At 68.7% G+C, this 115343-nt stretch carries 102 protein-coding genes, 3 tRNA genes and 4 pseudogenes (1 of these 109 cut by a window edge); 65 read left to right on the top strand and 44 right to left on the bottom strand.

The features are described from left to right. The 4 genes from H7K45_RS27185 to H7K45_RS27170 form a co-directional block, all read left to right on the top strand. A protein-coding gene (locus tag H7K45_RS27185) for a TIGR03617 family F420-dependent LLM class oxidoreductase (RefSeq protein WP_263999195.1) crosses the window boundary here: on the top strand, positions 1-773 show its 3' portion. The gene continues 205 nt to the left of window position 1, outside the view; 773 of the gene's 978 nt are visible here — the last part of the coding sequence; its start codon lies beyond the left edge, outside the window; its stop codon occupies positions 771-773. Between the two features lie 76 nt (positions 774-849). Continuing rightward, entirely contained in the window at positions 850-1551 is a 702-nt protein-coding gene (locus H7K45_RS27180) for an SDR family oxidoreductase (protein ID WP_263999194.1), read from the top strand. Between the two features lie 9 nt (positions 1552-1560). Continuing rightward, positions 1561-2517 (top strand): haloalkane dehalogenase, encoded by a 957-nt coding sequence (locus tag H7K45_RS27175; RefSeq protein ID WP_263999193.1) that lies wholly within the window; start codon positions 1561-1563, stop codon positions 2515-2517. A 99-nt stretch (positions 2518-2616) separates the two neighbouring features. Beyond that, the gene (locus H7K45_RS27170; protein WP_263999192.1) at positions 2617-3714 is read left to right on the top strand and encodes a hypothetical protein; all 1098 of its coding nucleotides are present in this window, start codon (positions 2617-2619) and stop codon (positions 3712-3714) included. A 3-nt stretch (positions 3715-3717) separates the two neighbouring features. Here the strand turns inward: H7K45_RS27170 and H7K45_RS27165 are convergent, their stop codons facing one another. The 4 genes and pseudogenes from H7K45_RS27165 to H7K45_RS27150 form a co-directional block, all read right to left on the bottom strand. After that, a complete protein-coding gene (locus H7K45_RS27165; RefSeq protein WP_263999191.1) occupies positions 3718-6219 on the bottom strand; it encodes an FtsX-like permease family protein in 2502 nt (833 codons plus the stop codon). 165 nt (positions 6220-6384) lie between these two features. Next, positions 6385-7077, bottom strand: a pseudogene (locus H7K45_RS27160) (ABC transporter ATP-binding protein); the annotation flags it as partial. A 12-nt stretch (positions 7078-7089) separates the two neighbouring features. Beyond that, a complete protein-coding gene (locus tag H7K45_RS27155) occupies positions 7090-7866 on the bottom strand; it encodes a hypothetical protein (RefSeq protein ID WP_263999190.1) in 777 nt (258 codons plus the stop codon). A 158-nt stretch (positions 7867-8024) separates the two neighbouring features. Next, positions 8025-9116: a glycosyltransferase family protein gene (locus H7K45_RS27150; RefSeq protein ID WP_263999189.1), complete on the bottom strand. Its 1092-nt coding sequence runs from the start codon at positions 9114-9116 to the stop codon at positions 8025-8027. A gap of 61 nt (positions 9117-9177) precedes the next feature. On the opposite strand from H7K45_RS27150, the gene H7K45_RS27145 reads away from it, so the two are divergent. From H7K45_RS27145 to H7K45_RS27135, 3 genes are read left to right on the top strand one after another with little or no spacing between them, the layout of a single operon-like run. Continuing rightward, entirely contained in the window at positions 9178-10131 is a 954-nt protein-coding gene (locus H7K45_RS27145; protein WP_263999188.1) for a WcbI family polysaccharide biosynthesis putative acetyltransferase, read from the top strand. After that, positions 10128-11144 carry a glycosyltransferase family protein gene (locus tag H7K45_RS27140; protein ID WP_263999187.1) on the top strand — a complete coding sequence of 339 codons (1017 nt, stop codon included), beginning with the start codon at positions 10128-10130 and terminating at the stop codon, positions 11142-11144. The genes H7K45_RS27145 and H7K45_RS27140 overlap by 4 nt, the downstream gene beginning before the upstream one ends. Further along, on the top strand, positions 11137-12495 hold the full coding sequence (locus tag H7K45_RS27135) for a glycosyltransferase family 2 protein (RefSeq protein ID WP_263999186.1): 1359 nt from the start codon (positions 11137-11139) through the stop codon (positions 12493-12495). Before H7K45_RS27140 ends, H7K45_RS27135 begins: the two co-directional genes overlap by 8 nt. Positions 12496-12501: 6 nt before the next feature. On the opposite strand, the gene H7K45_RS27130 is transcribed toward H7K45_RS27135, so the two are convergent. After that, positions 12502-13065, bottom strand: a complete 564-nt coding sequence (locus H7K45_RS27130; protein ID WP_263999185.1) for a hypothetical protein — start codon at positions 13063-13065, stop codon at positions 12502-12504. A gap of 140 nt (positions 13066-13205) precedes the next feature. Between H7K45_RS27130 and H7K45_RS27125 the strand changes: the two genes are divergently transcribed. Continuing rightward, on the top strand, positions 13206-13337 hold the full coding sequence (locus H7K45_RS27125) for a hypothetical protein (protein ID WP_263999184.1): 132 nt from the start codon (positions 13206-13208) through the stop codon (positions 13335-13337). A 445-nt stretch (positions 13338-13782) separates the two neighbouring features. Here H7K45_RS27125 and H7K45_RS27120 read toward each other — a convergent pair. Beyond that, a tRNA-Arg gene (locus H7K45_RS27120) sits at positions 13783-13856 on the bottom strand. 133 nt (positions 13857-13989) lie between these two features. On the opposite strand from H7K45_RS27120, the gene H7K45_RS27115 reads away from it, so the two are divergent. From H7K45_RS27115 to H7K45_RS27070, 10 genes and pseudogenes are all read left to right on the top strand, one after another. After that, entirely contained in the window at positions 13990-15495 is a 1506-nt protein-coding gene (locus tag H7K45_RS27115) for a wax ester/triacylglycerol synthase family O-acyltransferase (RefSeq protein WP_263999183.1), read from the top strand. Then, positions 15492-16784, top strand: a pseudogene (locus H7K45_RS27110) (HAD-IB family hydrolase); the annotation flags it as partial. The gene H7K45_RS27115 and the pseudogene H7K45_RS27110, both read left to right, overlap by 4 nt. A gap of 186 nt (positions 16785-16970) precedes the next feature. Continuing rightward, a pseudogene (locus H7K45_RS27105) lies at positions 16971-17105 on the top strand (hypothetical protein); the annotation flags it as partial. Between the two features lie 71 nt (positions 17106-17176). After that, positions 17177-19543 (top strand): glycerol-3-phosphate 1-O-acyltransferase, encoded by a 2367-nt coding sequence (locus H7K45_RS27100; RefSeq protein ID WP_263999182.1) that lies wholly within the window; start codon positions 17177-17179, stop codon positions 19541-19543. A 46-nt stretch (positions 19544-19589) separates the two neighbouring features. Beyond that, positions 19590-21596 (top strand): bifunctional copper resistance protein CopD/cytochrome c oxidase assembly protein, encoded by a 2007-nt coding sequence (locus H7K45_RS27095; RefSeq protein WP_263999181.1) that lies wholly within the window; start codon positions 19590-19592, stop codon positions 21594-21596. Between the two features lie 146 nt (positions 21597-21742). Continuing rightward, a complete protein-coding gene (gene ssb / locus H7K45_RS27090) occupies positions 21743-22216 on the top strand; it encodes a single-stranded DNA-binding protein (protein WP_263999180.1) in 474 nt (157 codons plus the stop codon). A gap of 69 nt (positions 22217-22285) precedes the next feature. Beyond that, the gene (gene ettA / locus H7K45_RS27085; protein ID WP_263999179.1) at positions 22286-23959 is read left to right on the top strand and encodes an energy-dependent translational throttle protein EttA; all 1674 of its coding nucleotides are present in this window, start codon (positions 22286-22288) and stop codon (positions 23957-23959) included. A 151-nt stretch (positions 23960-24110) separates the two neighbouring features. Next, entirely contained in the window at positions 24111-28982 is a 4872-nt protein-coding gene (locus tag H7K45_RS27080) for an NAD-glutamate dehydrogenase (RefSeq protein ID WP_263999178.1), read from the top strand. Then, on the top strand, positions 28979-29410 hold the full coding sequence (locus H7K45_RS27075) for an acyl-CoA thioesterase (RefSeq protein WP_263999177.1): 432 nt from the start codon (positions 28979-28981) through the stop codon (positions 29408-29410). The genes H7K45_RS27080 and H7K45_RS27075 overlap by 4 nt, the downstream gene beginning before the upstream one ends. Positions 29411-29502: 92 nt before the next feature. Beyond that, the gene (locus H7K45_RS27070; protein WP_263999176.1) at positions 29503-30183 is read left to right on the top strand and encodes a DUF8010 domain-containing protein; all 681 of its coding nucleotides are present in this window, start codon (positions 29503-29505) and stop codon (positions 30181-30183) included. Positions 30184-30188: 5 nt separating this feature from the next. Here H7K45_RS27070 and H7K45_RS27065 read toward each other — a convergent pair whose 3' ends face one another. Further along, a complete protein-coding gene (locus H7K45_RS27065) occupies positions 30189-30593 on the bottom strand; it encodes a globin (RefSeq protein ID WP_263999174.1) in 405 nt (134 codons plus the stop codon). Positions 30594-30770: 177 nt separating this feature from the next. On the opposite strand from H7K45_RS27065, the gene H7K45_RS27060 reads away from it, so the two are divergent. Genes H7K45_RS27060 through H7K45_RS27050 form a run of 3 tightly spaced genes read left to right on the top strand, consistent with a single transcriptional unit; the run spans position 30771 to position 32139 of the window. Continuing rightward, positions 30771-31409, top strand: coding sequence for an HNH endonuclease (locus tag H7K45_RS27060; protein WP_263999173.1), 639 nt, complete (start codon positions 30771-30773; stop codon positions 31407-31409). Between the two features lie 39 nt (positions 31410-31448). Further along, complete coding sequence (gene ctaJ, locus H7K45_RS27055) at positions 31449-31670, top strand: aa3-type cytochrome oxidase subunit CtaJ (protein ID WP_263999172.1); 222 nt, start codon at positions 31449-31451, stop codon at positions 31668-31670. After that, positions 31657-32139 carry a DUF5130 domain-containing protein gene (locus H7K45_RS27050; RefSeq protein WP_263999170.1) on the top strand — a complete coding sequence of 161 codons (483 nt, stop codon included), beginning with the start codon at positions 31657-31659 and terminating at the stop codon, positions 32137-32139. The genes ctaJ and H7K45_RS27050 overlap by 14 nt, the downstream gene beginning before the upstream one ends. 61 nt (positions 32140-32200) lie before the next feature. Here the strand turns inward: H7K45_RS27050 and H7K45_RS27045 are convergent, their stop codons facing one another. The 3 genes from H7K45_RS27045 to pepN all read right to left on the bottom strand — a co-directional run bounded on the left by H7K45_RS27045 (position 32201) and on the right by pepN (position 35541). After that, the gene (locus H7K45_RS27045) at positions 32201-32341 is read right to left on the bottom strand and encodes a hypothetical protein (protein ID WP_263999168.1); all 141 of its coding nucleotides are present in this window, start codon (positions 32339-32341) and stop codon (positions 32201-32203) included. 184 nt (positions 32342-32525) lie between these two features. Next, complete coding sequence (locus H7K45_RS27040; RefSeq protein ID WP_263999167.1) at positions 32526-32906, bottom strand: HNH endonuclease; 381 nt, start codon at positions 32904-32906, stop codon at positions 32526-32528. A 49-nt stretch (positions 32907-32955) separates the two neighbouring features. Next, positions 32956-35541 carry an aminopeptidase N gene (gene pepN / locus H7K45_RS27035; protein ID WP_263999166.1) on the bottom strand — a complete coding sequence of 862 codons (2586 nt, stop codon included), beginning with the start codon at positions 35539-35541 and terminating at the stop codon, positions 32956-32958. 105 nt (positions 35542-35646) lie between these two features. On the opposite strand from pepN, the gene H7K45_RS27030 reads away from it, so the two are divergent. Further along, positions 35647-36267 carry a mycothiol-dependent nitroreductase Rv2466c family protein gene (locus H7K45_RS27030; RefSeq protein ID WP_263999165.1) on the top strand — a complete coding sequence of 207 codons (621 nt, stop codon included), beginning with the start codon at positions 35647-35649 and terminating at the stop codon, positions 36265-36267. An 11-nt stretch (positions 36268-36278) separates the two neighbouring features. Here H7K45_RS27030 and H7K45_RS27025 read toward each other — a convergent pair whose 3' ends face one another. After that, a complete protein-coding gene (locus H7K45_RS27025) occupies positions 36279-37844 on the bottom strand; it encodes a molybdopterin-dependent oxidoreductase (RefSeq protein ID WP_263999164.1) in 1566 nt (521 codons plus the stop codon). A 95-nt stretch (positions 37845-37939) separates the two neighbouring features. Here H7K45_RS27025 and H7K45_RS27020 point away from each other — a divergent pair, with 95 nt between their 5' ends. From H7K45_RS27020 to H7K45_RS27010, 3 genes are read left to right on the top strand one after another with little or no spacing between them, the layout of a single operon-like run. Then, positions 37940-39340 (top strand): purine-cytosine permease family protein, encoded by a 1401-nt coding sequence (locus H7K45_RS27020; protein ID WP_263999163.1) that lies wholly within the window; start codon positions 37940-37942, stop codon positions 39338-39340. Next, entirely contained in the window at positions 39337-39777 is a 441-nt protein-coding gene (locus tag H7K45_RS27015; protein ID WP_263999162.1) for a nucleoside deaminase, read from the top strand. Before H7K45_RS27020 ends, H7K45_RS27015 begins: the two co-directional genes overlap by 4 nt. 19 nt (positions 39778-39796) lie before the next feature. After that, positions 39797-40756: an isopenicillin N synthase family dioxygenase gene (locus H7K45_RS27010; protein WP_263999161.1), complete on the top strand. Its 960-nt coding sequence runs from the start codon at positions 39797-39799 to the stop codon at positions 40754-40756. On the opposite strand, the gene H7K45_RS27005 is transcribed toward H7K45_RS27010, so the two are convergent. Next, positions 40757-41497: an SDR family oxidoreductase gene (locus H7K45_RS27005; protein ID WP_263999160.1), complete on the bottom strand. Its 741-nt coding sequence runs from the start codon at positions 41495-41497 to the stop codon at positions 40757-40759. It abuts the gene before it with no gap. Positions 41498-41575: 78 nt separating this feature from the next. Here H7K45_RS27005 and H7K45_RS27000 point away from each other — a divergent pair, with 78 nt between their 5' ends. From H7K45_RS27000 to H7K45_RS26985, 4 genes are read left to right on the top strand one after another with little or no spacing between them, the layout of a single operon-like run. After that, positions 41576-42115: a TetR/AcrR family transcriptional regulator gene (locus H7K45_RS27000; protein ID WP_263999159.1), complete on the top strand. Its 540-nt coding sequence runs from the start codon at positions 41576-41578 to the stop codon at positions 42113-42115. Positions 42116-42157: 42 nt separating this feature from the next. Beyond that, positions 42158-42631, top strand: a complete 474-nt coding sequence (locus H7K45_RS26995) for a ribose-5-phosphate isomerase (RefSeq protein ID WP_263999158.1) — start codon at positions 42158-42160, stop codon at positions 42629-42631. Positions 42632-42634: 3 nt separating this feature from the next. Next, positions 42635-43426: an Fpg/Nei family DNA glycosylase gene (locus H7K45_RS26990; RefSeq protein WP_263999156.1), complete on the top strand. Its 792-nt coding sequence runs from the start codon at positions 42635-42637 to the stop codon at positions 43424-43426. A 37-nt stretch (positions 43427-43463) separates the two neighbouring features. Beyond that, positions 43464-45149, top strand: a complete 1686-nt coding sequence (locus tag H7K45_RS26985; RefSeq protein ID WP_263999155.1) for a cation:proton antiporter — start codon at positions 43464-43466, stop codon at positions 45147-45149. Here H7K45_RS26985 and H7K45_RS26980 read toward each other — a convergent pair. From H7K45_RS26980 to H7K45_RS26965, 4 genes are all read right to left on the bottom strand, one after another. Further along, positions 45146-46384: an HNH endonuclease signature motif containing protein gene (locus tag H7K45_RS26980; protein ID WP_263999154.1), complete on the bottom strand. Its 1239-nt coding sequence runs from the start codon at positions 46382-46384 to the stop codon at positions 45146-45148. The genes H7K45_RS26985 and H7K45_RS26980 overlap by 4 nt on opposite strands. A 43-nt stretch (positions 46385-46427) precedes the next feature. Then, complete coding sequence (locus tag H7K45_RS26975) at positions 46428-47288, bottom strand: DUF1542 domain-containing protein (RefSeq protein WP_263999153.1); 861 nt, start codon at positions 47286-47288, stop codon at positions 46428-46430. A 91-nt stretch (positions 47289-47379) separates the two neighbouring features. Next, positions 47380-48879 (bottom strand): PE-PPE domain-containing protein, encoded by a 1500-nt coding sequence (locus H7K45_RS26970; protein WP_263999152.1) that lies wholly within the window; start codon positions 48877-48879, stop codon positions 47380-47382. A 187-nt stretch (positions 48880-49066) separates the two neighbouring features. After that, positions 49067-49140 (bottom strand) — tRNA-Gly (locus tag H7K45_RS26965). A 99-nt stretch (positions 49141-49239) separates the two neighbouring features. Here H7K45_RS26965 and H7K45_RS26960 point away from each other — a divergent pair. From H7K45_RS26960 to clpX, 5 genes are all read left to right on the top strand, one after another. Beyond that, positions 49240-49313: transfer RNA gene (locus tag H7K45_RS26960), tRNA-Pro, on the top strand. 52 nt (positions 49314-49365) lie between these two features. Then, positions 49366-50769 (top strand): trigger factor, encoded by a 1404-nt coding sequence (gene tig, locus H7K45_RS26955; RefSeq protein WP_263999151.1) that lies wholly within the window; start codon positions 49366-49368, stop codon positions 50767-50769. A gap of 103 nt (positions 50770-50872) precedes the next feature. After that, positions 50873-51475, top strand: coding sequence for an ATP-dependent Clp protease proteolytic subunit (locus tag H7K45_RS26950; RefSeq protein WP_263999340.1), 603 nt, complete (start codon positions 50873-50875; stop codon positions 51473-51475). Next, positions 51472-52122 (top strand): ATP-dependent CLP protease proteolytic subunit ClpP2, encoded by a 651-nt coding sequence (clpP2, locus tag H7K45_RS26945; protein WP_263999150.1) that lies wholly within the window; start codon positions 51472-51474, stop codon positions 52120-52122. Before H7K45_RS26950 ends, clpP2 begins: the two co-directional genes overlap by 4 nt. Before the next feature lie 302 nt (positions 52123-52424). Next, positions 52425-53705 carry an ATP-dependent Clp protease ATP-binding subunit ClpX gene (gene clpX, locus H7K45_RS26940; RefSeq protein WP_263999149.1) on the top strand — a complete coding sequence of 427 codons (1281 nt, stop codon included), beginning with the start codon at positions 52425-52427 and terminating at the stop codon, positions 53703-53705. 65 nt (positions 53706-53770) lie between these two features. Here the strand turns inward: clpX and cynS are convergent, their stop codons facing one another. The 6 genes from cynS to H7K45_RS26910 form a co-directional block, all read right to left on the bottom strand. Next, a complete protein-coding gene (gene cynS / locus H7K45_RS26935) occupies positions 53771-54226 on the bottom strand; it encodes a cyanase (protein WP_372512652.1) in 456 nt (151 codons plus the stop codon). A gap of 11 nt (positions 54227-54237) precedes the next feature. Further along, positions 54238-55554, bottom strand: a complete 1317-nt coding sequence (locus H7K45_RS26930) for a glycosyltransferase (RefSeq protein ID WP_263999148.1) — start codon at positions 55552-55554, stop codon at positions 54238-54240. A gap of 101 nt (positions 55555-55655) precedes the next feature. After that, the gene (gene fdhD, locus H7K45_RS26925) at positions 55656-56480 is read right to left on the bottom strand and encodes a formate dehydrogenase accessory sulfurtransferase FdhD (protein WP_263999147.1); all 825 of its coding nucleotides are present in this window, start codon (positions 56478-56480) and stop codon (positions 55656-55658) included. After that, a complete protein-coding gene (locus tag H7K45_RS26920) occupies positions 56473-58827 on the bottom strand; it encodes an FdhF/YdeP family oxidoreductase (protein ID WP_263999146.1) in 2355 nt (784 codons plus the stop codon). Before H7K45_RS26920 ends, fdhD begins: the two co-directional genes overlap by 8 nt. A 9-nt stretch (positions 58828-58836) precedes the next feature. After that, the gene (locus tag H7K45_RS26915) at positions 58837-59907 is read right to left on the bottom strand and encodes an NHL repeat-containing protein (RefSeq protein WP_263999145.1); all 1071 of its coding nucleotides are present in this window, start codon (positions 59905-59907) and stop codon (positions 58837-58839) included. A gap of 85 nt (positions 59908-59992) precedes the next feature. Continuing rightward, the gene (locus H7K45_RS26910) at positions 59993-60850 is read right to left on the bottom strand and encodes a type IV toxin-antitoxin system AbiEi family antitoxin (RefSeq protein ID WP_263999144.1); all 858 of its coding nucleotides are present in this window, start codon (positions 60848-60850) and stop codon (positions 59993-59995) included. Positions 60851-61066: 216 nt separating this feature from the next. Between H7K45_RS26910 and H7K45_RS26905 the strand changes: the two genes are divergently transcribed. Continuing rightward, positions 61067-63241 carry a glutamine synthetase III family protein gene (locus tag H7K45_RS26905; protein WP_263999143.1) on the top strand — a complete coding sequence of 725 codons (2175 nt, stop codon included), beginning with the start codon at positions 61067-61069 and terminating at the stop codon, positions 63239-63241. Positions 63242-63396: 155 nt separating this feature from the next. After that, positions 63397-63789 carry a nuclear transport factor 2 family protein gene (locus H7K45_RS26900; protein ID WP_263999142.1) on the top strand — a complete coding sequence of 131 codons (393 nt, stop codon included), beginning with the start codon at positions 63397-63399 and terminating at the stop codon, positions 63787-63789. On the opposite strand, the gene H7K45_RS26895 is transcribed toward H7K45_RS26900, so the two are convergent. From H7K45_RS26895 to H7K45_RS26885, 3 genes are read right to left on the bottom strand one after another with little or no spacing between them, the layout of a single operon-like run. Beyond that, entirely contained in the window at positions 63786-64577 is a 792-nt protein-coding gene (locus tag H7K45_RS26895) for an enoyl-CoA hydratase/isomerase family protein (RefSeq protein ID WP_263999141.1), read from the bottom strand. The genes H7K45_RS26900 and H7K45_RS26895 overlap by 4 nt on opposite strands. 47 nt (positions 64578-64624) lie before the next feature. Then, positions 64625-65650 (bottom strand): Gfo/Idh/MocA family protein, encoded by a 1026-nt coding sequence (locus tag H7K45_RS26890; RefSeq protein ID WP_263999338.1) that lies wholly within the window; start codon positions 65648-65650, stop codon positions 64625-64627. A 1-nt stretch (position 65651) separates the two neighbouring features. Beyond that, positions 65652-66794 carry a Gfo/Idh/MocA family protein gene (locus tag H7K45_RS26885; RefSeq protein ID WP_276070645.1) on the bottom strand — a complete coding sequence of 381 codons (1143 nt, stop codon included), beginning with the start codon at positions 66792-66794 and terminating at the stop codon, positions 65652-65654. 121 nt (positions 66795-66915) lie between these two features. Between H7K45_RS26885 and H7K45_RS26880 the strand changes: the two genes are divergently transcribed. Further along, a complete protein-coding gene (locus H7K45_RS26880) occupies positions 66916-67935 on the top strand; it encodes a LacI family DNA-binding transcriptional regulator (protein WP_263999139.1) in 1020 nt (339 codons plus the stop codon). Between the two features lie 4 nt (positions 67936-67939). On the opposite strand, the gene H7K45_RS26875 is transcribed toward H7K45_RS26880, so the two are convergent. Then, positions 67940-68206 carry a hypothetical protein gene (locus H7K45_RS26875; RefSeq protein ID WP_263999138.1) on the bottom strand — a complete coding sequence of 89 codons (267 nt, stop codon included), beginning with the start codon at positions 68204-68206 and terminating at the stop codon, positions 67940-67942. Here H7K45_RS26875 and H7K45_RS26870 point away from each other — a divergent pair. Further along, a complete protein-coding gene (locus H7K45_RS26870; protein WP_263999136.1) occupies positions 68205-69746 on the top strand; it encodes an alpha/beta hydrolase in 1542 nt (513 codons plus the stop codon). The genes H7K45_RS26875 and H7K45_RS26870 overlap by 2 nt on opposite strands. Positions 69747-69750: 4 nt before the next feature. Here H7K45_RS26870 and H7K45_RS26865 read toward each other — a convergent pair whose 3' ends face one another. From H7K45_RS26865 to iolC, 9 genes are read right to left on the bottom strand one after another with little or no spacing between them, the layout of a single operon-like run. Then, the gene (locus H7K45_RS26865) at positions 69751-70725 is read right to left on the bottom strand and encodes an adenosine deaminase (protein WP_263999135.1); all 975 of its coding nucleotides are present in this window, start codon (positions 70723-70725) and stop codon (positions 69751-69753) included. A gap of 7 nt (positions 70726-70732) precedes the next feature. Then, positions 70733-71620: a sugar phosphate isomerase/epimerase family protein gene (locus H7K45_RS26860; protein ID WP_263999134.1), complete on the bottom strand. Its 888-nt coding sequence runs from the start codon at positions 71618-71620 to the stop codon at positions 70733-70735. A 25-nt stretch (positions 71621-71645) separates the two neighbouring features. After that, the gene (locus tag H7K45_RS26855) at positions 71646-72521 is read right to left on the bottom strand and encodes a sugar phosphate isomerase/epimerase family protein (protein ID WP_263999133.1); all 876 of its coding nucleotides are present in this window, start codon (positions 72519-72521) and stop codon (positions 71646-71648) included. A 1-nt stretch (position 72522) separates the two neighbouring features. After that, complete coding sequence (locus H7K45_RS26850; RefSeq protein WP_263999132.1) at positions 72523-73554, bottom strand: Gfo/Idh/MocA family protein; 1032 nt, start codon at positions 73552-73554, stop codon at positions 72523-72525. Between the two features lie 18 nt (positions 73555-73572). Next, complete coding sequence (locus H7K45_RS26845) at positions 73573-74493, bottom strand: sugar phosphate isomerase/epimerase family protein (RefSeq protein ID WP_263999131.1); 921 nt, start codon at positions 74491-74493, stop codon at positions 73573-73575. Continuing rightward, positions 74490-76469, bottom strand: a complete 1980-nt coding sequence (iolD, locus tag H7K45_RS26840) for a 3D-(3,5/4)-trihydroxycyclohexane-1,2-dione acylhydrolase (decyclizing) (protein WP_263999130.1) — start codon at positions 76467-76469, stop codon at positions 74490-74492. Before iolD ends, H7K45_RS26845 begins: the two co-directional genes overlap by 4 nt. 2 nt (positions 76470-76471) lie before the next feature. Then, entirely contained in the window at positions 76472-77347 is an 876-nt protein-coding gene (gene iolB / locus H7K45_RS26835) for a 5-deoxy-glucuronate isomerase (RefSeq protein ID WP_263999129.1), read from the bottom strand. Positions 77348-77382: 35 nt separating this feature from the next. Continuing rightward, positions 77383-78264, bottom strand: coding sequence for a Cgl0159 family (beta/alpha)8-fold protein (locus H7K45_RS26830; RefSeq protein ID WP_263999128.1), 882 nt, complete (start codon positions 78262-78264; stop codon positions 77383-77385). After that, positions 78257-79258, bottom strand: coding sequence for a 5-dehydro-2-deoxygluconokinase (gene iolC, locus H7K45_RS26825; RefSeq protein WP_263999337.1), 1002 nt, complete (start codon positions 79256-79258; stop codon positions 78257-78259). Before iolC ends, H7K45_RS26830 begins: the two co-directional genes overlap by 8 nt. A 151-nt stretch (positions 79259-79409) precedes the next feature. Here iolC and H7K45_RS26820 point away from each other — a divergent pair, with 151 nt between their 5' ends. The 4 genes from H7K45_RS26820 to H7K45_RS26805 all read left to right on the top strand — a co-directional run bounded on the left by H7K45_RS26820 (position 79410) and on the right by H7K45_RS26805 (position 83166). Then, entirely contained in the window at positions 79410-80141 is a 732-nt protein-coding gene (locus tag H7K45_RS26820) for a GntR family transcriptional regulator (protein ID WP_263999127.1), read from the top strand. 136 nt (positions 80142-80277) lie between these two features. Further along, positions 80278-81270: a substrate-binding domain-containing protein gene (locus tag H7K45_RS26815; protein ID WP_263999126.1), complete on the top strand. Its 993-nt coding sequence runs from the start codon at positions 80278-80280 to the stop codon at positions 81268-81270. Positions 81271-81284: 14 nt separating this feature from the next. Further along, the gene (locus H7K45_RS26810; RefSeq protein WP_263999125.1) at positions 81285-82343 is read left to right on the top strand and encodes an ABC transporter permease; all 1059 of its coding nucleotides are present in this window, start codon (positions 81285-81287) and stop codon (positions 82341-82343) included. 4 nt (positions 82344-82347) lie between these two features. Further along, the gene (locus H7K45_RS26805; protein ID WP_263999124.1) at positions 82348-83166 is read left to right on the top strand and encodes an ATP-binding cassette domain-containing protein; all 819 of its coding nucleotides are present in this window, start codon (positions 82348-82350) and stop codon (positions 83164-83166) included. 12 nt (positions 83167-83178) lie between these two features. On the opposite strand, the gene H7K45_RS26800 is transcribed toward H7K45_RS26805, so the two are convergent. Next, the gene (locus H7K45_RS26800; protein WP_263999123.1) at positions 83179-83796 is read right to left on the bottom strand and encodes a TetR/AcrR family transcriptional regulator; all 618 of its coding nucleotides are present in this window, start codon (positions 83794-83796) and stop codon (positions 83179-83181) included. Positions 83797-83927: 131 nt separating this feature from the next. On the opposite strand from H7K45_RS26800, the gene H7K45_RS26795 reads away from it, so the two are divergent. After that, the gene (locus H7K45_RS26795; protein WP_263999122.1) at positions 83928-84398 is read left to right on the top strand and encodes an SRPBCC family protein; all 471 of its coding nucleotides are present in this window, start codon (positions 83928-83930) and stop codon (positions 84396-84398) included. Here the strand turns inward: H7K45_RS26795 and H7K45_RS26790 are convergent. Continuing rightward, on the bottom strand, positions 84395-85171 hold the full coding sequence (locus tag H7K45_RS26790; protein WP_263999121.1) for a TIM barrel protein: 777 nt from the start codon (positions 85169-85171) through the stop codon (positions 84395-84397). The two genes, H7K45_RS26795 and H7K45_RS26790, sit on opposite strands and share 4 nt — an antisense overlap. A 106-nt stretch (positions 85172-85277) precedes the next feature. On the opposite strand from H7K45_RS26790, the gene H7K45_RS26785 reads away from it, so the two are divergent. Then, positions 85278-85421 (top strand): hypothetical protein, encoded by a 144-nt coding sequence (locus H7K45_RS26785; RefSeq protein ID WP_263999120.1) that lies wholly within the window; start codon positions 85278-85280, stop codon positions 85419-85421. On the opposite strand, the gene H7K45_RS26780 is transcribed toward H7K45_RS26785, so the two are convergent. The 4 genes from H7K45_RS26780 to H7K45_RS26765 are packed head-to-tail and all read right to left on the bottom strand — an operon-like array spanning position 85418 to position 89428. Further along, on the bottom strand, positions 85418-86398 hold the full coding sequence (locus H7K45_RS26780; RefSeq protein ID WP_263999119.1) for a Gfo/Idh/MocA family protein: 981 nt from the start codon (positions 86396-86398) through the stop codon (positions 85418-85420). The genes H7K45_RS26785 and H7K45_RS26780 overlap by 4 nt on opposite strands. Next, positions 86395-87264: a sugar phosphate isomerase/epimerase family protein gene (locus tag H7K45_RS26775; RefSeq protein ID WP_263999118.1), complete on the bottom strand. Its 870-nt coding sequence runs from the start codon at positions 87262-87264 to the stop codon at positions 86395-86397. Before H7K45_RS26775 ends, H7K45_RS26780 begins: the two co-directional genes overlap by 4 nt. After that, on the bottom strand, positions 87261-88268 hold the full coding sequence (locus H7K45_RS26770; RefSeq protein WP_263999116.1) for a Gfo/Idh/MocA family protein: 1008 nt from the start codon (positions 88266-88268) through the stop codon (positions 87261-87263). Before H7K45_RS26770 ends, H7K45_RS26775 begins: the two co-directional genes overlap by 4 nt. Then, the gene (locus tag H7K45_RS26765; protein ID WP_263999115.1) at positions 88265-89428 is read right to left on the bottom strand and encodes a phytanoyl-CoA dioxygenase family protein; all 1164 of its coding nucleotides are present in this window, start codon (positions 89426-89428) and stop codon (positions 88265-88267) included. The genes H7K45_RS26770 and H7K45_RS26765 overlap by 4 nt, the downstream gene beginning before the upstream one ends. An 84-nt stretch (positions 89429-89512) precedes the next feature. Between H7K45_RS26765 and H7K45_RS26760 the strand changes: the two genes are divergently transcribed. The 7 genes and pseudogenes from H7K45_RS26760 to H7K45_RS26730 all read left to right on the top strand — a co-directional run bounded on the left by H7K45_RS26760 (position 89513) and on the right by H7K45_RS26730 (position 97520). Further along, positions 89513-90517 (top strand): LacI family DNA-binding transcriptional regulator, encoded by a 1005-nt coding sequence (locus H7K45_RS26760; RefSeq protein WP_263999114.1) that lies wholly within the window; start codon positions 89513-89515, stop codon positions 90515-90517. Positions 90518-90597: 80 nt separating this feature from the next. Continuing rightward, positions 90598-91455 carry a PfkB family carbohydrate kinase gene (locus H7K45_RS26755; protein WP_263999113.1) on the top strand — a complete coding sequence of 286 codons (858 nt, stop codon included), beginning with the start codon at positions 90598-90600 and terminating at the stop codon, positions 91453-91455. Between the two features lie 331 nt (positions 91456-91786). Then, a complete protein-coding gene (locus tag H7K45_RS26750; RefSeq protein ID WP_263999111.1) occupies positions 91787-93739 on the top strand; it encodes a 2-oxoacid:acceptor oxidoreductase subunit alpha in 1953 nt (650 codons plus the stop codon). 28 nt (positions 93740-93767) lie between these two features. Beyond that, positions 93768-94844, top strand: a complete 1077-nt coding sequence (locus H7K45_RS26745) for a 2-oxoacid:ferredoxin oxidoreductase subunit beta (protein WP_263999110.1) — start codon at positions 93768-93770, stop codon at positions 94842-94844. After that, positions 94816-95415, top strand: a complete 600-nt coding sequence (gene mobA / locus H7K45_RS26740) for a molybdenum cofactor guanylyltransferase (protein ID WP_263999109.1) — start codon at positions 94816-94818, stop codon at positions 95413-95415. Before H7K45_RS26745 ends, mobA begins: the two co-directional genes overlap by 29 nt. A gap of 1137 nt (positions 95416-96552) precedes the next feature. Continuing rightward, a pseudogene (locus H7K45_RS26735) lies at positions 96553-96777 on the top strand (transglycosylase family protein); the annotation flags it as partial. 224 nt (positions 96778-97001) lie between these two features. Next, positions 97002-97520, top strand: a complete 519-nt coding sequence (locus H7K45_RS26730) for a transglycosylase family protein (RefSeq protein ID WP_372512650.1) — start codon at positions 97002-97004, stop codon at positions 97518-97520. Here H7K45_RS26730 and H7K45_RS26725 read toward each other — a convergent pair. The 3 genes from H7K45_RS26725 to H7K45_RS26715 are packed head-to-tail and all read right to left on the bottom strand — an operon-like array spanning position 97486 to position 99579. After that, positions 97486-98658, bottom strand: a complete 1173-nt coding sequence (locus H7K45_RS26725) for an FAD-dependent oxidoreductase (RefSeq protein ID WP_263999108.1) — start codon at positions 98656-98658, stop codon at positions 97486-97488. The genes H7K45_RS26730 and H7K45_RS26725 overlap by 35 nt on opposite strands. Before the next feature lie 10 nt (positions 98659-98668). Continuing rightward, on the bottom strand, positions 98669-99193 hold the full coding sequence (locus H7K45_RS26720) for a PaaI family thioesterase (protein WP_263999107.1): 525 nt from the start codon (positions 99191-99193) through the stop codon (positions 98669-98671). Continuing rightward, positions 99190-99579, bottom strand: coding sequence for a winged helix-turn-helix transcriptional regulator (locus H7K45_RS26715; RefSeq protein ID WP_263999106.1), 390 nt, complete (start codon positions 99577-99579; stop codon positions 99190-99192). Before H7K45_RS26715 ends, H7K45_RS26720 begins: the two co-directional genes overlap by 4 nt. A gap of 18 nt (positions 99580-99597) precedes the next feature. Between H7K45_RS26715 and H7K45_RS26710 the strand changes: the two genes are divergently transcribed. From H7K45_RS26710 to rne, 14 genes are all read left to right on the top strand, one after another. Beyond that, positions 99598-99978 carry an MFS transporter gene (locus tag H7K45_RS26710; RefSeq protein ID WP_263999104.1) on the top strand — a complete coding sequence of 127 codons (381 nt, stop codon included), beginning with the start codon at positions 99598-99600 and terminating at the stop codon, positions 99976-99978. Continuing rightward, on the top strand, positions 99929-100219 hold the full coding sequence (locus H7K45_RS31600) for an MFS transporter (RefSeq protein WP_308206436.1): 291 nt from the start codon (positions 99929-99931) through the stop codon (positions 100217-100219). The genes H7K45_RS26710 and H7K45_RS31600 overlap by 50 nt, the downstream gene beginning before the upstream one ends. A gap of 15 nt (positions 100220-100234) precedes the next feature. Next, positions 100235-100963 carry an MFS transporter gene (locus tag H7K45_RS26705; RefSeq protein ID WP_308206435.1) on the top strand — a complete coding sequence of 243 codons (729 nt, stop codon included), beginning with the start codon at positions 100235-100237 and terminating at the stop codon, positions 100961-100963. Positions 100964-100996: 33 nt separating this feature from the next. Continuing rightward, positions 100997-101506 carry a dimethylamine monooxygenase subunit DmmA family protein gene (locus tag H7K45_RS26700; RefSeq protein ID WP_263999103.1) on the top strand — a complete coding sequence of 170 codons (510 nt, stop codon included), beginning with the start codon at positions 100997-100999 and terminating at the stop codon, positions 101504-101506. Continuing rightward, positions 101503-102435 (top strand): PDR/VanB family oxidoreductase, encoded by a 933-nt coding sequence (locus tag H7K45_RS26695; protein ID WP_263999102.1) that lies wholly within the window; start codon positions 101503-101505, stop codon positions 102433-102435. Before H7K45_RS26700 ends, H7K45_RS26695 begins: the two co-directional genes overlap by 4 nt. Beyond that, a complete protein-coding gene (locus H7K45_RS26690) occupies positions 102432-103418 on the top strand; it encodes a heme-dependent oxidative N-demethylase family protein (RefSeq protein ID WP_263999101.1) in 987 nt (328 codons plus the stop codon). The genes H7K45_RS26695 and H7K45_RS26690 overlap by 4 nt, the downstream gene beginning before the upstream one ends. Continuing rightward, the gene (locus H7K45_RS26685; RefSeq protein ID WP_263999100.1) at positions 103415-105400 is read left to right on the top strand and encodes a S9 family peptidase; all 1986 of its coding nucleotides are present in this window, start codon (positions 103415-103417) and stop codon (positions 105398-105400) included. Before H7K45_RS26690 ends, H7K45_RS26685 begins: the two co-directional genes overlap by 4 nt. Before the next feature lie 20 nt (positions 105401-105420). Continuing rightward, the gene (locus H7K45_RS26680) at positions 105421-106674 is read left to right on the top strand and encodes a saccharopine dehydrogenase family protein (protein WP_263999099.1); all 1254 of its coding nucleotides are present in this window, start codon (positions 105421-105423) and stop codon (positions 106672-106674) included. Between the two features lie 30 nt (positions 106675-106704). Beyond that, positions 106705-107280, top strand: a complete 576-nt coding sequence (locus tag H7K45_RS26675; RefSeq protein WP_263999098.1) for a DUF937 domain-containing protein — start codon at positions 106705-106707, stop codon at positions 107278-107280. A gap of 55 nt (positions 107281-107335) precedes the next feature. After that, complete coding sequence (locus tag H7K45_RS26670; protein ID WP_263999097.1) at positions 107336-110002, top strand: valine--tRNA ligase; 2667 nt, start codon at positions 107336-107338, stop codon at positions 110000-110002. Next, positions 109999-111447, top strand: a complete 1449-nt coding sequence (gene folC, locus H7K45_RS26665; RefSeq protein ID WP_263999096.1) for a bifunctional tetrahydrofolate synthase/dihydrofolate synthase — start codon at positions 109999-110001, stop codon at positions 111445-111447. Before H7K45_RS26670 ends, folC begins: the two co-directional genes overlap by 4 nt. Before the next feature lie 59 nt (positions 111448-111506). Beyond that, entirely contained in the window at positions 111507-111851 is a 345-nt protein-coding gene (locus H7K45_RS26660; protein ID WP_263999335.1) for a DUF4233 domain-containing protein, read from the top strand. A 10-nt stretch (positions 111852-111861) separates the two neighbouring features. Further along, the gene (ndk, locus tag H7K45_RS26655; RefSeq protein ID WP_263999095.1) at positions 111862-112272 is read left to right on the top strand and encodes a nucleoside-diphosphate kinase; all 411 of its coding nucleotides are present in this window, start codon (positions 111862-111864) and stop codon (positions 112270-112272) included. 304 nt (positions 112273-112576) lie between these two features. Then, complete coding sequence (rne, locus tag H7K45_RS26650) at positions 112577-115324, top strand: ribonuclease E (RefSeq protein ID WP_263999094.1); 2748 nt, start codon at positions 112577-112579, stop codon at positions 115322-115324. Positions 115325-115343 lie beyond the last annotated feature (19 nt).

The raw sequence follows: 115343 nt of genomic DNA, 5'->3' as shown, positions 1-115343 counted from the left end.
ATCAGGCCAACGACCTGCAGGAGATCAGCCAGGGTCGCTTCATCCTCGGGCTCGGCACCCAGATCCGTGCGCAGATCGAGAAGCGGTACGGCACCGAGTTCGACCATCCGGTCGCCCGCATCAAGGAGATGGTGGGCGCGCTACGGGCCATCTTCGCCACGTGGAACACCGGTGAACGACTCGACTTTCGCGGCGAGTACTTTCGGCACACCCTCATGACGCCGACGTTCAACCCCGGCCCCAACCCGTTCGGGCCGCCACCGATCTACCTCGGCGCACTTGGCCCGCTGATGACGAGGGCCACGGCCGAGGTGGCCGACGGTCTGTTGGTGATGCCGTTCGGATCCACCCGGTTCCTGCACGAGGTGACCATGCCCGCGGTCCGCGAGGGACTGGCGTCGGCGGGGCGGGGTGCCGACGAGCTCGCAGTGGTCCCCGAGATCATCGTGTCGGTCGGAGAGGATCACGCGTCGACGCGAATGTTGTTGGCCTTCTACGGTTCCACGCCCGCCTACCGGCCGGTGCTGGACGCCCACGGGTGGGGCGACCTGCAACCCGAACTCAACGCCATGTCCAAACAGGGCCGGTGGCAGGAGATGTCGACGCTAATCGACGACGAGGTGCTCCACACGATCGCCGCCTGCGGGACCCCGGCCGAGGTGGCCGCGCACGTCCGCGACCGCGTCAAGGGCGTCTCGGACCGCGTCTGCCTGTATCAGCCCGGTCCCATCGCCGTCGAGGCGCTGGCCGAGATCGTCGACGCGTTGGTCTGAGCGATGAACGTCATCTCGAGCGAATCCGACGTCTGAAGACCCGACGCGCGGGACCGCCGAGGCGCAAGATGGCCGCATGGACATCTCGGGCTCGACCGCACTCGTCACCGGCGCCAACCGCGGGCTCGGTCGACACTTTGCCGGCCAACTGCTCGCCCGCGGCGCCACGGTGTACGCCGCTGCCCGTAATCCCGGCTCGGTCGACCTCGAGGGCGTCATCGCGTTGGCCGTCGACGTCACCGACCCGGAGTCGGTGGCCGCCGCCGTACGTGACGCGGGGGACGTGACGCTGCTGGTCAACAACGCCGGCATCGCCGCGAACGCGAATCTCTTGACCGGTGATCTCGACGGCGCGCGCCGCGAGATGGAGACCAACTACTTCGGCACCCTGTCGATGGTTCGGGCCTTCGCCCCGGTGATCGAGTCGAACGGTGGCGGCGGCATCCTCAACGTGCTCTCGGTGCTGTCGTGGGTGAGCTACCCCGACATCGGCGGGTACTGCGCCTCGAAGTCGGCGGCCTGGTCGATGACCAACGCCATGCGCCTGGAGCTGGCGCCGCGCGGAATCGTGGTGACCGGACTTCACGTCGGTCTGATGGACACCGACATGGCCGAGGGGCTCGACGGTCCGCGAGCCGATCCCGCGGACGTGGCGGGCCAGGCGCTCGACGGGGTGGAGGCCGGCGACTACGAGGTGCTCGCCGACGAGACCAGTCGGCAGGTGCGGGCCGGTCTCTCCGGAGGGGTGGCGAGCCTGTACCCGCAACTCGGGAACTGATCCGCGCCGATGGCGGTTCTGAGGACGCCGGACGATCGGTTCGCCGATCTGCCCGGCTATCGATACGCACCCAACTACGTACACGTGCACGCACAGGGCGTCGAGCCGCTGCGCATGCACTACGTCGACGTCGGCCCCCGGGACGGGCCCGTGGTGCTGCTGGCCCACGGCCAGCCGACGTGGTCCTACCTGTACCGCAGCGTGATCGACGTGCTCGTCGATGCCGGGCTGCGGGTCGTGGCACCCGACAACATCGGGTACGGCCGCTCCGACAAGCTCACCGACGCAACCGATTACACCTTCGCCCGCCACGTGAACTGGCTGGCCGGTTTGGTCACCGCTCTAAATCTGCACGACGTCACCCTCGTCGCCCAGGACTGGGGCGGACCGCTCGGGTTGAGCGTGCTGGCGCGCGACGAGGCGCGGTTCGCCGGGGTCGTGGCCACCAACACCATCCTGCACACGTGCGATCCCGCGCTCGAGGGCCAGCTGGAGTGGGCTCATCACGGGACCGGTGACGGCCGAATGACGTTGCAGGAGACGCTGCTCGACTACGTTGCGTTCTACCAGCGGTCACCGGAGATCGTGCCCAGCTTCTTCCTCGACGCGGTGGCCGGACCGCTGCCCGCCGACGTGTTGGCCGCCTACGACGCACCGTTCCCGGACCGGTCCTTCACCGCGGGCCTGCGCCAGATGATCGCCCTGATCCCGTTGACGCGCAACGACCCTGGGGCGGGCATCGGCCGTAACACCATGGCGGTCCTCGGGCGCTGGGATAAGCCGTTCCTCACCGCGTACTCCGACGGCGACCCCGCCACCCGTGGCTGGGACGGAGTGTTCCAGCGCCACGTGCCCGGCGCGCGGGGACGCGACCACGTGACGATCAGCGGGGCCGGCCACTTCGTCCAGGAGCAGCGCGGCGAGGAACTCGGTCGCATCGTGGCTGACTTCGTCGCTCACAGCTAGTTCGCGGCGAATTGGCAGTCGCCCACGGCGAACTGACAGCGAACTCTGGCAACCTCATGGCGAGATCGTCGACGCGCGACGAGGTGTCAGGGGGTGTGGGTGAGCACGGTGTCTCGCGTCGCACTGGCGATGGCGACCGTTTTGGCGCTGGTCGTGTCGGGCTGCGCCGTCGACGCATTGCGCGTGCCCGGTGGCGACGGTGTCGCGGCCAAGCTCGCGGAGTGGGGCCGCAGCCACGGGCTCAACACCGAGGTGACCTGGCTGGAGAAGCAGCTCTACCTTCGCAATCAGCCCGCCCTCGGGGGCGAGCCGCCCGGGGGCATCCCGACCGCGGCCGGGGCGGTGCCACCGGGGCCGGTGTCGGCGGCTCTTCCTGCGGGGCCGATGTCGCCGCTGAGCGGGTCGACCGCGCTGCCGGGCGAAGGCGCGTGGCACACGGTGGTGACCGTGCGCGGCACGCCCGCCGTTCAGGTGGCGGCGCTGCGGCCCGACGATCAGCACACCTCTTTCGTCGTCGGCGTGCTGCGGATGGACCCGGCTCTGGTCCGCGGTGAATTGCGGCCCGGCACCACCGATCCCGGCGGCAACTGGTCGGCGTCACCCGCGCTGACCACCGCCGAGAGGGGTGAGGTCGCCGTGGCGTTCAACGGTGGCTTCCGGCTGACCGATCCCAGCCATCCCGGGTACTTCAGCCAGGGTCGTACCGTCCGCCGGTTGGTCGACGGCGAGGCCAGCCTGGTCATGCGGGCCGACGGCACCGCCGACGTCGGCCGGTGGAACCAGGAGGTGCGGATGGCCCCCGACGTCACCAGCGTCCGGCAGAACCTCGTCCCGCTCGTCGACGACGGGGCGCTGAACCCGACCTGCGCCACCGGCGGCACCAAGGAGTGGGGCACCACGATCGGGCAGACCGCGTTCATCCACCGTTCCGGATTCGGTGTCACGGCAACCGGAGTCGAGGTCTACGTCGCGGGCCCGGCGCTGTCGGTCTGCACGTTGGGCCGCATCCTGCAGGACGCCGGGGTGGTCCGCGGGATGGAACTCGACATCAACCCGGACTGGGTGAGTGGGGCGTACTTCCATCCGCAGCCCGGCGGAGCGCCGCAGGGCTACAAGCTGTTTCCCGACGAGAAGGTCTCGCCGCAACACTATCTGCAGCCGTCCTCGCGCGACTGGTTCGCCTGGTTCACCCGCTGAGGGTCAGTCGGCGCTGATTGCGTCGACGATGTCGAGTCGCGCGGCCCTCAGCGCCGGCGGCACCGACCCGAGCAGGCAGATCGCGAGTGCGGCCAGCCCGATGCCGATCATCGACGGGCTCGGCGCCCACGCGACGTCGATGCTCAGGACGTTCGTCAAGGCAATCGACGTCAAGTATTGAATCGCCGCGCCGAGGACGAGTCCCAATGCGGCACCGACGATTCCGATGCCCGCGGCCTCGGCGAGGATGGCCTTCAGGGTAAAGGACCTGGTGGCGCCGATGGCCCGTAGCACGCCGATCTCGCGCCGCCGGTCCAGCACCGACAGCATCAGCGTGTTGAGCAACGTCACGGCCGAGACCACCACGACGATCCACGCGATGATCGTGATGACGGCGATCACCTGGTCCAGTGCGCTCGCCACGCCGTCGAGGGCCTCGTCGCCCGAGTAGACGAAGGCTTCCGGCGCGACGACCTTCCGGATCGCGGCCCGGACGGTGTCCGGGTCGGCACCGGGGGCGACGGTGACCTCCAGATCGCTCGCGCCCGCGCGGTCGAACCAGCCCTGCATGGCATCCAGGCTCATCGCCACGGTGCCCGTCATGCCGGAGAAGTACGGCACCAGGGCGAGCACCCGAACGGTGCGCGGCCCGGTGGGCGTCTGCAACGTGATCTGGTCACCTGCCGCGACGTTCATCGACGTGCCCAGATCGCGTGACAGCGCCACACCATCACCGTCGAGCAGCCTGTGGCGGTCCTCAGGGCTCAGCGAGGTGAAGATGTCGCGGTGAGAGTTGGCGGCGATGCCCAGGAGCATCACCCGCGAATCGTCGACTGTGGCGAAGGCCATCTGGTCGGGCACCACCCGCGCCACACCCGGCACGGCGGCGACGGCCGCGTCCGTCCCCGGCGGCAGCAACGCCGACGAATAGTCCGTGGCGGCGGCCGAACTCACCCACACGTCGGCCTGGGCGATCGAGGCGAACGAGGCCACCGTGGAGTCGACGGCGTTGCTGGTCGCACCGGTGACCGCCACCGTGGTGACGACTGCCGTCAGCACCGTCATCATCGCAACCCACATCCGCCGGGGGGCGCGTTCGATGGTCGCGGCCCCGAGCACGCCGGCAGGCCCGAAGCGGCGGGCCACCGCGGCGGCCGCGGCGATGATGGGTCCCGAGAAGGCGAAGCAGAGCGCGCTGAAGCCGATGAACGACAATGCGATCGACGCGATGGCGATCCGGCCGAGGTCGGCGGTGACCACGCCGACGGTGACGGCGAGCAGCACCGCACCCGCGACCCCCGCCGCAATCCTGAGCCGGCGGGACCCGCGATCGGCGGTCGTCGCGCCGTTGGGTGCCAGCGCCTCGATGGGTGCGACCGCGTGGATCTGGCGGGCGGCCAGCGCCGACGCGCACGTGCTCGCCAGGACGCACGCCACGACGGTCAGCGGCACCACCCACACGGGCAAGACGTACTCCAACCGCGCGTCCAGGGTCTGCACCATCGTCGAGGGCAGTTCGCCGATGGCCAGACGACCGATCAGCACGCCGAACGCCGACCCCACGACACCGCCGAGAAAGCCCACCAGCGCGGCCTCGAACAGCATGTCGGACATGATCGTTCGCCGCCGACCACCCAGCGCGCGCATGGTCGAGATCAGTGGTCGGCGCTGGGCGATCGCGATGCTCATCGCGTTGTAGCTGAGGAACGCGGCCACCACCAACGACACCGAGGCGGCCAGCAGCGTCATGGCTTGCAGGATGGCGAACGAGCTGCTCGCCTGCGCGGCACGGAAACTCGGTGTCGCCACCACCGCCTTACCCTGCAGCGCGGTCGTCAACGCCGTCCGCACCGCGCCCGGGTCCTTGCCGGAGGTGGTGAAGACGAGGATCGAGTCGAGCCGGCCCGCGCGGCCCGAGAGTCGTTGCGCCAGAGCCAGCGGGGCGATCACGAAGTGCGCGTCGTTGAGACGGCGCGCGGCGGGCCCGTCCACCACTGCGACGGCGGTGACCTGCGTCGAGCCCGCGATCTGGAACGGCTGACCCTTCGCCACGCCGAGGCCCGCGCCGACGATGACCCCGTCGGATGCCGACGTCACCGGAGAGCCGCGGTCGAGTTGGTCTGAAATGGCGGTCTGCAGGTCGGAGTGCAGTTCGGCGGCGTTCTGGCCGAGGCCGATCAGGAGTGCGGGCTGCCCGTCGGCGGTGACGCGCGTGCGGATCAACGGCACCGCCGCGCGGACGCCTCCGGTGGCGGTAACCGCGGCCAGCATGCTCTCGTCGACGCCGTCGCCGGTGATGCCGGAGACCTCGAGGTCGGCGTCGCCGCCGATGCTGGTGGCCAGGCGGTCGATCGACCCGGTGATCGACCCGGACACCCCGAGCACGGCGACGAGCAGCGCCGCGGACACCGCGACCACCAGAACCGACGCCAGCGCGCGACCCCAGTGGGTGCGCAATTCGCGGACGTTGAGGACCTTCAGTCGGCTGAAGTTGGCGAGCAGCACCGGTCAGCGCCGGTGTGCGGAGTGCTTGCCGCGTCGTCGTGGTGGCTCGGTGACCAGGACGTGCGACGTGAACTCGCCGTGGCGCACGGTGGGGATGATCTCGGTGGGCTGCTCCCGCATGCCGGCGGCGTGGCGTCCGCCGTCGGGTCCGCGCCGTGGCGGATGGCCGGCTCCGCCGGGAACGTCCGATCGGACCGCACCGTCCTGCACCGTGATGACGCGGTCGGTCTGCGCGGCGGCGGTGAGGTCGTGGGTCACCATGATGACCGCGCGCCCGGCGCCGTCGGTGCGGGAGACGTCGCGCAGCAGTTCCATGATCGCCGCGCCCGTGGCGGAGTCGAGGTTGCCGGTGGGTTCGTCGGCGAGGATGAGCGGTGGGTCCATCATCAGGGCGCGCGCCACGGCGACCCGCTGCATCTGCCCTCCAGACAGTTCGGCAGGTCGGTGGTCCACGCGGTCACCGAGGCCGACGCGGTCGAGCAGCGCGACGGCGTTCGCGCGCACCCCTCGTAAACGCTTGCCGTCGAGGAGCATTGGCAGTGCGACGTTCTCCCAGGCGGTCAGCGTCGGCAGCAGGTTGAAGAACTGGAAGACGAATCCCACCTGGTTGCGGCGGAACGTCGACTGCTGTTCGTCGGTCATGGTGGCGATCTCGGTGCCGTTGAACTTAATCGAGCCGGAGTCGGGAGAGTCGAGGGCGCCGAGCAGTTGCAGCAAGGTGCTCTTGCCGGCACCTGACGGGCCGACGATGGAGGTGAACTCGCCACCGTTGATCCGCAGCGTCACCCGGTCGAGCGCACGGACGACGTGCCCACCCGTGCGGTACTCGCGTACCACATTGGTCAGGTCGACGGTCAACGCCACGTCAGGTCACCTCGCGGCGAGCCCGGCCGCGACGGACGTGCTCGTCTCGTCGAGGCAGTCACTGATCTTCTGTCCCACCTTGCGGTTGCGTCGACCACCCAGCCCCAGGATCGACGGCACGTGAGCGTAGACCGCCTGGTTCTCGGGGGCGTCCATGTGCGTGAAGGGCGGCGTGCCGGCGAGCGGGGTCAGCGGCAGTCGCAGGACGTCGCGGGCCATCTTGACGACCGGTGCGTCCAGGACGGCGACGAAGTGCTTGATGTCCTCCCGCCTCGCCGCCAGCGCCATGATGCGCATCAACTGGACGTGCGTGGCCACCAGTCGGCGGCGGTAGCGGCGGGGGATCGCCGCCGTCGCGCCGTCCCAGCAGTCGTCGAGGTCGTCGATCCCGTGATGGCGCATCACCTCGGTGACCGAGATGGTCCTCGGCGCGATGGGCGACTTCACGCTGTCGTCGAGGTCGACGATGGTCTTCAGCCCGGCCGGGGAGTTGCGGATCATCCGCAGTGCGCCGGCGGGCACTCCCTCACGGGTGTCGACCACCAGGAAGAACAGGCTGCTGTCGTCGTACGGGCCGTACTCGCGCTTCATCATCGCGGCGTCGTTGCCCCACGAGGCCTCGAAGACTTCGCGCTCGACCTGACGTGCAATGTTGGCGAACGGGTCGGTGCCCTCCAGAGCGAAGCACGCGAAGCGGTTGCAGCCCAACCTCTTCGTGTCGAGGAAGCCTGCCGTCAGCGCGTCACGCTCCGCATCGGGCATGTCGTAGACGTACTCCGTCACTCGCCGGTGCTCCCACCTATCAGCATGCATTTCGACAGGCAGAACGCCGTCGCGGAGGTGACCCGTCTGCGGGTTGCGACCGACCATGCCATCGACCGGGACGAGACGCAAACGCCTTGGCGAGGTTCACAGCTGCCTCCCGTCGACGCCCCAGGCGTTCAGCAACCCGGCAACCGTGCGTGGAGAGTGGCGCTCCCACCACGGCAAACGAGTTCGGCCACGGCGGCAACGGCAGTCTCATAGGCGTCGGCCATGGCGTGTGCGACCTCGGTCCGCTGGCGGCGGCGCCGCTCGCGCCGTTCGAAATTCGTCACCCCTGAGGGTGTCAAGTCCGCCAGGCAGGCCGTCACGGCGCGCCGCAGCCCGGCGTCGTCGACCCCGTCGGGGCCGTACCCGTACTCCGGGGCGCCGTGCTGCTGACCGAAGTATCCGCAATCCGGAACCACGACCGAGGTGCCCGCGTCGTGACAGGCCTCGACCCATCCCGAATGGGTGCCGAAGGCGTACGGCAGCACCACCACGTCGACCTCGGACAGGTACTCGGTCAGTTCGTCGTCGCTGAAGCGGGGATGTACCCGCACGTCGACGCCCGCGTCTCGGTAGCGCCGCACGTGCTCGGCCGACCCGGTGACCTCCAGGGCCTCGTCGTCGAGGTCGAGCCGGAGGCGGTGTCGGGGGAGTTCACCGGCGAGCAGTGCGTCCAGGACCGGCCACGGCCGGATGTTGGCGCGCAGGGCCTTGCCGTGCACCGCGACGACCGGGTCGGAACGCGACGGTCGTGGCGCGCCGACGGCGTCGATCGGAAGCACGTGGGGGTGGGGCAGCACGACGGCGTCACGGCCCCACCGCCGGTGGATCTCCGTGGCCGCGCCGGGCGTCAAGGTGAGCACCACGGTCGCCGCCGGAACGAGGACGTCCAGCCGGGCCAGGTGCTCGGTCGCGTCGGCGAAGTGCGGGTTGTGCAGGTCGTGCACCGTCAGCACCAGCGGGATCCGCGCGTGGCGCAGTACCTCGAGGACCTGCTGGAGATCGGCGACGGGGATGGCCTCGAACCCGAAGTGCACGTGCAGTACGTCGACGGAGTCCACGTGGTCCCGCAGATACTCGGGGTCGAGGAACCGAGGGGGCCACCACTGGCCCGCCATGGTGGCCCCCGGCGGCACCGGGTCGGGCAGCAGGGTGACGCGCGAGGTGTCGACCACCGCGGCGACGTACGGGTGGGCTGCGGGGACGGACGCCACGGTGAGCACCCGCTGTCCCTACCCCCTTTGCGCCGTTTATGCACCGATTCCCGCGGGCAACTAGCGTGACGTGCTGCACCAACCGTCGCCGAGGACCCGGCACTACGGTGACTTCTACGGCGTCGGCCCAGCCCGAGACGACGAGTCACGGCCGCTCTGGGTGGTGGTGGGCAACTGTCAGGCCGAGGCGTTGCGACTGGTCCTCGACGGCGTGCCCGACCGCCCGTACACGACGGTCCGGATGCCGCCGGTGCACGAACTGGAGCAGGCCGACGTGCGACCGCTGCACGACCTGCTCGCCAGGGCCTCGGTGCTGCTGTCCCAACCGATCAGGGACGGCTACCGCGACTTGCCGTTGGGCACCGCAGAACTGGCCGCCCACCTACCGCGCACCGCGCAGGTCATCCGGTGGCCGGTGATCCGGTACGCCGGTCTGCATCCGTTCCAGGCCATCGTGCGGCGCCCGTCTGACCGCAGCGTGGTGCCGCCGGTAGTGCCCTATCACGATCTGCGGACCGTCGTCGCCGCCCGGAACGGCCTCTCGGTCGACGACGAATGGGACGTCGACGTCGCCGACGCCGGGTTCGTGGCGGTCGCCGAGGCAAGTCAGGCCGAGTTGGCGCGCCGGGAGGGTCTGCAGTGCGACGTCGCGGTGTCGGACGTGCTGGGCCGCAGCGGCGCCGAGGCCGCCCACACGATCAACCATCCCGGCAACGGGGTCCTGACCGAACTGGGGCGCCGGGTGCTCGCGGCATTGGACGTCACCGCCACCGTCCCCACTCCCACGCGAACGCTGCTGGGCTCGGTGACCGCACCGCTGGAGTCCCGGGTGCTCAGAGCGCGCGGCATCGCCGCGCCTAGCCGTACCGACTGGTGGTTCGACGGCACCGTGATCAGTCCCGTCGAGGTCCACCGGTCCCAATTGCGTTGGTACGGAGACAATCCCGACTTCGTCGAGCTGGCGATCGCGCGTCACGCCCACACGCTGGACCTGCTGGGTCTGGGGACGGCGTCGGTCCGGTGACGGTCACGCACCTGGTGGTCGGGCCCACGCGTCACGGGGTGGTGACCTTCGCGTCGAATCTGGCGGCCTCGCTCGACGGACTCGGCGGCGCGGTCGCGGTCGTCCGGGTCGGGGATTGGCGAGACCTCGACGGATCGGACATCCCTCGTGATGGGCTGCATCTCAACTTCACCGACCGGCTGTTCGGCGCCTCGCCGTCGGACGCCGCGCACCGGGTGGCGGGCATGGCTCGCGATGCCTCGGCAGCGGGTCGTCGCGTCAGCGTGACGCTGCACGACGTGCCGCAACCCGCCGACGGGGGCAATTATCCGTTGCGCGTGCAGGCCTACCGAGACGTCTGCACGGCGGTGCACGGCGTGGTCGTCAACAGTGAGCACGAACGCTCGCTGCTGGCCGAGTCCGGCATCGCCGACCCCTCGGCCGTGATGGTCGTCCCGCTCCCGCTCGACGTGACGAGCGTGGGGTCGCGACCGGCGGTCGAGGACTGCAGCGTCGGGGTGTTCGGCTTCCTCTATCCCGGAAAGGGGCACGACGAGGTGCTCGCCGCGATGGCGGACTTGCCGCCCTCGATCGATTTCGTCGCCGTCGGCGAACCCTCCTCTGGCCACGACGACCTGGTGGCAGAGCTGGCGGCGACCGCAGAGGGTGCCGGCCGCCGATTCTCCGTCACCGGCTACGTTGCCGACGACGCGCTCGACGGCGTCCTTCGGCGCGTCACGGTGCCGGTGGCCCATCATCGACACGTGTCGGCGTCGGGATCGATCAACACCTGGATCGCGGCGGGACGTCGACCGCTGGTTCCGGTCAACCGCTACACCCGTGAACACGCCGAGCGGAATCCCGGCACCCTGACGCCGTACCCCGACACCGCCGACGGTCTGCGCGCGGCGCTGCGTCACGCGCTCGAGCACCCCGACGCCACGTGGATCGCGCCCGACGCCGGCAGTGGTTCGACGACGCGTGCCGCGACGGCACTCTACGCTCGGGCGCTGTCCCGATGGCACGATGACTGAGCCTCGACCGTCTCCAATTCCGTTGTCCGGCGGCCGCGTCGCCGTCCCAGGCAATCGGTGGGACCTGCTCGACGGGCATCCCGGTCTGCCCGTGCACGTCGCGGTGGTCATCCCGTTCTACGAGCAGCACGCCCAGCTCGACCTGACACTCGCGGCACTCGAGCAGCAGACCTACCCGCACGAGCTCCTCGAGGTGATCGTCGCCGACGACGGGTCGGCGCAGGCGCCGCGGCCGCAGTCGACGTTGGCCGTCTCGGTGGTCAGCCAGGGGCGCAACGGTTTTCGGGCTGCGGCGGCGCGCAACCTCGGGGCACGGGCGACGACGGCCGACGTCCTGTGCTTCCTCGACGCCGACACCCATCCCGACCCCGACTACGTGCGCCGCATCGTCCGCCTGCCGTCGGTGCTGCCCGACGCGCTCGTGGTCGGCCGTCGCAGGCACGCCGCGCTCGACGGGTGGACGCCAGACCGGTGGCGGGCGTGGCACGCGGGCGGGCCAGCGCCCGAGGTGCTCGACGAACCGCAGTGGCTACGTGAGGCCTATGACCGGACGAGAGCGCTGCTCGACGTCGACCACACGTCCTATCGCTACGTAATCAGCTCGGTGATGTGTTGCAGCCGTGCGCTGTTCACCGACATCGGCGGATTCGACGAATCCTTCACGCGCTACGGCGGCGAGGACTGGGAGCTGGCGCACCGCGCGGTGTGCAGCGGCGCGGTGTTGCAGCACGAGCCCCTTGCCGTCGCGTGGCACTCCGGTCCCGACTGGGCCGGCCGCGACGTCGCCGAGCGGACGGCGGCCAAGAATCACGAGGCGCTCGCGGTGGCACGGCTGGTCACCGATCCCGACGCCCGCCGCCACGGATTGCGCTACGAGATCCCCGAAGTCGCCGTCAGCGTCGACGTCACCGGTCACACCGCGGGCTCGCTCGTCGCCACGCTGGCCTGCTTCCTGCCTCTCGACGTCGGCATCTGGCTTCACGGTCCGTCGGCCGAGGACCTGCGTCGGGAACTGCGCGACGACGACACCAGGATCTCGGTCGGCGACGTACCCGCCGAGGTGACGTCGAGATGCCGATTCGTCCTGGAAACCAGAGGACGCGCGGTGCTGGCCCAGGCCGGGGTCAGTAACCTCGTGGCGACGTGCGGCGAACCGGGCGTCGGCGAGGTCGTCGTCGAGAACGGTGACGTCGGCGTCGTGTGCCGCTCGACGTGGGCACTCAACCGGACCCGGCGCTGGACCGCCGAGGCCGGCGCCGATGCGGTGGCGGGTTTCTACGAGGCCCGGCGCCTCGACGCAGCGGAACTGGGGCTGCGGCAAGGTTCGCCGGACACGTCGCTGGCGTGGTGAGGACGATCAGTCGCTCGCGCGGCTGAGCAGCTTGGAGCCCAGGCCGGTGAGCACCTGCGTCGACCGCTGCTGCTCACCCTGCTGAGAACCGAGCACGATGATCGCGCCGGTGAGGACCGGGAGCAACCACTGCAGGTACTTCAACTGCTGCTGAGCGGCGGCGACGTCGTCCGGGGTGGCGGCCGACGGCTCGGTGGCACCGGACACCGAATGTCCGTCGCCCTGAGCGGTCTTCGCGCCAAGCACTCCGCTGTACGCCGTGGCACCGACAGCGGCGGCCGTGAGTACCAGCTTGGTGACGGTGTTGGCGGTGACACCTTCCTGGTGCTTGGCGCGCTCCTTGTTCGCTGCCAGGATTCCCGCGCCTCCGATCAGGTGCGCGCCGATGGCGGCGAAGTTGACCGGTGCCCACTTTCCCCACCCGACGGCGGCGATCTTGGCCCGTTCCCGAGGATCTTGAACGGCGGCCGCCGCACCGTTGACGCCGACCGCGCCCATGAGTGATCCCCCGAACCAGGCGGCTGCCCCGAGGTCGTGAAGTGAGCGAACGACGGTGTTGCGTGATGACATGTGGTGTTTCCTCCAATTGGGACAGTGCTTTTCGCTACATGCTCGGTCCGCAGGGGGCTTCAAACGCGACCGACGCGGACGGTTTTTCGAACCGGACCACGGGGTACGTACGAGCCAGACGCGTACACGAAGGGGACGACATGACGGAGCCAGATCGCGGTCGGGACGAGGAACACCTCGACGCGTCGGAGGACGACGGGTCGACGGAGTTGCTGCCCGAGGACGGCGGTACGGCATCGCCCCCGTCGTCCGGTGACGACTCCGGGCAGTAGCGCGGCGGGCGCCGTCGACTCAGGGCGCTGCGGTGGCCCGTCTTCGACGCCAACGCCGGAACGATCTCAAAGGTCCGGCAAAGTCATCCGGGTGAAGGCCATGGCCAGCGTTCGCCATCGCGGCGCTTACCGAGCGTCGGACCTTCCTATTACGGACGGCAGTCGGTTTTCTTCCGGTCCAAGAACGGCACCTCTGCGATCCGGACACCTTCGCCGGGCAGTGGCGCAGAACTCGCGACGAGTGGACGTCCCGGACATCAGCTCGTACAGCTTCCGTAGGACCGTCGCGCCGCTGATTGACGATGCCGGACTGGCGGCTCGCATCGGTGCCGACCGAATGGGTCACTCTCAAGTGTGATGACACGGGAGCGTTAGAGGAGCGGCGGACGGGTACATGATCGGGTGGCCGAGCTGCTTAAACGGCCGAAGTTCTACTTCTGATCAGCGCCCCCGGCAGGAATCGAACCTGCGACCTAGGGATTAGAAGGCCCTTGCTCTATCCAACTGAGCTACGGAGGCAACGCCCGAAGAGTGTATATCCCGTCGGATCTGGCAACCGCCTCCCAACACCGGTATTGCGACCCGCGCCCCGAGGCGGCCGACTAGCGTGGACCCCGCACTCGGGGGGACGACGGCAGGAGATCGACGAACGATGAGCGACGTGCCGGACTCCGCCGCGGGCGGACTGCCCGAGGAGCTGAGCGCGGTCGACCAGTTGTTGCACCGCGGCGAGGCCAACCCGCGCACCAGGTCGGGCCTGATGGGCGTCGAGCTGCTCGACGCGGCACCGGACTGGGAACGCTTCCGCGACCGCTTCGAGAACGCCTCGCGGAAGGTGCTGCGCCTCCGTCAAAAGGTCGTGATGCCGACGTTGCCGACCGCGCCGGCCCGGTGGGTCGTCGACCCCGACTTCAACCTGGACTACCACGTCCGCCGTGTCCGCGTACCGGCCCCGGGCACCCTGCGCGAGGTCTTGGACCTCGCCGAGGTCGCCCTGCAGTCACCGATGGACATCACGCGACCCCTGTGGACGGCCACCCTGGTGGAGGGTCTTGCCGACGGCACGGCCGCCACGATGCTGCACCTGAGTCACGCCGTCACCGACGGCGTCGGCGCGATCGAGATGTTCGCCAACATCTACGACGTCGAACGCGACCCGCCGCCGCCCAAGGCCGCGCCTCTGCCGATTCCCGAGGACCTCTCGCCCAACGACCTCATGCGGGAGGGCATCGCCAAGCTGCCGGGCTCGATCGCCGGCGGCATCCTCGGCGCCATCGGGGGAGCGGCGTCGCTGGTGGGCCGAGCGGTCCGCGACCCCATCTCCTCGGTCGGCGGCGTCGTCAACTACGCCCGCTCGAGTGCGCGCGTGATGGGTCCGGTCGCCGACCCGTCGCCGCTGCTGCGCCGGCGCAGCATGTCCTCGCGCACCGAGGCGATCGACATCGCGTTCGGCGATCTGCACAAGGCGTCGAAGGCGGCGAGCGGCTCCATCAACGACGCGTACCTGGCCGGGTTGTGCGGGGCCTTGCGGCTCTACCACGAAGCCAAGGGCATCCCCGTCTCCACGCTGCCCATGGCGGTGCCGGTGAACCTGCGCTCCGATGACGACCCCGCGGGCGGAAACCGTTTCGCCGGAGTCAATCTCGCCGCGCCGGTCGGGGTCGCCGACCCGGCGAAGCGCATCGCGAAGGTACGCGCGCAGATGATGCGCAAGCGTCAGGAACGCGCCATCGACATGGTCGGTGCGATGGCGCCGCTGATCAGCCTGCTGCCCGACCCCATCCTCGAATCCGTGGCCGGGTCGGTGGTCAACTCCGACGTGCAGGCGAGCAACGTCCCCATCTACCCGGGTGACACCTTCATCGCCGGAGCGAAGATATTGCGGCACTACGGCATTGGGCCGCTTCCCGGAGTGGCCATGATGGTGGTGCTGGTGTCGCGGGCCGGCTACTGCACGATCACCACCCGCTACGACCGCGCCGCCGTCGCCGACGAGGCGCTGTGGGCGCGATGCCTGCTCGCCGGGTTCGACGAGGTGCTGGCGCTCGGCGGCGACGGTCGCGCCACACCTGCGTCGTTCACCACCGATCCACCCACACCGTCGACCTCGGCGTCGGCGAACGCGTCCACCTCGGCCAATGGGAGTGCCCCACGATGACCTCGCAGAACGGACAGCCCGAACGCAAGGGCGACAACGTGATCCTCCGGCTGCCCGGCTCGGTCGCCGAGATCGAGGCCAGCCCGGAGGGACCCGAGGTCGGCGCCTTCTTCGATCTCGACGGCACGCTGGTGGCCGGTTTCACCGGTGTGATGATGACCCAGGACAGATTGCGGCGCGGCCAGATGAGCGTCGGCGAGTTCATCGGCATGGTGCAGGCCGGACTCAACCACCAGCTCGGCCGCTCGGAATTCGAGGATCTGATCGGCAAGGGCGCACGGATGCTGCACGGCAACTCCATCAGCGACCTCGACGAGCTCGGCGAGCGGCTCTTCGTCCAACACGTCCAGGGCCGCATCTATCCGGAGATGCGCGCGCTGGTGCGGGCTCATCAGGCGCGCGGCCACACCGTCGTCCTGAGCTCGTCGGCGCTGACCGTCCAGGTGGATCCGGTGGCCAGATTCCTCGGCATCGACAACGTGCTGAGCAACCAATTCGAGACCGACGACGACGGGCTGATCACCGGCGAGGTGCGCGCACCCGTCATCTGGGGTCCCGGCAAGGCCCGTGCGGTACAAGCCTTTTCGGCACGCAACGGTGTCGACCTGGCCAAGAGCTACTTCTACGCCGACGGTGACGAGGACGTCGCATTGATGTACCTTGTCGGCAACCCGCGACCGACCAATCCCGCCGGAAAGTTGCAGGCGGTCGCCGTCAAGCGGGGATGGCCGATCCTGAAGTTCACCAGCCGCAGTGGCAGCAGCCCGGTGGCCCAACTGCGCACCGTGGCAGGCATCGCCTCGCTGCTGCCCGCGGCGGCCGGCGGCCTCGGGCTCGGCCTGCTCACCCGCAACCGTCGCACCGGGGTCAACTTCTTCACCGCCGCATGGACGCGGCTGTTGATGACCGCGATCGGCATCGACCTCAACGTGCTCGGCGAGGAGAACTTGACGGCCCACAGGCCCGCGGTGTTCATGTTCAACCATCGCAACCAGGTCGACCCGTTCATCGCGGGCCGGCTGATCAGCGACAACTTCACCTCGGTCGGCAAGAAGGAGCTCGAGAAGGACCCGCTGATGGGCCCGGTCGGTCGGGTGCTCGACGCCGCCTTCATCGACCGCGACGATCCAAAGGCCGCAGTGGAGAGTCTGCAGAAGATCGAAGACCTTGCACGCAAGGGCATCTCGGTGTTGATCGCGCCCGAGGGTACCCGGTTGGACACCACCGAGGTGGGGGAGTTCAAGAAGGGCCCGTTCCGGATTGCGATGGCGGCCGGGGTGCCGTTGGTGCCCATCGTGATCCGCAACGCCGAGATCATCGCCGAGCGCAACTCGAGCACGTTCAACTCCGGTTCGGTGGACGTCGCGGTGTTTCCGCCGATCTTCGTCGACGACTGGACTACCGAGAATCTCTCGGAGCGCATCGCCGAGGTGCGGCAGCTCTACCTCGACACCCTCAAGGACTGGCCGGTCGACGTGCTCCCCAGTGCACCGCTCTACGAGCGCACCCCCGCGAAGGGGAAGGCGCCTGCCAAGAAGGCGCCCGCGAAGAAGGCACCGGCCAAGAAGGCGCCTGCCAAGAAGGCGCCCGCCAAGAAGGCGCCCGCGAAGAAGGTCGCAGCCGGAGACACCGCGGCGAATGACTCGGCGGCGCAGTCGGTTCCGGCGAAGAAGGGCCGACCGTGAAGGTAACCGCCGACGCCCTGCACAGCTTCACCCCGACCGACGACGCCCTGGTGCTTGCGGCGGTCGACTCACCCGCCGAGGTCGAGATGCTCGACGACTGGCTGGCCGAGCAACGCGCGGCCCATCCCGACGCCCGCATCGAGGTGTTGCAGTTGCCCACCGACGGTGAGCCGCCGCCGGCGACTCTGGCCCGTCTCGTCGAGTTGCTCGACGTCGACGAGGACCGCTCGGTGGTGCCCGTGCGGGTCTTCTGGATCCCCGGCGGTCTGCCCACGCGCTCCAAGGTGGTCGCGCTGATCAGCGGCCGGGACACCTACCGGCCACCAAAGTTGTTGCAGCGCGGCATCCTCCGCAAGGATCCCAACCGCGCCCGTGTCGTGGCCGGCGAGCCGGCCAAGGTCTCCGAGCTACGCCAGCACTGGAGTGACACCACCGTCGCGGAGAACCCGCGCGACTTCGCGCACTTCGTCGTGCGCCGTGCGGCGCTGGCGATCGGCCGGGTCGAGTTGCGATTGCTCGGCCCGGAATACAAGTCGCCGCGGCTCATCAAGCCGGAGATGCTGGCCTCGACCCGTTTTCGGGAGGGGCTGGCCAAGATCCCCGGTGCGACGCTGGAGTCGGCGGGGGAGATGCTCGACGAACTCTCCACGGGGTGGAGCAGATTCTCCGTCGACCTGATCCCCACCCTCGGCCGCGCGATCTTCAGCCGGGGCTTCGACCCGAACATCGACTACGACCGCTACGAGATCGAGGCGATGCGGTCGGCGTTGGAGAACCACCCTGCGGTGCTGTTGTTCTCGCATCGTTCCTATCTCGACGGGGCGATCGTGCCCGTGGCGATGCAGGAGAACCGGCTGCCGCCGGTGTTCACCTTCGCCGGCATCAACCTCGCCTTCGGCGCGATGGGGCCGCTGATGCGCCGGTCGGGGGTCATCTTCATCCGTCGCAAGCTCGACGACCCCACCTACAAGTACGTACTCAAGGAGTTCGTCGGGTACATCGTCGAGAAGCGGTTCAACCTCAACTGGTCGATCGAGGGCACCCGGTCGCGAACCGGAAAGATGTTGCCGCCCAAGCTCGGTCTGCTGGCGTACGTGGCCGACGCCTACCTCGCCGGCCGCAGTGACGACATTCTGTTGCAACCGGTGTCGATCAGTTTCGACCAGCTGCACGAGACCGCCGAGTACGCCGCCTACGCCCGCGGCGGGGAGAAGACGCCCGAGAGTCTCTCCTGGCTCTACAACTTCATCAAGGCCCAGGGCGACCGCAACTACGGCAAGATCTACGTCCGTTTCCCCGAGGCCGTGTCGATGCGTGAGTATCTGGGCGAACCGCACGGTCACACCTCCGAGGACGAGGCCGCCAAGCGGTTGGCCATGCAGAAGATGGCATTCGAGGTGGCCTGGCGCATCCTGCGCGTGACCCCCATCAACGCCACCGGTCTGGTGTCGGCGGTCCTGCTCGCCACCAACGGCGTCGCACTCACGCTCGGCCAGTTGCACCACACGCTGCGCGACTCGCTGGACTACCTCGAGCGCAAGAAGACGCCGATGACCAACAGCGCCTTGCGGCTTCGCACCGACGAGGGCATCCGGGCGGCGGTCGACGCGCTGTCTGGCGGGCACCCGGTGACGCGCATCGACGGAGGCCGTGAGCCGGTCTGGCGCATCGCGCCGGAGGACGAACACGAGGCCGCCTTCTACCGCAACACCCTGAGCCATGCGTTCCTCGAGACGGCCATCGTCGAACTGGCGCTGGCGTTCTCGGCTCGCGCCGACGGCGACCGGCTCGAGGCATTCTGGTCGCAGGCGATGCGGCTGCGGGACCTGTTGAAGTTCGAGTTCTACTTCGCCGATTCGGCGGCCTTCCGCGACAACGTGGCCGAGGAGATGTCGTGGCATGACCGGACGCGAGGAGGAGAGGTCGTCTCAGGCTGGGAGCAGCACGTCGCCGCCGGCGGTGAGGAAGCCGACGCCATCCTGCGGGCCAAGCGGCCGCTGGTGGCCGGGGCGATCCTGCGGCCGTTCATCGAGGCCTACGAGATCGTCGCCGACGTGCTGCGCGGCACGCCGCCCGACATCGGGGAGAAGGACCTCACCACGCTGGCCCTCGGCGTCGGTGGTCAGTACATCGCGCAGCAGCGGGTCCGTAGCAACGAGTCGGTCTCGGCGCTGCTGTTCGCCACCGCCCGGCAGGTGATCGCCGACCAGAACCTGCTGGCGCCGGCAGCCGACCTGGAGGAGCGCCGGGCGGCGTTCCTGGCCGAGCTGCGCGGCATCCTCGGCGACATGAGCAAGGTCGAGGAGTTCTCGCGGGAGCAGTTCTTCGTCCGCGAGCTGGTCATGAGGGCCGACGGCGGCTGACCGCAGCGGGTGGAGCCAACTCCGCCGCGCGCCATACGCTGTTGGCATGACCACCACGGAGGCGCGGGCCGAGACCCGGACCAGCGCAGTGTGGCCGATCCTGCTCGGCGTCGGGGTGCTGGCCGGCGCCGTCGCCGCCGGCCTCGCTGCGCTGTCGTTGGCCGACGCGTTGACCGCGACCGGCCTGCCCGATCCCGGCCCCGTCACCAACTACGGGCTGCCCTTCGTCAGGGCCGCGGGCGAGATCGCGGCCGTCGTCGCCGTGGGGTCGTTCCTGCTGGCGGCGTTCCTGGTGCCGCCGCAGCGCACCGGCGTGCTCGACGCGTCGGGATACCGGGCGTTGCGGACGGGCGTCGTGGCCTCGGGTGTCTGGACGGTATGCGCGGCGCTGCTGGTGCCGCTGACCGTCTCCGACGTCACCGGGCAGCCGCTGACCAGCCGCTTGGACCCCAGCGCGATCTGGTCGGTGGCCGGCCTGATCGACGTGGCGGGTGCATGGCGCTGGACGGCGTTGCTGGCCGCGATCGTCACGGTGCTCGCCATCCCGGTGTTGCGCTGGTCGTGGACGCCGCTGTTGTGCGCGGGGGCATTGGTCACGCTGCTGCCGCTGGCCTTGACGGGGCACTCCTCGGCGGGCGGATCGCACGATCTCGGCACCAACAGCCTGTTCATCCATCTGATGGCCGGCGCGCTGTGGGCCGGCGGCCTGCTGGCGCTGCTGGTGCACGCGCTGCGCGGCGGTGAACACGCCCACCTGGCCGCCCGACGGTTCTCGGTGATCGCGCTGTGCTGCTTCGTCGCGATGGCCGTCTCGGGTGTGGTCAACGCGTTGGTACGCGTGCGCCTCGAGGACCTGTTTCACACGACGTACGGCTGGCTGTTGGTCGGCAAGGCGACCGCCCTGGTCGTGCTGGGCGTGCTCGGCTGGCAGCAGCGGCGCCGCGGCGTGGCGGAATTGCAGGCCAATCCGGACGGCCGGGGCGCGCTGATCCGGCTGTCGCTGATCGAGGCCGGGGTCTTCGGTGTGACGTTCGGCATCGCCGTCGCCCTTGGTCGCACGCCGCCACCCCCGCCTGCCGTCTTCAACCCGTCGGTGACGGCCGTGGAGATCGGGTACGACCTCGCCGGACCGCCGACCGTCGCACGGATCCTGTTCGACTGGCGCTTCGACCTGATCCTCGGCACGGCGGCCCTGGTCTTCGCCGGGCTGTACCTGGCCGGGGTGTGGCGGCTGCGCAAGCGTGGCGACGCGTGGCCGACCGGACGCATCGTGGCGTGGCTGTGCGGGTGCGCGGTGCTGCTGTTCGCCTCGTCGTCGGGCGTCGGCCGCTACATGCCCGCGATGTTCAGCATGCACATGGCCGCCCACATGCTGCTTTCGATGCTGGTGCCGGTGCTGCTGGTGCTCGGCGCACCCGTCACCCTGGCGTTGCGGGCGTTGCCCGCGGCGGGCGCAGACGGCGCCCCGGGACCGCGGGAGTGGCTGCTGGCCGCGTTGCACAGCCGGGTGTCCCGCGTGTTGACCAACCCCATCGTCGCCACCGTCATCTTCGTCTCGGGCTTCTACGGTCTGTACTTCGGCGGGATCTTCGACGTGGCCGTTACCAGCCACGCCGCGCACGTGGCGATGAACGTGCACTTCCTGGTGACCGGTTACCTGTTCTACTGGGTGGTGATCGGCGTGGACCCCACACCGCGGCCCATCCCGCCGATCGCGAAGCTCGCCGTGGTGTTCGCGTCGCTGCCGCTGCACGCCTTCTTCGGAGTCGTCCTGATGGGCACCAAGGCCGTGCTGGCGGGGGATTTCTACAAGTCGCTGCAGTTGCCGTGGCACACCGACCTGCTGGCCGATCAGCGCCTCGGCGGCGGCATCGCGTGGTCGGCAGGCGAAGTGCCCCTGGTCCTCGTCCTCATCGCGTTGCTCGTGCAATGGCGCCGCAGCGACCAGCGCACGGCCGTGCGACTGGACCGCGCCGCCGACCGCGACGACGACGCCGACCTCGCGGCGTACAACAACATGCTCGCCAAGCTTGCCAAGCTCGAGGATCGCTGAGTCCTTCCTCCACAGTCCCCGGTTCATCCACAGGGCGCCCCCTCGGTCGCCGCGGAGGACCGTCCGGCGTCGGCCTCCGGACGGTCAATGGTCTCGGGCAGCACGACAGGCGCTGCCCGGACCGAGAACCGATGAAGGGAAGCGCAATGTTCGAGACCCCGTTCCACATGGTCGGCACCATCGTCACCGACCCGATCCTGCGACGCGTCGGCGATCAGCAGGTGCTGAAGTTCCGCGTCGCGAGCAACTCTCGTCGCCGCACACCCGAGGGCGTCTGGGAGCCGGGCAACTCGCTGTTCGTCACCGTCAACTGCTGGGGCCAAGTGGTCGACGGCGTCAGCGGCGTCCTCATCAAGGGTGACCCGGTCGTCGTGGTGGGCACCGTCTACACCAGCGAGTACGACGACAAGGAGGGCAACCGACGCTCGTCGGTGGAGGTGCGCGCGTCGGCGGTCGGCCCCGACCTGACCCGCGCCACGGTGCGCATCGAACAGCGCAGGCGCACCGAGGAGGACGCCGAGTCCGGCGCCGAGTCGACCGCCGGGGAGGCCACGTCCGACGGTGACGAGGACGAGGCCTCGGGCAAGGCCGAGGATCGAGGCCTCCCACTGACGGCGTAGCCGCGAACCGCCGCGCCTAGGATGGTTGGCTGAGCGATACCCGCAGACCGGAAAGGCACTACCCACAGCATGGCTGAGTTCATCTACACGATGAAGAAGGTCCGCAAGGCGCACGGTGACAAGGTCATCCTGGACGACGTCACGCTGAACTTCCTCCCCGGAGCCAAGATCGGCGTCGTCGGTCCCAATGGCGCAGGCAAGTCGAGCGTCCTGAAGATCATGGCCGGTTTGGACAAGGCGAACAACGGAGACGCCTTCCTCGCCGCCGGCGCGACGGTCGGCATCCTCATGCAGGAGCCGCACCTCGACGAGTCGAAGACCGTTCGCGAGAACGTCGAGGAGGGCGTGCCCATCAAGGGCAAGCTCAACCGGTACAACGAGGTGGCCGAGCTGATGGCCACCGACTACACCGACGAGCTCATGGAGGAGATGGGCGTCCTGCAGGAGGAGCTCGACGCCGCCGACGCCTGGGACATCGACTCACAACTCGAGCAGGCGATGGACGCGTTGCGTTGCCCGCCCCCCGACGAGCCGGTGACCCACCTCTCCGGCGGCGAGAAGCGCCGGGTGGCGCTGTGCAAGCTGCTGCTGTCCAAGCCGGACCTGCTCCTGCTCGACGAGCCCACCAACCACCTGGACGCCGAAAGCGTGTTGTGGCTCGAGCAGCATCTGGCGGCCTATGCGGGCGCCATCCTGGCCGTCACCCACGACCGGTACTTCCTCGACAACGTGGCCGAGTGGATCCTCGAACTGGACCGTGGCCGGGCCTACCCGTACGAGGGCAACTACTCGACCTACCTCGAGAAGAAGGCCGAACGCCTCGAAGTTGCAGGCAAGAAGGACCAGAAGCTCCAGAAGCGTCTCAAGGAGGAGCTGGCCTGGGTGCGCTCGGGAGCCAAGGCCCGCCAAGCCAAGAACAAGGCGCGCCTGGGTCGCTACGAGGAGATGGTCGCCGAGGCGGAGAAGACCCGCAAGCTCGACTTCGAGGAGATCCAGATCCCGACGGGCCCGCGTCTGGGCAACACCGTCGTGGAGGTCGAGCATCTCGACAAGGGCTTCGACGGCCGGATCCTCATCAAGGACCTGTCCTTCACGTTGCCGCGCAACGGCATCGTCGGCGTCATCGGTCCCAACGGCGTCGGCAAGACCACGTTGTTCAAGACCATCGTCGGCCTCGAGGAGCCCGACAGCGGCATCGTCAAGGTCGGCGAGACCGTCAAGCTCAGCTACGTCGACCAGAACCGCGGCGGCATCGACCCGAAGAAGAACGTCTGGGAGGTCGTCTCCGACGGACTGGACTACATCGAGGTCGGTCAGAACGAGGTGCCCTCACGCGCATACGTCTCGGCGTTCGGCTTCAAGGGCCCCGATCAGCAGAAGCCGGCCGGCGTGCTCTCCGGTGGTGAGCGCAACCGTCTCAACCTCGCGTTGACCCTCAAGGAGGGTGGCAACCTCATCCTGCTCGACGAGCCGACCAACGACCTCGACGTCGAGACCCTCAGCTCGCTGGAGAACGCCCTGCAGCAGTTCCCCGGATGCGCCGTGGTCATCTCGCACGACCGCTGGTTCCTCGACCGTACCTGCACGCACATCCTGGCGTGGGAGGGCGACGTCGACAACGAGGCCAAGTGGTTCTGGTTCGAAGGCAACTTCGGTGGCTACGAGGAGAACAAGCTGGCGCGGTTGGGCGCGGATGCGGCTCGCCCGCACCGGGTCACGCACCGCAGGCTCACCCGCGATTGATCTGTCCGGGTTGAGCCGCGGTGGCACCGGGGGCCACTAGTGTCACTTCCGCGGGCCACTGAACCGCGCTGCGGGCGTCATCGCGTGACGACCGTGCGGCGGTCTCATCCAACGGCGGACGGCACGCGCGCGTGAGGTAGGAGCGATCGGTATGACGACGGTGAATCCTGGGGTTCCAGGACGGCAGCGCATTGACGAGACCGCAGACGACGGTCGCAACGGTGCCTCCGACGACGACGTCACCAGGGCCTATCTCGCGAGTCACCAAGGCCCGCACGGTGACGCACCCGTCGCCGCCGACGCCGCGTCGACGATGCCGGTCGACGCCTCGGGGCGCATCGTGTCCGCGGCGCTGCTGGCCGCCCACCGCGCGGTCGGGCAGCAGCGCGCCACCGGTGACACCAAGGTGGCGGTGCATGCCGCCGACGCCACCGACGGGGTGGGCCCGGCCATCCAGATCGTCACCGATCACACCGCGATGCTCACCGACACCGTGACCGTGCTGCTGCACCGGCTCGGCGTCGCCTACACCGCCATCATGAATCCGGTGTTCCGAGTCCGTCGAGATCCAGCCGGGGGACTCGTGGACGTCCACCCGGCCAACGCACCCGACGCGCCACGGGACGGCGTGGACGAAGCGTGGATTCACGTCCAGCTCGCGCCGACGGCGGACCCCAAGGCCGTCGCCGAAGCCGTCGCCCTGCTGCCCAACGTGCTCGGCGACGCCCGGCAGGTGGCGATCGACGAGGCGGCGCTGGACGCCGCGTTGGTCGTGCTGGCCAGCCAGTTGGACTCCGACCGCGACGGGCACTTCCCGTCCTATGACCGTCGAGACGTGGCCGCGTTGCTGCGCTGGCTGGCCGACGGCCACTTCGTGCTGCTGGGCTACCAGCGGTGTTCGGTCCGCGACGGGGAAGCCACCGTCGACCCCGCCAGCCGGCTCGGTGTCCTGCGGTTGCGGACCGACGCCTTCCCTCAGCTCACCGGGCAGGACGACCTGCTGGTGCTGGCCCAGGCGACCATGCCGAGCTACCTGCGCTACGGTGCGCACCCCTACATCGTGGTGGTCCGCGAGATCTTGCCCGGGCAGAGCACGGCGATCGAGCACCGCTTCGTCGGGTTGTTCACCGTCGCCGCGTCCAACGCCAACGTGCTGGAGATACCGCTGATCTCGCGCCGCGTCCGCGAGGCGCTGGCGCTGTCACACGGCGACAACAGCCACCCGGCGCCGTTGACCCTCGACATCATCCAGACCATCCCGCGGTCGGAGTTGTTCTCGCTGAGCGCCCAGCAGCTGCTCGACATGGCCAACGCCGTGGTCGACCTGGGCTCGCGGCGCCGGGCGCTGCTGTTCCTGCGCACCGACCAGCTCTCGCACTTCGTGTCCTGCCTGGTGTACCTGCCGCGCGACCGGTACACCACGGTCGTGCGCCTGGAGATGCAGGACATCCTGGTCCGAGAGCTCGGCGGCGAGAGTCTCGAGTACACCGCGCGGGTCAGCGAATCGCCGTGGGCCGTCGTGCACTTCACCGTCCGGCTGCCCGACGGCAGCAAGCCCGAGGACGTGGACGTCTCGTTGGAGGCCGAGACCAGGATTCAGAACCTGCTGACCGAGGCCGCCCGTACCTGGGGTGACCGGCTGATGGGCGCGGTTCCCACCGGAGCCATCTCCCGCGCCGACGCCGAGCACTACTCGGTGGCCTTCCCCGAGGTGTATCGGCAGGCCTTCAGCCCCGCCGACGCGATCGGCGACATCGCGATCATCGAAGAGCTGCACGACGATTCGGTCAAGCTCGTCTTCGCCGACGGCGGCGAGGGCCAGCCTGCCAACCTGACGTGGTACCTCGCGGGCCGGTCGGCCTCGCTGAGCGTGCTTCTGCCCATGCTGCAGTGCATGGGCGTCGTGGTGCTCGAGGAACGCCCGTTCTACGTCACCCGCGCCGACGGCATGCCGGTGTGGATCTACCAGTTCAAGATCTCCCCGCAGAAGTCCATCCGCGAAGAGGACGATCCTGCCGACCGCGAGGCCACCGCGACGCGGTTCGCCGACACCGTCACCGCCATCTGGTACGGCAGGGTGGAGATCGACCGCTTCAACGAGCTGGTGATGCGCGCCGGTCTCACCTGGCAGCAGGTCACCGTGCTGCGTGCCTACGCAAAGTACTTGCGACAGGCCGGTTTTCCGTACAGCCAGTCCCACATCGAGACCGTCGTCAACGACAACCCGCATACGGCGGCGGCACTGGTACGGCTGTTCGAGGCGCTGTTCGACCCGTCGGACTCCGACACCCGCCCCGACGCCCAAGCCGCCGCGGCTGCGGTCGCGGCAGGCATCGACGCCCTGGTGAGCCTCGACACCGACCGGGTACTGCGGGCGTTCGCGTCGATGATCCAGGCGACGCTGCGCACCAACTACTTCGTCACCAGCCCGGAGTCGGCGCGCAGCCAGGACGTGCTGTCGGTCAAGGTGAACCCCGGCTTGATCGACGAATTGCCCCTTCCGCGACCGCGATACGAGATCTTCGTGTACTCGCCACGGGTCGAGGGCGTGCACCTCCGGTTTGGCAACGTCGCCCGCGGCGGGCTGCGGTGGTCGGACCGTCGCGAGGACTTCCGCACCGAGATCCTCGGGCTGGTGAAGGCGCAGGCCGTCAAGAACGCCGTCATCGTGCCGGTCGGCGCAAAGGGTGGCTTCGTGGTGAAGAGTCCGCCGACGCCCACCGGTGACGCCGCCGCCGACCGCGACGCCTACCGCGACGAGGGCGTGGCCTGCTACCGGCTGTTCATCTCCGGCCTGCTCGACGTCACCGACAACGTCGACACCGCGACCGGGGCCGTCACCACGCCCGCAGGCGTCGTGCGCCGCGACGGGGACGACGCCTACCTCGTCGTCGCCGCCGACAAGGGCACCGCCACGTTCTCCGACATCGCCAACGACGTCGCCAAGTCCTACGGTTTCTGGCTCGGTGACGCCTTCGCCTCCGGCGGCTCGGTCGGCTACGACCACAAGGCCATGGGCATCACGGCCAAGGGCGCGTGGGAATCGGTGAAGCGGCACTTCCGCGAGATGGGCGTCGACACCCAGTCCCACGACTTCACGGTGGTCGGTGTCGGTGACATGAGCGGTGACGTGTTCGGCAACGGCATGTTGCTGTCCAAGCACATTCGGCTCGTCGCCGCGTTCGACCACCGCCACGTGTTCCTCGACCCCAACCCCGACGCGGCGGCGTCGTGGGCCGAGCGGGAGCGGATGTTCCGCCTGTCCCGTTCCAGTTGGGACGACTACGACCGCAGTCTGATCAGCACCGGCGGCGGCGTGTACAGCAGGGAACACAAGTCGATTCCGATCAGCGCAGAGGTCAGGGCGGCGCTGGGCCTCGACGACGACGTCGAGGAGATGACGCCGCCCGCCCTGATGAAGGCCATCCTGCAGGCTCCGGTCGACCTGTTCTGGAACGGCGGCATCGGCACCTACGTCAAGGCCGAATCCGAGTCCGACGCCGACGTCGGCGACCGTGCCAACGACGCGGTCCGCGTGAACGCCAACCAGATGCGCGCCAGGGTGATCGGTGAAGGCGGCAACCTCGGGGTGACCCAGCGCGGCCGCATCGAGTTCGAACTCAACGGCGGCCACGTCAACACCGATGCGCTCGACAACTCCGCAGGCGTCGACTGCTCCGACCACGAGGTCAACATCAAGATCCTCGTCGACTCGCTGGTCACCGGCGGGCAGGTCAGCGCCGAGGAGCGCACCCCGCTGCTGATGTCGATGACCGACGAAGTCGGGGCATTGGTGTTGCAGGACAACGCCGCTCAGAACGACCTGATGGGCACCAGCCGGGCCAATGCGCCCGGCCTGCTCACCGTGCACGCCAGGCAGATCAGGGCGCTGGCCGCCGAGCGTGGCCTCAACCGCGAATTGGAGGCGCTGCCCACCGACAAGGAGATCCGCCGTCGCGTCGAGGCGGGTCTGGGGCTCACCTCACCGGAGCTGTCCACGCTGATGGCGTACGTCAAGCTGGCGCTCAAGGACGAGCTGCTCGGCAGCGAGCTGCCCGATCAGGAGGTGTTCGCCGCCCGCCTGCCCGACTACTTCCCGCATCAGCTGCGCGACCGCTTCGGCTCCGAGATCCGTACCCACCAGCTCCGGCGGGAGATCGTCACGACGATGCTCGTCAACGACCTCGTCGACACGGCCGGAATCAGCTACGCCTACCGCGTGGCCGAGGACGTCGGCGTCGGCCCGGTCGACGCGGTCCGCGCCTACGTCGCGACCGACGAGATCTTCAAGGTCGGCGACGTGTGGCGCCAGATCAGGGCCGCGGGTGACGCCGGGGTTCCGGTCGCGGTCACCGACCGGATGACCCTCGACTTGCGCCGCTTGATCGACCGGGCGGGCCGGTGGTTGCTCAACAACCGGCCCCAGCCGCTCGCCGTCGGCGCCGAGGTCAACAGGTTCGCCGCCAAGGTGGCCGCGTTGACCCCCCGGATGTCGGAGTGGCTGCGCGGCCTCGACAAGGCCATCGTGGCCAAGGACTCCGGAGAGTTCATGGCCGAGGGCGTCGACGAGGGTCTGGCGACGATGGTGGCGACGGGGCTCTACCAGTACAGCTTGCTCGACATCATCGACATCTCCGACATCGTCGAACGTGACGCTGCCGAGGTGGCCGACACCTACTTCGCGATGATGGACCATCTGAGCGCCGACGGGTTGCTCACCGCCGTGTCCCGGCTGGCTCGGGATGATCGCTGGCATTCGTTGGCGCGCTTGGCGATTCGGGACGACATCTACGGATCGCTGCGGGCGTTGTGCTTCGACGTGCTGGCCGTCGGCGAGCCCGACGAGACCGGTGAGCAGAAGATCGAGGAGTGGGAGTTGTCCAACAGCTCCCGGGTGGCCCGGGCCCGCCGCACGCTCAGCGAGATCTACGACGACGGCGCCGAGGACCTCGCCACGCTGTCGGTGGCGGCACGTCAGATTCGCAGCATGACCAGGACCAGCGGAACGGGAACGACCGGGTGACCGACCAGCCAGAATCCACGCCCCGCTTCACGACACCGGTCCCGGTGCGATGGTCCGACATCGACATGTACCAGCACGTCAACCACGGCACCATGGTGACGATCCTCGAAGAGGCGCGCGTGCCGTTCCTCATCGAACCGTTCGCCGACGACTTCGACACGATCGGGTTGCTGATCGCCGAGGTGCGCGTGATCTACAAGGGGCAGCTGCGGCTCGCGGATTCTCCTCTGCAGGTGACCATTTGGGTCAAACGGCTGCGGGCCGTCGACTTCACCCTGGGCTACGAGGTGCGGTCGGCGCTGGCCGACCCGGACTCCAAGCCGGCGGTGATCGGCGAGTCGCAACTGGCCGCGTTCCACATCGAGGAACAACGCCTGGTGCGGTTGGCGCCGCATCACCGGGACTACCTGCAGCGCTACTTGCGATGAGCGCTCGCGCGAAGAGCAGAGTGTGGCGATGAGCGCTCGCGCGAAGAGCAGAGTGTGGCGATGAGCGCTCGCGCGAAGAGCAGAGTGTCCCGATGAGCACCGGCGAACGCGGACTCTGGCTCGACGACGCCGCCCATCGGGAAGACCTGGCGACATTCGTCGACCGGGCCATCCGACTCGACGACGCCAGCGTCATCCGGCTGCGACAGCGCGGTGACCACCAGATCGTCGCTTGGCTGGCAACGGGTTTCGACGTGCTGGCCAGCCGCGTCGTCGGCGGCCGGGTGGTGCCCGCGGACTTGTCCGTCGGCGCGGACGCGCTCGCGGCGGCCCTGGCGTCGGCCGACCGCTCGGGCGTGGTGGACCCCGGCTTTGCGATGGACTCGGCCTGGCGCGGGATGCTGCCGCCGGAATCCGGTTTCGTCCACCTCGACGACGTGCCAGCCCGCGTCGTGCTCGACCTCGCCCAGCGTGGCGTCGCGTTGGCCAAGGAGCACGGCAGCGCGCACGGTCCGCCGGCCTCGCTGCTGGACCAGGAGGTCGTGGAGGTCAGCTCCGGCGACGTCGGGGTCGGCATCCCGATGCGGTGCGTCTTCGCCTTGACGGCAATGGGTTTCCTGCCGCAGGCGTCGACCACCGACCAGTTCGCCCCCGAGTCGGTCGCAGCGGAGGAAGTGGTGCGCGTCCGCGTGCTCCCGACGTGGTTGCGCGTCGACGCGCGCTTCGGCACGGTCTACCGTCGCCGTGGCGACCCTGCCGTGGTCTTGCGTTAGAGCGGCTAGAACGGCGAGTTGACCATCGACTGTGCGGCCATCTCGAGGTAGTTCAACAGCACTTGGCGGTGCGCCTCGTCGAGGGTGCGATCGTCGACCTGGGCGACGGCGGTGTGCATGCAGCGCAGCCAGGCGTCGCGCTCGATCGGGCCGACCTTGAACGGTGCGTGCCGCATGCGCAGCCGGGGATGACCCCGTAGGTCGGAGTACGTCCGCGGCCCGCCCCAGTACTGCTCCAGGAACATTCGCAGCCGCTCCTCGGCCCCGTCGAGGTCGTCCTCCGGGTACAGCGGACGCAGGATCTCGTCCTCGCGGACGAGTTGGTAGAACGTCGACGTGATGGTCCGGAACGTCTCGGCTCCGCCGACTTCGTCGTAGAACGACGTGGGTTGTTCCGTCACGCCTGCCATTGTCCCTTCCCGGGTGCGGGGAGGCGGCGACGGGTGACCACCGGCGGGCAGGAGCGAAGCGACCGGGGGGACCACGCAGCCCTCGTCACCGGATGTTCATCGGAGTGACCTGCGGACACAGCCCAAATTGTCGTGCGACGGGCACCAATCCGTGATGCACTATCACTCGGAGGGCCCATGTCGCAGCGAAAGAAGAGCCGCGGGCACCTGACCGCGGCGAGTTCACCTGGCGCATCGGTGCTTGCTGCGCAGCCCCTCCACGGAGTCGACGAGCGTCCTCCCGGCGCCGACGGCGGGGTGTGGGGTCGTCGACGGGTGCTGCTGCTCAACTCGACCTACGAACCGTTGGCGGCACTGCCGGCCCGGCGTGCGGTGGTCATGTTGTTGTGTGGCAAGGCCGACGTGGTGCACGCCGACCCCGGTGGTCCGGTGATCCACTCCGCGACCCGGGCAATCGCGGTGCCCTCGGTGATCCGCCTTCGCTCCTTCGTCCGGGTGCCGTACCGCGCGCGCGTTCCGATGACCAGGGCGGCCCTCATGCATCGGGACCGGTTTCGGTGCGCGTACTGCGGATCGAAGGCCGACACGGTCGACCACGTGGTTCCGCGCAGTCGTGGCGGTGCGCACTCGTGGGAGAACTGCGTGGCGGCCTGCGCGGGCTGCAATCATCGCAAGGCCGACCGGCTGCTGTCCGAACTGGGCTGGACGCTACGAGCGACACCCCTGCCGCCCAAGGGTCAGCACTGGCGTCTGCTGTCCTCCATCAAGGAACTCGATCCGGCGTGGGTGAGATACCTCGGCGAGGGAGCGGCCTGAGTGAGCATCCCCGATGGGTGTTGAGATACGGTTTGCGGTGTGAGCACAGCACTGACGCACTCGCTGCTTGGCGGGGTCCCGCTGCTTCTGGCCCTAATTCTCGCTGCCTTGATCTTCAGGCGCAAGGGCCCGCACCCGGCGACGTACGAGTTGACCGACGAGTGGACCCACGAGCCAATCCTGTGGGCCGCCGACGAACCGGCCGACCACGGCCACGGATCGCATCTGACGGTGGGAGGTGGCGCAAGTGGCAAGTGGTAGCGATCATTCGACCGAGGTCGCCAAGCGCGAGTCGGACGTACTGCCCTACGGCTACGCCTACACGGCCAGCGGGCGCATCTCCGGCGTCACCGAGCCCGGCGAGCTGTCGGTCCACTACCCGTTCCCAGTCAAGGACCTCGTCGTGCTCGACGACGCCCTGAAGTACGGATCGCGGGCGGCCAAGGCCCGCTTCGCCGTCTACGTGGGTGGGCTCGGCGCCGACACCGCGGCCACTGCGCGCGAGATCCTGGCCAAGGTGCCCACGCCGGACAACGCGGTGCTCCTGGCCGTGTCCCCGAACCAGAAGGCCATCGAAGTGGTCTACGGGTCGGAGGTGAAGGGCCGCGGCATCGAGGAGGCGGCTCCGCTTGGCGTCTCGGCAGCCGCCGCGTCGTTCCGCGAGGGCAACCTCGTCGACGGGCTGATCAGTGCCGTGCGCGTGCTCAGCGCCGGCGTCTCGCCTCGCTAGACACTCAGAAGACGACGAAGCCGGTGACCCTTCGGTCACCGGCTTCGTCGTCGTGTTCGGATCAGTTGTTCTCGTCGTGCCGCTGGGCGATGGCCAGCAGTTCTTCGCGCACCGTCGAATCGGGCAGCGCGTTGATGCGGGCGTAGAGGCGACGTCGGTTCATCGAGCGCGTCAGATCGGCGCGCAGGCGGGGGAACGGCATGCTGGTACTCCTAGATTGTGCCCTGGATCACAGGGCAGGGATTGCTGTCAGGTCGCCAACACGGGATCGCCCGCTGGCAGACCCCTCAATGGTCCCTTGTTACATCCAGGTAAATCAAGCTCTGACGTGTGATTTCGAGCTCATCGACCACCGTCGCCGGGCGTGGCGGGGCGCGACGACGGACCTACCTCGGAGCGGCGTCGACCGAGCTAGAGTTTGCTGACGCCTCGAGCAGTTCGGCTCTGATGCCGACGTAGCGTTCGAGGAACGCGCGCTCGTCGAGGCGCTTGCGCCGCATCCAGGCGGTCACCTCGTCGTTGCACTTGCTGGCGTTGCATGCCGCGCAGGCGGGCACCACGTTGTCCAACGTGTAGCGCCCGCCGCGCGAGATGGCCATGACGCAGTCGCGCTGCAGCGGCCGGTCCGACGCGCCGCAGTACGCGCACCCGCCCCACAGCGCCCTGATCGCCGTCCACTCCTGCGTCGTCAGGTCGTTCTGCGCGCCGTCCATCCGACGCTTGCGCCTGCGGGCAGCCCGCGCCCGGCGACTGTTCGACGCGACCATGGCGCGAGCGTAGGGCACCGACCGGCCGAAACCGGAGAGGCGGGTCCGGTCAGGACGCGTCGAACGCGCGCGCCCTCAGTGCTCGTTCGACGCCCGCGCGACCTTCGATCACCAATCGGCGCAAGGCAGGCGGGACGTCGCCGGCCAGGAAGCGGTCCGCAGCGTCCAAACCCTCCCGGCTGACGTCCGACGACGGGTACAGGCCGATGACGACGGTCTGGGCCACCTCGCTGGAGCGGCGCTCCCACAGTCCGAGGATCGCGTCGAAGTACTTCTCGCCGAATGGCTTGAGCAGCGCGGCCTGTCCGGGCTGGACGAACCCGGTCACGATCGCCCTGGTGGTGATGTTGGCCAACGTGTCGTCCTCGACGACCTGCTGCCACGCGGCCTCCTTGACCGCGGCCTGCGGGCGGGCGGCCGAGGCTGCCGCCGCGTTGCGCCGGCCCGCCGCGGTGGGGTCGCGCTGGGCTTCGGCGTCGATGAACGGCGTCTCCGGTCCGGTCTCGTCGACGTCGCCGCCGGCCGCCAGCGCGGTGACGATGCGCCACCGCAGATCGGTGTCGACGCTCAAACCCTGCAGCCCCTGCTCGGCCGGGTCGGTATCCAGCAGGGCCGCCAGCACCGCCGTGTGCCGCAGCGACAACGCCGAGGTGCACAGCGCGTTGACGTAGGCCAGCTGGAAGTCCGACCCCGCCTCGGCGGCTCGGGCCAGTTCCAGCAGGCGGTCGGCGAACGCGGGCCAGCCCTGCGAGCACGCCCAGTCCGGATCGGCGTAGGCGTTGAGCGCGGTCTGTGCCTGGAGCAACAGCCGCTGCGCGACGCCCACCTCGGTCTCGGCGTGGACGCCTGCCTTGACCAGTTCGACGAAGTCGCGAGCCTTCATCTCCGCTTCGCGCGTCATCTCCCACGCCGCCGACCACGCCAGGGTGCGGGGGAGCGAGTCGGCGATGTCGGCGATGCGGGTCAGCACCGTCTCCAGCGACACCGGATCGAGGCGCAGCGAGCAGTAGGTCAGGTCGTCGTCGTTGACGAGGATCAACTGACCGCGCGAAATGCCCTGCAGGGCTGGCACGTCGGTGCTCGAACCCTCCACGTCGAGTTCTTCGCGGTGCGTTCGCACCAGCTTGCCGGAACCGTCGTCGTCGTAGATGCCGACGGCCAGGCGGTGTACGCGGGTCTCGCCGGCGCCGGGCGCCGCGCCGCTCTGGTCGATGGCGAAGCGGGTGAACTTACCGTCGGCGTCGACGTCGAAGTTGGCGCGCAGGGTGTTCAGACCGGTGGTCTTGAGCCACTGACGGCCCCAGTCCGACAGGTCGCGGCCCGAGGACTTCTCCAGTGCGCCAAGCAGATCGCCAAACGTGGCGTTGGCGAAGGCATGGTCGCGAAAGTAGTCGCGCAGGCCCGCAAGGAACGCGTCGAGTCCGACGTAGGCGACGAGCTGCTTGAGGACGCTGGCGCCCTTGGCGTAGGTGATGCCGTCGAAATTGACCTCGACGGCGTGCAGGTCGGGGATGTCCGCGGCCACCGGGTGCGTCGACGGCAGCTGGTCCTGGCGGTAGGCCCAGGACTTCTCGACGTTGGCGAACGTCGTCCAGGCCGCCTTGTATTCGGTTGCCTCGCTTTGGCACAGCACCGAGGCGAAGGTCGCGAAGGACTCGTTGAGCCACAGGTCGTCCCACCACTGCATCGTGACCAGGTCGCCGAACCACATGTGCGCCATCTCGTGCAGCACCGTCTCGGCGCGACGTTCGTAGCTGTAGCGGGTCACCTTCGACCGGAAGACGTAGTCCTCCAGGAACGTGACGGCGCCGGCGTTCTCCATGGCACCGGCGTTGAACTCCGGGACGAACAGCTGGTCGTACTTGCCGAATGCGTATGGCACGCCGAAGTTCTGGTGGTAGAACTCGAACCCCTGCTTCGTCTCGGTGAAGAGTCGCTCGGCGTCCATGTACTCGGCAAGGGAGCCGCGGCAGAAGATGCCGAGCGGAATCTCGCCGTGCTCGTCGGAGTAGACGTCGTCCCACCGGGCGTACGGCCCCGCGATGAGGGCGACGAGGTAGGTGCTCATCTTCGGCGTGGTGACGAAGCGATGAACCGCCGCGGAGTCCGATGTCGCCGCCGGGGCGGCTCCGACCGACTCGGTCGCCCCGTTGGAGATGACCTGCCAGTGCGCTGGTGCGGTGACCGACACGTCGAAGGTGGCCTTGAGGTCCGGCTGGTCGAAGCAGGCGAACATCCGCTTGGCGTCGGCGGTCTCGAACTGCGAGTACAGGTACACCTCGTCGTCGACGGGGTCGACGAACCGGTGCAGACCCTCGCCGGTGTTGGAGTAACGGCAATCGGCGTCGACGACGAGGACGTTGTGCTCGGCCAGTCCGACCAGCGGGATGCCCGTGGACTCGTCGTAGCCCGAGACGTCGACGTCCACGCCGTTGAGGGTGGCGCTGCGGACGGTGTCGGCGGCCAGGTCGACGACGGTGTCGGCGCCGGGCGTGGCGTCGAAGGTCACGGTCGTCGTGGAGCGGAACGTGCGCTCGCCGCCCTCGGTCAGATCGAGCGCGATCCGGTAGTTGTCTACTGCGACGAGCGCTGCGCGCTCGGCCGCTTGGTCGCGAGTGAGGTTGGGAAGTGCCACGTCGGCCAAGCCTAGACGTATATCGGGAACACGGTCAGGGCATGCTGGGTTGTGCTGCACGGAAGTCTGCCCGTACGAAGCGCTTGACCGAGGAGAGGATTCACGATGGCCGACAAGGATGTTGCCGGATTCTGGTTCGACCCCCTGTGCCCGTGGTGCTGGATCACCTCACGCTGGATCCTGGAGGTTCAGAAGGTCCGCGACATCGACGTGAAGTTCCACGTGATGAGTCTCGCGGTGCTCAACGAGGGACGTGACCTCCCCGAGCAGTACCAGGAGATGATGAAGAAGGCGTGGGGTCCGGTGCGCGTGGCGATCGCCGCCGAGCAGGCCAAGGGCAACGAGATCCTCAGCCCGCTCTACACCGCGATGGGCACCAGGATTCACGACAAGGGATACCGCGAGACCGACCCCGACTTCGAGAAGGTCATCGCCGAATCGCTCGAGGAGGTCGGGTTGCCCGCCGAACTGGCCGAAGCGGCCACCAGCGACAAGTTCGACGACATCCTGCGCAAGAGCCACCACGAGGGCATGGACGCGGTCGGCGATGACGTCGGCACGCCCACCATTCACGTCAACGGTGTCGCCTTCTTCGGACCGGTGCTCTCCCGCATCCCGCGCGGCGAGGAAGCCGGAAAGCTCTGGGACGCATCGGTGATCTTCGCCGGCTATCCGCACTTCTTCGAGCTCAAGCGCACCCGGCACGAATCGCCTCAGTTCGACTGAGCTCGGCCGCCTCAGGCGACCGTGAAGATCATCGACTGCCAGCCGGTCGAGCCGTCGGGCACCGGGCCGGGGTTCAGCAGCCGTAGCCGCTCCTGAGCCTGCATCGCACCGGTGCCGTCGAAGGCGCGGCTGGTGACGGTGTGCTGCCCGGCCGGCAGCGTCGTCGTCAGCTTGAACATTCGCCAGGTGTTGGCGTTGACCTCGGTGGAGAGTTCGGCGGGTTGCCACGGGCCGTCGTCGAACCGCAGTTCGACGCGGCTGATCCCACGGCCCTGGGCCCACGCCGTGCCGGCCACGGTGACGGGTCCGGACACCTGCTGGAACGCCTTGGGCGCGTCGATGCGGGAGGAGATCTTGATGGGCACGACACCCGGCGGCTGCCCGTCCCATCCGCGCTGCACCCAGTACGGCTTGACGTCGTAGGTGGCGAGTTCGAGCTCGGTCAGCCACTTGGTCGCCGAGACGTAGCCGTAGAGACCGGGCACGACGGTGCGCATCGGGAAGCCGTGCTCGGGCAGCAGAGCCTCCCGGTTGGCGCCGATGACGAGCATGGCCTGCTTGCCGGTCGCGCGCAGCATGTCCAGTGGGGTGCCCAGGGTGAAGCCGTCGACGGAATGGCCCACCACCTGCTGGGCGGCGCCCTGGATGCCGGCCCGGTCGAGCAGGTCCATCAGCGGCACCCCGATGAAGTTCGCGGTGGAGACGTACGGCCCGCCCACCTCGTTGGACACGCACGTCATCGTGATCGTCCGCTCGACCAGCGGCATGGCGCGGATGTCGGCGAAGGTGAACTCCAGCGGCTCGTCGACCAACCCGGTGATGCGCAGCGTCGCGTCCTCGGCCCGTAGCTGGGGCACCTCGAGGTTGACGTCGATGCGGTAGAAGTCGGCCGGCGGAGTGAGGAACGTCGGGGTGCCGAGTTCGGGGAACGCGGCCCCGTCGGGGATGGCCGGCGCGGGCGTGGTTGGCACCAGAGCGCCGACCCGCTGACGGGAGGCGGCGACGTCGACCCGGCGCGCCAGTGCGAAACCGCCTGCGCCGGCTGCCACCGCGGCGACCGCCGCGACCAGCGAGCCGAGCAGGAAGCGTCGTCGTCCGGTCGGATCGGGAGTCGCCGTCGGCCGCGCCAGGCTGTGCAACCCCCAGAACACGCCGCCCCCGGCGACGAGCGCGGCGGCCGGCGCCAGATATCCCAACGGCCGCGTCGAGTGTTCGCCGACGGCGAGCGCGCCAACGGCGCCCATCACGACCACGACGATCAGCCCCGGAACGGCACTGCGACGCGAGGCCATGCCGGCGAGTGCGCCGACGAGCACCAGCACCACGGCCATGCCGATCAGCAACGCGGCCTTGTCGTTGGTCCCGAAGTTCCGGATGGCGAAGTCCTTCACCGCGGCGGGGGTTCGGTTCACAGCGGCGTTGCCGACGGCGAAGAACGGCGAGGCCGAGGGCGTCAGCAGCAGTCCGGCCACGAGGTGCCCCGCCCCGAGCGCGGCGATCACGGCGATCACCCCGGTGATGGCGGCGCGGACGGCGGGTAGGCGCGTCGTGGCCGGGGACGTCGTCGGTGAATTCACGGGGGTAATTCGTTGCCGACAGGTGTCCGGACGACGCCGCGTCGAGTTGCGGCTCGGCGCAGGTGGAGCGACAGTGTGCCCATGACGGTGCATTCATGACGGCGGTCGAGCCCACCACGGACGGTTCCTACCGCAGCAAGATCGTCGCGGTGGAGCCAGGCGGCAACGAATTCATCGCCGAGGCCGACCGCCACGGCAAGCCCAGCCAGCTGTTTTGGACGTGGACCTCACCCAATCTCGAGTTCGCCACGATCTTCGTCGGCGTTCTCGCGGTGTCGGTCTACGGCATGAGCTTCTGGCAAGCGATGGCCGGCATCGTGATCGGCACCGGCCTCGGCGCCCTGGCGCACTACTTCCTCTCCGCCCGCGGACCGCTGCACGGCGTGCCGCAAATGGTGTTGGGACGTCTGCCGTTCGGATTCAAGGGCAACGGCCTGCCCGCGGTCCTGATGTCGGTCACGGCAGGGGTCGGCTGGTTCGCGACCAACAGCGTCAGCGGGGCCTACGCCCTGGCGGCGCTGTTCGGCATCGGGCCGTTGGTGGGCCTGATCGTCATCGTGCTCGTCCAGACCGCCTTCGCGTTCTTCGGCCACAACCTCGTGCAGGCCTTCGAACGCTGGTCGTTCCCGGTGCTGGCGGTGATCTTCGCGGTCGCCTCCGTCGCGATCCTGACCAAGTCCAACTTCGGTGCGCCCGCGACGGAGGCCTTCGTCGGCGACGGGTCCGTCGGCGGCTTCCTGCTGACCGTCGGCACCGCGTTCGGCTATGCCGCCGGGTGGACGCCGTATGCGGCGGACTACACGCGCTACCTGCCCTCGACCGTGTCGACCGCCCGGACCGGGTTCTTCGCCTCGGCCGGTCTGTTCCTGTCCTGCGTGGTGCTGGAGATCGTCGGTGCGGCGTCGGTGACCATCGGGCCTGCGCTGTCGGAGAATCCCACCGAGGCCTTCGTCGGCGAGCTGGCGTCGCCGATCGCCAAGGCCACGCTGCTGGCCATCGCGATCGGCGCGATCGCCGCCAACTCCATCAACGTCTACTCCGGTGCGATGGCGTTCGTGACGATCGGCGTGAAGCTGCCGGTGAACATCGCGCGGGCGTTGGTGACGGTGTTCTTCGGGGTGGCGGGGTTCCTGGTGGCCTGGTGGGCACTGCCCGACGCCGCCGCCAGCTACGAGGCGTTCCTGCTGATCATCGCGTACTGGATCGGGCCGTGGCTGGGTGTGGTCTTCGCCGACCAGTACATGCGCCGCGGACATGCCATCGCCGGGTTCCTCTACGACCGCACCTACACGAACTGGGGTGGCCTGGCGTCCTTCCTGGTCGGGCTGGTGGTCTCGGTGCTGTTGTTCTCGAACCAGGAGAAGTTCACCGGTTTCATCGCCCGCAACGCACCTCAGCTGGGTGACATCACCTTCTTCGTCGGCTTCCTCATCGCTGGCGGGGCGTACCTCCTGGTGTGCCGTTCGAAGATCGCCGCGGAGCGCCTGACGCCGTGACACCGCAGGACATGCTCGACGTCGCCGTCGAGGAGGCCCGAAAGGGGTTGGCGGAGGGCGGAATTCCGATCGGCGCGGCGTTGTTCAGCCGCGACGGCGTGCTGCTCGGCAGCGGTCACAATCGTCGCGTGCAGGACGACGATCCGTCGGTGCACGGTGAGACCGACGCCTTCCGCGCTGCGGGCCGCCAGCGCAACTACCGCTCGACGGTGATGGTCACCACGCTGTCGCCGTGCTGGTATTGCAGTGGATTGGTGCGGCAGTTCAACATCGGCGCGGTCGTGATCGGGGAAGCGCAGACCTTCAGCGGCGGTCACGACTGGCTGGCCGAGAACGGCGTCGAGGTCACCGTTCTCTCGGACGAACGGTGCATCGGCATGATGACCGACTTCATCGCCGCCCGCCCGGAACTGTGGCTGGAGGACATCGGAGAATGACGAGAATGGGAGACAACGCGTGAGTGTCGTCGCGACCGTTGACATTTCGCGCTGGCGTGCCGACGGTGCCGAGGCCGACGCCGTCGCCGCGGAGGTCGACGCGAGCCTGCAGCAGGCCGGGTTCATCCTGGTCACCGGGCACGGCGTCGACCCGGCCCTGGCGGCCGCGGTGCGCACGGCCAGCCGCGACTTCTTCGCCCAGCCGCTGGAGGTCAAGCAGCGTTACAGCGTGCCGGTGGGCGGGCACGGGTGGATCGGCCCGGGTGCCGAGGCCAACGGATACTCCGAGGGCACCGAGACGCCGCCCGATCTCAAGGAGAGCTTCAGCCTGGGCGCCGAGACGGCGACCGGTGACGCCGACGTCGACCGAATCTGGTTCGCGCCCAACGTCTGGCCTGCCGAGGCGCCCGGGTGGCAGGCGTTGGTGACCGAGTACACCGACGCGGTTCGCCGGCTCTCCGACGATCTGCTGGCGTTGTTCGCCCACGCGCTCGGGCTGCCCGCCAATCCCTGGGCGCAGCTGTCGGATCGGCCCACGTGGACGATGAACATCAACCACTACCCGCCGGTGAGCGTGGTGGGCGAGCCCGAGCCCGGGCAGTTCCGCATCGGTCCCCACACCGACTTCGGCACCGTCACCGTGCTGGACCGCGAGCCGGGAGCCGGTGGGCTGCAGGTGTATTCCGACGCCCACGGGTGGGAGGACGCCCCCTATGATCCCGCCGCGCTGACCGTCAACATCGGTGACCTGCTGGAGTATTGGAGCGGTCGACGCTGGCCGTCGGGCCGGCACCGGGTGTTGCCGCCGCAGCCCGAGGCGCCGGAGGAGGACCTGGTGTCGCTGATCTACTTCTACGAGGCCAACCACGACGCCCTCGTCACGCCGCTGGCCCCGCCCATCGGTCAGGTCTCCGGGTTGGCGCCGGTCACCTCGGCGGACTTCATCAAGGAACGCCTCGACGCCATCACGGTCGGCTAGTCAGCCCTGCGTGGTGGGCCGGATCGACAGTTCGCCGATCTCGACCTCCCAGGGTTGGTCGACGACGAATTCCACGGCCCTCGCGACGGCGTCGGGGTCCAGCGCGTTCTGCGCCATGGTGCGGCCGATCTCGGCGCGGATGGCGGGATCGGTGACGGAGTCGCCGAATTCGGTCCGTACGTAGCCGGGCGAGATCGCGGTGGTCTTCAGCGTCCCGTCGGTGGACTCTTGGCGCAGGCCCTCCAGGAGGGTGCGGACGGCGTTCTTGGTCGCCGCGTAGACCGCCATGGTCGGGACGATCTTGAGGCCGGCCGTGGAGACGATGGTGACGAAGTGACCGCGGCCCTGTCGTTCGAAGACGGGCAGGGCGGCATCGATGCCGTGTAGGACCCCGCGCAGGTTGACGTCGATCATCGCGTCCCAGTCGGTGCGGCGACGCGCGCTCATCGGCGAGATGGGCCCGATGCCGGCGCTGCCGACCAGTACGTCGAGGCGGCCGAAGGTCGACACCGCGGCCGCGGTCAGTTCGTGGAGGTCCTCGGCGCGGGTGACGTCGACGGCGACGCCGACGGCCCGTCCGCCTGCGGCGCGGATGTCCGCGGCGAGTGCGTCGAGCCGATCGGTGCGACGGGCGCCGAGCACCACCGCGGCACCCGCGCGCCCGAGTCGGAGCGCGGTCGCGGCTCCGATGCCGCTGCTGGCGCCGGTGATGGCGACCACCTTGTCGTCGAGCGCACCCATGGCTAGCCTCCATCGTGAAACGGACGATGTGTCCGCTTCATTGAAACGGACAGATCGTCCGTTTGCAAGGGGAGGGTGATGGCCGAACGCAGCGACGCCGCGCGCAACCGCGCGGCGATCATCGACGCGGCCCGCGAACTCGTCGCCGAGCCCGGCGAGCTCAAGCTCAGCGCGGTCGCACGTCGTGCCGGCGTGGGGCAGGGGACGCTCTACCGCCACTTCACCACCCGTGACGAACTGATCCGCGCCCTCTACGACCACGAGATCGACGACCTGGTCGCACTGGCGCACACGCTGCTCGCGCAGTGCCCGCCAGACGTCGCGCTACAGCGCTGGTTCGACCAACTCGCGGCCTACGCCCAGGTCAAGATGGGGGTCATCGCGGCGGTGGAAGCCTCGGTCTGGCAGGACATCTCGGCGCAGACGATGGGCAAGCTCGCCGAAGCGCTCACCGCACTGCTCGACGCCGGACGCGACCAAGGCGCGCTGCGCGGTGACGTCGACGCGCGCGACGTCATCCTGCTGTCGTGGTTCCTGGCGCATCTGGAGGCCGACGAATGGGGCGAGCGGGCCCCGCGCCTACTGAGCGTGCTGCTGGACGGGTTGAGGGTGAGGTAGGCGCGGCGCAGTGGCGCAGACCGGCCGGTTAAGGTGTGCGCCATGCGCGTCTACCTCGGCTCTGACCACGCCGGATACGAACTCAAGCAGGCCATCGTCGAGCACCTCGAGTCCCACGGCCACGAGCCGGTCGACTGCGGTGCGTTCACCTACGACGCCGAGGACGACTACCCCGCGTTCTGCATCGCCGCGGCGCAGAAGACTCTTGCCGACCCCGAGAGCCTCGGCATCGTCATCGGTGGCTCCGGAAACGGCGAGCAGATCGCCGCGAACAAGGTGCCCGGCGTGCGATGCGCGCTGGCCTGGAGCGTCGAGACGGCGTCCTTGGCCCGGCAGCACAACAACGCGCAGGTGATGAGCATCGGCGGTCGGATGCACACCGTCGCCGACGCGCTCACCTTCGTCGACGCCTTCCTGACCACCGCGTGGTCCGAGGCGCCGCGCCATCAGCGCCGCATCGACATCCTCGCCGAGTACGAGGAGACCCACGTCGCGCCACCCGTGCCGGGCGCCTAGCTCGTGCCCGAAGGGCACACCCTTCACCGACTGGCGCGGCTGCACCAAAAGCGCTTCGGCCGGGATCCGGTGATCGTGACCAGTCCGCAGGGCCGCTTCGCCGATGCCGCCGAAGCGGTCAGCGGCCGGGTGCTGCGCACCGCCGACGCATGGGGCAAGCATCTGTTCCATCACTACGAGGGCGGCGCGATCGTGCACGTCCACCTTGGGCTGTACGGCAAGTTCACCGAGCGCCCCGTCCCGATGCCCGAACCGGTCGGTCAGGTGCGGATGCGGATGGTCGGCACGGAGTACGGCACCGATCTGCGCGGTCCCACCGTCTGCGAGGTCATCCACCAGAACGAGGTCGACGACATCGTCGAGCGGCTGGGGCCCGACCCGTTGCGCCGCAATCCCGACGCCGCCCGGGCGTGGACGCGAATCAGCAAGTCGCGCAGAGCGATCGGGGCATTGCTGATGGATCAGAAGGTGATCGCCGGGGTGGGCAACGTCTACCGAAGTGAGTTGCTGTTCCGGCATCGCATCGAACCGCACCGCCCTGGCACCAAGGTGACCGAGGCGGAGTTCGACGCCGCGTGGACCGACCTCGTCGCCCTCATGAAGGTCGGCGTGAGCCGCGGCAAGATCATCACCGTCCGCCGTGAGGACGACAAGGGTGAGCCGGGCCCTCGCGGCCGGCCCCGCAGTTACGTCTACCGCAGGACGGGACAGCCGTGCCGGGTGTGCGGCACGCCGATCCGCACCGAAGTCATGGAGGCCCGCAACCTGTTCTGGTGTCCTACCTGTCAGGTGTAGCCGGGCGCGGCCGGAGGTTTGACGGGACAATCGGCGGGTGGAACTCATCCTCGTCGTCGTCGGCGCGATCGTCGTCACCGCCATCGCCCACCGCAAGGGGCTCGAACCCGCGCTGATCATCGTCGTCATCGGCATCGCGGCGTCGTTCGTCCCGGGTTTCGAGGCGCCCGAACTCGATTCGCACATCCTGCTGACAGTGGTGCTGCCGCCGCTGCTCTACTCGGCGTCGTTGACGTTCTCCTTCCCGACGTTCCTGCGCAACATCCGGCCGATCCTCGGCTTGGGCGTCGGCTTGGTCGTGGTGACGGCGTTCACCGTGGCGGCGGTGTCCGCGTGGCTCGTCGTGGTGCCGTTGACGTTTGGCACGGCCCTGATCCTCGGCGCCATCGTCGCGCCACCCGACGCCGTCACCGCCGTCGCGGTGGGCCGCAAGCTGGGGTTGCCGAAGAAGGTGATGGCCATCCTCACCGGAGAGAGCCTCATCAACGACGCCGCCGCCCTGACGTTGTTCACCATCGCGGTGGCTCAGGTGGCCGGCAGTCACACCTTCATCGAGAACCCGTTCCTGCTCTTCGCTTACAGCGCCGTGCTGGGCCCGATCGTCGGCGCCGCACTGGGATTGGTGACGCTGTGGATCCGCAAGCGGTTGGCCAACCCCGGCCTCGAGACCGTGCAGGGCTTGGTGGTGCCGTTCGCGGCATTCATCGCGGCCGAGGAGTTGCACGCCTCGGGTGTCCTGGCCGTCGTCGTCGCCGGGTTCGTCGTCGGCAACGGAACCCTCGGGGCGGGATATCAGACGCGGCTGCAGGAACGCTACGTCTGGAACTCGGTCGACGTGCTACTCGAGGCCTTCGTATTCGCCTACATCGGACTGCATTTGAGGTTCGTGCTCGAAGACCTTCGCGAGGCGCACGAGGCGCTCGGCGAGGTGGCGATCGCGTCGCTGATCGTGCTGGCCATCGTCATGGCGATCCGGCCGTTGTCGGTGCTCGTCATGTTCGGCCGCAGCAAGCTCTCCAGCCACGTCGAGAGTCGGCTCAGCGTGCCGGTGCCCGCCACCGGCGGCAGGGGCGCGCTCGGCACCCGTCGCCGCGCGAAGCCGCCGGGCAAGTGGCGCTCGCTGATCGACCGTCGGTCGCTGAGTTGGCAAGAGAGCGTGGTGGTGTCGTGGACCGGGATGCGCGGGGTGGTCACGTTGGCTGCCGCCGCGGCCATCCCGGTGACGACCGCCGCGGGAGAACCGTTCCCGGAGCGAGCCACCATCCAGGCGATCGCCTTCGTCGTCAGCGTCGGCACGCTGTTGATTCAGGGCAGCACGCTGCCGTTGTTGATCAGCCGGCTGAAACTCTCGGCGGAGACCTCCGACTACGAGCGGGAGCAGACCCTCGCGGCCGAGCGGGTGGTGTACGAAGCGGCCGACGACGTCCTGACCGAGTTCCGCGCGAACCCACCAGAGGGTCTCGATGAGCGCGTGCTCGCCGAGATCCGCAACATCATCGCCCGGCATTCGCAGGACGCCGACGAGATGCCCGACCCCGCGACCCACACGTTGCGCGCCGAGACGTTCGGCTCGCTGTATCTGCAAGTGCTGCACGCGCAGCGCGCCGCCCTGATCGCCGAACGCGACGAGGGGCACATCGAGGACGAGGCGGCACGGGCGATGCTCGAGCGGCTCGACCTCCAAGAGGCCGGGGTGTCGGCGCGACTCGAGAGCCGGTTCTAGTTCTCGCTCGGTGGTGACTTGTTGGGGTCGTAGGGGTCGTACCACCAGCAGTCGGCGCGTTCACCGAGCGGTCCGGTGCACGGTGGTACCGCGGGTGGCGGTTGCGTGGGTGGCCTGGCCAGCGATGCCCCGGTCAGCTCCGTTCCGTCGGCGTCGGTGACCACCAGGTGGGTCGCGGTGCCGCTGATGGTGATGCCGCCGGTGTGGTGCAACCGGTGGTGGAACGGGCAGAGCAAGACCAGGTTGTCGGGGTCGGTGGGTCCGCCGTCTTCCCAGTGCCGAATGTGGTGGGCGTGCAATCCTCGGGTGGCCCCGCAGCCGGGCACCGCACAGCAGCGGTCGCGGTGCTCCAACACGCGACGGAGTCGTCGGCTGATGGTGCGGGTGCCCCGCCCCGCCCCGATCGGTTGTCCGTGCCGTTCCACCCACACTTCGCACATCGCGTCGCACAGCAGGTACTGGCGGTCGGCATCGGACAGCACCGGCCCCAGATGTAGCCCTGCTGAACGCTTCTCGACATCGAGGTGCACCACCACGGTGGTGTGCTGCCCGTGCGGGCGGCGCGCCACATCGGCGTCCCACCCCGCCTCCACCAAACTCGTGAACGCATCCACGTTGGTGGGAAACGGCGGGGCCTGATCCGAGGGTTGGTCCTCGTCGTGGGCGGTCTTCCAGTCGTTGATCAGCCCGTCGCGGTGAGAAGCCAACGCGGCCTCGAACTTCGCGGCCTCCACCTTGGGCAACCGGATCCGCCACGTCGTGTGGGTGGCGGTCTCGGTCTTACTGATCGACCGATCCGGCTCCCACGACGGCTTGGCGTCGGCACGCGGCTCCAACGCGATGGCGGTCCGCAACTGGGTCACCGTGGCCACCGACGCCAACTGGGCGTAGTGCTCATCGGAACCGTCGCCGGCGCGTTCGGCGATCACTCCCACTTGATCCAGGGACAACCGACCTTCCCGCAACGCCGCGGTGCACGACGGGAACTCCGGCAACCGTTCGGCGACGGTGGTGATGGTTTGCGCGTTGTGGGGCGAGACCCCGATGCGCCATGCGACCAGCGCGGAAATCGACCGGCACCCGGTGTTGCCCCAGAGCCCGTCCCCGTCGATCTCGGCGACGATGTCCACGATGCGCCCGTCGATGGCGTTGCGCTGTCCGGTCAGCCCAGCCAGCTCGTCGAACAACACGTCCAGACGCTCCTTGGAGCTCAGACTGGTTGTCCCCGTTGGCATGTACCCATCTCAGCACAGGGGTACGACATGTTGGTCTTGCGAGCTAGAAGCCGCCGAAGTCGCCGCCTCCGCCGAAGTCTCCACCGCCGAAATCGCCGCCGCCCCAGCCGCCATCGCCACCCCAGCCGCCGCCGGAGTCGCCACCCCAGCCGCCCCCGGAGTCACCGCCCCAGCCGCCGTCACCGCCCCCGAAGTCCTGCTGGTCGCCGCCGCCGTCGAGCTGACCCTGGTCGAGGCCGTCCTGGTAGCCGTCGCCGTACCCGTTCTCGAAGCCCTGGGCGTCATAACCGACGCCGCCCATGCCGGAGAACAGCGAGCTGAACAACAGGGCCGATCCGACACCCCAGGCACCGGCCACCAGGGCCGGCTTCCACCACGGCTCGGAGTACCAGCCGGCGGGCACGGGCCGACCGGCGACGCGGCCGCCCGGGTAGTAGTTCGGGGTGCGCTCGGTCGGCGTCGGCGAGGCTTCGATGTCTCGGCCGTCGTACTCGATGCGGCGCGCCTCGGTCACGGTGCCCGCCGAGTTCTGCCCGGCCAGCGTCTCCAGTTCGGGTCCGGGATCCATGTTCATGGCGACGCGGGCCGCGCGGACGTAGTACAGCCCCTCCATGGCGGTCTGCTTGGCCAGCTGCGCCTGCTTGGCGGTGGTGGCCTGCTCGATCTGGGAGCCGGCCGCGGTGAAGCGTTCGGACGCGTCGGCGAGCGCCTGCTTGGACGCGTCGTCGGTCCCGCTGAGGTTGAGCACCTGGCCGCCGAGGCGGTCGATCGCGCGCCGCGCATCGGCCTTCGCGTCGTCGAGGGACGCCGCGTTGCGCCTGCCGGACGCCTTCGACGAGGCGATCACCCCGAAGGCGATGACGGCGACGAGAACCACGACCAGCAGCAGCAGAAAGCTGTTCATGGCGTCCAGCGTACCGACAGGAAACCCGGTCGAACCGGCCCGGATGAGGGCGTTCTCAGGATGACGCGGTCACGGTAGTCCGCCGAGTGACCTACGCGGCGGCGTCCTTGGGTGCGGTGCCGCTGCCGGTCTCGCCAGCACCGGCCGTGCCGGCCGCCCCGGTGCTTTCCGTCGTCGGTTCCGTCGTGGTCGCGGTGGACGTGGTCGTCGTCGTGCCGCCCGTAGATGAACCCGAACCCGTGGCTTTCCCGGTGCCGCCGGGCACGGCCTTAGTGCCGTCGGACGTCAGGGTTGGATGCAGACCGTCGCCGCTCGTATGCGACGTCGCCTCAGTTGAATTCGACGTCGTGGTCGGCGGAGTGGACGTGGGTGCCGACGGCGTACTCGCCGTGACGGTCGGGCTGGCGGTGATGACGGGCTCCGGGGTGGAGGTGGGCGTCGGCGAGTCGGCCACGAGCGACAGCCGTGCTTGGGAACTCTTGACCTGTGGCTCGACCGACGGTGCGGGCGGTGCGGGCACCAGGTTGCCGAGTGGGTTGGGCAGCGCCGTGGGAGCTGTCCCGCCCGAGAGTAGATTCGTCACGCCCTGGCTGATCGCACCGGGCACCCCGGCGAGCGCGGTGATCACGTTCTGCGGGGGAGTGATGAACGAGAAGGGCACCGTGGTGCAGGGATTGGCGTTGACCCGGTCGGTGTAGCCCATGTCGACGACGAGGCGCAGCAGCGGCTCGACGGCACTGATGAACGGCTCGCTGAAGGGGGTGAGACCGGTCATCGTCGCCAATTGGCGCAGCGGTGCGAGCAGCGGGAGGGCCCGGTAGTACAGGACGTAGGTGTCGGTCGTGTTGGTCCCGGCGACGGTGTGCTGAACCGTCGTCACGTAGGCGGGTGAGGTGCCGGGGATCAGGGGGTTGTAGGCCTCGTCGGGATGCGCGTACCGCATCGCCAGGGCGCTGTTGAGGAGCGACACGGGGTTGAAGTAGGCGGGAAAGTCGGCATAGGGGTCGTATTCGTTCGCGACGTAGGTCGTGTCGTAGCGCGTCGGCTGCCCCCCGCCCATCGCGTCGACGATTCCGGGGAGCGGGATTCCGGGAAAGCGGGCGAAGATGCCGCCGTTGGGAGCGAAGGGGCTGGCGATCTGGACGAAGCTGAGCTGCTCGGGCGACGGGGCCGCGGACGAGTCGAGCTGCTGCAGGTTGCGGCGTTCCTGCTCGACGGCCAGCGTCCCGGCCGAGTAACCCACGACGATGATCTTCTGGCCGTCGTCGGCGTCGAGGATCGCCGTGTTGAGTAGTGGAATCGCTGCGTCGCGACTGGCGGCCAGATTGAGGCCCGAGTCGTACTGCAGGCCCTGGTAGGTGTAGCCCTCTGGTACGACGGTGCCGCTCAGCTTGGGTGGCACGCGAGCGCCGGTGTCGTCTCCGAGCCCGCCGACCCCGATCACGGTGTTCGCCAGGTCGACCACCGAGCTCATGGCCGTCACGTTGGTCGCATGACCCGCGACCAGTGCGCCGGAGATGCCGGCTACGGCCACGCCCGTCAGGGTGGCCTTGCGAGCGGCACGCGCCTTCGACTTCCGATGCTTTGCCAAGAGTTCCCCCCGAGACGTTAACGGCGCGTCAGCGCGTCCGGGACGGACGGTACTCGGCTTGCTGTCGTGTTCGCTAGGTTTTCTGCACGTCAGAACGCCGGCGAATGATGACGTCGTCTTCCCGGGGGCGATCGGCCTCATCGGGGTGCTCGACGCAGAAGACCCGCCCCAATGGGACGGGTCCGTGTGGAGCGGGCGACGGGAATCGAACCCGCGTAGCTAGTTTGGAAGACTAGGGCTCTACCATTGAGCTACGCCCGCGTGAGCACTGCGCTTCGAGACTGTACCGGGGTCGACGTATTCAAATCCAATTGATGGCGTCGCGAGCCCGGCCCGTAGTATCTCCACGGCAGTGAAGCACGGGGTGTAGCGCAGCTTGGTAGCGCATCCGCTTTGGGAGCGGAAGGCCGCAGGTTCAAATCCTGTCACCCCGACCCGACCGTCGACATCCGTCGAAGAAGACACAGACATGCAAGGAGTCAAGCCGTGAAGAGCACCGTCGAGAAGTTGAGCCCGACCAGGGTTCGCATCAACGTGGAGGTGCCGTTCGCGGAACTGCAGCCCGACTTCGATCAGGCGTTCAAGGAGCTGGCCCGCACGATCCGGATGCCCGGATTCCGCCCCGGCAAGGTTCCCGTGAAGCTGCTGGAGTCGAGGATCGACAAGCAGGCGATGCTCGACCAGGTCGTCGGCGAGGCCGTGCCCGCCCGCTACAGCGAGGCCGTCACCAGCGCCGAGGTGCAGCCCCTCGGGCAGCCCGAGATCGAGGTCACCAGCAAGGAGTACGGCGGCGACCTGACGTTCACCGCCGAGGTGGACGTCCGCCCCGAGATCGCCCTGCCGGACCTGTCCGCGCTCGCCTTCACCGTCGACGCCATCGAGGTCTCCGACGACGAGGTCGACACCGAGCTGCAGAACCTGCGCGCCCGCTTCGGCACGCTCACCGGCGTGGACCGCCCCGCCCAGGACGGCGACTTCGTCTCCATCGACCTGTCGGCCACCGTCGACGGCGAGGACGTCGAGGAGGCCAAGACCGAGGGCCTGTCGCACGAGATCGGTTCCGGCAACCTCATCGAGGGCCTCGACGACGCGATCAAGGGTCTGTCCGCCGGGGAGAGCAAGGTGTTCACCACCAAGCTCGTCGCGGGCACCCACGCCGGCGAGGACGCCGAGGTCACCGTCAAGGTCGTCTCCATCAAGGAGCGCGAGCTGCCCGAGCCCGATGACGAATTCGCGCAGTTGGCAAGCGAATTCGACACCATCGACGAGCTCAAGGCCAGCCTGGTCGACCAGGTCAAGCAGGCCAAGCGCGTCGGCCAGGCCGAGCAGATCCGCGACAAGGCGCTGGAGACCTTGCTCGAGCAGGTCGAGGTGCCGTTGCCCGAGGCGATCGTGCAGGCCCAGGTCGACGACACCGTGCACAACGCGATTCACGGTCTCGACCACGACGAGGCCAAGTTCGCCGAGGCGCTGGAGGCCGAGGGCAGCACCCGCGAGGAGTTCGACGCCGACAACCGGTCCAACGCCGAGAAGGCCGTCAAGACCCAGCTGTTGATGGACGCCATCGCCGACCAGCTCGACATCCAGGTCGGCCAGAACGACCTCACCGAGCGCCTGGTCCTCATGTCCCGGCAGTACGGCATCGAACCGCAGCAGCTGCTGCAGGTGCTGCAGCAGAACAACCAGCTGCCCACCATGTTCGCCGACGTCCGTCGCGGACTGACCATCGCCGCCGTCGTCCACGGCGCGACGGTCACCGATTCCGAGGGCAACGAGGTCGACACGACCGAGTTCTTCGGGCCGACCACGACGCCCGAGGCCGCCGAGTCCGAGACCGCCGACGAGGCGGACGAGGCCGAGGACGCCGACGAGGCCGACGAGTCCAAGTAACCCCGAGGTGACGCTGTGAGCGAACGACCCCCTTCTGGGGAGTCCTCACCGCGCACCTTTGGTTAGTGTCAGTGAACGAGTACGCAAACTCGAGAAAGCAGGTATTCCAGCCGTGACTGACATGCGTTCGGGCGCGTCGGGGCTCACCCTCACCGACTCCGTCTATGAGCGGTTGCTGGCCGAGCGAATCATCTTCCTGGGCACCCAGGTCGACGACGACATCGCCAACCGGCTGTGCGCGCAGATTCTGCTGCTCGCCGCTGAGGACCCCAGCAAGGACATCAACCTCTACATCAACTCGCCCGGCGGATCGGTAACCGCGGGCATGGCGATCTACGACACCATGGTCCTCGCGCCGTGCGACGTGGCTACCTACGCCATGGGCTTGGCGGCCTCGATGGGCGAGTTCCTGCTCGCCGCGGGCACCAAGGGCAAGCGCTACGCCCTGCCGCACGCGCGAATCATGATGCACCAGCCGAGTGCCGGCATCGGCGGCAGCGCGGCCGACATCGCGATTCAGGCCGAGCAGTTCGCGTTGACGAAGAAGGAGATGAACCGGCTCAACGCCGAGTTCACCGGTCAGTCCCTCGAACGCGTCGAGGCCGACGCGGATCGCGACCGCTGGTTCACCGCGCCCGAGGCGCTGGAATACGGCTTCGTCGACCACATCATCACCCACGCCAACTTCAACGGGAGTGCCTCATGACGCAGCCCCACGGCGGTGCCGTGAATCCGATTCAGGCGCGCTACATCCTGCCGTCGTTCATCGAGCACTCCAGCTTCGGCGTCAAGGAGTCCAACCCGTACAACAAGCTCTTCGAGGAGCGCATCATCTTCCTCGGCGTGCAGGTCGACGACGCCTCGGCGAACGACATCATGGCCCAGCTGCTGGTGCTGGAGTCGCTCGATCCCGATCGCGACATCACCATGTACATCAACTCGCCCGGTGGCTCGTTCACCTCGCTGATGGCGATCTACGACACCATGCAGTACGTGCGCGCCGACATCCAGACGGTGTGCCTGGGCCAGGCGGCCTCGGCCGCGGCGGTCCTGCTGGCCGCGGGCACGCCCGGCAAGCGCATGGCGTTGCCGAACGCCCGCATCCTGATCCACCAGCCCGCCGTCGGCGGCGCGATCCAGGGCCAGGTCTCCGACCTGGAGATCCAGGCTGCGGAGATCGAGCGCATGCGCACGCTGATGGACACCACGCTGGCACGTCACACCGGCAAGGACGCCGCGGTCATCCGCAAGGACACCGACCGCGACAAGATCCTCACCGCCGCCGATGCCAAGGATTACGGGATCATCGACACGGTCCTGGAGTACCGCAAGCTCTCCGCGCAGCCGGCCTGACGCACGCACGGTGCGGTCCGGACTCGTTCCCGGACCGCACCGAGTTAGCGGGCGTACCGTGGAACGGAACGATGCCTCGCTCGATCACGGTGACGACACGCCAACGTCGCGAGTCGCGTTCCGGAGGACCTCGGGACACCGCAGGGGATATGTTCTCCCACGACACAGATGAATACCAATGGCGCTATTCGGCTTTATCGGTCGCACGGCGCCGGAGGTTACGGGTAGCGTCGGGTCACACCCCGAGGTGAGCTCGCACAAGACAGACCGACGGCGATCAGGAAAGTAGGGCCGCAGGGACAATGGCGCGCATCGGAGACGGCGGCGACTTGCTGAAGTGCTCGTTCTGTGGAAAGAGCCAGAAGCAGGTCAAGAAGCTCATTGCTGGTCCAGGCGTGTACATCTGCGACGAGTGCATCGACCTGTGCAACGAGATCATCGAGGAAGAACTCGCCGACGCCGACGACGTCAAGCTCGACGAGCTGCCGAAGCCGGCCGAGATCCGCGAATTCCTCGAGGGATACGTCATCGGTCAGGACACGGCGAAGCGCACCCTGGCGGTGGCGGTCTACAACCACTACAAGCGCGTCCAGGCGCAGGAGAAGTCGCGTGACTCGCGCGCCGAGCCCGTCGAGCTGGCCAAGTCCAACATCCTGATGCTCGGACCCACCGGCTGCGGCAAGACCTACCTCGCCCAAACGCTGGCCAAGATGCTCAACGTTCCGTTCGCCATCGCCGACGCGACGGCGCTGACCGAGGCGGGCTACGTCGGCGAGGACGTCGAGAACATCCTCCTCAAGCTGATCCAGGCCGCCGACTACGACGTCAAACGCGCCGAGACCGGCATCATCTACATCGACGAGGTCGACAAGATCGCCCGCAAGAGCGAGAACCCGTCGATCACCCGCGACGTGTCAGGTGAGGGCGTGCAGCAGGCGCTGCTGAAGATCCTCGAAGGCACACAGGCTTCGGTGCCCCCGCAGGGTGGTCGCAAGCACCCGCATCAGGAATTCATCCAGATCGACACCACCAACGTGCTGTTCATCGTCGCCGGTGCGTTCGCCGGGTTGGAGCGCATCGTCTCCGACCGCGTCGGCAAGCGCGGCCTTGGCTTCGGAGCCGAGGTGCGCAGCAAGGCCGAGATCGACACCCAGGACCACTTCGCCGAGGTCATGCCCGAGGACCTGATCAAGTTCGGTCTGATCCCCGAGTTCATCGGCCGCCTCCCGGTCGTGGCATCGGTGACCAACCTGGACAAGGACTCGCTGGTCACCATCCTCTCCGAGCCCAAGAACGCGTTGGTCAAGCAGTACAGCCGGCTCTTCGAGATGGACGGGGTCGAGCTGGAGTTCACCCCGGACGCGCTGGAGGCGATCGCCGATCAGGCCATCCACCGCGGTACCGGCGCCCGTGGCCTGCGCGCCATCATGGAGGAAGTCCTGCTTCCGGTCATGTACGACATCCCCAGCCGCGACGACGTCGCCAAGGTGGTCGTGACCAAGGAGACCGTCGAGGACAACGTCCTGCCGACGATCGTGCCGCGCAAGCCGCCGCGTGCGGAACGGCGCGAGAAGAGCGCCTAGCCCTTCGAGACTGCAGCCAGGGTCGTGAATCCAAGTGATTCACGACCCTGGCTTCAGTTTGGGGCCTATTCGGTGGCCTGATTCCATTCGTAGGCCAAGAACTTCCCGTCGAGCGTCACCACGACGCGGTCCCCGCCGGGGTGCGGCTTCTTCTCGACGTTCACGCTGAAGTTGATGGCGCTCATGATGCCGTCGCCGAACTGCTCGTGGATCAGCTCCTTGATGGCGCCGCCGTACACCGACAGCGCCTCGTAGAACCGGTACACGGTCGGGTCGGTGGGCACCGCGGTCTCGAACCCGCCGCGCATCGGAACGGCTGCCAGTACCGGTATCGCCGCGTCGTCGAGACCGAGCAGCGCCACCAGGACGGTGCCCACCTCGCGCGGGATGGGGTGCTGGCCGAGCAGCGCCGAGGTGGTCCACACGACGGGGCGGTCGACCGCGTCGGCGAGCTGCTGCCACGTCAAGCCCTTGGCGAGGCGTGCGTCGATGATCTGCTGGGTGATCTCGTCTCTGGTCACGCCTGAGGAGATCACAGATGCGACGGGTGCGCAGCGCCCGAAGACGTGCGCTCGGCGACGACCTCGTCGACCAGGGTGGCGATCGCGGCAGTGCTGTCGTGACGGGCGTAGGCGCACTGTAGGTTCCGTGCCGCGGTTCGGTAACCGTCGTCGGCGAGGACCCGCCGGACGGCGTTCTTCACCATTGCCGCGGTCGGCACGCCGGTGCGCAGGTCGACCCCGGCGCCGAACCACTCGACCCGGGCGGCGACCTCCGGCTTGTCCTCGGTGTTGCCGGCGACGACAAGGGGCACCCCGGCCGTCAGCGCACGCTGGACGGCGCCGTAGCCGCCGTTGGTCACCATCACGTCGACCGACGGGAGCAGGAGGTCGTGGGGGATGTACTCGGCGGCGAACACGTTCGGCGGCAACGGGTGCCGCAGCTGGCTGAGTGGTCGGCCACCGGTGGTCACCACGACGGTGACGTCCTCGTCGGCGAGCGCTTCGACCGTCGGCTCGATCAGGCGGCCGAGATCGGCGTTGTCGACCGTGCCCTGGGTGACGTGGACGATGGGACGTTCGGCGGTCAGTTCGCGCCACCACGGGGGTGCGACGAAGCGCTCGGTGGGTGGCGGGTTGACCGCGCCGACGAAGCGAACGTGGTCGGGGAGGTCGCTGCGGTGATACTCGAATTCGGGGACCGTCGCCACGATCGTCCGATCGGCCAGGACGGCCGAATCCAGCACGAAGACGGGCAGTTTCGGATGTCCGAGAGCCGTGAGCATGGTGTCGACGGCGCGGTGCGACTGGCGTAGCACGTACTTCTGGGTCACGGCGTTGAGCACCCGGTGGCGCAGTCGCCCGGTGGCCCCGATGTGGGGTCGGATTCCGGTGCCGCCCGGGGCGGTGTCGCGGCTGGTGAACATCAACGGGGTGGTGACGTAGGACAGCACCGGCGGCCGCTTGGCCGGGTCGCCCAGCAGCATCGGCAGGATGCCCAGGAAGAACGCGTCGGCCAGGATCGCGTCGAACCGCGTGGCGGCCAGCAGGTCGTCGAGAGCCGCGGCCTGCAACGGCATGGGCCGGACGAAGACGTGCTCGATGTCGAAGTTCAACCGCGCCGGTCCCGACGTCTCGGCGCGTCCCGGCAGGTCGTCGAGGGACCCGCCGACGTCGGCGCTGCGGGGAAGCGGGTGCGGCGTCGCTCCCGTCGCGCGCACCTGGTCGGCGAATCGCGCCGAGGTGAGGAAGGTGACGCCGTGGCCGCGTCGCACCAACGCGCGGGCGACGGTGAGCAATGGCGACACGTGTCCGACGTGTGGGCAGGCGGCGATCAGGATCTCGGCCATGGTGAACTCCTTGGATAGTGGTCATCCGTCGGAGTCGATGGTTCGTCAAGGGTCGACCAGGAGCTTGAAGGTTCGCTGGAGATCGGGTGGAGATCGCGCTCTCAGTGCTTGACGCGATCCTGGCGGGTGTAGACGTTCATCGAGTGGCCGCGCAGGAATGCCACCAGGGTCAGGCCGGCTTGGGCGGCCAGGTCGACGGCGAGCGAGGACGGCGCGGACACCGCGGCGAGCACGGGAATGCCGGCCATCACGGCCTTTTGGGTCAACTCGAACGACGCGCGCCCGCTGACCAGCAGGACCGTGCCCGTCAACGGGATTCGGTGGTTCTCGACGGCCCACCCGATGACCTTGTCGACGGCGTTGTGCCGACCGACGTCCTCACGGACGACGAGCAGGGTGCCGTCGGTGTCGAACAGCGCCGCGCCGTGCAGACCGCCGGTGGTCGAGAAGATCTTCTGGGCACTTCGAAGCTGAGTCGGCATGTCCGCCAACGTCTCCGACGCCACCACGGTCGGGTCGTCGCCGGGGGAGTGTCGGCTGATGAGCCGGATTGCGTCGATGGAGCCCTTGCCGCAGACACCGCAGGAGGACGTGGTGTAGAAGTTGCGGGTCACGTCGAGGCTGGGCGCCGCGACGCCGGCTGCCAGTGTCACGTCCAGCACGTTGTAGGTGTTCATGCCGTCCTCGCCGGCACCCTGGCAGTACTGCACCGCGAGGATGTCGGCGCGGGCCCCGATGACGCCCTCGGTCAGCAAGAAGCCTTGTGTCAGTTCGACGTCGGAGCCGGGCGTCCGCATCGTCACGCTGATCGCGGTGCCGTTGACGCGAATCTCCATCGGCTCCTCGACGGCGAGCGTCTCGGGCCTGGCGCTCGCGCCGTCGGCGGTCAGGTGAATCGCCCGGCGGCGGGCGGTGACCCTACCCATTGGCGCCGACCGGAACTCGCGCCTCGAGCCGAATGGTGACGGCCTTGGACACCGGTGTGTTCGAGCGGGCGGCGACGTGGTCCAGCGCGACCAGCGCGTTGGTCTCGGGGTAGTAGGCGGCGGCGTTGCCCTTTGGCGTGGAGTAACCGACGATCAGGAAGTCCTCGGCCCTCCGCTCCTCGACATCGCCGTTGGCGCCGGTGAATTCGGAGACCAGGTCGACGCGGTCACCGTCGGCGAAGCCGAACGCGGTGATGTCGGCGGGGTTGAGGAACACCACCCGGCGGCCGCCCTTGACGCCCCGGTAGCGATCGTCGAGCCCGTAGATCGTGGTGTTGTACTGGTCGTGGCTGCGTAGGGTCTGCAAGATCAGCCGGCCTTCGGGCACGGGTACCCAGTCCAACGAGTTGGCCGCGAAGTTGGCCTTACCGGTGGTGGTGGGGAACTCGCGCGAATCCCGTGGCGGATGCGGTAGTTGAAAGCCGTCGGGCTGGCGGACCCTTCGGTTGTAGTCCTCGCAGCCGGGCACCACGGCGGCGATGGCGTCGCGGATGCGGTCGTAGTCGGCCTGCAACGCCTCCCACGGCACCGGGTGGTCGGCGCCCAGCACGGCGCGGGCCAACTGACAGATGATCGCCACCTCGCTGCGGACGTGCTCGCTCGGCGGTTGCAGGCTGCCCCGGGACAGGTGGACCATCGACATCGAATCTTCAACGGAGACTTGTCGTTTGACGCCGTGCTGAAGATCCTTGTCGGTGCGTCCCAGAGACGGCAGGATCAGTGCGGTGCGCCCGGTGGTCAGGTGGCTGCGGTTCAGCTTCGTCGACACCTGCACCGTCAGAGAGCAATTCCTCAACGCCGCCTCGGTGACCTCGGTGTCCGGGGTGGCCATCGCGAAGTTGCCGCCCATGCCCATGAACACCGACGCGCGGCCGTCCCGCATCGCGCGGATGGCGTCCACGGTGTCCATGCCGTGGGTGCGCGGGCTGACGATGCCGAACCGGGTGTCGAGCGCTGCGAGGAACGTCTCGGGCATTTGCTCCCAGATGCCCATGGTGCGGTCGCCCTGAACGTTGGAATGTCCGCGTACGGGGCACAGTCCGGCGCCCGGCTTGCCCATCATGCCGCGCATCAACAGCAGGTTGGTCAGCTCGGAGATCGTAGGCACGGCGTGCCGGTGCTGGGTCAAGCCCATCGCCCAGCAGGCGACGGTCCGCTCGGAGTCGATCAGCATCCGCGCCACCCGGTCGAGCTGGGCGCGGTCGACGCCCGTCGCCTCAAGCACGAGGTCGAGGTCGACGGCGCGCGTCTGCGCCTCGTAGGCCTCGAAGTTCGCGCAGTGCCGAGCGATGAACTCTCGGTCGACCACAGTGCCCGGCGCTTCCTGGTCGGCCTCCAGCAGCAGCCGGCCGAGCCCGGCGAAGAGGGCCATGTCCCCGCCCAATCGGATCTGGACGAACTCGTCGGCGATGCCGATGCCGTGGCCGACCACCCCGTGCACCTTCTGCGGATCCTTGAATCGCATCAGACCCGCTTCGGGCAGCGGGTTGATCGCGATGATCTTGGCGCCGTTCTCCTTGGCCTTCTCCAGCACCGAGAGCATCCGCGGATGGTTGGTGCCGGGATTCTGCCCGGCGATGAGGATGACGTCGGCCCTCTCGAGATCCTCGACCGTCACCGAGCCCTTGCCGATGCCGATGGAGTCGGTCAGCGACGTGCCCGAGGACTCGTGGCACATGTTCGAGCAGTCGGGCAGGTTGTTGGTGCCGAAGCTACGGACCAGCAGCTGGTAGAGGAACGCGGCCTCGTTGCTGGTGCGCCCGGAGGTGTAGAAGACGGCCTCGTCCGGGCTGTCGAGCGCGTTGAGGTGTTGGGCGATCACGTGATTGGCGTGGTCCCAGCTGATCGGACGGTAGTGGTCGTCGCCCTCGCGCAGGATCACGGGATGCGTCAGCCTGCCCTGCTGGCTGAGCCAGTACTCGGGCTTGGCGGCCAGCTCGGCGATCGAATGCCGGGCGAAGAAATCGGGGGTGACGACGCGTTTGGTCGCCTCCTCGGCGACGGCCTTCGCGCCGTTTTCGCAGAACTCTGCGAACTTGCGCCCGCCGTGCTCCTCCGGCCAGGCGCAGCCCGGGCAGTCGAATCCCTTGCGCTGGTTGAGCCGCACCAGTGCCGCCGCCGTGCGCAGCGGGCCCATCGACGTCACCCCTCGCTGCAGGGAGACCATCACGGCCTTCACCCCGGCGGCCTCGTGCTCGCGCCTGGTGGTCGCCACCGAGTGCTCGTCGTAGTCGACCGGGATGTCGCGACTCACGTCACGACCCGTCATGTGCCGCCGGATGCCCATCACTCCAATCTAGGCCGGTGGTTCCACGATCTGAACGAGGCCGCCGGTGACGCCCGCGATGAACAGCCGGCCCGTCGTCGAATCGACGCCGAGGGTGTACGGGTCCTGGATCGTGGCCAGGCGCGTCACCTCGCGCGGGGTGTCGGTGGCCATGTCGTAGCCGACGACCTCGTTGGTGGCCGAGGACGCCACCCACAGCCGATCCCGCACGGGGTCGTAGGCAATGCCGTACGGCGCCCCGGGCTGCGGCACACTGGCCACCTCCTTGGGCTCGGTGCTGAAGACGCGCACTGCGTCCCCGCGCGTGTCGGCGGCGACGTAGCGACCGTGCTTGTCGGCCACCAGGTGCGTCGGACCGGCACCGGCGGGGGTCGAGCCGACGATGGTCAGCGCGTCGGCGTCGTAGACGGTGAGGTCGTTCTTGCGAACGTCGAGCATGCCCATCAGGTTGCCGACGGGTGCCATGCCCGCGGGTTGCACGCTGTCGGTGAACACCTTGACGATGTCGTCGCCGCGGATGACCGTCGTCGTGCCGCCGTGCTCGTTGGCGACGAAGACGGTGCCGTTGGGCGCCTCGGAGGCGTCGTGCGGCACGGTGCCGGTGATGATCTGCGGTTCGGCGTTGCCACCGGGCAGGTCGACGCGGACCAGCGCGTTGGCACTCTCGACGGGCACCAGCACAGGGCCGCCGGGCTTGGCCAGTTGGAGGTGGCGCACGGCACCGGGCAGTGGGACGCGCTTGGTCACCTCGCCGGTGTCGGCGTTCATCAGCACCAGCTCGAAGGGGTTGCGCGTGGCGACCGCGACCGTCCTGGTCACGGCGTCGACGACGACGCCCTCGGGTGCGTCGCCGACGGGCACGACGCGGCCGGGCGGCGTACCGGCGGGCGCGGGTGCGCGCCCAGGCTCGGCGGGCGGCGGCAACGCGTCGGCGGGTGGCCGGGTGCCCTCGGTGGGGACTCCCGTCGGCAGCAGACCGGTGGTGGTGGGCGTGGTCTGCGCGGATGGCGGCGCGGGCGGATTGCCCGCGCAGCCGGCAAGCAGCGCGACAACCGAGGCCAACGCCATGAGCATCTTCATCGAGACCACTTACCCTCCGCTGCCGAGTGTCAGCCTCCTGGCGGTCAGCGGTAAGAATTTCGCCACCAGGCCTACGGTCGGCGGGTCAGATCGGGCAGCCGGCGGCCCGCAGCTTGGCCACCACGCGATGGATGAGCGCATCGGGACGGGCGAGCATCTCGGCGCTGACGCGAATGACCGTCCATCCAGACTCCTCGAGCAGCGCGACGCGCTCGATGTCCCACGATCGTTGGCGTGCGTCGAGCCAGCGCTGTACGCCGTCGTATTCGACCGCGACCTTCCATTCGCGCCAGCCCATGTCCACTCGGACGCGGACGCGCCCCCGTCCGTCTCTGAACTCGATCTGAGTCTCCGGCCGCGGTAGGCCTGCGTTGACCAGGATGAGTCGCAATCTGGTTTCCTGCGGCGACTCGGCGCCGCCGTCCACAAGGCCTAGATGTGAGGTCAGCAGCCGCACGCCGCGGGCGCCGGGCCGAGCATCGGCGACGGCGAGTACGTCGGCCGGTGTGAGGCGGGTTGCGTTCAGCAGCGCGTCGAGGAGGGGGATAGCGGTGGTGGCAGGGAGCCTGCGTCCGAGGTCGAAGGCTGTTCGGGCCGGCGTCGTCGCGCTGATGCCACTCACGCGGACGACCTCGTCGGCTCGAAGATCGTAACTGTGCACGATGATCCCGCCTTGCCGATTGCGGTCGGACCGCACGACCTCGGCGGGCAGCCGGGCGTCGAGCCACTTGGTGCCGTGCAGCGCCGCCGCCGAGACACCGGCAAGGGTGACGCCGTCACCCAACGACAACCATGCCGCGCGGGCCCGCACCGCGGCGGTCAGCTCGACGTCGGGGGCGACGTAGACGTCTTTGTACAGCCGGCGGAAATGGGTGCGCAGTCGATGTCGCGTGAGTCGACCCGCGGCCATCTCCGCGCTGCCGAGGAAGGGTTCACCGTGCATGCTGCAACGGTCGGGGTGCGGTCCGACGGATCCGTGGCGTCGGCCGGCGTCGATCGTTGATCCTGTGGATGAATTGCGGGACTCGCGTTGCCATCGATGCACGCTCGGGACGCCTTCTGTCGGTGACGTGCGCGTAACAGTCCCGGAACAACGCATTCCTATCGTGAGCCGTCAGTCCGTAAACGGTTGCGGACGTGCGCGGGAAGAGGAACTCCATTGAGCGGAAATGCGGTCCGTCTGCAGGCGATCAACAACGTCGAGGCCTACGTGCCTCCTGCGTACAGCTTCGACCCCACCGAGGCGCCCGGTGAGATCTGGGGCGCCAACGTCTTCACACTGGCCGAGATGCGCTTGAGGTTGCCGAAGGCGGCCTACAAGTCCGTCGTCGCCACGATCGAGAAGGGCGCCAAGCTCGACCCCGCCATCGCGGACTCGGTCGCCTCGGTCATGAAGGACTGGGCGTTGAGCAAGGGCGCGACCCACTACGCCCACGTCTTCTATCCGATGACCGGACTGACCGCGGAGAAGCACGACAGCTTCCTCGAGCCGGTCGGCGACGGTCAGACGCTGGCGGAGTTCGCCGGCAAGACCCTCATTCAGGGCGAGCCCGACGCGTCGAGCTTCCCGTCGGGCGGGCTGCGCAGCACCTTCGAGGCGCGCGGTTACACCGGCTGGGACGTCACCAGCCCGGCCTACATCCTGGAGAACCCCAACGGCAACACGCTGTGCATCCCGACGGTCTTCGTCTCGATGACCGGTGAGGCGCTGGACTACAAGACGCCGCTGCTGCGCAGCCAGCAGGCCATGGGCGCGCAGGCCGAGCGCATCCTGAAGTTGTTCGGCCACGAAGACTTCGACCACATCGTGTCGTTCTGCGGACCCGAGCAGGAGTACTTCCTCGTCGACCGGCACTTCTTCCTGGCTCGGCCCGACCTGATCAACGCGGGCCGCACGCTGTTCGGCGCCAAGCCGCCCAAGGGTCAGGAATTCGACGACCACTACTTCGGCGCGATCCCGGACCGCGTGCTGGGCTTCATGATGGACACCGAGCGTGAGCTGTTCAAGCTCGGCATCCCGGCCAAGACCCGCCACAACGAGGTAGCCCCAGGACAATTCGAGATCGCGCCGATGTTCGAACGCGCGAACATCGCCGCCGACCACCAGCAGTTGCTGATGACGACGTTCAAGAACATCGCCAAGAAGCACGGCATGGAGTGCCTCTTCCACGAGAAGCCGTTCGCCGGGGTCAACGGGTCGGGCAAGCACGTCAACTTCTCCCTGGGCAACTCGCAATTCGGCAGCCTGCTGGTGCCGGGTGACACGCCGCACGAGAACGCGCAGTTCCTGGTGTTCTGCGCCGCGGTCATCCGCGCGGTGCACAAGTTCGCCGGTCTGCTGCGGGTCTCGGTGGCCTCGGCCACCAACGACCACCGCCTCGGCGCCAACGAGGCTCCGCCGGCGATCATCTCGATCTTCCTGGGCGATCAGCTGGCCGACGTGTTCGAGCAGATCGCCAAGGGCGCGGCGACGTCGTCCAAGGGCAAGGGCACGATGATCATCGGCGTCGACACCCTGCCGGTGCTGCCTACCGATCCGGGCGACCGCAACCGCACCAGCCCATTTGCGTTCACCGGCAACAGGTTCGAGTTCCGTGCACCGGGCTCGGGACAGACCATCAACGTACCGATGATCATCCTGAACACGATCATGGCCGACTCGCTGGACTACATGGCGACGTGGCTGGAGAAGGCCGTCGGTGACGGCGAGGACTTCGACGAGTCGGTGCAGAAGCTGCTCACCGAGATCATCACCGAGCACGGTGCAGTGGTGTTCAACGGCGACGGTTACTCCGACAATTGGCAGGTCGAGGCCGCCGAGCGCGGGCTGCCGAACCTCAAGACCACGCTCGACGCCATCCCTGAGCTGGGCAAGCCGGAGGCGATCGAGGTCTTCGAGAAGTACGGCGTCTTCAACGCGCGCGAGCTGCACAGCCGCGAGGAGGTCCGTTACGAGACCTACGTGCTGACGGTCAACGTCGAAGCGAAGTTGACGTTGGAAATCGGGTCGACGGTGATTCTGCCTGCAGCCGTTCGCTACCAGACCGAGTTGGCCTCCAACGTGGCGACGCTCAAGGCGGCGGGCATCGAGCCCGACACCACGCTGCTGGACATGGTCTCGACGCCGATCTCGGAGCTGACGAGTGCGTTGGGGGCGCTCAAGACGGCGATGGCCGCCCACGGCGGGGACACCGCAGCCGAAGAGGCCGCGCATGCGCAGAGCCTGCTGGGGCTGATGGACGCGGTCCGTGCGGCCGCCGACACCTTGGAAGGCCTAGTGGCGGATGATCTTTGGCCGCTGCCGACCTACCAGGAGATGCTCTACATCCTCTGATCGATCCTCGTCGAACGGGGCACCCACCGCAGTCGTCCGCGGGTGGGCGCCCCGTTTGCGTACGCCGTCGAATCTCAACCGTTCGAACGATGTGCCGCGCTCGCGACGGTGCTTGTCTGGCAAGGGTCCAGACGCATACGGAAGGGGATGGGACGATGTCGGAGGAACAAGACCACGTCGAGCTGATCAAGAAGGGTTACGACGCCTTCGCAGCCGGCGACGTGGAACGGCTCATGAGCATGCTCGACGACAACGTCGAATGGGTGCAGCCCGGCGAGAGCACCATCAGCGGGACCTATCACGGCAAGGGTGAACTCGGCGGGCTGCTCGCGCGAATGGCCGAGAAGTCGGCGACGGTGACACCGACTCGATTCGTCGCGGACGGCGACACCGTGGTCGCGATCGGCGACGTCAGCCTCGACGGCGAGACCAGCCAGGGCGCCAACGTGTTCACCATTCGCGACGGCAAGGTCGCCCACGTTCGGGTGTACGGCGACACGGCCATGTTGGAGCGCTTGTTCGGCAAGAAGCAGGTCTCGAGCATCTAGCGCCCCCGATATGTCGCCTTGCCCGGGCCGTTCTCCAAGAAGCTCGCGACGGCGCCCCTGAGGTCCTCGGTCGCGAACAGCGCACCCGAGACCTCCGGGGTGACGTCGTCGGCGTGGCCGACACCGCCCGAGCGCCACGCGGCGATGATCTGCCTCGTCGCGGCGTGTGCCTTCGTCGGTCCGTCGGCCAAGCGCGCGGCCAATGCGCGAGCCGCCGACTCGACGTCGTCGTGGACGGCGTTGACCACGCCCCACTCCGCCATCGTGGCCGCGTCGTACAGGTCACCCGTCATGACCAGCTCCCGGGCCCGGCCCGACCCGGCGCGCTCGGCCAGACGCTGGGGTCCGCCCATGGACGGCGTCAGCCCGACGACGGTCTCGACGAGTCCGAACTTGGCGCGCGGCCCGGCCAGGATGACGTCGCACGCCAGGGCGATCTCGAACGCCGCGGTGAGAGTCAGGCCGTGTGCGGCGAAGACGACCGGGCAGGGCAACGCCTCGATGGGCGCGATGATTTGGGTGAACAGCGTGCGCCAGAGGTCGGCGCCCTGCTGAGGGGTCAGCCCCTGGAAGACGTGCACGTCCACGCCCGCCGAGTTCACCTTGCCCTCCGCGCGTAACAGCACGGCGCGGGGCGGGTCGGCGGCGAGCGCTGCGACGTTGGCCGTCAGCGAGTCGAACATGGCCTGATCGAAGAGGTTCAGCGGGCCGTGGTCGAAGGTGAGGACGGCCAGTTCGGCACCCGACGGGGTGGCGGATCGAACGACGGTGGTGGGTTCATTCGGCACGGTGCCAGAGTGTCACCCCGGTCGCCGGCGTCACCGGGGAGGTCGACTCAAACGTCCACCGGTGTCGCTCTCGGAGACGGATAGTGAACCCGTTCCATCTCGCCGCTGGCCAGGGACCGGCTCGCCGCCTCGGCGACAGCCTGGGCCTTGAGCGCCTCGCCGAGATCGGGGCCGACCGGGCCTCCGTCGCGGAGCGCGTCGACGAAGTGGTCGAGCGCCGCCCGATAAGTCGGCGCCACTCGTTCGAACCACCCGGCGTGCATACCGTCGCCGACGTCGTGGCCTGCGCCGTAACGGACGACGGCGCCGCGGCGGTGTCGCCGCGCCTCGACCATGCCGGTCGACCCGAGCACTTCGATGCGCTCGTCGTAGCCGTAGCCGATCTGGCGGGCGCTGTCGATCTGGACCAGCGCGCCTCCCGGCAGTCGGAGCGTCACTGCCGAGAGGTCGACGTCGCCGTACTCTGCGAGCCGCGGTTCGACGAGGGTCGATCCGGTGGCGAACACCGCCACCGGATCGAGTCCGGAGATCCAGCGAGCCAAGTCGAAGAAGTGCACGGTCTGATCCCTCATCTGACCTCCGGAGACGGCGACGTAGGACAACGGGGGCATCGCTGGACCGCGGGTGGTCATTTGAATGAGGTACACGTCTCCGACCTCGCCGGCGGCGACGACGCGCTGCAATTCGGCGTAGTCGCGGTCGAACCGGCGGTTGAAGTCCACCATCGCGGTGACGCCCCGCTCGTGGACGTAGCCGACGACGTCGGTCGCTCGCGCGAGATCGAGGTCGACGGGCTTCTCGCACAGCATCGGCAGGCCCGCTGAGGCAGCAAGCCGCAGATGATCGGCGTGGGCGTCGGTCGAGGATGCGATGAGCACCGCATCGACGACGGCGGGATCGAAGGCTTCGGCGAGATGAGCCGCAGCGCGGCAATGATGTTTGGCGGCAATGGATTCGGTGCGAGCGACATCGATGTCGTGGACGAGCGCGAAGTCGACGTCGGGGTGCGCGGCCAGGTTGGCGGCGTGAACGCCGCCGATGAAGCCCGCGCCGATCAACGCGATCCGGGGCATCTCAGACACCCGCCATCACACGCGCGGACGGGGCGTCGACCCAGGCGCCGTCCAGGGCGTGCGACGCCGCTGCCGTCTCGACGAAGTGGACGCCGATCAGACCGTCGACGCCGGTGGGGATGGACAGCTCGCGGGCCGGTGGGGCGGTGCCGTCGCGACGGGCGCGCAGCAGGTCGGCCAGATCGCGGTAGAAGTTGGCGAACGCCTCGATGAAGCCCTCGGGATGTCCCATACCGGGCCGGGTCAGCCGGGTGGCGTCCTCCGACAGCGAGCCCATGCCCTGGGCGAGGATCGTCGCGGCGCCGTCCCTGCCGCGAAGCGTGAGGTGCTGAGGATCTTCGTGGCGCCACTCCAGGGCCGCCTGTTCGCCGAAGACGCGCAGACGCAGACCGTGCTCGTTGCCGGTGGCGGCCATGCTGGCCCACAGGGTCGCCGGGGCGCCGTTCGAGAGGGTCAGTCGCACAGAGGCGTTGTCGAAGACCCGTCGTCCCGGCACGAGCGTCGTCAGTTCGGCCGAGACCCTGACGGGTTCCAGACCCGTGACGTAGCGCAGCAGGTGCAGGGCGTGGGTGCCGAGATCGCTGAGCACGCTGGGGAATCCGGCGACGTCGGGATCGGTGCGCCAGCGTGCCTGCCGGTGGTCGCCGAGTTCCAGCGGAGTCGACGCCCACCCCGAGGCGTGCTCGACGACGACCAGTCGGATGTCGCCTAGCGCCCCGTCACGGACGAGCCGCGCCGCGTGCCGCACCATCGCGTAGGCCGAATAGCAGTGAGGGACGGCGAGAATGGCGCCCGTCGACTCCGCGATCGCCGTCAACTCTGCCGAGCTCGTGGAATCCCGGGTCAGCGGCTTCTCACAGACCACCGAGATGCCGACCTGCAGGAACGCGCGTGCGACGTCGAAGTGGCTGTCGTTGGGGGTGGCGATGGTGACCACGTCGACGCCGTCGGGCCGGTCGCTCTCGGCGGCCGCCATCTCGTGGTGGTCTCGGTAGACCCGGTCCACGCCGAGGTCGCGGGCCACCCGGGCGGCGGTGTCCGCGGTGCGGCCGAACACCCCGGCGGCCAGGACGTACTGATCGTCGAGGCGCATGGCGTGGCGGTGCGTCTTCCCGATGTCGGCGCCATCGCCGCCGCCGACCATGCCTGCGGCCAGTCGGCGGTCTCCTCGTGCACTCACGGCGCTCTCCTTTAATGATGGACAAAATGGGACCGGTCCCAGTAACGTACGGGCTGAGCGCCGAAGGATCAATATGCTGATGCCCATGACTCCACCGGATGGTCGCGGCCGCCCCGCGACCATCCGGGACGTCGCAGCCCACGCCGGGGTGTCCAAGTCGCTGGTGTCGCGGGTCCTGCGCGGCGAACCGAACGTCAGCGCCGCGCGACGCGACACCGTCCTGGCCGCGATGACCGATCTTGGCTACCGGCCCAACGCCATTGCCAGGGGATTGTCGGAGTCACGCAGCGCGACCGTGGGAGTGATGCTCAACGATCTGCGCAACCCGTGGTTCGTCTCCCTATTGGAGGGGCTCACCACGACCCTCGACGCGGTGGGGATGGCACCGGTGCTGGCCGACAGCCACCTCGACCGGCGTGTCGGTCGCGACACCGTCGAAACCCTTCTCGCGCAACGGGTCGACGGACTGGTCGTCGTCGGCACCACCGAACTCGGCGACGCGATCGAGCGTGCCGCCGCAACGGTTCCCGTCGTCGTCGCAGGTACCCACGAGCCGAACTTGCCAACAGTCGACGTCGCCGCCGACGATGACGTCATCGGCGCTCGGCTGGCCACCCAACACCTTCTCGACCTCGGGCACCGCCGCATCGGCCACCTGGCCGGCCCTGGCATCGTCGGAACCCTGCGGCGCACGGGGTTCCTCGACGCCATGACCGCGGCGGGCCGCGCCGACGACGCGCTCGTCGAGATCTCCGGAATGACCGAGGAGGGCGGCTATGCCGCAGCGTCGCGGCTGCTGAATCACGCACGGCCGCCCACGGCGATCTTCGCGTTCAACGACGTGAGTTGTGTGGGTGCGCTGTCGGCGGCCGACGATCGGGGCTTGGCGGTCCCGCGGGACCTCTCGCTGGTGGGTTACGACGATACGTATCTGGCTCGCATCCGGCACCTCTCGCTGACGTCGGTCGACAACGGCAACTTCGCCGTCGGGGTGCAGGCCGCAAAGTTCCTGCTGCAGCGGTTGGATCGTCCTCAGGACCCTCGGCGGGTCTACCTGCACCAGCCTGCACTGAGCATCCGGCGCTCGACCTCGCCCCCGGCGTGAGTCCTCAGCTCGAGACGTCGACCACCTTCTGATGATTCTCGACGGCGAACCGCTGACCCTCGTCGACCTCCTCGACCTTCACCTCGCGTCCGCAGACGGGGCACGCCGTCGCCACGTCGGGCGGCGGGCCCTTCGGAAGTTCGCGGCCGCTGCCTTCACATTGCTGGTCCATGGCTGGCTGATACCCCGGTGCGGGGACGACCACGCAGGCCCGCCGGGGAAAGCCGATCACAGCGATGTTCCAGGGTTGCTCTGGCAGCATCGTCGGCATGAGTGTGTTCGTGGGGCGCGGCAGCTTACGGCGAATGCTCGTCCTGGTCGTCGTCGCGACCGTCGGCGTGGCCACGGCGGGCTGCGGCGCCACCGTCGACGGCAAGCCGGAGGCCAGCGCCGAGCGCGCCGCCGAGACCGTCCAGTGGGGGCCCTGCCAGGTGGTGTCCGGCGGGGGCGACGGCCAACTCCCCAAAGGCGCGCAGTGCGGAAACCTCACCGTCCCAGTCGATTACGCCAAGCCTGACGGAGCCACCGCCAACCTGGCGCTGATCCGATTCCCCGCCACCGGCCAGAAGATCGGGTCGCTGGTGGTCAACCCCGGGGGTCCCGGTGAGTCCGGGGTCGACGCGGCGGTGGGCATGGTGGAGAACCTACCGCCGCAGATCCGCGAGCGATTCGACCTGGTCGGATTCGACCCGCGGGGAATTGGGTCGTCGACGCCCGCCGTGCGGTGCAACTCCGACGCCGAGGCCGACGCCGAACGCGCGGACCCAGAAGTGGACTACAGCCCCGCGGGGGTCGCCCACATCGAGGACACCGAGAAGCAGTTCGTGCAGCGGTGTGTGGACCGGATGGGCAAGGACTTCCTCGCCAACGTCGGAACCGCCAGTGTCGTCAAGGATCTCGACGAGCTGCGCGCCGCGTTGGGAGACGCGAAGCTGACCTACCTCGGCTACTCCTACGGCACCCTCATTGGTTCGGCCTACGCCGAGGCCTACCCGGACAAGGTGCGCGCGATGATCCTCGACGGCGCCGTCGACCCCGACGCCGACCCGGTTCAAGCCAACGTCAACCAGGCCGCCGGCTTCCAGAAGGCCTTCGATGCCTACGCCGCGGACTGCGCGAAGACGCCCAGCTGTCCGCTGGGCACCGACCCGGCCAAGGCCGTCGACGTCTTCCACTCGCTGGTCGACCCGCTCGTGACCACGCCGGCGCCCACTCACGATCCGCGGGGACTGAGCTACGGCGACGCACTCACCGGCACCACCATGGCCCTGTACTCACCCAGCACGTGGAAGAAGCTCACCGAGGGTCTCACCGAACTCGCCCAGGGGCACGGCGACACGCTCCTGCAACTGGCCGACGACTACTCCGAACGCGACGACCAGGGTCACTACGCCAACACCAACGACGCGCAGATCGCCGTGACGTGCGTCGACCGGCCACCAATCACCGATCGTGCCAAGGTCGTCGAGCAAGACCAGGAGACGCGAAAGGTGGCTCCGTTCATGAGCTATGGGCCGTTCACGGGTAACGCCCCGCTCGACGACTGCGCGTTCTGGCCGGTGCCGCCGACTGGCACGCCGCACGCCGCGGCCGCACCTGGTCTGCCGCCCGTGCTGGTGGTCTCGACGACCCACGACCCGGCGACCCCGTACCAGGCGGGGGTCAACCTGGCCAAGGAGCTGCACGGCGCGTTGCTGACCTTCGACGGCACCCAGCACACGGTGGTGTTCGAGGGCAACTCCTGCGTCGACGAGGCCGCCACCGCCTACCTTGTCGACCTCACCGTGCCCGCAGCCGGCGCCACCTGCTGACGGGTCAGCCGATCTCGGCGAGCAGTTCGGCCTTGCGCGCGTCGTCGGCGAAGGAGGCCGTGACGGAGTTGCGCGCCAGCGTCGTCAGGGCCGCCTCGTCGAGGCCGAGTGCGTCGCGCACGGCGGTCACGTTGTCGTCGAGGTAACCCCCGAAGTACGCGGGGTCGTCGGAGTTGACGGAGACGTTAAGCCCCCGCCGGAGCATCGTCGCCAGCGGGTGGTCGCCGATCTCGTCGACGACCCTCAGCCGCACGTTTGACAGCGGACACACCGTCAGCGGCGTCCGCTCGGTGACCAGGCGCTCGACGAGCGCGTCGTCCTCCAGGCAGCGGATGCCGTGGTCGACCCGCTCGACGCCCAGCAGGTCCAGTGCCTCCCAGATGTAGCTTGGCGGGCCTTCCTCCCCGGCGTGCGCCACCAGATGCAGGCCTTCGGCCCGGGCCCGGGCGAACACGTCGACGAACTTCGAGGGGGGATGGCCCACCTCGGCCGAGTCCAGTCCGATGCCGACGACCGGAGTACCCAGTGCGACAACGGCGTCCAGCACGTCCATCGCCGACTCGGCACTCTGGTCGCGCAGCATCGCGACGATCAGTCCGCTGCTGACGCCGTGCGTCGCGTGCGATGACGCCAGCGCCGTGGAGACCCCGTCCATCACCTCCTCGAGGGCGATGCCGCGGCTGAGGTGGGCCTGGGGGTCGAGGAAGACCTCGGCGTGTCGGACCCCGGCGCGTGCGGCCCTAGCGAGGTAGGCGTCGGTCATCTCGGCGAAGTCCGCCGCGGTCTGCAGCGTAGCCATGTTCGCGTAGTACAGGTTCAGGAACGACTGCAGATCGGCGAAGTCGTACTGCGCCGAGAGTTCGTCGACGTCGGCGTAGGGCAACCTGATCCGGTTGCGCTCGGCGAGTCGCAGGATCGTCTCCGGTTCGAGGGTGCCCTCGAGGTGCAGGTGCAGTTCGGCGAATGGCATGGGGACCATTGTCGCTTCATCGCAGGACGGTCTGCGCCGACCCCGCGGCGAGTCGCAGCGCCTGCCCCACCGGCAGCGCCCGGAAGGTCGTCGAGAGGATCTCGACACCCCACGGCCCGCCGAATCCCAGTTCGCGTAGCGTCGCCACCAGGCCGACGAGGTCGAAGGTTCCCTCGCCGCACAACACTCGATTGTCGACGGTGTCCGCGAACAACGTGCCCACGATCTCGGGCATCGCGTCGTCGAGTTCGACGCCGAAGATCATCTCCGGCGTCAGCGTGGCGCGGAGCTCAGCGAGCGACGTGCCGGCCCGGAAGACGTGCCACGCGTCGACGAGCAACCCCGCCGCGGAATGCCTTGCCGCCGAGACGATCTTGGCGCCCATCGGCACCGTCGAGATCGCGGAGAACGGCATGGTCTCGATGGCGACGCGGGTCCCGTGCGCCTCCGCCTGCTCGGCAAGCTCCCGCAGGGGTGCGGCGAGGGCGAGGGGATCGACCGTCGGCGGCCCGTTCTCCGAGCCAATTTTGATCATTGCCGGCTTCAGGGCGTCGGCCGCGTCGAACAGCAGGTCGCGGACCTCGTAGGTGTGTCCCGGTGCGCCGCGCGGAATCCACCAGCGTTCCAGCAGTTCGATCTCGACGTGGGTCAGATCCGCGTCGGCGATGAGTCCGTTGAGGGCGTCGAAGCCGATGGTGTCACGGATGGCGACCAGGTCATCGACGATCAACCCCAGACCGCAGAACCCCGCATCGGCGACGGCCCGAATTCGTTCGGCGATCGGCACGGGGCTCGTGGCGGGGGAGTGCATCGGCGACACGTCTCCGGCACTCGTCCACGCCGTGGCCACCAACCGTTCGCCGAGACTACGGTTGCCGACCGCGTCACTCGAGTTTCGTGTCATCAACCGTGGTCTCGGCGCATGGTGCCTACTTCGCGTACTTGGACACGTAGTCGGTCATGGTGGCGAGCTGATACCGGGACACCTCGTGGGCGTTCTCGTTCTCGGCGAACACCGAGGACACCATCACGGTGTCCGGTCGGTCGTAGAACCCGATCTCGGCGAGCCCGGAGAAGAATTCGTCCCAGTCGACGTCGCCGTCACCGATCTTCAGGTGCTGGTGCACCCTGGCGGCATTCCCCGGCGGGTTGGTGATGTACCGAAGGCCATGGCTGCGATGGTGGTCCATGGTGTCGGCGACGTGAACCAGGCGAAGCTTGTCACCGGCGGCGCGCATGACCTCGATCATGTTGCCTCCCATGTGAAATGTGTGGCACGCGACGTACACCATGCCGAGGTTGGGGGAGTTGACCCCGCGGATGATCCGGACCGCTTCGAAGCCGTCCTCGACGAAGTCGTCGGGGTGCGGGTCGACGCGGACGTCGATGCCCTCGCGCTCGAAGATCGGCATCAGCTCCTCCATCGACCGGAAGAACGCCCGCTCGGACTCCTCGGCGCGCTCGGGCCGGCCGGAGAATTCGGTGTTGATCACGTTCACGCCGAGGTCGACGGTGATCTGGATGACGCGTTTCCAGTTGCGGACGGCGGCCTCGCGTGCGTCCTCGTCCGGGCCCGACCAGCGCAGCACCGGCAGGACCGACGCGATGCCGACGTTCGCATGCTCGCAGGCCTTGCGGAACTTGGTCACCAGGTCGTCGTCGGCCCGCGGGTGGTTGAAGAAGGGGATGAAGTCCCGGTGCGGCGTGAGCTGCAGGTACTCGTAGCCCAATTCGGCAACCACACGCGGTAATTCGAGCAGCTCGTAGTCGTGGTGGAAGGGAGTCGGGTCGAGTGCGGTCTTCATGTCACGCGCCAGGGATCGTGTCGCGGGCCACCATCTCGACCTCGACGGGCAGGCCAGACTCCAACGAGGCGACGCCCGCTGCGCACACCGCAGCGGCGGCGTAACCGTCCCAGGCCACCGGGCCGTCGGTGTAGTCACCGGTCTGCTCGCCGGCGCGCACCGCGTTCACCCAGCGCTGGATCTCGATGTCGTAGGCCAGCCAGAAGCGCTCCTTGAAGGACGGGGTGATCTCGCCGCCCCAGCGTCCCGGCGCGCTCTTGCGTAGGAGCCCGACGTCCAATCCGATCATCGCACTGCCGTTGTCGCCGATGACCTCGGTGCGCACCTCGTAGGCGACGCCGGTGGTGACGAACAGTTCGACGTCGACGTGCTTGCCCGTCGCGGTCCGGAAGATCGCGATCTGAGGATCCTGTAGACCCTCCGGGGCGCCAGGACTGGCTGACGGTGTGATCAGCTGGACCGAACTGATCTCCTCGTCGAACAGGAAGCGGGTGACGTCGACCTCGTGGACCAGCGAGTCCTTCACGATCATCGAGCTGTCGAAGTACGGCGGTACCGCGGCGTTGCGGTGCGTGCAGTGCATCACGAGCGGGGTGCCGAGCCCGCCGTCGTCGAGAAGTGCCTTCAGCGCGGCGTATTCGAGGTCGAAGCGGCGCATGAAGCCGACCTGAATGAGGCGCTTGCCGAGTTCGGCCTCGCGCTTGACGATTTCCAGTGACGTCGCGACGTCGGTGGTGAGCGGCTTCTCGCACATCACCGGCTTGCCATACTCCAGGCAGGCCAGCAGCTGCTTCTCGTGCGTGGGTCCCGGCGTCGCGAGCACGACGGCGTCGACGTCCGGGTCGGCGATCGCGTCGAGGGGATCGGCGATGGCCCGACAACCGGGGATCGTCGCCGCCAACTGCTCGGCCTTCTCGGTCACGTAGTCGTTGACGACGGTGACGCGCGCCCCCGCGATCCTCGATCCGATGCGGGCGACGTGGTCGGCACCCATCATCCCGACGCCGAGAACGGCAATGCGTAGATCGGACATGGTGTGTGGACTCCTGGGTCAGTTGAAGCGGACGGAGGGGATGCCGCAGGACCCGAGGTACGCACTCGTGCGCTGGGCGATGGGCAGGGGAGCGTCGACGGCGCAGGGGTACATGTCCTGCTCGACGATGGCGAAGACGTCGATGTCGAGCTTCTCGACGGCTGCCAGCAACGGCGGCATGTCCGGAATGCCAAGGGGGGGTTCAGTCATGGCTCCGAGCTTGACGGCCTCGCCGAAGGGCAGGTCTTCGGCTTCGACCTTGGCGCGCACGACGGGGTCGACCTGCTTGAGGTGCAGATAGCCGATCCGTTCGGGCGCGCGCTCGATGATCGCGATGTTGTCGCCGCCGCAGTAGGAGATGTGACCGGTGTCCAGGCACAGGTTCACGTGCTCACCGTCGGTGCCGTCGAGGAAGCGGTACACGTTCTCCTCGGTGTCGACGTGGCTGTCGGCGTGCGGATGGTATTGCGCTCGTACGCCGTACTTCTCGAACATGGCCCTACCCAGTTCGTTCATGCCCTCGGTCTTCTGCTTCCACTGAGCGGGCGTCAGATTGCGGTCCTCCAGCACGGCGCCGGTCGACGGGTCACGCCACATCTCGGGGATGACGACGACGTGCTTGCCGCCCACCGCGGCGGTCAGTTTGGCGACGTCCTCGATCTGCTTCCACACTGCGTTCCAGGAGTCGTCCCCACGGACCTCGGACTGGTGCAGGTGCTCGAACACCGTGCCCGCTGAGAGCTTCAGGTTGCGGGCGGCGAGTTCGTCGGACAGCTGCTGGGGGTCGGTCGGCAGGTAGCCGAAGGGGCCGAGTTCGATCCACTGGTATCCAGCGGCGGCGACTTCGTCGAGGAACCGGGTGTAGGGGGTCTGATTCGGGTCGTCGGGAAACCACACACCCCAGGAATCGGGGGCGGAACCGACGAGAATGCTGCTCACGGGGTGGGATGTCCTTCGCTGTCGGAGGGGCGGGCTGACGGCTTCAAGAAGGGGCGCTGGATCTTCTTCCAGTCGGCGTAGCGCTGGTATGCGGCCTGGGTGGACTCCAGAGTGGAAGTCTCCGAAACCGGTACGTCCCACCAGGATTCGCTATCGGGTGCGAAGATCAGCGGGTCGGTCTCGACGTGGATCACCGTCGTCCGGTCAGTGGCCTTGGCCACCTTCACCGCGTCGGTGAATTCGGCGGCCGTGGCCACGCGGATCACGTCGACCCCGAGGCTGGCGGCGTTGGCGGCCAGGTCGACGGGCAGCTTCTCGCCGTCGAGGCGGCCATCCTGGGAGCGGTACCGGTAGGAGGTGCCGAACCGTTGCGAGCCCAGCGACTCGGAGAGCCCGCCGATGGAGGCGAAGCCGTGATTCTGCACCAGCACGACGATGACCTTGACGTTCTCCTGCACCGCCGTCACCAGCTCGGTGGCCATCATGAGGTAGGAGCCGTCACCGACCATGACGAACACGTCGCGGTCCGGCTCGGCCATCTTGGCGCCGATGCCGCCGGCGATCTCGTAACCCATGCAGGAGTAGCCGTATTCGACGTGATAGCCCTTGCGGTCGCGGGTGCGCCACAGCTTGTGCAGGTCGCCAGGCATTGATCCGGCGGCGCACACCACGACGTCGCGGGCATCGGACAGCGTGTTGACCAAGCCGATCACCTGGTTCTGGTTGAGCGCGGTGCCGTCGTCGACCGCGTACACCGCCGAGACGGTGTCGTCCCACTCCTTGGCGAGATCGGCCGTGCGCGAACGGTACTCGTCACTGACCGAGAAATCGCCCAATGCAGCGCCGAGCGCCTCGACGGCCTCCCGGGCATCGGAGACGACGCTGACGCCGCCCTGTTTGACTGAGTCGATCGACGCGACGTTGACGTTGACGAACTTGACGTCGGGATTGTTGAAGGCCGTCCGTGACGCACTGGTGAAATCGCTGTATCGGGTTCCGATTCCGATGACGACGTCGGCCTCGGTGGCCAGCGCGTTGGCGGCGGTGGTACCGGTGGAGCCGATGGCGCCGACCGACTGCGGATGGTCGTAGGGGAGTGCTCCCTTGCCCGCCTGGCTCTGGCCGACGGGAATGCCGGTCTGCTCGCAGAAGGCGGCCAGGGCGTCGGTGGCGTCGGAGTAGATGACGCCACCGCCGGCGACGATGAGCGGCTTCTTCGCCGCGCGGATGACCTCGGCCGCCCGGGCGATGACCGACCGCTCCGGCAACGGCCTGCCGACGTGCCAGGTGCGTTCGGCGAACAGCGATTCCGGCCAGTCGTGGGCCTCGGCCTGGACGTCCTGCGGGATGGCCACCGTGGCGGCGCCGGTCTCGACGGGGTCGGTGAGTACCCGCATCGCACCGAGCAGCGCGGCGGGCAGCTGCTCGGGCCGCCACACCCGGTCGAAGTATCGGGACAGCGGCTTGAACGCGTCGTTGACCGTGACGTCGCCGGAGGAGGGCAGCTCCAGTTCCTGCAGTACGGGGGAGCTGACCCTGGTCGCGAACGTGTCGGCGGGCAGCAGCAGCACGGGCAGGCGGTTGATGGTCGCGAGCGCCGCGCCGGTCAGCATGTTCGTTGCACCGGGTCCGACGCTGGCGGTGACGGCCCACGTCTGCAACCGGTCCTTCTGCCGCGCGTAGGCCACGGCGCTGTGCACCATGGCCTGCTCGTTGCGGCCAAGCACGTAGCGCAGGTGGGGCTCGGAGCTGGTCTCGATCGCGGTGAGCTCGTCCTGCAGCAGGGCCTGGCCCAGGCCGGCGACGTTGCCGTGTCCAAAGATGCCAAAGGCGCCGGCGAAGAACTTGGTGCGCGTGCCGTCGTGCTCGACGTACTGGTTGCCGAGGAATCGAATGGTGGCCTGCGCGACGGTGAGTCGCACCGTCGCCTCGGTGTCGGCGATCTTCTCGGCCCGCTTGGGTGCGGTGGAGACCATGGTCATGCTCCTGTCTGGTGAGAGTTGCCGAGGGGCAGCCTTGGATCTATGGCCTGGTCGTCCCAGGTGCCGCGGAGCCACGCGTGTTCGGGGTCGTCGACGATCTTCCAGGCGCGCTCCGCACCCGGTCCGGCCATCACGTTCAGGTAGTACATGTGGTAGCCGGGCGCGGCCACCGACGGTCCGTGATAGCCATGCGGCACCAGCACCACGTCGCCGGTGCGGACCTCCTCGAGCACCTCGATCGGGCGGTCCGGCGTGCCGTACACCCGGTGATAACCGAACCCGCGCGATCCGTCCGGGCCGGGGGCGATCTCGAAGTAGTAGATCTCCTCGAGTTCGCTTTCGGTCGCGGTGTTCTCGTCGTGTTTGTGGGCTGGATAGCTCGACCAATTGCCGCCGGGCGTGATGACCTCGCAGGCGATCAACGAGTCGGCCTCGAAGACGCCCGCGGTGCCGAAGTTGTGCACCTGGCGGCTGCAATTGCCCGCGCCGCGCAGCTCCACCGACACGTCGGCAGCCGCGACGCGGCGGTTCGGGAACGAGTTCTTGGCGCGCGCACCGCAGATGGCGAACCGCCCTTCGCCGGTGATCCGGTACTCCTGTCCGATGCCCAGGTACACCATGTCCGACGGTCCGTCGAACACCGAGGCGCGCGGGTCCAGTTCGAAGGTGCTGCCCCCGCACTCGACGGTGCCGCCGCCGGCGAGCGGCAGGATCATCACCTCGGTACCGCCGGTGTGCAGCTCGGCCGACTGGGTGTCGTCCAGTTCGAGCACCTGCAGCGAGGATTCGGACCAGCCGGCTGATTCCGGTGTCACGTCGACGGTGAGCGGAAGCTCGGCGCTGCGGGCGGGGATGTAGAGCTTGGAATGCATGTCAGATTCTCCCGTCGCTTCGCTCGCCCATGTCTCTACCGCACCATCGAAACGGCCGTCGCCACGGCGGAACTCACGTCGTCGTCGGCGGGATAGAGCAGGGTCCGTCCGACGATGAGCCCGCGCACCGAAGGCAGGCCGAGCGCCTTCTCCCACGAGGCGAACGCCTCGTCGGGGTCGGCGGGGTCGCCGCCGAGGAGCAACGTGGGCATGGTGGTGGACTCCATCACTCGGTCCATTTCGGGGACCACGGGCAGCTTCATCCAGGTGTAGGCAGACGTCGACCCGAGACCCTGGCCGATGTGCACCGACTTGATGACGGCGTCGGGGCTCAGGTCGTTCTGCACCTTGCCGCCGACGCGGCTGGACATGAACGGTTCGAGCATGGCGATGAGCCCGCGCGCGGCGAGTTCGTCGACGGCCTGCGCGCACGCCGTCATGGTGGCGACGGTGCCGGGATCGTCGAGGGCGATGCGACACAACATCTTTCCACCGTTCATTCTCGCCGCCGCGGTCGACTCGGCGGTGGCGCCGGTCATCCGGTCGTCGAATTCGAACGCGGAGCCGGCCAGGCCGCCACGGTTGAACGACGAGAACACCACCTTGTCCTCGAGCGCGCCCAGGAGCACCAGGTCGTCGAGGATGTCCGAGGTCGCGAGCACACCGTCGACGCCGGGCTCGGCGAGGGCGGCCCGCAGACGGTCGAGCAGATCGGTGCGACTGTTCATCGCGGTGGGGCGATTGCCGACGGCGAGTGCACCACGGGCGGGGTGGTCGGCGGCGACGATCATCAGCCGGCCGTCGCCCCGGATCGTGGGCCGTGTCGCTCTGGTGTCCCAGGCGCGCGCGACGGCACCGGGGTCGGCGGCGCGAAGGTCGGTCACCGCGGCGTAGTCAGAACACAGAGCGTTAGACATTGACGGCCTCCTCGGCGGTCTTCTCGGCCAGCTCGGCGACCTCTTCGGCGGTGGGCATGGCGGTCGAGCACTCCAGTCGCGATGCGACGATGGCCCCGGCGGCGTTGGCGTAGCGAAGCGTCTTCTCCAACGGCCAGTTACGCAAGAGGCCGTGAATAAGGCTGCCGCCGAAGCTGTCCCCGGCGCCGAGGCCGTTGACGACGTCGACCTCGTTGGGGGGCACGGTCACCGAGGAGTGCTTCGTCTTGCCGAGCACACCCCTCGGGCCCTGCTTCACGATGGCCAGTTCTACGCCGAGGTCGAGGAGAGCGTCGGCGGCCTTGCGCGGATCGGTCTCGCCGACGGCAATCTCGCACTCCTCGCGATTGCCGACGGCGACGGTCACGTGGTGGAGTGCGCGCCGTACCTGCTCGGTGGCGGCGGCAGGAGATGCCCAGAACATCGGTCGGTAGTCCAGGTCGAGCACCGTGAGCGGTGCCCTGGCTCGATCATTCCCCGTCGCTTCGTTCGCCCCACGTGCTTCCCACGCCGCGAAGTGCGCGCTGCGACTTGGTTCTTCGGACAGCCCCGTCACCGTCGACCAGTACAGCCGCGCCGACCGGACGGCGTCGGCGTCGATCTCCTCGGGCGTCACCTGCAGATCGGGCGCGCTGGGCTTGCGGTAGAAGTACAGCGGGAAGTCGTCGGGCGGGAAGATCTCGCAGAAGGTGACGGGGGTCGGGAATTCGCCGTGGGTGGCCACGTAGCGGTTGTCGACTCCGAGCCGGGCCAGTTCGGTGCGCACGAAGCGGCCGAAGGGGTCGTCGCCGACGCCGGAGATCAGTGCCGCCGAGTTGCCCAGTCGAGCGGCGGCGACCGTGACGTTGGCGGCGCTGCCACCGAGGAACTTGCCGAACGATTCGACGTCTTCGAGACCGACGCCGATCTGCAGCGGGTAGACGTCGACTCCGCTGCGACCGATGGCCAATACGTCGAAGGGCGGTGAGGTGGTCAAGTCGACTCCCGGGCGGTTGGTGATGAGCTCCCCATGACTGTGCCCCTCGTCACTCGTCTGTGTCAAGACTTTGTCCTGACATTCAGACTTGCGGTCATGCCGGTGTTACCCTAGTCACCACTTTGTCTGGTCACCCGAGGCTGGAGGCGTCGTGCCCTTGGAGGTAGAGCTCGACCGATCGAGCCCCGTGCCCCTGTATTACCAACTGGCACAGGCGATCGAGGCGTCCATTCGAGATGGCCACCTCGTGCCGGGTGATCGGTTCGAGAACGAGCTCGACCTCGCCAAGCGGTTGTCGCTGTCACGCCCGACGACGAGACGAGCCATTCAGGAGATCGTCGACAAGGGCCTGCTGGTGCGCAAGCGGGGCGTGGGAACGCAGGTCGTCCAAAATCCCGTCCACCGCCGTGTCGAGTTGACCAGCCTCTTCGACGATCTCGCCCGTGCCGGGCAGGAGCCGTCCACCGAGCTGCTCGACTACCAGGTCGGCCACGCCGATGACGAGGTCGCCACGCAGCTCAACCTCACCAGCGGCCACGAGATCGTCACCATCAAGAGGCTGCGCCGGGCCAACGGCGAGCCACTGGCGGTGATGGTGAACTACCTTCCCGTCGAATTGGCACCGGAAGCAAGCGAACTCGAACGTATCGGCCTCTATCAAGCGTTGCGTGCCCGCGGTGTCCACATCCGGTTGGCGCGGCAGCGGATTGGGGCCCGTCCGGCGACGAAGAACGAAGCGCGACTGTTGGCCGAGAAGGCCGGTGCGCCGCTGTTGTCGATGAACCGGACCGCGTTCGACGACTCGGGCAAGGCCGTCGAGTACGGCGACCACTGCTACCGCGCGTCGCGGTACTACTTCGAGACCACGCTGGTCGACCGCTAGTCCTGGCAAACACTGCTGCGGGTGTTCGGATATGACCTGCAGTCCTAATGTCCGAACAAAGTGTTGACTTTCCGTTGTGACCCGTATTACATCGTGTCATGGCCGTGTCCCACGGCACCCGCAGACAGGAGAGACGATGAAGTTCATTCGGCTTGCAGCCGCCGCCGGTGCAGGGGTTATCGCCCTGGGGCTCGTGTCGTGTTCGAGCACGGGCGGCAAGCCCGCCGGGTCCGGTGACGGTTCGGGGGGCGGCGGCAGCGTCGACACCCCGCGCATGACTGTCGCGATGATCACTCACGAAGTGCCCGGCGATTCGTTCTGGGACCTCATCCGCAAGGGTGCCGAAGCCGCCGCGAAGAAGGACAACATCGAACTGCGGTACTCCAACGATCCCGAAGCGCCCAACCAGGCCAACCTGGTTCAGAGTGCCATCGACAGCGGCGTGGACGGCATCGCCGTCACGCTCGCCAAGCCCGACGCGATGGCCCCCGCGGTGAAGGCGGCCGAGGCCAAGGGCATTCCGGTCGTGGCGTTCAACTCCGGCTTCGACCAATTCAAGTCGATGGGCGTCCAGGAGTACTTCGGCCAGGACGAGAAGCTGGCCGGCATTGCAGCAGGCGAGAAGCTCAACGCCGACGGCGCCAAGAAGGTCGTCTGCGTCATCCAGGAGCAGGGCCAGGTAGCGCTCGAATCGCGTTGCGCCGGAGTCAAGGAGGGCTTCAAGGGTCAAAGTGAGATCCTGAACGTCAACAGCAAGGACATGCCGTCCGTCGAGGCCACCATCACGGCCAAGCTGCAGCAGGATCCCTCCGTCGACCACATCGTGGCGCTCGGCGCACCGATCGCGCTCACCGCGGTCCAGTCGCTTGGAAACGCAGGCAGTCAAGCGAAGGTCGTCACGTTCGACACCAACGCGGCACTCGTCGACGCCATCAAGGGCGGCCAGGTGCAGTGGGCCGTCGACCAGCAGCCATATCTGCAGGGTTACCTCGCGATCGACGCGCTGTGGCTCTACAAGAACAACAAGAACCTGATCGGCGGCGGCCAGGCGACGCTGACCGGACCGTCGTTCATCGACCAGGGCAACATCGACGCCGTCGCCGACCTGGCCAAGGCCGGAACTCGCTAGGAGCGGGAGGACACATGACTACGCAAGCCGATCTCGACGTCGACGACCACAAGGTGGTGCGTGACGAGCGCGTCAAGGAGCGAAACCGACTGCAGCGGTTGCTGATCCGCCCCGAGATGGGGGCAGGCATCGGTGCCGTCGGGATCTTCGTCTTCTTCCTCGTCGTCGCACCTCCATTCCGCGAGGCCAACTCCCTGGCCACCGTGTTGTACGCCAGTTCGACGATCGGGATCATGGCGTGCGGCGTGGCGGTCCTCATGATCGGCGGGGAGTTCGACCTCTCCGCCGGCGTGGCCGTGACGTTCAGCTCGCTCGCCGCGTCGATGCTGGCCTACAACCTGCACCTGAATCTCTGGGTCGGCGCGGCACTTGCGCTGGTGCTCGCTCTTGCCGTGGGGTTCCTCAACGGCTTCTTGGTGATGAGGACCAAGATTCCCAGCTTCCTCATCACGCTCAGCTCGTTCTTCATGCTGGCCGGCATCAACCTCGCGGTGACCAAGTTGGTCGCCGGGCAGGTGGCCACCCAGAGCGTCGGCGACATGTCCGGGTTCGCCTCTGCGCAGAAGGTCTTCGCGTCGTCGTTCGACGTGCTCGGCGTTAGCATCCGCGTCACCGTGGTGTGGTGGCTCGTCTTCACCGCGGTGGCAACCTGGGTGCTGTTCAAGACGAAGGTCGGCAACTGGATCTTCGCCGTGGGCGGCGACGCGGACAGCGCTCGGGCCGTCGGTGTTCCGGTCACCAAGGTCAAGATCGGGCTGTTCATGTTCGTCGGGTTCTGCGCCTGGTTCGTTGGCATGCACCTCCTGTTCGCGTTCAACACCGTGCAGTCCGGCCAGGGCATCGGCAACGAGTTCTTCTACATCATCGCCGCGGTCATCGGCGGCTGCCTACTCACCGGTGGCTACGGCACCGCGATTGGTGCCGCCATCGGCGCGTTCATCTTCGGCATGACCAACCAGGGCATCGTCTACGCCGGGTGGGACCCGGACTGGTTCAAGTTCTTCCTCGGCGCGATGCTGCTGTTCGCGGTGATCGCCAACAACGCCTTCCGCAACTACGCAGCGAAGAAGTGATTCGATGACCACCACAGTTGAGAAGCCAAGTCACGACGCCCCTTCCGGTGGAAGGGTCCCGTTGGTCGAACTGAAGGACGTCGGCAAGGCCTATGGCAACATCACCGCGCTGAAGGGCATCTGCCTGCGGGTGCACGCCGGTGAGGTGACCGGGATCCTTGGCGACAACGGCGCGGGCAAGTCGACTCTAATCAAGATCATCTCCGGTTTGCATCAGCAGACCGAGGGGGATCTGCTGGTCGACGGTGAATCGGTGAAGTTCGGCTCTCCCGCCGACGCGCTGTCCAAGGGCATCGCCACGGTGTACCAGAATTTGGCCGTCGTCCCGCTGATGCCGGTGTGGCGCAACTTCTTCCTCGGCCAGGAGATCCGCAAGAAGTCCTTCCCGTTCTCGTTGGACGCCAACGCCATGCGGGCGACGACGCTGACGGAGTTGTCGAAGATGGGCATCGAACTACCCGACGTCGACGCGCCGATCGGGTCGCTTTCGGGTGGTCAACGGCAGTGCGTCGCCATCGCGCGTGCGGTGTTCTTCGGGGCCCGGGTGCTGATCTTGGACGAGCCCACCGCGGCACTGGGCGTCAAGCAGTCCGGCGTGGTGCTCAAGTACATCACCGCGGCCAAGGAGGCCGGCTTCGGTGTCGTGTTCATCACGCACAACCCGCACCATGCGCACATGGTCGGTGACCACTTCGTGTTGCTCAACCGCGGACGCCAAAAGCTCGACTGCAGCTACGACGACATCACGCTGGACCGTCTGACGCAGGAGATGGCAGGCGGCGACGAACTGGAGGCGCTGACCCACGAGCTGGGTCGCAAGTAGGAGCTTCAGGGGTCAGTCCGGTACGCGCGGAACCAAAGTCGTCATCTGGGCTCGCACCGCGGTGACACGTTCGCTCAGTACCCGGGCGGTGAGGGAGGCGTCGCACTGGCCGAACGCCACCGCGATCCCGGCCTCCCGGGACGCGCACGACAGGATCGTCAGCCAGAGCCGCATCACCAACCAGGGCGGACTGTGGTCGGGACCGGCGCCCATCCGGCGCGCGACGGCGTGCAGAAGGCCCACCGGGGTGAGGCCGAGAGCGAGCGGACGCAGGACGGTGGACTCACCGATGACGAGCAACGCGCCCGCGAGGAGGGACGGGGTGACCCCATGCCGCCCCCGGTGCACGTCGTCGAACATCATCTGGTGCGCGGCGACGAGCGCGTCCAGCGGCTCCATCTCCGGGTCCACGTCGACGAGATAGTCCTGCGCGGTGTCGGCCATGTCCTGGACGACCGACAGGATGGCGGCCTCCTTGGTGGGGAAGTACCGCGAGAAGGTGCGCGGGGACACGTCGACCGCCGCGGCGATCTGCTCGATGGTCGCCTGGGCGAATCCGTGGCGGCGGCTCAGTTCGACCGCCGCAGAGACCAGTTGGACGCGCGTACGCTGCCGCTTACGTTCACGCAAACTAGGGGGTATACCCGCGGCGCCGTCGATCACACTAGGCAGGCTACGTGTGAACGGAGCCCACCGGGGGATTCCCGCCTTCACCCCGGTCGGGGGTGTCGCGCCCGACCCACCGGGGTAGAACTGACGACATGTCTTCTTCAGCTGTGACCACGGTGGACGCCGGTCCGCGACGCGTAGCCAAGCGCGTGATCGTCGACGCCCCGGCGGCGGAGATCTTCGCTCTCGTCGTCGACCCGCACCGGCATGCCGAACTCGACGGTTCCGGGACCGTGCGCGACGTCGACGTCAAGGGTCCCCACCGCCTCAAGGTGGGGGACCGGTTCACGGTCGGGATGACGCAGTACGGCCTGCCCTACAAGATCACCTCGACCGCCACCGACGTCCAGGACGGCGCGGTCGTGGAGTGGCGACACCCCATGGGACACAAGTGGCGTTGGGAGCTGGCCCCGGCAGATGACGGCGCCGCCACCGAGGTGACCGAGATCTTCGACTACAGCACCGCGAAGGTGCCGCTCGTCATCACCGCGTTCGGCTACGACGAGAAGAACGCCACCGGGATGACCGCTACGTTGGAGCGGCTCGCGCGCCGGTTCGCCTAGACGGTGAACGCCGACCGGAACGACGCGAGGGCGTCCGCGTCGTCACCGGAGGCGTACCCCTCCAGCCCGACTGTGCCTCGATATCCCATGTCGTGCAACGCCCGTGCCACCGCTGGGTAATAGACCTCCCCGGTACCCGGCTGGCACCGCCCCGGCACGTCGGCAACCTGAATCTCGCCGATGGCGGGACCACACCGGCGGACGAGCTCGACGAGGTTTCCCTCGCCGATCTGAGCGTGATAGAGGTCGAGCATCATCTTGACATGCGGGTGACCGACGCCCTCGACGAGTGCCAGGACGTCCTTCGCGCGCGCCAACGGGACCCCGGGATGGTCGACGATGGTGTTCAGATTCTCGACGCAGAAGGTAACCCCCGCCGCCTCGCCCAGATCGCCAAGCCTGTCCAGGGTGCGCAGGGCGGTGGCCCACATGGCACCGCTCGCGCGCAGGCGGGGCCGGGCCGGTAGACCGTCGACGAGTTCGGCGGTGTGCAGGTTGAGCCGTGTGACACCAAGGGTCTCGGCGGCGCGGACGCTGTGCTCGGCCGTGCGAACCACCTCGTCGGCGGTCTGCGGGTCGATCAGGTCGCCGTGCAGGTATCCCGTCATCGAGGTGAAGGTGGCCCCGGTCGCGGCCAGCGCGTCGAGGTCCTTGTCATGCCAACTCCAAATCTCGGCGGCGAACCCGAGATCGTGGATGCGGCGCACCCTTTCGACGATTGGCAGGTCGGTGAACACCATCTCGGCGCTGACGGCCAGCTGAAAGCCACTCACTATTGATTCCTCTCCTCGAGCGTTCGACGATCGTTCACCCGCGCGACGTTCCCCGGTGACGCGCGCCACCACGCACGATTGGTCCGGGCACGGCACAATCGACCCCGTGGACGTCGAACGCGAACACCCCGCCTGGCGTGACCCATTGAGTCTGTCCTTCCGCGCCCACCGACGGGTGCTGCTGTTGCGCCTGCGCTGGCACGAGCGCTCCACCACCCGACCGCGGTCGCGGCGCGGCAAGCGGCGCTAACGGTCCACGCCGGCCGCCCGGTACGCCTCGTCGACGAACCCCATGTTGGCGACCGCGTCGGCCGTGGAGAAGGGGAGCGCGTCCCCGCGCTCGACGTGCGCCGCGAACGCCTCCAATTGATGGGCGTAGGACGCCCTCGTACCAAGATGCTCGACGGTGGTGCCCGACGCGGTGGTGACGGTCAACCGGTCATCGCTGCTCGGGGCGATGAAGTCGTGCACCAACAGATCGCCCGCCGTGCCGATGATGCGAATGGTGAACGAACGGTGGTCGGCCACCATCGAATTCGCGGTCAGGCCGGTCGCGCCCCCGGGAAATCCCAGTTCGACGTCACACCACGCGTCCACCCCGGGTGTGCGCTCTTCGGCGTGCGCCCTGACGATCGACGGGCGACCCTCGATTCCTGGCGCCGCGAGGCGGCCCAGGGAGCGCATGACGTGCAGCCCGTAACACCCCAGGTCCATCAGTGCCCCGCCGGCCAGCTCCCGCGACCACCGCGGATCGTCGTCGGCGGGCGCCGGCATCGCCATCCTGACCTCGACGTGGGTGACCGATCCGATCGTGCCGTCGCCGGCGAGCTCGAACGCACGCTGGGTGACCGGGTGGAAGAAGTAGTGGAAGCCCTCCAGCACCGTCACGCCCGACGCCTCGGCCGCCTCGGCGACCCGGCGGGCCTCGGATTGGTCTCGGGCGAAGGGCTTTTCGCTGAGCACGGGCTTGCCGGCCGCGATCGCGGCGAGGTTCCACGGCGCGTGCAACGAATTCGCCAGGGGGTTGTAGACGGCGTCGACTTCTGCGTCGTCGATCACCTCCTGATAGCCGTCGAGAACCCGCTCGACGCCGTACTTCTCGGCGAACGTCTCCGCCCGCGCACGGTCCCGGGCCGCCACGGCCACCAGGCTATGACCGAGCTCGGCGGCCGGTCCGACGATGGCCGCCTCGGCGATCCGCGAGGCGCCGAGCACGCCGATCCTCACGACGTGACGTCCCGCAGGTACGCCACGCTCGCGACGACGTCGCGCACCGGACCCTCACCGGCGGGCTCGCCGTCGAGGATGGTGTCCTGCTCCAGGACGAACCAACCGTCGAAACCGTTGTCCCGCAACACCGAAACGATTCCCGCGACGTCGACGTCGCCCGTGCCGAGTGGGGTGTACATGCCCGCCTTCACGGCCTCGGTGTAGGTCAGCTCGCCCGACTGCACCTTGGCCGCCAGCGCGGCGTCGACGTCCTTGAGGTGGGTATGGGCGATGCGATGGGGCACGGCCTTGGCCAGCTCCAGCGGGTCGGTGCCGCCGATCAGCAGGTGGCCGGTGTCCAGGCACAGCTCGATCGACGAACCGTGAAGCACCCGGTCGACGTCGGCGCGGGTCTCGACGATCGTGCCGACGTGGGGATGCAACACCGCCAGAAGACCGCGCTCGGCCACGATGCCCGCCAACCGGTCCAGGTTGGCGACCAGTCGCGCCCATTGCGCGTCATCCAGGACGGGCCGGGAGTCGTAGCCCTCGGCACCGGTGGCCGCGGCAAGCACCACGACGCCGGCTCCGGCGGCGATCAGGGATTCCAGTGGGCCGGCGAGGTCGTCGGCGGGGTCGTGGTCCTCCTTGAAGAGCACGACGGGCACGAAGCCGCCCACACAGGCCAGATCCTTCTCCTGCAGAACACGTTTCAGCTCGTCGGTATTGGTGGGAAGGAAGCCCTCGGGTCCCAGCTCGGTGGCCGTCAGCCCGGCGCCACGCATCTCGGTCAGTACCCGGTCGGGTTCCAACTGGTAGCCCCAACCGGGCACCTCGCACACCCCCCAGGAGATCGGCGCCCCCGCGATCTTCAGAGTGTTCACGAGTTCCGCACCTCGGCGATCGTGACCGGCGTCCCCCGCTTGAGGGATTCGGTGGCGGCCTCGGCCAGCCATGCGACCTCGACCGCGTCGGCGACCGTCGCACCGAGGACCGGCCCTCCCTTGGTCACCTCGACGAACGCGGCCAGTTCGGTGCGGAACGCCTCGGTGAAGCGGTCCATGAAGAAGTGGTGGGCGGGGCCAGTCGGAAAGTCGTTGCCGGGGTCCGTGTTCCGCAGGGGGGCGCCCTGGTCCCAGCCGGCGGCGACGCTGTCGTCGAACCCGTGGACCTCTAGGCGGCAGTCATAGCCGCGGGCGTTGTAACGGGCGTTGGACACCACGCCGAGCGCGCCGCCGTCGAACGTCACGATGACCGCGGCGGTGTCGACGTCGCCGTACTCGGTGAACAGCGGGTCACCCTGGACCGATCCGGTGGCGTACACCTCGACGGCGCGTTGGCCGGTGATCCAGTTGAGCACGTCGAAGTCGTGGACCGCGCAGTCGCGGAAGATGCCACCCGATCCCTTGATGTAGTCCAGCGGCGGGGGAGCGGGGTCCATCGTGGTGCTGCGCACCGTGTGCAGCTTCCCGAGCGACCCGTCGTCTACCGCACGCTTGGCCGCCGCGAACGCCGCGTCGTACCGGCGCTGGTAGCCGACCTGGACGGGAACGCCGGAGTCCAGGATGGCCTTCGCGACGCGGGCGCTCTCGACGGCCGTCGATGCGATGGGCTTCTCGCAGAACGTGGGGATGCCCCGCCCGACCGCGGCCAGGGTCAGCTCGGCGTGGGCGGGCGTGGCGGCTGAGACCACCACGCCGTCGACGCCCGAGGACAGCAGCTCCTCGACGGTCGCGACGTACCTGGCACCGTGCTTGGCGGCGACGGCCTCGGCCACGTCACCCCGCTCATCGGTGATCACCAGTTCGTCGATGCCTGCCAAGCCGCTGAGGGTTTCGGTGTGGAAGGCGCCGATGCGGCCCAGTCCGATTACGCCGAGGGTAGTCATGGAATTCTCCTTGTCGTGTGTTCCGCCAACGTGGCGTCGAGCTGTTCGGGGGTGAGTTCGTCGGCCAGTGCGGCCAGTACGGTGTCGACCTGGCTGGGGGGCGCGAGGCTGCCGATGGGCTGATCGCGGTCGAGGTTGGTGGGGAACGCGTAGCCCTCGGCCGTCGCGTTGACCGCGTTGCGAAGGTCGCGCTCCGGTCGGCCGGCGGCCTTCATGGAGAGAAGCGCTGGGTAGGTGGCTCGCACCATCGCGGCACGGTCCATCGCCTCCATGGCGCGTCCGAACGGCGAGGAAATCTGCAGCAGGTTGGCCATCCGGCGGATGTCGACGGACGTGTTGGCGCCCGCTCCGTGCATGAGCGCGGGGTTGAAGAAGACCGCGTCACCCTTTCGCAGCGGCACCTGCACCATGCGGGTGGCGAAGAAGTCGACGAACTCCTGCTCGTAGAAGGCGATGTATCCGCCTGCGAACTTCTGCGAGTGTGGCAGCAGCATCGTCGGCCCGCTCTCCAGCGGCATGTCGCAGTGCGCCACGGCGCCCTGCAGCGTCAAGACCGCCGACATGCGGTGCAGGTGCGCCGGGTAGGCCGACAGCTGATCCTGGTCGACGAAGCCGAGGTGGTAGTCACGGTGCGGAACCTGCGGTGCGCCACCGGGATTGACGACGTTGACCTGCGAGGTGACCTGGTATCGCGGCCCCAACCAGGCCTCGCACACCAGCGCAAGGGCGTCGTTTGCGTAGTAGTCGGCGAACACCTCGGGGGCGTGTAGCGCCAGCTTCTGGGCGGCGTTCCAGACGCGGTCGTTGACGCCTGCCTTGCCGAAGTGATCGCCAACGGCCCCGCCCGAGGCCCGTTGCACCTCGATCAAGGTGGCAAACGCCTCACTGGCGCGGTCCACGACGTCGTGCTCGAACGCGCCCTCGAAGACCACGATGCCAGGCCCGTCGGCCAACGCCGCGATCAGTTCGGTCTGCAACGCGCGCCGGTCGGCGGTCCCAAGGGTCTGGGCGGAGTAGACGAGCACACCCTCGCGGACGTCGGTCGCGAGTGGGTAGGCGGCAAGGTCGGTGCTCGTGGAGACCAACGCGCGGAAGTCGTCGAGGTCGCAGTCGGGCGCCTCGATCCACGCCCGGTGCGAAGTGGTGAGTGGGTAAGCCATGCCCGTTAGTCTTGCTGTGACCCGTGCCTCGATCAACACCAAAAAACCGTCAAAAAGACCTCAATCTCACGGAAGGGGAGAGGCGTGCCGCACCGCTACAAGGTCCGCGAGATCGCCCAGCAGTCCGGGCTGAGCGAGGCGACCGTCGACCGCGTCCTCAACGACCGGCCCGGCGTCCGCGAGAACACCCGAGCCGAGGTGGCGCAGGCCATCGCCGATCTCGACAAGCAGCGCGCGCAGTTGCGGCTCAACGGTCGTCGCTTCCTGATCGACGTCGTGATGCAGACCCCGCAGCGGTTCTCCGACGCCTTCCGGGCGGCGGTCGAGGCCGAGCTGCCCGCGTTCGCGCCTGCCATGCTGCGGGCTCGGTTCCACCTCTGGGAGTCGGGCACCACGGCTCAGATGGCCGACGCGCTCGGCAAGATCCGCGGCAGCCACGGCGTGGTGCTCAAGGCCCAGGACGCCCCGGAGGTCGCCGAGGCCGTCGACCGGCTGGTCGGCAGCGGCGTCCCGGTGGTCACCTACACGACCGACGTACCAACCAGCACCCGCTGCGCCTACGTCGGCATCGACAACCACGGTGCCGGGGTCACGGCGGCCTATCTGGTGGATCAGTGGCTGGGCTCGTCACCGTCGGGGGTGCTGATCACGTTGAGCGGCCCGGTGTTTCGCGGTGAGGGTGAGCGAGAAGTCGGCTTTCGGTCGGCGTTGCGTGGCTCGGGCCGCGAGGTCGTCGAGGTCAGCGACGGCGACGGCGTCGACGCCACCACCAAGCGCCTCGTCCTCGACGCTCTGCGGCGGCACCCCGGCGTGGAGGCCGTCTACTCACCCGGCGGCGGCAACGCCGCGACGATCGCCGCGTTCGAGGAGATCGGACGGGTGTGCCGTGTCTTAGTCGCCCACGATCTCGACGCCGACAACCGGCGACTGCTGCGCGAGGGCAAGGTGTCGGTGGTGCTGCACAACGACCTCAGGGCCGACGCACGGGTCGCCATGCGCCAGATCTTGCAGCAGCACGGTGCCCTTCCCTCGGAGCCCGTACGACCGACGCCGATTCAGGTGATCACCCCCTACAACGTGCCGGCGTGAGCGGCGAGTCGTCGATTCTCGGTGGGGCCGGATACCATTTCGCCTCACGGCGACTCCGGTGCGCCGACGAAGATCAGGAGATGGGAACGGTGCGGCCACAGCTCGTCGACGGCGTCACCGTCCTCGGTAACCTCGCAGTCGATCAGATCGACGGCGCTCCGCCGAGCCCCGGTGGCTGCGCCTCCTTCGCCGGCGTGGCGCTGGAGTACGCGGGCGGCGTCGGGCAGATCGTGGCCATGGGCGCGCCTGCCGACCACCACCTGTTCACCGGTGTCCTCGACCGGTTCGGCTCGCTGGTCCGCATCGTCGACTCCGATCGCACCGCCGGGTTCCGCCTGGACTACGTCGACGTCGACCACCGTGCGATGTCCGTCACGGCGCTGGGCCCCATCTGGGGCACCGACGAGATCGACACCGCCAACCCGGAGACGACGTGGGTGCACCTCGCTCCCCTGCTGCGCGCGGACTTCCCCGAGGAGACCCTGGCGCTCCTGGCCGAGCGTGGGCACAAGGTGGCCTACGACGGCCAGGGGCTGGTGCGCGCCGACCGGGTGGGCCCGCTCGCGGTGGACCGCGACTACCCCCACGGCCTGCTGCGTGACATCAGCGTGCTGAAGCTGGCCGAGGACGAGGCGCTCATCGTCGCCGACGGCGAATTCGACGCCTCGACGGCCGAACGCCTCGGCGTTCCCGAGATCCTGGTGACCCTCGGTTCGGAGGGCTGCGACATCTACACCGAGGGTGACGTCGTCCGGGTACCGGCCGCGTGGCGGGTCACCGGGGTACAGGCCACGGGCGCCGGGGACATGTTCACGGCGTGCTACGTCGCCAACCGGGCGGCCGGTGCCAGCCCGGTGGCCGCGGCCCGGCGGGCCAGCGAACTGGTCGCCCGCGAACTGGAGAAGCGGCTGCCCGTCCCGTCGCCCGATCGGGTGTAGGCGCTGGTCCCGTCGGGTTGATGTTGACACCCGTCAAGTTTTACCGGCCGGTAACCTCGCTCTTAGGATTCGGACCGCATCGAACGTGACGAAGACCACAAATCAGTGCTGGCTCCGCCGTCTTCGAGACTGTGAACAGGAGTTTTCCGGCCGGCCATCGGGCGACGCGCGTAGCCGTCCGGTAAAGCTCAACCTAAGAGCAGTGCAATAATCGGTACCGGTAGTGACAGATAAGAAGAGGTTGACGTCCACCCGGCGGCGCGGGCGCGAAAGCGCACTACCCAGCGACGCGGCAATGCCTCTACTTCATGACGTGTGAAAGGCGGCGGTCGTGACTGTGAGCGGCACCGAAGCCGAGACGAGTTCCTCTTCTCGGGAGAAGCTCGAAAAGGTCGTCATCCGCTTCGCGGGTGACTCGGGCGACGGCATGCAGCTGACGGGTGACCGGTTCACCACCGAGGCCGCCTTGTTCGGCAACGACCTTGCGACACAACCCAATTACCCCGCCGAGATCCGCGCACCACAGGGCACGCTGCCCGGCGTCTCGTCGTTCCAGATCCAGATCGCCGACTTCGACATCCTCACCGCAGGCGACCGTCCCGACGTGCTCGTCGCGATGAACCCGGCCGCACTGAAGGCCAACGTCGGCGACCTGCCCCGCGGCGGTCTCGTGATCGCCAACTCCGACGAGTTCACCAAGCGCAACCTCGCCAAGGTCGGCTACGAGGCCAACCCGCTGGAGACCGACGAACTCTCCGACTACGTCGTGCAGGCCGTCCCCATGACCACCCTCACCCTGGGCGCCGTCGAACAGATCGGCGCGACCAAGAAGGACGGCTCGCGGGCGAAGAACATGTTCGCCCTCGGGCTCCTGTCGTGGATGTACAACCGCGAACTCGAGCACAGCGAGCGGTTCATCCGAGAGAAGTTCGCCCGCAAGCCCGAGATCGCCGACGCCAACGTGCTCGCGCTCAAGGCCGGGTGGAACTACGGCGAGACCACCGAGGCGTTCGGCACCACCTATGAGGTGGCGCCCGCCAAGCTGCGCTCGGGCGAGTACCGGCAGGTCTCCGGCAACACGGCGTTGGCCTACGGCATCGTCGCCGCCGGCCAGCTCGCCGACACCCAGGTGGTGCTCGGCAGCTACCCGATCACGCCGGCCTCGGACATCTTGCACGAGCTCTCCAAGCACAAGAACTTCAACGTCCTGACCTTCCAGGCCGAGGACGAGATCGCGGGCATCGGCGCCGCTCTCGGCGCGTCCTACGGCGGCGCCCTCGGCGTCACCAGCACCTCGGGCCCCGGCGTCGCACTCAAGGCGGAGGCCATCGGCCTCGGCGTGATGGCCGAGCTGCCGCTGCTGGTGGTCGACGTGCAGCGCGGCGGTCCCTCCACCGGCTTGCCGACCAAGACCGAGCAGGCCGACCTGCTGCAGGCCCTGTTCGGCCGCAACGGCGAGTCCCCGGTTGCCGTGCTGGCGCCGCAGTCGCCGTCGGATTGCTTCGAGATCGCCGTGGAGGCGGCTCGCATCGCGCTCACCTACCGAACGCCGGTCATCCTGCTCTCTGACGGCGCGATCGCCAACGGCTCCGAGCCGTGGCGCATCCCTGACGTCAGCACCTTCGACGCCATCGATCACACCTTCGCCAAGGCCGGCGAGCCGTTCCAGCCCTACGCGCGGGATCCCGAGACGCTGGCCCGGCAATTCGCCGTTCCCGGTACGCCCGGCCTCGAGCACCGCATCGGGGGCCTGGAGTCGGCCAACGGCACGGGCAACATCTCCTACGAGCCCAAGAACCACGACCTGATGGTGCGGTTGCGCCAGGCGAAGATCGACGGCATCACGGTGCCCGACGTCGTCGTCGACGACCCCAGCGGCGAGGCCGAACTCCTGATCGTCGGGTGGGGCAGCTCCTACGGGCCCATCGGCGAAGCCTGCCGTCGCGCGCGCCGCACGGGTGTCAAGGTGGCGCACGCCCACGTACGGCACCTGAATCCCTTGCCCGCCAACCTCGGCGACGTGCTGCGCCAGTACCCCAACGTGGTGCTGCCGGAGATGAACCTCGGTCAGTTCGCGCTGCTGCTGCGCGGCAAGTACCTCGTCGACGTGCAGTCGGTGACGAAGGTGGAGGGCATGGCCTTCCTCGCCGAGGAGATCGAAGGCATCATCGAATCGGCCCTCGACGGAACGTTGCGTGACAAGGAGACCGACAAGGCGAAGTTCGCCCGGTTGGCGGCGGCCACCATCGAGAGTGCGGCGACGGCCGAAGGAGCGGATGAATGACTGACGAGCGCTTGCGCGAGGAAACGATATGACTGACCTGATTGGTTCGGATCTGGGACTGACGGCGCTCACCAAGACGAGCGGGGTGCCGACCACCGACGAGCCGCAGAAGGCAAAGGACTTCGCCAGCGACCAGGAGGTGCGCTGGTGCCCGGGCTGCGGTGACTACGTCATCCTCAACACCATCCGCAGCTTCCTTCCCGAGCTCGGGCTCAAGCGCGAGAACATGGTCTTCGTCAGCGGCATCGGCTGCTCCAGCCGGTTCCCCTACTACCTGGAGACCTACGGCCTGCACTCGATCCACGGCCGCGCCCCGACCTTCGCCACCGGCCTGGCGCTGGCCCGCGACGACCTGTCGGTGTGGGTCGTCACCGGTGACGGCGACGCGTTGTCCATCGGCGGCAACCACCTGATTCACGCGCTGCGCCGCAACGTCAACATCACGATCCTGCTGTTCAACAACCGGATCTACGGGCTGACCAAGGGGCAGTACTCGCCGACCTCGGAGGTCGGCAAGGTCACCAAGACCTCGCCCATGGGGTCCATCGACCACCCCTTCAACCCGGTGTCGCTGGCGCTGGGCGCAGAGGCCACGTTCGTCGGGCGCGCCCTGGACTCGGACAAGAAGGGCCTGACCGAGGTGCTGCGGGCGGCCGCCAGCCACCGCGGCGCCGCCCTTGTCGAGATCATGCAGGACTGCCCGATCTTCAACGACGGCTCCTTCGACGCGCTGCGCAAGGAGGGCTCCGAGGACCGGCTGGTCAGCGTCCGGCACGGGGAACCGATCATCTTCGGCGCCGACGGTGCCTACTGCGTGGTGAGGTCGGGCTTCGGACTGGAGGTCGCCAAGACCGCCGACGTGTCCGCCGACCAGATCGTGGTGCACGACGCGACGATCGACGATCCCGCGTACGCGTTCGCACTGTCGCGGCTGTCCGAGCAGAACCTCGAGCACACGGTCATGGGCATCTTCCGTCAGGTGAGTCGCCCGACGTATGACGAGATGGCGCGCAATCAGGTGACCTCTGCGATGGAATCCAAGCCCCACGACACCGCGGCTCTGCAATCCTTGCTTCGTGGCAAGGACACCTGGAACGTCGAGTAACGACACGGCCCCTCGGGCTCCGCTCGCCGGCATCGTGCTGGCAGGCGGAGCCTCGAGGCGAATGGGGCGCGACAAGGCGACCCTGGAGCTCGACGGTCGCACGTTCGTGGAACGGGCCGTGCGCACGGTGGCGGGCCGGTGCGCGCCCGTGTTCGTCGTCGCGGCGCCCGGTCAGCCGCTGCCCACGCTTGACGCCGAGGTGTTGCGCGACGACGTCCGTGGAGTCGGTCCGCTGCTCGCGACGGCCAGGGGTTTGCGCGCGGCTGCCGAGGCCGGGATGGAGCGAGCCTTCGTCTGTGCCGTCGACATGCCCTATCTCGCCGCCGAGCTGATCGACGAGCTGGTGGGGCCGTCCGTACGGCTCGGCGCCGCCGTGGTGCTGCCGTGGGACGGCCGTGACCACTATCTGGCCGGTGTCTACCGAACCGATCTCGCCGAACGCGCCGATGCGTTGGTGGCCGCGGGTGAACGCAGCATGCGCGCCCTGGTCGACGTCGTCGACGTGCAGCGCGTGGTGATGGACGAACAGCGGTCGCTGGCCAACCTGAACGCACCTGCCGACCTGCCCTAGTTTGGTTCAGCAAATGGCGAATTGTGTCGTCGACGACGACCAATTCGACGCACTCCGCCGTTATCGCCGCCACGAACCGCCATATTGGGTGGATTTCCCTTCGGGCAACCGGCATACGCATCGTGGTTCGGCGATTCGCAGGGGCCTCACAACGTATTCGTAATGCGTTGCAGCCCAACGGGTTGGAGAGCGTCTCGGGGAAGGGCATTCGGCGAAAGTCACCGCACCACAATGGCTTCGACGCGACCATTGATCGAATGGTCCAATTCGGTTGTCGCGGAATGGCGACCGTGATCGGGCGGCCGGGAGATTGGGGGTGCCGGTCAGTCCTCCGCAGGTGGCGCCTGGTGTGTTCCAATGCGTTGCGCGCGTGATGATTTCACTCGTGGTCGGTTAGGCCCGTCGACCATCCTTCGATTGGTCCGCGTCTGATCGGTCTGTCAAAGTTACTGGCGGGCAGTGACTTTCATCTTCGCGTGCAGGTTGACGTTGCGTCGCGCCAGCGAACGTCCATTCGGTGGCGTCCCGGAAGGAACTGCGAATGTGCCTGGTGGAGAGCCGTTTCGAGTGATGCGTGTGACTGTTGTGACTAACTTCCGTGCGCCACGTCACACGATGGGCGTGATTTGACTCACGAAATGTGTAGCGCGCGTCCAGATGCCTTGTGCTGCTAACCATCCGTGATGACCTGCGAAGACGCCGGGATCTCGTGTCGTTATCGATTCGTTATCGGACGGCCCCACCCGTGTCGGCAGGTTTCGTCTTGGCGATCGACGTTTGTATGTTTCAAGGGTCTCCACGAATGGAGCAAATCAAACACATCACGAACCAGCGTGTGAGTGGGGCGGCCTCGAGGCCCGAACGAGATTCGGCGCCGAGACCGCCGCCGGGTGACAACCCGGCGTGGCATGTCGAGCCGCCCGCTGTCGTGCCCGACCGAGACGGCACGATCCAGAGCCTCCCGCCTGTCCGACAGGCAGTACGCCCGCGCTCAGCGCGGGTGTCCTTGGTGCGCGCGTGGCGGAAGGACAGAAGTTGAAGAACACCCGCAAGACGCTTGGCCTGGCCACCATCGCCGGGGCGCTCGCCGTGGCCCCGATCGCGCTAGGAGCCGGGACCGCGCATGCGGACGGCGGAGTCAACTGGGATGCCGTCGCAGCGTGCGAGTCGGGCGGCAACTGGTCGACCGCCACGGGTAACGGGTACTACGGCGGACTGCAGTTCACGATGAGCACCTGGCGTGCCAACGGTGGATCCGGTTCGCCCCACCAGGCCAGCAAGGACGAACAGATCCGCGTGGCCAACAACGTGTTGAAGAGCCAGGGCATCGGCGCCTGGCCGGTCTGCGGACGCCGCGGCTAGATCGGCGACGAGGCGACCAGCGGCGCCGGGCGACCAGCCCGGCGCCGCTGTCGTCTCTAGTCCCGCCTACCTCGTGCTTCTCTGGCTTCCGTCACGTCTCGATAAAGAACTTCGGACACTTCTGTAACGCCTGTGACCGACCCCACGAAGCAATGGTTGACCGCGTCAATTTGCCACTGGCTACCGCGGTCCTCGTGTCAACCGGTCGGGGAAGGACCGCACTCGTGACGATTCTGGGATTCGGCAAGGCGCAGAAGGCACTCACCAGCGGGCTCAAGCTCGTCCTCCTCGCCGGTGCGTTCGCGATCGTCGCCATGGCGATGTCGACCGGCATGTCGGCTGGCACCGCCCACGCGGACTCGATGAACTGGGACGCCGTCGCGCAGTGCGAGTCGGGCGGCAACTGGGCCGCCAGCACCGGCAACGGCCACTACGGCGGTCTGCAGTTCAAGCCGGCCACCTGGAGCGCCAACGGCGGCGTCGGTTCGCCCGCCGCGGCGTCACGGGCCGAGCAGATCCGCGTCGCCGAGAACGTCCTCGCCAGCCAGGGTCCCGGCGCCTGGCCCACGTGCGGTGCCAAGGGCGGTGCGCCGACGGTGTGGAACGTCTCCTCCATCACCCCGGCACAGCCCGCGACCGGTTGCCAGGCAATGCCTACCCAGGGACTGCTCGGCCTCATCAACCCCCGCCAGATGTGCTCGGCGCTGCTCAACCCGATGGGCGCGCTGACCGGTCGGAGCTGAGCGCGAAGGCCGACCGCCCGGCCACCGCGGCCAGATGTCGGCGCAGGACCACCTCCGGTACTGCCGCCGACGCCCGCATCGCCGCCGCTCCCAGCAGTGCAGGACGCGCGTTGACGATCCGCCCGAACAGCCGCGACTCGCGGGTCAGCGCGAGCGTCCGCGGTCGGCGCAGCTCGGTGTACCTCGCGAACGCGCCGGGAAGATCGTCGACGACGTCGACGCAGTGCGCCAACGTGGCGGCGTCCTCCAGACCCTGGCAGCCACCCTGGCCGAGATGCGGGCGCATGGGATGTGCGGCGTCGCCGACGAGCACGACGGTCCCGCGCGACCACTGGCGGGCGGGCTCGCGGTCGTAGAGGTCGGTGCGCAGCACGTCGGCCGGATCGGTGGCCGCCAGCAGCGCAGGCACCGGATCGGCCCAGCCGGCGTACATCCTCCTCAGGTGGGTGAGTTCACCGCCGGGGCAGGCCGTGCCCTCTGGACGCCGCTCGGTGCCGAACCAGTAGGTGTGCCCGGCTCCGAGTGGCACGTGGCCGAATTCGGTTCCCACGCCCACTGTTTCGCCGGCCAGAGTCGGGTCCAGACCACAGTGGGCGACGCCGCGCCAGGCGGTGTAGCCGGCATAGCGGCGGCGCAGCGTTCCGTTCAGGTGGCGGGCCACCGTCGAACCGACACCGTCGGCACCGATCACCGCCGTCGCCTCGCGGGTCGTCCCGTCCGACGTCGTGACGCACACCCCGGTCGCGGTGACGACGAGTTCGGTTGCCGCGAGGCCGGTTTCGACGGTGCCCTCGGTGAGCGCGTCGGAGAGGACGCGGGTCAGCACCGACCGCCGCAGAACCACGAGCGGCTCGCCAAGAGCCGCGACGATCCGTTCCGGGGCCGGACGTCGCAGCCACGTCCCGTTCGACCATCGCAGCGCTCCCGCGGAGACCCGACTCCCGGACTCGCGGACGGCGTCGCCGAGACCGATGCGGTCCAAGGCGGCCAAGGCATTCGGCCAGATTGTGATGGCCGTGCCCGACGAGGCGTCGACGCGCTCCTCGAGGACCGTCACCCGGTGCCCTCGGCGTTGCAACGCGACCGCGGTCGCCAGTCCCGAGATGCCGGCGCCGACGACGAGGAAGCTGGGGCTCACGCCCCCGACGCTATCGGCCCGGTGTCGGGAGGTCGAACACCAGCAGGGTGCTCGAGGCCGTCGCGACGATTGCGCCGGATCCGTCGGTGACGACACCCTCGGTGAAGCCGACGCGCGACCCGGCCTTGACGACGGTTCCGGTCGCCGTCAGCGGCCCGCTGGTGGTGCGCACGCCCTTGAGGTAGTTGACCTTGATCTCGATCGACGTGTAGCCCTTGCCCTGCGGCAGCGTGCTGTGCAGCGCGCACCCTGCCACCGAATCGAGCAGGGTGCACACCAGTCCGCCGTGCACGGCGCCGATCGGGTTGTAGGCCGAGTCGTCGGGTTCGCAGGTGAACACCACGCGGCCTGGTTCGACGGCGGACATGGTGAACGACATCAATCCGGAGATCGGCGGTGGCGGCAGGATGCCGTCGACCATCGCGCGCAGGTAGTCGATGCCCGGCATGGACAGGCCCTTGGCCGTGGTGGGGGTGGGGTCGTGCCAGGTGACGACCTTCGAGCGCTCCTCGCCCCATCCCTCGTTGCCGGTCACGTCGTCTCCTCGGGTCGGACTAAGGGGCGGTAGCGGCGTCGACGCAGTGGGTCGTCGGGGGCCACGGCATGTTCGCTGCCCCAGGCCAGCAGTGCGTCCAGCACGGGCAGCAGGCCGCGACCCGCCGCGGTCAGGCCGTACTCGTCGCGCGGTGGATGCTCGTGGTAGGTGGTTCGGTCGACGATGCCCGCCGCCTCCAACGTCTTGAGTCGGGCGGCGACCCGGTCGCGAGGCGCGCCGGTGCCCGCCACGATCTCGCCGAACCGGCACGAACCAAGGGCGATCTCGCGGACGACGAGCAGCGCCCACTTCTCGCCGACGACGGTCAACGCGGCGGCGATCGGACACGGGCGGCCTGCGAGATCGGCGAGCGGAGTGGTCGGCACGGTGTTAGCGTGCCAGGAGTGAGTTTGAAAATCAAACCATCAGTCGAGGCCTGCTCCCTGGCGCCCGTCGCGGCGGGCACGGCACTGGTGCTGGTCACCTACGTCACGCCGATGGCCACGCTGACCGCGACCGTCGCCGGCCTGCGCGCCGGAGTCGCGGCGGGACCGTGGTTGCTCAACTCCATGTCGATCGGCCTGGCCGCCGGCCTGCTGGCCGCGGGCGTGGTCGGAGACAACGTGGGCCGCCGCCGGGTCTACGTCACGGGTCTGGTCGCCATGGCACTGGGCGCCGTCGCCTGCGGCGTCGCATGGAGTGCGGTGGGATTCGTCGCGGGTCGCGTGCTGGGGAGTGGGCGGTGCGGCCGTACTGGCCTGCGGTCTGGCGATTCTCGCTCGTGACTTCACCGAGCCCCGCCGGCGCACCCACGCGACGGCGGTGTGGGGCACGAGCGTCGGCCTGGGGATCACGGTGGGCGCGGTGCTGTCGGCCGCCGTTGGCGCAGCGCACTGGCGCGGACCCTATGTGGCCGTTGCCGCGGTTGCGCTGATCCTCCTGTGGCCCAGTCTCACTCGCATCGGTGACTCACGCGCGGCCGGTCGACGACGGCTCGACGGCGGCGGGCTGGCACTGTTCTCGTAGGCGATGATCCTGCTGGTGTGCGCACTGACTCTGGGACGCAACGGTATTCACCCGACGCCAGTGGTGCTCGGAATTACCGGATTGCTGGCGCTCGTCGGCTTCGGAGTCGTGGAAGCCCGCGTCCGCGACCCCCTCGTCGAGCTTCGACTCCTCCGCCACCAGCGCTTCCGGGCTGCCACCATCGGCTCCTTCGTGCTGGGCACGGGCGTCATCGCCACCGTGTCCTTCGTTCCGACGCTGGCCCAGACGGGCCTCAACGCCGGCATCTGGCCGGCCAGCCTGCTGGTCGTCGTGTGGTCCGGCACGAGTGTGGTGACGGCCTTCCTGTCCCGCCTCGTACGGCACCCGATGACCGGTCCCGTACCGATCGCGGTCGCCCTCGTCGTCGTCGCGGTGGGCCAAGCCCTCGGCTTCGGCGTGACCACCGAGTCCAGCCCGTGGCGACTGGTGCCGTCGCTGTTCGTCGCCGGTGTGGCGACGGGTCTGCTCAACGCGCTGCTGGGTCGCGAGGCCGTCGCCAGCGTGCACGCCGACCGGGCGGCGATGGGAAGCGGGGCCAACAACACCGCCCGTTACTTCGGCGCGGCGGTCGGCATCACCTCCTTCGTCGTCGTCGCCACCCACGCCGGCGACGACCTGGCGGCCGGCTGGAACGTGGCGATCGCCATGTCTGCGTCGATCTCGCTGGTTGGCGCCGGTGCGGTGGCCCTGGCGGGTAGGAGCTCGCGCCACCCGCGCCACTGACCCGGATGTGTGGTTTCCTCGACGGAGACTGCCATGACGCCCGCCATCGAATTCACCAGCGTGCCCCCGTGGGCCGTCGCGCCTCGCCGCGCGGACGCCGACGTCACCGGCCGGTACTGGACGGTGATCGCCTTCGCAGGCGGCGAACCCACGGCCGACGAGTGGATCGGGCAGATCCGGCACCGTCACCCCGATGCCGGTGCCCGCGTGCACCGGGTCGGCGACGACGACGCGGCCCGGGCTGCGCTCGAGGCCGACGTCGCCACCGCCCGCGTGGGGTGGCGCCTGCTGATCGCCGGGCCTGCGGACGCCTGCCTGCGGCTGCGCGCCCGCGCGCTGCGCCTCGGGATCGGCGACGACGAGATCACCGTCGCCAGCACCGACGTGGCCGACAGGGACGTCCATTGCGCGCACTGCCGCACCGTGACCCACGCGACCGTTCCACTGGGCGGAGTCCTGGATTGCCACGGCTGCCGGCGACCGCTCGCAGTGCAGGCCCACGTGTCGCGGCGCCTCGGCGCGCACCTCGGGGTGCTGGCGTGATCGGCCTCGCCCTCGACGTCGTCGGCGTCGACGACCGCATTCCCGGAATCCGGTCGCTGACCCTGGCCCGGCCCGACGGCGGCCCGCTGCCGTCGTTCGTCCCGGGCAGCCACCTCGTGGTGGAGTGCGGTCCGGTGCTCAACGCATACTCCCTCACCGGCGACGGCGCGAGCCCGGTCACCTACGCCATCTCGGTGCTGTCGTGCCCCGGCGGTTCCGGTGGCTCCCAATGGATCCACGGTCTGAGCGTTGGCGACGTCGTCGGCGTCCACGGTCCGCGCAGCGCATTCGCACCCGTGCTGAGTGCCACGCGGCATCTGCTGGTGGCGGCGGGCATCGGAATCACCCCGATGGTGTCGCACCTGCGCAGCGCCCGGCGCTGGCGCCGGCCGGTCGAGCTGCTCTACGTCCACCGCCCCGGCCGGGGCGCGCACCTCGACGACGTCGACGCCCTCGCCGAATCGGCATCGGTCTTCACCGACCGCGAATCGTTCACCGCGGCAGTCGACGACGCGCTGGGACGCCAGCCTCTCGGCACGCACCTCTACCTCTGCGGCCCCGCGGCCTTCATGGCCGAGGTCACCGCGCGGGCCACCGCCTGGGGCTGGCCGGCCAGCCGGGTGCACGTCGAACACTTCGGCACGGACGCCTTCGACCCCGGCGAACCGTTCGACGTCCACCTGAGGACCACCGGCGAGACGTTCACCGTCGGCGCGGGAGTCTCGCTGTTGGAGGCCCTCCTGGCGCGCGGCGTCGACGTGCCCAACCTGTGCCGTCGAGGCGTCTGCGGGGAATGCCGCGTCGAGGTCACCGCCGGGGACGTGTTGCACCGGGATCTGTTCCTCGGTGAGCGGGAGCGGGCGGCAGGCGACTCGATGATGTGCTGCGTGTCGCGGGCAGCCGGAGCCCGGCTGGAGTTGGCACCATGACCTCCGTAGCGTCGAATCGGTTGGCCGCCTTCCCCTTTCCGTTCACCGCCGACAGCTACCGCTACAGCACCAATCTGGCACCGGCGGGCACCGCGGTGACGACCGCGACCGGCCGGTGGGGTGAGCGGATCGTCGACGTCGACGCGCACTACGAGACCGAATTGGCTGAGCGGGCGGCGATCCTGGCCGCCGACCCCGGCCGGCACGCCGTGCTGGCACACATGCGGCCCGCGTCCTGGGACGCGATGCTGACGCTGATGCGGGAACTGGCCGCCACCTACCCCGAGACGATGATGCTCACCGGCGACGGCACCAGCTGGCACTGGCACAACGCTCGGCTGGGCGTCACCGCGGACTTCGTCGTCGGCGACGAGTCGACCCTGCCCGCCGAGCCGCTGGCCTTCATCGCCGCCCAGATGCAGGACGACGTCGTCCTGCTCGACGAGCGCGGCGGCGAACTGTTCGTCGACGCCGGGGTGGTGACCTTCGCCGCAGCCTGGTCGTTCGGCTTCGACGTCGGCATGGAATTCCTCGACGTGCACGGCCCGGTGCCGAGGCTTCGCGAGAGCGGGGTGATCACCAGAGCCCGCGACTTCATCCTGCGTCTGCAGCCGGGGGAGGCCTATCGGCGCACCAACTGGTCGATGGCCGTGGGTTCGCGCCTGGACCAGTCGCTGGAGCGCTATCCGGAATGGGCATCGGAGCGCGCCGCGGCCGCCAGCGCCGACGACGACGCGTTCGGCCGCCTCGTGCATCTTCGCGTGGAGGTGCAACACCTCATCGGGCTGCCCGAGACCGGTGCGGTGTGCTTCCTGATCCGGACCTACCTGCTGTCCCTCGCGGACCTGGCCACCGTCGAGCCGTGGCGACTGCGCACCGCGGCGGTCGTGGCCGAGCTGCCCGAGGACCTGGCCGACTACAAGGGATTCGCAGCCCACCGCGACCGCATCGTGGCGTGGCTCGACACGCACGGAGGACCATGACACCGACGCCGACCCCCTTCGCCGATCTCGACGCGTTCCTGGCACTGCCAAGGGTCTCCGGTCTGGCGGTGTCGCCGAACGGGTCGCGCGCCGTCGCAGGTGTCGGCGAGCTGAACGCCAAGGGCACCGAATACGTCACTGCCATCTGGGAACTCGACGTCACCGGCCGGCGCGCCGCGCGCCGCTTGACCCGAGGCGCCACGGGGGAGTCGGCGCCGGCCTTCACCGCCGACGGGGATCTGCTCTTCCTCGCCAAGCGCGAAGCTCCCGACGCCGACGGCGGCCAGCCGACGGCGTCGCTGTGGCGGCTGCCCGCAGGCGGCGGGGAAGCGGTCGCCGTGCTGGACCTCGCCGGTGGCGTCGACGCGATCCACGCCGCGCGAGCCGCCGACGTCACGCTGGTCACCGCGCCGCTGATGCCCTCGGCCGTCGACGTCACCGACGACGCGAGGGTGCGGGCCCTGCGCACCGACGGCAAGATCTCCGCGGTGCTGCACACGGGATATCCCGTCCGGCACTGGGATCACGACATCGGTCCCGCCGAACCACATCTCGTCGACGCCTCCGGCCCGCGGGACGTGACGCCGCGTCCCGGTGGTGGCCTGCGCGAGGCCGACGTCGACCTCAGCGCCGACGGACGGTTCGCCGTCGCGTCGTGGGCCGTGCCTGGTCCCGGCGCGTCGATCCGCCGATCCTTGATCCGCGTCGACGTCGCCACGGGCACCCGGACGACGATCGTCGACGACCCGAGCGCCGACCTTGGCGCCCCGGCCATCTCGCCCGACGGGTCGGCGGTGGCGTTCATCCGCGAGTCGCATTCGACGCCGCAGGCGGCGCCGCGAATGACGCTGTGCGTCATGCCGTTCGGCGGTCCCGTGGCCACGATCGCCGGCGACTGGGACAGGTGGCCCGCCACGGTGGCGTGGACGCACGACGGGTCCACCCTCGTCGTCAGCGCCGACGAGGGCGGGCGACGACCGATCTTCCTCGTCGACCCGGCAGACTCCTCGGTGACGCGACTGACGGCCGACGACTACGGCTACACCGACGTCCACCCCGCGCCCGGCGGTGCGATCCTCGCGCTGCGAAGCTCGTACTCCGAACCACCGCACCCCGTCCGCGTCGACCCCGACGGCACCGTCACGGTCTTGCCCTGCATGGCCGCCCCCGAGGTGCCCGGCGAGGTGGCCGACGTCTCCACTGTCGCCGACGACGGAACCGAGATCTGGTCGTGGCTGGTGCTCCCCGACTCGGACGCGCCGGCGCCGCTCGTGCTGTGGATTCACGGCGGTCCGCTGGGTAGCTGGAACACCTGGCACTGGCGGTGGAACCCGTGGCTGCTGGCTGCCCGCGGCTACGCCGTCCTGCTGCCCGACCCGGCCCTGTCCACCGGGTACGGTCAGGACTTCGTCCAACGTGGCTGGGGGGCTTGGGGATTCGCGCCGTATACCGACCTGATGGCCGCCGTCGACGGTGCGCTGAAGCACCCGAGGGTCGACGCGAACCGCACCGCGGCGATGGGCGGATCCTTCGGCGGCTACATGGCCAACTGGATCGCGGGCCACACCGACCGGTTCGACGCCGTCGTCACCCACGCCAGCCTGTGGGCACTCGACCAGTTCGGGCCGACCACCGACGGCGCCTACTGGTGGGCGCGGGAGATGACCGCGGAGATGGCCGAACGCAATTCACCGCACCGCGACGTCGGCGAGATCGTCACCCCGACGCTCGTGATCCACGGCGACAAGGACTATCGGGTGCCGATCGGGGAAGGGCTACGGCTCTGGTTCGACCTTCTGACCCGGTCCGGGCTGCCCGCCGCCGACGACGGCACCAGCCCGCACCGGTTCCTCTACTTCCCGACCGAGGGGCACTGGGTGCTCGCCCCGCAGCACACCAAGATCTGGTACCAGGTCGTCCTGGGGTTCTTGGGGCGGCACCTGCTCGACGAACCCGAGGTGCGTCCCGACACGCTCGGATGACGCCCCGGTAGCTTGGGGCCATGACCGAAGCGCAGCGTGAATTCGACATCGTGCTCTACGGGGCGACGGGTTTCGTCGGCAAGTTGACCGCGCAGTACCTGGCCGCGGCGGGCGGTCCGGCACGCATCGCCCTGGCAGGACGTTCGGTGGCCAAGCTCCGCGACGTCCGCGACTCCCTCGGCGAGGCGGCCAAGGAATGGGAGCTGATCGAGGCCGAGGCCGGCCAGCCGTCCACCCTCAACGACATGGCGTCGCGCACCCGCGTGGTCGTCGCCACCGTCGGGCCCTATACGAAGTACGGACTGCCCGTGGTGGCGGCCTGCGCGGCGGCGGGAACCGACTACGCCGATCTCACCGGCGAGACGATGTTCATCAGGGAGAGCGTCGACCTGTACGGCAAGGAGGCCGCCGACAACGGCGCCCGCATCGTGCACTCCTGCGGATTCGACTCCGTCCCTTCGGATCTCACGGTGTACGCGCTGTACAAGCGGGCGATCGCCGACGGTGCCGGTGAACTGGGAGAGACGAACTTCGTCCTCCGCGGGTTCGCCGGCGGCGTGTCCGGTGGCACCGCGGCGTCGATGATCGAGGTCATGCACACCGCGTCGACCGATCCCGAGGCGCGCCGCGCGATGACCGACCCGTACACCCTCAGCACCGACCGGGCCGCCGAGCCCGAATTCGGGCACCAGTCCGATACGCCGTGGCGTCGAGGGCGCGACATCGCCCCCGAACTCGACGGCGTCTGGACGGGCGCGTTCGTGATGGGCGTGGCGAACTCGCGAACCGTCCGGCGCAGCAACGCCTTGCTCGACTGGGCCTACGGCCGGTCGTTCCGGTATGCGGAGAACATGAGCATGGGGTCCTCAGTGGTGGCGCCCGTCGCGGCCGCGCTGGGAACGGCGGCCAACGCCGCCGTCCTGGCCCTCGGCAGCCGCTACTTCGACAAGGTGCCCCGCGGTCTGGTCGAGCGGATCCTGCCCAAGCCGGGGACGGGGCCCAGTGAGAAGGCCCGCGAGAACGGGCACTACACGGTCGAGACGTACACCACGACCACGACCGGTGCCCGTTACCGGGCGACGATGTCGCAGAAGGGCGACCCCGGCTACAAGGCGACGGCGGTGCTGCTCGGCGAGTGCGGGCTGGCGCTCGCGCTGGACCGCGACGCGTTGTCCGACCTGCGCGGCGTCCTCACCCCGGCCACGGCCCTCGGCGACGCGCTGCTCACCCGCCTTCCCGACGCAGGCGTGACGCTGCGGACCGAACGGCTGTAACCGGCGATCGTTGGGTCTACTGTCGCCACCATGGCCGGCCTCGACGAACTGTTCGATCAAATCCCCACCGCCGAGATCGCCCGCAAGCTGGGCGCCGACGAGGGCGAGGTGGACAGCGCCGTGCACACCCTGGTGCCGCTGCTGGTCGGTGGCCTGCGACAAAACGCCCGGGATCCGGAGCACGCCGCCGGCATCGAGAACGCTGCGGGCACGCACGCCGCGAGCGGATTGCTCGACGGCGGCGTCAGCGTCGACCAGGTCGACGAGGCCGACGGGTCCAAGGCCGTCGCGAAGATCTTCGGCGGCAACGACAGCACCCAGGTCGCCGCGGCGCTCTCGGGCGGTGGCGCGGGCAACGGCGACCTGATGAAGCGGCTGCTGCCGATCCTGGCGCCCATCGTGCTCGCCTACGTCGGCAAGCAACTCTCCACCGGCTCCGGAGGCATCGGTGACATCCTTGGCACCATCCTCACCGGTGCCGCCAAGGGCGGCGGGGGGCGGTCGGACAACCCGCTCGGCAGCATCCTCGGGGGCGTGCTCGGCGGCGGGCAGGGCGGCGGGGGACTCGGCGACATCCTCGGTGGGCTGCTCGGCGGCAAGCGCTGACCTGCGATCTCGGACCGGCGCCGGACTGCTCGCGAGGAGTTCCTACACTGTCGAGGTGACCGTCAGCCCGAAATCCGCAGACAACCCAGGGGTGCAGGCCCTTCCGAAGTCGTGGGACCCGGCCACGGTCGAGACCGAGCTGTACCAGGGCTGGGTCGACGCGGGCTACTTCACCGCCGACCCGTCCAGCGACAAGCCGCCGTACTCGATCGTGCTGCCTCCGCCCAACGTGACGGGCAGCTTGCACATGGGCCACGCACTGGACCACACGCTGATGGACGCCCTGACCCGCCGCAAGCGAATGCAGGGCTACGAGGTGTTGTGGTTGCCCGGCATGGACCACGCGGGCATCGCCACCCAGAGCGTGGTCGAGAAGCAACTCGCCGCCGACGGCAGGACCAAGGAAGACCTCGGCCGCGAGTCGTTCGTCGAGAAGGTGTGGGACTGGAAGCGCGAGTCCGGCGGCACGATCGGCGCGCAGATGCGGCGGATCGGAGACGGCGTCGACTGGAGCCGTGACCGCTTCACCATGGACGAGGGTTTGTCTCGCGCGGTGCGGACGATCTTCAAGCGCCTCTACGACGCGGGTCTGATCTACCAGGCCGAGCGGTTGGTCAACTGGTCGCCGGTGCTGCAGACCGCCATCTCCGACCTGGAGGTCAAGTACTCCGACGTCGAGGGCGAACTGGTCTCGTTCCGCTACGGCTCGATGGACGATGCCGAACCGCACCTGGTGGTGGCCACCACGCGCATCGAGACGATGCTCGGTGACACCGCGATCGCCGTGCACCCCGACGACGACCGCTACCGCGCACTGGTCGGCCAGACCCTGCCCCACCCGTTCCTCGACACCCGGGTCGTCGTGGTGGCCGACGCGCACGTCGACCCCGAATTCGGCACCGGCGCAGTCAAGGTCACGCCCGCGCACGATCCCAACGACTTCGAGATCGGCCTTCGCCACGACCTGCCGATGCCGTCGATCATGGACACGAAGGGCCGTATCGCCGGCACCGGGACCCGGTTCGACGGGATGGACCGCTTCGAGGCCCGCGTCGAGGTGCGGGAGGCGCTCGCCGAGCAGGGGCGCATCGTCGCCGAGAAGCGGCCGTATCTGCACAGCGTCGGGCACTCCGAGCGCAGCGGGGAGCCCATCGAACCGCGGCTGAGCCTGCAGTGGTGGGTGCGGGTGGAGTCCCTGGCCAAGGCCGCGGGCGACGCAGTGCGCAACGGCGACACCGTGATTCACCCGGCCAGCCTGGAGCCCCGGTGGTTCGCCTGGGTCGACGACATGCACGACTGGTGCATCTCGCGGCAGCTGTGGTGGGGTCACCGGATCCCGGTCTGGCACGGCCCCAACGGCGAGAAGGTGTGCGTCGGACCGGACGAGACGCCGCCCGAGGGCTGGGAGCAGGACCCCGACGTGCTGGACACGTGGTTCTCCTCGGCGCTGTGGCCGTTCTCCACGATGGGCTGGCCCGACCGCACCCCGGAACTCGAGAAGTTCTATCCGACATCGGTTCTCGTCACCGGCTACGACATCATCTTCTTCTGGGTGGCCCGGATGATGATGTTCGGCACGTTCGTCGGCGACGACGACGCGATCACCGCCGGCGGCACGCGCGGCAGGCAGGTGCCGTTCGAGAACGTGTTCCTGCACGGTCTGATTCGCGACGAGTTCGGCCGCAAGATGAGCAAGTCCAAGGGCAACGGCATCGACCCCCTCGACTGGGTCGACACCTACGGTGCGGATGCGTTGCGCTTCACCCTGGCGCGTGGCGCCAACCCGGGCGGCGACATGTCGATCGGCGAGGACTACGCCCGTGCCTCGCGGAACTTCGCGACCAAGCTGTTCAACGCCACCAAGTTCGCGTTGATGAACGGTGCGACCTTGGCACCACTGCCTGCCCCCGAGGACCTGACCGACGCCGACCGCTGGATCCTCGGCAGGTTGGAAGAGGTTCGCGCAGAAGTCGACTCGGCGTTCGACCGCTACGAATTCAGCCGGGCGTGCGAGTCGCTGTACCACTTCGCCTGGGACGAGTTCTGCGACTGGTACCTGGAGCTGGCGAAGGTGCAGTTGGCCGACCACCCCGACGGGCCGACCAACGCGGTGCTCGCCGCCGTGCTGGACAGCTTGCTCAAGCTGCTGCACCCCGTCATGCCGTTCGTGACCGAGACGCTGTGGAAGGCGCTCACCGGACGCGAGTCGCTGGTGATCGCGCCGTGGCCCGAGCCGTCGGGGTTCGCCCTCGACGACGTCGCCGGTCGCCGGGTCGCCGACATGCAGAAGCTCGTCACCGAGGTCCGCCGGTTCCGCAGCGACCAGGGCCTCAACGACCGGCAACGGGTTCCCGCTCGCCTGGTCGGCGTCGCGGAGGCGGACCTGACGACCCAGATCGCGGCCGTCACCTCGCTGGCCTGGCTGACCGAACCCGCCGACGGGTTCACCCCGTCGGCCGCCGTGGAGGTCCGGTTGTCGTCGGGGATGGTGCAGGTGGAGCTCGACACCTCGGGCACCGTGGACGTCGCCGCCGAGCGCCGACGGCTGGAGAAGGATCTCACCGTCGCGCAGAAGGACCTGGCGCAGACGGCCGCGAAGCTGGGCAACGAGGAGTTCCTGTCGAAGGCCCCCGACGCGGTCGTGGAGAAGATTCGCACCCGTCAGCGGGTCGCCAGCGAGGAAGTCGAGCGGATCACCGCCCGGCTGGCCGGGTTGTCGTGACCGACCCGACGGCCGTGCCGACGCCCGATCCGACGCCTGACGAGATCGCGGCCCTGCTCCAGGTCGAGCACCTGCTCGACCAACGCTGGCCCGAGACCAAGATCGAGCCGAGCACGGCCCGCATCGCGGCCTTGATGGAACTGCTGGGTTCGCCGCAGCGGGCGTACCCGACCATCCACGTCGCCGGGACGAACGGGAAGACCTCGGTCACCCGGATCGTCGACTCGCTGTTGACCGCCCTGCATCGCCGGACCGGACGCGCGACGAGCCCGCACCTGCAGGCGGCCGTGGAGCGCATTGCGATCGACGGGAAGCCCATCTCCCCGGCGCTGTACGTGGACACCTACCGCGAGCTGGAGCCGTTCGTCGAACTCGTCGACCAGCAGTCCGAGGCGGCCGGCGGCCCACGGATGAGCAAGTTCGAGGTCGTCACGGCGATGGCCTTCGCCGCCTTCGCCGACGCGCCGGTCGACGTCGCCGTCATCGAGGTCGGACTCGGCGGCCGGTGGGACGCCACCAACGTCGTCGACGCACCGGTGGTCGTCATCACCCCCATCGGGCTGGACCACACCGATTACCTCGGCGACACGATCGCCGAGATCGCGGCCGAGAAGGCCGGCATCATCGTCAAGCGGGCGCCGGACCCCGTGGCCCCCGACGTCGACCTCAGCACCGTGGCGATCATCGGTCAGCAGACCCCGGAGGCCATGGAAGTCCTTCTGGCAGAAGCGGTCCGGGCCGATGCCGCGGTGGCCAGGGAGGGCTCGGAGTTCGCGGTGCTTCGCAGGCAGGTCGCCGTCGGCGGGCAGTTGCTCGAACTCCAAGGTCTTGGCGGGGTGTACCCGGAGGTGTTCCTGCCGTTGCACGGCGAGCATCAGGCCCACAACGCCCTGCTCGCGCTGGCCGCCGTGGAGGCGTTCTTCGGTGCGGGAGCCGACCGCCAGCTCGACGTGGACGCCGTCCGAGAGGGCTTCGCGAACGCGGCGAGCCCCGGTCGGTTGGAGCGGATGCGCAGCGCGCCAACGGTATTCGTCGACGCCGCCCACAATCCGGCCGGTGCGGAGGCATTGACCAGGGCGCTGGCCGAGGAGTTCGAGTTCCGGCACCTCGTCGGCGTGGTGTCGGTGATGGGTGACAAGGACGTCGACGGAATCCTCGCCGCCCTCGAGCCGGCCTTCGACCAGATCGTCGTGACGCACAACGGATCCCCGCGCGCCCTCGACGTCGAGGGCTTGGCGCTGCGCGCTGAGGAGCACTTCGGCCCCGAGCGCGTCATCACGGCCCCGACGCTGCCCGACGCCATCGAAACCGCCATCGCCCTGGCCGAGGACAGCGGTGCCGATGATTCCTTCCCCGACGGCTTCTCTGGCAGCGGCGTCGTCATCACCGGGTCGGTCGTCACCGCCGGCGCTGCCCGCAGCCTCTTCGGACGGGACCCCGCGTGAGCGATACGGCCGAGCAGCCACCCGTCGGGCCGGACCCGTGGAAGAGCTTCCGCGGCGTGATGGCCGGCACGCTGATCCTCGAGGTCATCGTGGTGCTCCTGGCGCTGCCGGTGGTGTCGTACTCCCACGGCGGCCTCACCTGGGTCAGCGGCGGCTTCATCCTCGGCGTCACCGGCATCCTCATCCTCTTGGCCGGCGTGCAGGGCAGGCCCTGGGCGCTGAAGGCGAATTTGGCGGTGCAGGTGATCCTGATCGCCGGCGTCGTGATCCACCCCGCCATCTGCTTCATCGGCGTGGTCTTCGCAGCGGTGTGGTTGCTGATCGCCTACCTGCGCGCCGAGGTCAAGCGCCGTCAAGACCGCGGCCTGCTGCCCGGGCAGCAGGCCCCGCCCGCTGACGGGTAGGGTCCACGCCGTGACTGAGCGGACTCTGGTACTGGTGAAGCCCGACGGCGTGAAGCGCCTCCTGGTCGGGGAAATTCTTGGCCGAATCGAGCGCAAGGGTCTGTCGATCGCGGCTTTGGAACTCAAGAACGTCGACGAAGATCTGGCCCGCGCGCACTACGCCGAGCACGAGGGTAAGCCGTTCTTCCCGTCCCTTCTGGAATTCATCACCTCCGGCCCGGTCGTCGCCGTGGTCGTCGAGGGTCCCCGGGCCATTGCCGCCTTCCGTCAGCTTGCCGGCGGCACCGATCCGGTGGAGAAGGCCGTGCCCGGCACCATCCGCGGTGACCTGGCCCTCGTGACCCAGGACAACCTGGTGCACGGGTCGGATTCGCCGGAGTCGGCGGCCCGCGAGATCGAGCTGTGGTTCCCGGGTCGTTAGCTGCACGTCGGGCTTGAGGCGGCACCTCGTCAAAGACGGCGCCGCGATGTGGGATACTGGCCGCGGGTGACCTGCTTCATAACGGAGCGGGAATCCCGGATGAAGACTTGGACGAGCGCGACCACCTAGGACGTGTCCTCAGTGCGGCGCGAAGTCCAGCCATCATTCGCACCAGGCACCGAGGGTTCTCACGAACCGCTCGGAGCGAGACCATGACAAGCCCGGGAAGAGTTCCACGGGTCCATAGCGAAAGCCCTCGCGTGGCCGCGTCGACACGACGCGCCCGGGGGCTTGAGGAGAGTACGTGGCTGACCGTGATTTTGCTGCCCCATTCGATCTTCCCGAAGACACCACGCGCGACGAGGATGCGCAGACTGCGCTGACCCTCGATCCCGCCGGGGTGTTCGTCGAGCCGGCTCCGGCGGGCGTGTTCGTCGAGCCGGCTCCCGCCGGCACCGCCCCGGAGGCGCAGGCGCTCGAGGTGGAGCCCGAACCGCCGCCGGTCCCGGAGCCGCTGCCCGCGAACACCGCACCCGCGGCGTACATGCCGCTGTTCGTCGCGCCCCAGCCCGTCGCCTACGTGCCGCCGCGTCCCGCGGTGGTGCCCGACGACGACCTCGACGACGAGGACGACGAGGACGACGACGATTCCCTGGACGACTCGTCGGAGGACTCCGACGACGAGCAGGGTGACCGGCCCGCCAACAAGCGGCGCCGTCGCGGGCGCCGCGGTCGTGGCCGCGGGCGCGGCGAACAGAGTGACGACGCCGACGGTCCCGGCGACGGAGACGGTCAGGACGGCACCGACGACCGGAGCGACTCGTCGGAGGATTCCGACGACGACGGCTCGGACGACGACGGAGCCGACGACGAGGGCGGTGACGACGACGGCACCGGTGCCGACGGAGCGAACCGACGCCGCCGGCGGCGTCGCCGCCGCAAGACCGGCGGCGGGGACGGAGACGAGTCCACCTCGGCCGACGACCCGCCCAACACCGTCGTCCACGAACGCCAGCCGCGGGCGGCGAAGGCGGCCAACAAGTCCTCCGGCGACGGCGAGATCCAGGGCATCGCTGGGTCCACGCGCCTGGAGGCCAAGCGTCAGCGCCGACGCGACGGACGCGACGCGGGCCGTCGTCGTCCCCCGATCCTCAGCGAGGCGGAGTTCCTGGCTCGCCGTGAGGCCGTCGAGCGGGTCATGGTCGTCCGCGACAAGGTGCGCAGCGAGCCGCCGCACGAGGGTGCTCGCTACACCCAGATCGCGGTGATGGAGGACGGCGTCGTCGTCGAGCACTTCGTCACCTCGGCGGCCCAGGTGTCCCTGGTCGGCAACATCTACCTCGGCATCGTGCAGAACGTGCTGCCCTCCATGGAGGCGGCGTTCGTCGACATCGGCCGCGGCCGCAACGGTGTGCTGTACGCCGGCGAGGTCAACTGGGAGGCCGCCGGGCTCGGTGGCGCCCAGCGCAAGATCGAGCAGGCCCTCAAGCCGGGTGACTACGTCGTCGTGCAGGTCAGCAAGGACCCGGTCGGACACAAGGGCGCCCGCCTGACCACGCAGATCTCCCTGGCGGGCCGTTACCTGGTGTACGTGCCCGGCGCCTCGTCGACCGGCATCAGCCGCAAGCTGCCCGACACCGAACGCCAGCGGCTCAAGGAGATCCTCCGCGAGGTCGTCCCGGCCGATGCGGGTGTGATCATCCGCACCGCGTCCGAGGGCGTCAAGGAAGAGGACATCCGCACCGACGTCAACCGGCTGCAGGAGCGGTGGGCCCAAGTCGAGGCCAAGGCCACCGAGATCACCGCCAAGGCTGCCGGGGCCGCAGTCCCGCTCTACGAGGAGCCGGACGTGTTGGTCAAGGTCATTCGTGACCTGTTCAACGAGGACTTCAGTGGCCTGATCGTGTCCGGTGACGAAGCCTGGACCACCATCAGCGACTACGTCACCTCGGTAGCGCCGGAGTTGCTGACGCGCATGACCAAGTACGAGCCCGCCGCATCTGGCGGGCCCGACGTGTTCGCGGTGCACCGCATCGACGAACAGCTGACCAAGGCGATGGACCGCAAGGTTTGGCTGCCGTCGGGCGGCACGCTCGTCATCGACCGCACCGAGGCCATGACGGTCGTCGACGTCAACACCGGCAAGTTCACCGGCTCGGGCGGCAACCTCGAGCAGACCGTCACCCGCAACAACCTGGAGGCCGCGGAGGAGACCGTCCGCCAGCTCCGGTTGCGCGACATCGGCGGAATCATCGTCATCGACTTCATCGACATGGTGCTGGAGTCCAACCGCGACCTGGTGCTCCGCCGGCTCACCGAGGCGCTGGCCCGTGACCGGACCCGCCACCAGGTCTCCGAGGTCACGTCCCTCGGGCTGGTGCAGCTGACCCGCAAGAAGTTGGGCACCGGTCTCATCGAGGCGTTCTCGACGACCTGCTCGCACTGCGCTGGGCGCGGCATCATGCTGCACGGCGATCCCGTGGACTCCGGATCGGCCGCCGCTCGCCGGAACGAACCAGGCACCGGACGACGGAGCAAGCGCGCCAAGAAGGGTGGCCGCCCCGAGGAAGAGGTGCAGGTCGCCAAGGTGCCCTCGCACGCCGCGGGAGAGCATCCGATGTTCCGCGCGATGGCGGCGGCGACCGGCCGTGAGGACGACGAGGAGGCCGACGGCGTACTCGACGACGGTGACGCCGTGGTCGAGGGTTCCGAGGATCTGGCTTCGACCGAGCCCGTCGAGGAGGTGTTGGTCGACGACGCCGAGGACGATTCCGAGGACGAGCTCGACAATTCCGAGGACGACGAAGACGAGGACGAAGACGACGACATCGAAGTCATCGACGACTCCGACGACGACGAATCCGACGATGACTCTGACGACGACGACCTGGACGACGACGACTCCGAGGACGACGACTCCGACGACGACTCCGACGACGACGAGGACGATTCCGAGGACGAGGACTCCGACGACGAGCCCCCCGTCGCCGTGATCGGCAGGCCCCGGCGACGCCGAGCCGCCGCTCGCCCCGCAGGTCCGCCGGTTTCATGAGGCCGTGCCCGTCGCGGAG

This window comes from Mycobacterium yunnanensis (genome assembly GCF_025823185.1).
GTDB classification, from domain to species: domain Bacteria; phylum Actinomycetota; class Actinomycetes; order Mycobacteriales; family Mycobacteriaceae; genus Mycobacterium; species Mycobacterium yunnanensis.
Note: the sequence above shows the minus strand (reverse complement) of the source record. Positions and strands in the feature narration are given on the sequence as shown.

Bases quoted from the DNA above. Each gene is read 5' to 3' on its own strand.
- H7K45_RS27130 (WP_263999185.1), bottom strand. From the start codon at position 13,065: ATGTCATCACGCAACACCGTCGTTCGCTCACTTCACGACCTCGGGGCA.
- H7K45_RS26870 (WP_263999136.1), top strand. From the start codon at position 68,205: ATGAGTGTGTTCGTGGGGCGCGGCAGCTTACGGCGAATGCTCGTCCTG.
- H7K45_RS26875 (WP_263999138.1), bottom strand. From the start codon at position 68,206: ATGCCGACGATGCTGCCAGAGCAACCCTGGAACATCGCTGTGATCGGC.
- H7K45_RS26770 (WP_263999116.1), bottom strand. From the start codon at position 88,268: ATGACTACCCTCGGCGTAATCGGACTGGGCCGCATCGGCGCCTTCCAC.
- H7K45_RS27040 (WP_263999167.1), bottom strand. From the start codon at position 32,906: ATGGTCGCGTCGAACAGTCGCCGGGCGCGGGCTGCCCGCAGGCGCAAG.
- H7K45_RS26980 (WP_263999154.1), bottom strand. From the start codon at position 46,384: ATGCCAACGGGGACAACCAGTCTGAGCTCCAAGGAGCGTCTGGACGTG.
- H7K45_RS26930 (WP_263999148.1), bottom strand. From the start codon at position 55,554: ATGGCCGAGATCCTGATCGCCGCCTGCCCACACGTCGGACACGTGTCG.
- H7K45_RS26660 (WP_263999335.1), top strand. From the start codon at position 111,507: ATGGCCGGCACGCTGATCCTCGAGGTCATCGTGGTGCTCCTGGCGCTG.
- H7K45_RS26765 (WP_263999115.1), bottom strand. From the start codon at position 89,428: ATGGCTTACCCACTCACCACTTCGCACCGGGCGTGGATCGAGGCGCCC.
- ettA (WP_263999179.1), top strand. From the start codon at position 22,286: ATGGCTGAGTTCATCTACACGATGAAGAAGGTCCGCAAGGCGCACGGT.
- H7K45_RS26805 (WP_263999124.1), top strand. From the start codon at position 82,348: ATGACCACCACAGTTGAGAAGCCAAGTCACGACGCCCCTTCCGGTGGA.
- H7K45_RS27070 (WP_263999176.1), top strand. From the start codon at position 29,503: ATGAGCACCGGCGAACGCGGACTCTGGCTCGACGACGCCGCCCATCGG.
- H7K45_RS26880 (WP_263999139.1), top strand. From the start codon at position 66,916: ATGACTCCACCGGATGGTCGCGGCCGCCCCGCGACCATCCGGGACGTC.
- H7K45_RS26885 (WP_276070645.1), bottom strand. From the start codon at position 66,794: ATGGTCGGCGGCGGCGATGGCGCCGACATCGGGAAGACGCACCGCCAC.
- H7K45_RS26915 (WP_263999145.1), bottom strand. From the start codon at position 59,907: ATGAAGATGCTCATGGCGTTGGCCTCGGTTGTCGCGCTGCTTGCCGGC.
- ssb (WP_263999180.1), top strand. From the start codon at position 21,743: ATGTTCGAGACCCCGTTCCACATGGTCGGCACCATCGTCACCGACCCG.
- H7K45_RS27020 (WP_263999163.1), top strand. From the start codon at position 37,940: ATGACGGCGGTCGAGCCCACCACGGACGGTTCCTACCGCAGCAAGATC.
- H7K45_RS26890 (WP_263999338.1), bottom strand. From the start codon at position 65,650: ATGCCCCGGATCGCGTTGATCGGCGCGGGCTTCATCGGCGGCGTTCAC.
- H7K45_RS27060 (WP_263999173.1), top strand. From the start codon at position 30,771: ATGTCGCAGCGAAAGAAGAGCCGCGGGCACCTGACCGCGGCGAGTTCA.
- H7K45_RS26920 (WP_263999146.1), bottom strand. From the start codon at position 58,827: ATGGGCATCCGGCGGCACATGACGGGTCGTGACGTGAGTCGCGACATC.
- H7K45_RS27030 (WP_263999165.1), top strand. From the start codon at position 35,647: ATGGCCGACAAGGATGTTGCCGGATTCTGGTTCGACCCCCTGTGCCCG.
- H7K45_RS26690 (WP_263999101.1), top strand. From the start codon at position 102,432: ATGACCTCCGTAGCGTCGAATCGGTTGGCCGCCTTCCCCTTTCCGTTC.
- H7K45_RS26900 (WP_263999142.1), top strand. From the start codon at position 63,397: ATGTCGGAGGAACAAGACCACGTCGAGCTGATCAAGAAGGGTTACGAC.
- iolB (WP_263999129.1), bottom strand. From the start codon at position 77,347: ATGCATTCCAAGCTCTACATCCCCGCCCGCAGCGCCGAGCTTCCGCTC.
- H7K45_RS26865 (WP_263999135.1), bottom strand. From the start codon at position 70,725: ATGGTCCCCATGCCATTCGCCGAACTGCACCTGCACCTCGAGGGCACC.
- H7K45_RS26700 (WP_263999103.1), top strand. From the start codon at position 100,997: ATGACGCCCGCCATCGAATTCACCAGCGTGCCCCCGTGGGCCGTCGCG.
- H7K45_RS26830 (WP_263999128.1), bottom strand. From the start codon at position 78,264: ATGTCTAACGCTCTGTGTTCTGACTACGCCGCGGTGACCGACCTTCGC.
- H7K45_RS26680 (WP_263999099.1), top strand. From the start codon at position 105,421: ATGACCGAAGCGCAGCGTGAATTCGACATCGTGCTCTACGGGGCGACG.
- H7K45_RS27125 (WP_263999184.1), top strand. From the start codon at position 13,206: ATGACGGAGCCAGATCGCGGTCGGGACGAGGAACACCTCGACGCGTCG.
- H7K45_RS26860 (WP_263999134.1), bottom strand. From the start codon at position 71,620: ATGACACGAAACTCGAGTGACGCGGTCGGCAACCGTAGTCTCGGCGAA.
- H7K45_RS26855 (WP_263999133.1), bottom strand. From the start codon at position 72,521: ATGAAGACCGCACTCGACCCGACTCCCTTCCACCACGACTACGAGCTG.
- H7K45_RS27180 (WP_263999194.1), top strand. From the start codon at position 850: ATGGACATCTCGGGCTCGACCGCACTCGTCACCGGCGCCAACCGCGGG.
- H7K45_RS26810 (WP_263999125.1), top strand. From the start codon at position 81,285: ATGACTACGCAAGCCGATCTCGACGTCGACGACCACAAGGTGGTGCGT.
- H7K45_RS27045 (WP_263999168.1), bottom strand. From the start codon at position 32,341: ATGCCGTTCCCCCGCCTGCGCGCCGATCTGACGCGCTCGATGAACCGA.
- H7K45_RS26755 (WP_263999113.1), top strand. From the start codon at position 90,598: ATGGGAACGGTGCGGCCACAGCTCGTCGACGGCGTCACCGTCCTCGGT.
- H7K45_RS26795 (WP_263999122.1), top strand. From the start codon at position 83,928: ATGTCTTCTTCAGCTGTGACCACGGTGGACGCCGGTCCGCGACGCGTA.
- H7K45_RS27005 (WP_263999160.1), bottom strand. From the start codon at position 41,497: ATGGGTGCGCTCGACGACAAGGTGGTCGCCATCACCGGCGCCAGCAGC.
- H7K45_RS27080 (WP_263999178.1), top strand. From the start codon at position 24,111: ATGACGACGGTGAATCCTGGGGTTCCAGGACGGCAGCGCATTGACGAG.
- H7K45_RS26675 (WP_263999098.1), top strand. From the start codon at position 106,705: ATGGCCGGCCTCGACGAACTGTTCGATCAAATCCCCACCGCCGAGATC.
- H7K45_RS27135 (WP_263999186.1), top strand. From the start codon at position 11,137: ATGACTGAGCCTCGACCGTCTCCAATTCCGTTGTCCGGCGGCCGCGTC.
- H7K45_RS27115 (WP_263999183.1), top strand. From the start codon at position 13,990: ATGAGCGACGTGCCGGACTCCGCCGCGGGCGGACTGCCCGAGGAGCTG.
- H7K45_RS27095 (WP_263999181.1), top strand. From the start codon at position 19,590: ATGACCACCACGGAGGCGCGGGCCGAGACCCGGACCAGCGCAGTGTGG.
- H7K45_RS27000 (WP_263999159.1), top strand. From the start codon at position 41,576: ATGGCCGAACGCAGCGACGCCGCGCGCAACCGCGCGGCGATCATCGAC.
- H7K45_RS26745 (WP_263999110.1), top strand. From the start codon at position 93,768: ATGACTGACCTGATTGGTTCGGATCTGGGACTGACGGCGCTCACCAAG.
- H7K45_RS26815 (WP_263999126.1), top strand. From the start codon at position 80,278: ATGAAGTTCATTCGGCTTGCAGCCGCCGCCGGTGCAGGGGTTATCGCC.
- H7K45_RS26850 (WP_263999132.1), bottom strand. From the start codon at position 73,554: ATGTCCGATCTACGCATTGCCGTTCTCGGCGTCGGGATGATGGGTGCC.
- fdhD (WP_263999147.1), bottom strand. From the start codon at position 56,480: ATGGGTAGGGTCACCGCCCGCCGCCGGGCGATTCACCTGACCGCCGAC.
- H7K45_RS26995 (WP_263999158.1), top strand. From the start codon at position 42,158: ATGCGCGTCTACCTCGGCTCTGACCACGCCGGATACGAACTCAAGCAG.
- H7K45_RS27065 (WP_263999174.1), bottom strand. From the start codon at position 30,593: ATGGCAGGCGTGACGGAACAACCCACGTCGTTCTACGACGAAGTCGGC.
- H7K45_RS26685 (WP_263999100.1), top strand. From the start codon at position 103,415: ATGACACCGACGCCGACCCCCTTCGCCGATCTCGACGCGTTCCTGGCA.
- iolD (WP_263999130.1), bottom strand. From the start codon at position 76,469: ATGGTCTCCACCGCACCCAAGCGGGCCGAGAAGATCGCCGACACCGAG.
- clpP2 (WP_263999150.1), top strand. From the start codon at position 51,472: ATGACGCAGCCCCACGGCGGTGCCGTGAATCCGATTCAGGCGCGCTAC.
- H7K45_RS26975 (WP_263999153.1), bottom strand. From the start codon at position 47,288: ATGAACAGCTTTCTGCTGCTGCTGGTCGTGGTTCTCGTCGCCGTCATC.
- clpX (WP_263999149.1), top strand. From the start codon at position 52,425: ATGGCGCGCATCGGAGACGGCGGCGACTTGCTGAAGTGCTCGTTCTGT.
- H7K45_RS27175 (WP_263999193.1), top strand. From the start codon at position 1,561: ATGGCGGTTCTGAGGACGCCGGACGATCGGTTCGCCGATCTGCCCGGC.
- H7K45_RS26910 (WP_263999144.1), bottom strand. From the start codon at position 60,850: ATGCACGGTGAACCCTTCCTCGGCAGCGCGGAGATGGCCGCGGGTCGA.